This window comes from Catellatospora paridis (assembly GCF_009720365.1).
In the GTDB taxonomy this organism is placed as follows: Bacteria; Actinomycetota; Actinomycetes; order Mycobacteriales; family Micromonosporaceae; genus Catellatospora; species Catellatospora paridis.
The window spans coordinates 685,931-794,538 of record NZ_ML769312.1 but is presented as its reverse complement, the minus strand read 5'-3'; the positions used below and the strand labels follow the sequence as shown (position 1 = coordinate 794,538).

116 protein-coding genes, 2 tRNA genes, 2 pseudogenes and 1 riboswitch (2 of these 121 running past the window's edge) are annotated in these 108,608 nt (G+C 72.5%); of the genes and pseudogenes, 48 read left to right on the top strand and 72 right to left on the bottom strand.

The features are described from left to right. The 5 genes from F9C41_RS03570 to F9C41_RS03550 all read right to left on the bottom strand — a co-directional run. Positions 1-1,359, bottom strand: the 5' portion of a protein-coding gene (locus tag F9C41_RS03570) for a sensor histidine kinase (protein ID WP_155385092.1). 939 nt of this gene lie to the left of the window's left edge; 1,359 of the gene's 2,298 nt are visible here — the first part of the coding sequence; the start codon lies at positions 1,357-1,359; the stop codon falls past the left edge of the window. Positions 1,360-1,608: 249 nt separating this feature from the next. Beyond that, complete coding sequence (locus F9C41_RS03565) at positions 1,609-4,728, bottom strand: discoidin domain-containing protein (protein WP_155385090.1); 3,120 nt, start codon at positions 4,726-4,728, stop codon at positions 1,609-1,611. 129 nt (positions 4,729-4,857) lie between these two features. After that, complete coding sequence (locus tag F9C41_RS03560) at positions 4,858-5,280, bottom strand: hypothetical protein (RefSeq protein ID WP_155385089.1); 423 nt, start codon at positions 5,278-5,280, stop codon at positions 4,858-4,860. Between the two features lie 145 nt (positions 5,281-5,425). Continuing rightward, positions 5,426-5,683 (bottom strand): hypothetical protein, encoded by a 258-nt coding sequence (locus tag F9C41_RS03555; RefSeq protein WP_155385088.1) that lies wholly within the window; start codon positions 5,681-5,683, stop codon positions 5,426-5,428. Positions 5,684-5,794: 111 nt separating this feature from the next. Continuing rightward, entirely contained in the window at positions 5,795-8,521 is a 2,727-nt protein-coding gene (locus tag F9C41_RS03550) for an ABC transporter permease (RefSeq protein WP_155385087.1), read from the bottom strand. 119 nt (positions 8,522-8,640) lie between these two features. Here F9C41_RS03550 and F9C41_RS03545 point away from each other — a divergent pair, with 119 nt between their 5' ends. The 3 genes from F9C41_RS03545 (at position 8,641) to F9C41_RS03535 (ending at position 10,758) form a co-directional block, all read left to right on the top strand. Beyond that, the gene (locus tag F9C41_RS03545; protein ID WP_155385086.1) at positions 8,641-9,156 is read left to right on the top strand and encodes a DinB family protein; all 516 of its coding nucleotides are present in this window, start codon (positions 8,641-8,643) and stop codon (positions 9,154-9,156) included. A 126-nt stretch (positions 9,157-9,282) separates the two neighbouring features. After that, a complete protein-coding gene (locus F9C41_RS03540; RefSeq protein ID WP_155385085.1) occupies positions 9,283-10,068 on the top strand; it encodes a hypothetical protein in 786 nt (261 codons plus the stop codon). 72 nt (positions 10,069-10,140) lie between these two features. Then, positions 10,141-10,758: a cysteine hydrolase family protein gene (locus F9C41_RS03535; RefSeq protein WP_155385084.1), complete on the top strand. Its 618-nt coding sequence runs from the start codon at positions 10,141-10,143 to the stop codon at positions 10,756-10,758. On the opposite strand, the gene F9C41_RS03530 is transcribed toward F9C41_RS03535, so the two are convergent. Further along, complete coding sequence (locus F9C41_RS03530) at positions 10,755-11,894, bottom strand: Kelch repeat-containing protein (protein WP_155385083.1); 1,140 nt, start codon at positions 11,892-11,894, stop codon at positions 10,755-10,757. The genes F9C41_RS03535 and F9C41_RS03530 overlap by 4 nt on opposite strands. A gap of 85 nt (positions 11,895-11,979) precedes the next feature. On the opposite strand from F9C41_RS03530, the gene F9C41_RS03525 reads away from it, so the two are divergent. Beyond that, complete coding sequence (locus F9C41_RS03525) at positions 11,980-12,165, top strand: hypothetical protein (protein ID WP_155385082.1); 186 nt, start codon at positions 11,980-11,982, stop codon at positions 12,163-12,165. Between the two features lie 63 nt (positions 12,166-12,228). After that, the gene (locus F9C41_RS03520) at positions 12,229-12,684 is read left to right on the top strand and encodes a hypothetical protein (RefSeq protein ID WP_155385081.1); all 456 of its coding nucleotides are present in this window, start codon (positions 12,229-12,231) and stop codon (positions 12,682-12,684) included. 43 nt (positions 12,685-12,727) lie between these two features. Here F9C41_RS03520 and F9C41_RS03515 read toward each other — a convergent pair whose 3' ends face one another. Together F9C41_RS03515 and F9C41_RS03510 are read right to left on the bottom strand one after the other, a co-directional pair. Next, entirely contained in the window at positions 12,728-13,150 is a 423-nt protein-coding gene (locus F9C41_RS03515) for an NUDIX hydrolase (protein WP_155385080.1), read from the bottom strand. Positions 13,151-13,159: 9 nt separating this feature from the next. Next, positions 13,160-14,446 (bottom strand): glycosyltransferase, encoded by a 1,287-nt coding sequence (locus tag F9C41_RS03510; RefSeq protein WP_155385079.1) that lies wholly within the window; start codon positions 14,444-14,446, stop codon positions 13,160-13,162. 20 nt (positions 14,447-14,466) lie between these two features. Here F9C41_RS03510 and F9C41_RS03505 point away from each other — a divergent pair, with 20 nt between their 5' ends. Further along, positions 14,467-15,012: a MarR family winged helix-turn-helix transcriptional regulator gene (locus F9C41_RS03505; RefSeq protein ID WP_155385078.1), complete on the top strand. Its 546-nt coding sequence runs from the start codon at positions 14,467-14,469 to the stop codon at positions 15,010-15,012. 9 nt (positions 15,013-15,021) lie between these two features. On the opposite strand, the gene F9C41_RS03500 is transcribed toward F9C41_RS03505, so the two are convergent. The 4 genes from F9C41_RS03500 to F9C41_RS03485 all read right to left on the bottom strand — a co-directional run bounded on the left by F9C41_RS03500 (position 15,022) and on the right by F9C41_RS03485 (position 19,003). Continuing rightward, entirely contained in the window at positions 15,022-15,663 is a 642-nt protein-coding gene (locus F9C41_RS03500) for a response regulator (RefSeq protein WP_155385433.1), read from the bottom strand. Next, positions 15,660-16,793, bottom strand: a complete 1,134-nt coding sequence (locus F9C41_RS03495) for a sensor histidine kinase (RefSeq protein WP_155385077.1) — start codon at positions 16,791-16,793, stop codon at positions 15,660-15,662. Before F9C41_RS03495 ends, F9C41_RS03500 begins: the two co-directional genes overlap by 4 nt. Before the next feature lie 10 nt (positions 16,794-16,803). After that, positions 16,804-17,748, bottom strand: coding sequence for a hypothetical protein (locus tag F9C41_RS03490; RefSeq protein ID WP_155385076.1), 945 nt, complete (start codon positions 17,746-17,748; stop codon positions 16,804-16,806). Between the two features lie 142 nt (positions 17,749-17,890). Continuing rightward, positions 17,891-19,003 (bottom strand): coiled-coil domain-containing protein, encoded by a 1,113-nt coding sequence (locus F9C41_RS03485; protein WP_155385075.1) that lies wholly within the window; start codon positions 19,001-19,003, stop codon positions 17,891-17,893. Positions 19,004-19,197: 194 nt separating this feature from the next. On the opposite strand from F9C41_RS03485, the gene F9C41_RS03480 reads away from it, so the two are divergent. Continuing rightward, on the top strand, positions 19,198-19,818 hold the full coding sequence (locus tag F9C41_RS03480; RefSeq protein ID WP_155385074.1) for a class I SAM-dependent methyltransferase: 621 nt from the start codon (positions 19,198-19,200) through the stop codon (positions 19,816-19,818). Positions 19,819-20,136: 318 nt separating this feature from the next. Beyond that, entirely contained in the window at positions 20,137-20,829 is a 693-nt protein-coding gene (locus F9C41_RS03475) for an HAD family hydrolase (RefSeq protein ID WP_155385073.1), read from the top strand. Positions 20,830-20,890: 61 nt separating this feature from the next. Here F9C41_RS03475 and F9C41_RS03470 read toward each other — a convergent pair whose 3' ends face one another. The 7 genes and pseudogenes from F9C41_RS03470 to F9C41_RS03440 form a co-directional block, all read right to left on the bottom strand. Next, positions 20,891-22,120, bottom strand: a complete 1,230-nt coding sequence (locus tag F9C41_RS03470; protein WP_155385072.1) for an MFS transporter — start codon at positions 22,118-22,120, stop codon at positions 20,891-20,893. Between the two features lie 74 nt (positions 22,121-22,194). Beyond that, a pseudogene (locus F9C41_RS03465) lies at positions 22,195-24,279 on the bottom strand (amylo-alpha-1,6-glucosidase); the annotation flags it as partial. Further along, the gene (locus tag F9C41_RS03460; RefSeq protein ID WP_155385070.1) at positions 24,276-24,641 is read right to left on the bottom strand and encodes an SCP2 sterol-binding domain-containing protein; all 366 of its coding nucleotides are present in this window, start codon (positions 24,639-24,641) and stop codon (positions 24,276-24,278) included. The pseudogene F9C41_RS03465 and the gene F9C41_RS03460, both read right to left, overlap by 4 nt. After that, on the bottom strand, positions 24,638-26,230 hold the full coding sequence (locus tag F9C41_RS03455; protein WP_155385069.1) for a GMC family oxidoreductase: 1,593 nt from the start codon (positions 26,228-26,230) through the stop codon (positions 24,638-24,640). Before F9C41_RS03455 ends, F9C41_RS03460 begins: the two co-directional genes overlap by 4 nt. Continuing rightward, positions 26,230-28,119, bottom strand: a complete 1,890-nt coding sequence (locus tag F9C41_RS03450; RefSeq protein ID WP_155385068.1) for a glycoside hydrolase family 15 protein — start codon at positions 28,117-28,119, stop codon at positions 26,230-26,232. Before F9C41_RS03450 ends, F9C41_RS03455 begins: the two co-directional genes overlap by 1 nt. Then, complete coding sequence (locus F9C41_RS03445) at positions 28,116-29,540, bottom strand: glucose-6-phosphate dehydrogenase (protein WP_155385067.1); 1,425 nt, start codon at positions 29,538-29,540, stop codon at positions 28,116-28,118. Before F9C41_RS03445 ends, F9C41_RS03450 begins: the two co-directional genes overlap by 4 nt. Beyond that, the gene (locus tag F9C41_RS03440) at positions 29,537-30,829 is read right to left on the bottom strand and encodes an NAD(P)/FAD-dependent oxidoreductase (RefSeq protein WP_155385066.1); all 1,293 of its coding nucleotides are present in this window, start codon (positions 30,827-30,829) and stop codon (positions 29,537-29,539) included. Before F9C41_RS03440 ends, F9C41_RS03445 begins: the two co-directional genes overlap by 4 nt. A 79-nt stretch (positions 30,830-30,908) precedes the next feature. Here F9C41_RS03440 and F9C41_RS03435 point away from each other — a divergent pair, with 79 nt between their 5' ends. Beyond that, positions 30,909-31,661, top strand: coding sequence for a hypothetical protein (locus tag F9C41_RS03435; RefSeq protein WP_155385065.1), 753 nt, complete (start codon positions 30,909-30,911; stop codon positions 31,659-31,661). Here F9C41_RS03435 and F9C41_RS03430 read toward each other — a convergent pair. The 3 genes from F9C41_RS03430 to F9C41_RS03420 all read right to left on the bottom strand — a co-directional run bounded on the left by F9C41_RS03430 (position 31,658) and on the right by F9C41_RS03420 (position 33,616). Continuing rightward, positions 31,658-32,038: a DUF2267 domain-containing protein gene (locus tag F9C41_RS03430; protein ID WP_155385064.1), complete on the bottom strand. Its 381-nt coding sequence runs from the start codon at positions 32,036-32,038 to the stop codon at positions 31,658-31,660. The genes F9C41_RS03435 and F9C41_RS03430 overlap by 4 nt on opposite strands. A gap of 131 nt (positions 32,039-32,169) precedes the next feature. Continuing rightward, entirely contained in the window at positions 32,170-33,060 is an 891-nt protein-coding gene (locus F9C41_RS03425; protein ID WP_230689261.1) for a fructosamine kinase family protein, read from the bottom strand. A gap of 4 nt (positions 33,061-33,064) precedes the next feature. Continuing rightward, a complete protein-coding gene (locus F9C41_RS03420; RefSeq protein ID WP_155385063.1) occupies positions 33,065-33,616 on the bottom strand; it encodes a phosphoglycerate mutase family protein in 552 nt (183 codons plus the stop codon). A gap of 170 nt (positions 33,617-33,786) precedes the next feature. On the opposite strand from F9C41_RS03420, the gene F9C41_RS03415 reads away from it, so the two are divergent. From F9C41_RS03415 to F9C41_RS03395, 5 genes are all read left to right on the top strand, one after another. Continuing rightward, a complete protein-coding gene (locus F9C41_RS03415) occupies positions 33,787-34,305 on the top strand; it encodes a (2Fe-2S)-binding protein (protein ID WP_407924660.1) in 519 nt (172 codons plus the stop codon). Further along, positions 34,305-35,294 (top strand): FAD binding domain-containing protein, encoded by a 990-nt coding sequence (locus tag F9C41_RS03410; RefSeq protein WP_155385061.1) that lies wholly within the window; start codon positions 34,305-34,307, stop codon positions 35,292-35,294. The genes F9C41_RS03415 and F9C41_RS03410 overlap by 1 nt, the downstream gene beginning before the upstream one ends. Beyond that, positions 35,291-37,498 carry a xanthine dehydrogenase family protein molybdopterin-binding subunit gene (locus F9C41_RS03405; RefSeq protein ID WP_155385060.1) on the top strand — a complete coding sequence of 736 codons (2,208 nt, stop codon included), beginning with the start codon at positions 35,291-35,293 and terminating at the stop codon, positions 37,496-37,498. Before F9C41_RS03410 ends, F9C41_RS03405 begins: the two co-directional genes overlap by 4 nt. A gap of 51 nt (positions 37,499-37,549) precedes the next feature. Beyond that, entirely contained in the window at positions 37,550-37,858 is a 309-nt protein-coding gene (locus F9C41_RS03400) for a DUF6582 domain-containing protein (RefSeq protein WP_155385059.1), read from the top strand. Between the two features lie 159 nt (positions 37,859-38,017). Then, on the top strand, positions 38,018-38,488 hold the full coding sequence (locus F9C41_RS03395) for a hypothetical protein (protein WP_230689260.1): 471 nt from the start codon (positions 38,018-38,020) through the stop codon (positions 38,486-38,488). Positions 38,489-38,495: 7 nt separating this feature from the next. Here F9C41_RS03395 and surE read toward each other — a convergent pair whose 3' ends face one another. Genes surE through F9C41_RS03370 form a run of 5 tightly spaced genes read right to left on the bottom strand, consistent with a single transcriptional unit; the run spans position 38,496 to position 43,095 of the window. Next, positions 38,496-39,278, bottom strand: a complete 783-nt coding sequence (gene surE / locus F9C41_RS03390) for a 5'/3'-nucleotidase SurE (protein WP_155385057.1) — start codon at positions 39,276-39,278, stop codon at positions 38,496-38,498. Next, positions 39,275-40,294 (bottom strand): 1-phosphofructokinase family hexose kinase, encoded by a 1,020-nt coding sequence (locus F9C41_RS03385; protein ID WP_230689259.1) that lies wholly within the window; start codon positions 40,292-40,294, stop codon positions 39,275-39,277. Before F9C41_RS03385 ends, surE begins: the two co-directional genes overlap by 4 nt. A gap of 55 nt (positions 40,295-40,349) precedes the next feature. After that, on the bottom strand, positions 40,350-41,153 hold the full coding sequence (otsB, locus tag F9C41_RS03380; protein WP_230689258.1) for a trehalose-phosphatase: 804 nt from the start codon (positions 41,151-41,153) through the stop codon (positions 40,350-40,352). Between the two features lie 9 nt (positions 41,154-41,162). Next, the gene (locus tag F9C41_RS03375; protein WP_155385056.1) at positions 41,163-42,323 is read right to left on the bottom strand and encodes an AAA family ATPase; all 1,161 of its coding nucleotides are present in this window, start codon (positions 42,321-42,323) and stop codon (positions 41,163-41,165) included. Next, positions 42,310-43,095 carry an RNA ligase family protein gene (locus tag F9C41_RS03370; RefSeq protein ID WP_155385055.1) on the bottom strand — a complete coding sequence of 262 codons (786 nt, stop codon included), beginning with the start codon at positions 43,093-43,095 and terminating at the stop codon, positions 42,310-42,312. The genes F9C41_RS03375 and F9C41_RS03370 overlap by 14 nt, the downstream gene beginning before the upstream one ends. A gap of 90 nt (positions 43,096-43,185) precedes the next feature. Here F9C41_RS03370 and F9C41_RS03365 point away from each other — a divergent pair, with 90 nt between their 5' ends. From F9C41_RS03365 to F9C41_RS03355, 3 genes are all read left to right on the top strand, one after another. Continuing rightward, complete coding sequence (locus F9C41_RS03365) at positions 43,186-43,467, top strand: hypothetical protein (RefSeq protein ID WP_147433152.1); 282 nt, start codon at positions 43,186-43,188, stop codon at positions 43,465-43,467. Next, a complete protein-coding gene (locus F9C41_RS03360; protein ID WP_155385054.1) occupies positions 43,464-43,892 on the top strand; it encodes a hypothetical protein in 429 nt (142 codons plus the stop codon). The genes F9C41_RS03365 and F9C41_RS03360 overlap by 4 nt, the downstream gene beginning before the upstream one ends. Before the next feature lie 98 nt (positions 43,893-43,990). Next, on the top strand, positions 43,991-44,347 hold the full coding sequence (locus F9C41_RS03355) for a GlsB/YeaQ/YmgE family stress response membrane protein (protein WP_230689257.1): 357 nt from the start codon (positions 43,991-43,993) through the stop codon (positions 44,345-44,347). Positions 44,348-44,428: 81 nt separating this feature from the next. Here the strand turns inward: F9C41_RS03355 and F9C41_RS03350 are convergent, their stop codons facing one another. The 4 genes from F9C41_RS03350 to F9C41_RS03335 all read right to left on the bottom strand — a co-directional run bounded on the left by F9C41_RS03350 (position 44,429) and on the right by F9C41_RS03335 (position 47,944). Then, positions 44,429-45,271, bottom strand: a complete 843-nt coding sequence (locus tag F9C41_RS03350) for a hypothetical protein (RefSeq protein WP_155385053.1) — start codon at positions 45,269-45,271, stop codon at positions 44,429-44,431. Positions 45,272-45,366: 95 nt separating this feature from the next. Continuing rightward, positions 45,367-46,080 (bottom strand): hypothetical protein, encoded by a 714-nt coding sequence (locus F9C41_RS03345; protein WP_155385052.1) that lies wholly within the window; start codon positions 46,078-46,080, stop codon positions 45,367-45,369. Positions 46,081-46,151: 71 nt separating this feature from the next. After that, positions 46,152-47,135: a DUF2332 domain-containing protein gene (locus tag F9C41_RS03340; protein WP_155385051.1), complete on the bottom strand. Its 984-nt coding sequence runs from the start codon at positions 47,133-47,135 to the stop codon at positions 46,152-46,154. Between the two features lie 131 nt (positions 47,136-47,266). After that, positions 47,267-47,944: a GOLPH3/VPS74 family protein gene (locus F9C41_RS03335; protein WP_155385050.1), complete on the bottom strand. Its 678-nt coding sequence runs from the start codon at positions 47,942-47,944 to the stop codon at positions 47,267-47,269. A gap of 62 nt (positions 47,945-48,006) precedes the next feature. Between F9C41_RS03335 and F9C41_RS03330 the strand changes: the two genes are divergently transcribed. Then, entirely contained in the window at positions 48,007-48,480 is a 474-nt protein-coding gene (locus tag F9C41_RS03330; RefSeq protein ID WP_155385049.1) for an OsmC family protein, read from the top strand. A gap of 6 nt (positions 48,481-48,486) precedes the next feature. Here F9C41_RS03330 and F9C41_RS03325 read toward each other — a convergent pair whose 3' ends face one another. From F9C41_RS03325 to F9C41_RS03300, 6 genes are all read right to left on the bottom strand, one after another. Then, a complete protein-coding gene (locus F9C41_RS03325; protein WP_155385048.1) occupies positions 48,487-49,065 on the bottom strand; it encodes a P-loop NTPase family protein in 579 nt (192 codons plus the stop codon). Positions 49,066-49,199: 134 nt separating this feature from the next. Then, positions 49,200-49,574, bottom strand: a complete 375-nt coding sequence (locus F9C41_RS03320; RefSeq protein WP_196279602.1) for an FKBP-type peptidyl-prolyl cis-trans isomerase — start codon at positions 49,572-49,574, stop codon at positions 49,200-49,202. A 34-nt stretch (positions 49,575-49,608) separates the two neighbouring features. After that, complete coding sequence (locus tag F9C41_RS03315) at positions 49,609-50,625, bottom strand: LacI family DNA-binding transcriptional regulator (RefSeq protein WP_155385046.1); 1,017 nt, start codon at positions 50,623-50,625, stop codon at positions 49,609-49,611. Between the two features lies 1 nt (position 50,626). Further along, positions 50,627-51,517, bottom strand: coding sequence for a sugar ABC transporter permease (locus tag F9C41_RS03310; RefSeq protein WP_230689317.1), 891 nt, complete (start codon positions 51,515-51,517; stop codon positions 50,627-50,629). 13 nt (positions 51,518-51,530) lie between these two features. Beyond that, positions 51,531-52,547, bottom strand: a complete 1,017-nt coding sequence (locus F9C41_RS03305; protein ID WP_155385045.1) for a carbohydrate ABC transporter permease — start codon at positions 52,545-52,547, stop codon at positions 51,531-51,533. Between the two features lie 84 nt (positions 52,548-52,631). Then, the gene (locus F9C41_RS03300; protein ID WP_155385044.1) at positions 52,632-53,930 is read right to left on the bottom strand and encodes an extracellular solute-binding protein; all 1,299 of its coding nucleotides are present in this window, start codon (positions 53,928-53,930) and stop codon (positions 52,632-52,634) included. A 262-nt stretch (positions 53,931-54,192) separates the two neighbouring features. Between F9C41_RS03300 and F9C41_RS03295 the strand changes: the two genes are divergently transcribed. The 4 genes from F9C41_RS03295 to F9C41_RS03280 all read left to right on the top strand — a co-directional run bounded on the left by F9C41_RS03295 (position 54,193) and on the right by F9C41_RS03280 (position 57,234). Continuing rightward, a complete protein-coding gene (locus F9C41_RS03295) occupies positions 54,193-54,768 on the top strand; it encodes a maleylpyruvate isomerase N-terminal domain-containing protein (protein ID WP_155385043.1) in 576 nt (191 codons plus the stop codon). Positions 54,769-54,846: 78 nt separating this feature from the next. Next, on the top strand, positions 54,847-55,377 hold the full coding sequence (locus F9C41_RS03290; protein WP_155385042.1) for a DUF6817 domain-containing protein: 531 nt from the start codon (positions 54,847-54,849) through the stop codon (positions 55,375-55,377). A 124-nt stretch (positions 55,378-55,501) separates the two neighbouring features. Then, entirely contained in the window at positions 55,502-56,023 is a 522-nt protein-coding gene (locus F9C41_RS03285; protein ID WP_155385041.1) for a SigE family RNA polymerase sigma factor, read from the top strand. Beyond that, on the top strand, positions 56,020-57,234 hold the full coding sequence (locus tag F9C41_RS03280) for a hypothetical protein (protein WP_155385040.1): 1,215 nt from the start codon (positions 56,020-56,022) through the stop codon (positions 57,232-57,234). The genes F9C41_RS03285 and F9C41_RS03280 overlap by 4 nt, the downstream gene beginning before the upstream one ends. A gap of 47 nt (positions 57,235-57,281) precedes the next feature. Here F9C41_RS03280 and F9C41_RS03275 read toward each other — a convergent pair whose 3' ends face one another. Together F9C41_RS03275 and F9C41_RS03270 are read right to left on the bottom strand one after the other, a co-directional pair. Continuing rightward, positions 57,282-57,872 carry a GNAT family N-acetyltransferase gene (locus F9C41_RS03275; protein WP_155385039.1) on the bottom strand — a complete coding sequence of 197 codons (591 nt, stop codon included), beginning with the start codon at positions 57,870-57,872 and terminating at the stop codon, positions 57,282-57,284. Positions 57,873-57,942: 70 nt separating this feature from the next. Further along, on the bottom strand, positions 57,943-58,722 hold the full coding sequence (locus F9C41_RS03270) for a hypothetical protein (RefSeq protein ID WP_155385038.1): 780 nt from the start codon (positions 58,720-58,722) through the stop codon (positions 57,943-57,945). Between the two features lie 93 nt (positions 58,723-58,815). After that, a riboswitch (ZMP/ZTP riboswitch) is annotated at positions 58,816-58,899 on the top strand. A 12-nt stretch (positions 58,900-58,911) separates the two neighbouring features. On the opposite strand from F9C41_RS03270, the gene F9C41_RS03265 reads away from it, so the two are divergent. Together F9C41_RS03265 and F9C41_RS03260 are read left to right on the top strand one after the other, a co-directional pair. Beyond that, entirely contained in the window at positions 58,912-59,787 is an 876-nt protein-coding gene (locus tag F9C41_RS03265) for a bifunctional 5,10-methylenetetrahydrofolate dehydrogenase/5,10-methenyltetrahydrofolate cyclohydrolase (RefSeq protein ID WP_155385037.1), read from the top strand. Then, positions 59,784-60,614: an MOSC domain-containing protein gene (locus tag F9C41_RS03260; protein WP_230689256.1), complete on the top strand. Its 831-nt coding sequence runs from the start codon at positions 59,784-59,786 to the stop codon at positions 60,612-60,614. The genes F9C41_RS03265 and F9C41_RS03260 overlap by 4 nt, the downstream gene beginning before the upstream one ends. Here the strand turns inward: F9C41_RS03260 and F9C41_RS03255 are convergent. After that, positions 60,611-61,165, bottom strand: a complete 555-nt coding sequence (locus F9C41_RS03255; RefSeq protein WP_155385036.1) for a hypothetical protein — start codon at positions 61,163-61,165, stop codon at positions 60,611-60,613. The two genes, F9C41_RS03260 and F9C41_RS03255, sit on opposite strands and share 4 nt — an antisense overlap. Positions 61,166-61,273: 108 nt before the next feature. Between F9C41_RS03255 and F9C41_RS03250 the strand changes: the two genes are divergently transcribed. After that, positions 61,274-61,993 (top strand): neutral zinc metallopeptidase, encoded by a 720-nt coding sequence (locus F9C41_RS03250; protein ID WP_155385035.1) that lies wholly within the window; start codon positions 61,274-61,276, stop codon positions 61,991-61,993. Positions 61,994-62,062: 69 nt separating this feature from the next. Here the strand turns inward: F9C41_RS03250 and F9C41_RS03245 are convergent, their stop codons facing one another. Together F9C41_RS03245 and F9C41_RS03240 are read right to left on the bottom strand one after the other, a co-directional pair. Continuing rightward, the gene (locus F9C41_RS03245; RefSeq protein ID WP_155385034.1) at positions 62,063-62,836 is read right to left on the bottom strand and encodes a 2-phosphosulfolactate phosphatase; all 774 of its coding nucleotides are present in this window, start codon (positions 62,834-62,836) and stop codon (positions 62,063-62,065) included. Positions 62,837-62,921: 85 nt separating this feature from the next. Further along, positions 62,922-63,440, bottom strand: a complete 519-nt coding sequence (locus F9C41_RS03240; protein ID WP_155385033.1) for a hypothetical protein — start codon at positions 63,438-63,440, stop codon at positions 62,922-62,924. A 397-nt stretch (positions 63,441-63,837) separates the two neighbouring features. Here F9C41_RS03240 and F9C41_RS03235 point away from each other — a divergent pair, with 397 nt between their 5' ends. Beyond that, complete coding sequence (locus F9C41_RS03235) at positions 63,838-64,815, top strand: phosphotransferase family protein (protein WP_155385032.1); 978 nt, start codon at positions 63,838-63,840, stop codon at positions 64,813-64,815. Between the two features lie 144 nt (positions 64,816-64,959). Here the strand turns inward: F9C41_RS03235 and F9C41_RS03230 are convergent, their stop codons facing one another. The 6 genes from F9C41_RS03230 to F9C41_RS03205 form a co-directional block, all read right to left on the bottom strand. Then, positions 64,960-65,466, bottom strand: a complete 507-nt coding sequence (locus F9C41_RS03230; RefSeq protein ID WP_155385031.1) for an NUDIX hydrolase — start codon at positions 65,464-65,466, stop codon at positions 64,960-64,962. A 628-nt stretch (positions 65,467-66,094) separates the two neighbouring features. After that, positions 66,095-66,499, bottom strand: coding sequence for a GNAT family N-acetyltransferase (locus F9C41_RS03225; RefSeq protein WP_155385030.1), 405 nt, complete (start codon positions 66,497-66,499; stop codon positions 66,095-66,097). 162 nt (positions 66,500-66,661) lie between these two features. Continuing rightward, the gene (locus tag F9C41_RS03220) at positions 66,662-67,213 is read right to left on the bottom strand and encodes a hypothetical protein (protein WP_155385029.1); all 552 of its coding nucleotides are present in this window, start codon (positions 67,211-67,213) and stop codon (positions 66,662-66,664) included. A 121-nt stretch (positions 67,214-67,334) separates the two neighbouring features. Beyond that, positions 67,335-68,381 carry an aldo/keto reductase gene (locus F9C41_RS03215; protein WP_155385028.1) on the bottom strand — a complete coding sequence of 349 codons (1,047 nt, stop codon included), beginning with the start codon at positions 68,379-68,381 and terminating at the stop codon, positions 67,335-67,337. A 135-nt stretch (positions 68,382-68,516) separates the two neighbouring features. Next, on the bottom strand, positions 68,517-69,116 hold the full coding sequence (locus F9C41_RS42120; RefSeq protein WP_155385027.1) for a Clp protease N-terminal domain-containing protein: 600 nt from the start codon (positions 69,114-69,116) through the stop codon (positions 68,517-68,519). After that, positions 69,116-69,352, bottom strand: coding sequence for an HTH domain-containing protein (locus F9C41_RS03205; protein WP_120322486.1), 237 nt, complete (start codon positions 69,350-69,352; stop codon positions 69,116-69,118). Before F9C41_RS03205 ends, F9C41_RS42120 begins: the two co-directional genes overlap by 1 nt. A 259-nt stretch (positions 69,353-69,611) precedes the next feature. On the opposite strand from F9C41_RS03205, the gene F9C41_RS03200 reads away from it, so the two are divergent. After that, positions 69,612-71,171 (top strand): ArnT family glycosyltransferase, encoded by a 1,560-nt coding sequence (locus tag F9C41_RS03200; RefSeq protein ID WP_155385026.1) that lies wholly within the window; start codon positions 69,612-69,614, stop codon positions 71,169-71,171. Positions 71,172-71,272: 101 nt separating this feature from the next. Here F9C41_RS03200 and F9C41_RS03195 read toward each other — a convergent pair whose 3' ends face one another. The 6 genes from F9C41_RS03195 to F9C41_RS03170 form a co-directional block, all read right to left on the bottom strand. Beyond that, positions 71,273-72,358 (bottom strand): hypothetical protein, encoded by a 1,086-nt coding sequence (locus tag F9C41_RS03195; RefSeq protein ID WP_155385025.1) that lies wholly within the window; start codon positions 72,356-72,358, stop codon positions 71,273-71,275. Then, a complete protein-coding gene (locus F9C41_RS03190; RefSeq protein WP_196279601.1) occupies positions 72,355-72,972 on the bottom strand; it encodes a hypothetical protein in 618 nt (205 codons plus the stop codon). Before F9C41_RS03190 ends, F9C41_RS03195 begins: the two co-directional genes overlap by 4 nt. A 59-nt stretch (positions 72,973-73,031) precedes the next feature. Next, positions 73,032-73,104 (bottom strand) — tRNA-Asp (locus F9C41_RS03185). A 19-nt stretch (positions 73,105-73,123) separates the two neighbouring features. Continuing rightward, positions 73,124-73,196, bottom strand: a tRNA-Trp gene (locus F9C41_RS03180). Positions 73,197-73,461: 265 nt separating this feature from the next. Further along, positions 73,462-74,247 (bottom strand): peroxide stress protein YaaA, encoded by a 786-nt coding sequence (gene yaaA / locus F9C41_RS03175; RefSeq protein WP_155385024.1) that lies wholly within the window; start codon positions 74,245-74,247, stop codon positions 73,462-73,464. 50 nt (positions 74,248-74,297) lie between these two features. Next, positions 74,298-74,720, bottom strand: coding sequence for a DUF1801 domain-containing protein (locus F9C41_RS03170; protein ID WP_155385023.1), 423 nt, complete (start codon positions 74,718-74,720; stop codon positions 74,298-74,300). 79 nt (positions 74,721-74,799) lie between these two features. Between F9C41_RS03170 and F9C41_RS03165 the strand changes: the two genes are divergently transcribed. The 5 genes from F9C41_RS03165 to F9C41_RS03145 all read left to right on the top strand — a co-directional run bounded on the left by F9C41_RS03165 (position 74,800) and on the right by F9C41_RS03145 (position 78,203). After that, complete coding sequence (locus tag F9C41_RS03165) at positions 74,800-75,243, top strand: NUDIX hydrolase (protein ID WP_155385022.1); 444 nt, start codon at positions 74,800-74,802, stop codon at positions 75,241-75,243. Then, entirely contained in the window at positions 75,243-76,199 is a 957-nt protein-coding gene (locus F9C41_RS03160; RefSeq protein ID WP_155385021.1) for a DUF1152 domain-containing protein, read from the top strand. The genes F9C41_RS03165 and F9C41_RS03160 overlap by 1 nt, the downstream gene beginning before the upstream one ends. Positions 76,200-76,283: 84 nt before the next feature. Further along, complete coding sequence (locus tag F9C41_RS03155) at positions 76,284-76,538, top strand: hypothetical protein (protein WP_120322285.1); 255 nt, start codon at positions 76,284-76,286, stop codon at positions 76,536-76,538. Between the two features lie 64 nt (positions 76,539-76,602). Further along, complete coding sequence (locus tag F9C41_RS03150; RefSeq protein WP_155385020.1) at positions 76,603-77,370, top strand: alpha/beta fold hydrolase; 768 nt, start codon at positions 76,603-76,605, stop codon at positions 77,368-77,370. 143 nt (positions 77,371-77,513) lie between these two features. Continuing rightward, the gene (locus F9C41_RS03145; protein WP_155385019.1) at positions 77,514-78,203 is read left to right on the top strand and encodes a hypothetical protein; all 690 of its coding nucleotides are present in this window, start codon (positions 77,514-77,516) and stop codon (positions 78,201-78,203) included. 63 nt (positions 78,204-78,266) lie between these two features. Here the strand turns inward: F9C41_RS03145 and F9C41_RS03140 are convergent, their stop codons facing one another. Further along, positions 78,267-78,686 carry an HIT family protein gene (locus F9C41_RS03140; protein WP_155385018.1) on the bottom strand — a complete coding sequence of 140 codons (420 nt, stop codon included), beginning with the start codon at positions 78,684-78,686 and terminating at the stop codon, positions 78,267-78,269. Between the two features lie 42 nt (positions 78,687-78,728). On the opposite strand from F9C41_RS03140, the gene F9C41_RS03135 reads away from it, so the two are divergent. Continuing rightward, positions 78,729-79,283, top strand: coding sequence for a YbaK/EbsC family protein (locus tag F9C41_RS03135; RefSeq protein WP_155385017.1), 555 nt, complete (start codon positions 78,729-78,731; stop codon positions 79,281-79,283). Between the two features lie 44 nt (positions 79,284-79,327). Here F9C41_RS03135 and F9C41_RS03130 read toward each other — a convergent pair whose 3' ends face one another. Beyond that, on the bottom strand, positions 79,328-80,044 hold the full coding sequence (locus F9C41_RS03130) for a hypothetical protein (RefSeq protein ID WP_155385016.1): 717 nt from the start codon (positions 80,042-80,044) through the stop codon (positions 79,328-79,330). A 154-nt stretch (positions 80,045-80,198) separates the two neighbouring features. On the opposite strand from F9C41_RS03130, the gene F9C41_RS03125 reads away from it, so the two are divergent. From F9C41_RS03125 to F9C41_RS03115, 3 genes are all read left to right on the top strand, one after another. Beyond that, positions 80,199-80,648, top strand: coding sequence for a DUF3307 domain-containing protein (locus tag F9C41_RS03125; RefSeq protein WP_230689255.1), 450 nt, complete (start codon positions 80,199-80,201; stop codon positions 80,646-80,648). Between the two features lie 58 nt (positions 80,649-80,706). Next, positions 80,707-81,663, top strand: coding sequence for a phosphotransferase (locus F9C41_RS03120; protein WP_155385015.1), 957 nt, complete (start codon positions 80,707-80,709; stop codon positions 81,661-81,663). Between the two features lie 122 nt (positions 81,664-81,785). Continuing rightward, positions 81,786-82,709: a 2-hydroxyacid dehydrogenase gene (locus tag F9C41_RS03115; protein ID WP_155385014.1), complete on the top strand. Its 924-nt coding sequence runs from the start codon at positions 81,786-81,788 to the stop codon at positions 82,707-82,709. Positions 82,710-82,762: 53 nt separating this feature from the next. On the opposite strand, the gene F9C41_RS03110 is transcribed toward F9C41_RS03115, so the two are convergent. Continuing rightward, on the bottom strand, positions 82,763-84,376 hold the full coding sequence (locus F9C41_RS03110) for a gluzincin family metallopeptidase (RefSeq protein ID WP_155385013.1): 1,614 nt from the start codon (positions 84,374-84,376) through the stop codon (positions 82,763-82,765). A 93-nt stretch (positions 84,377-84,469) separates the two neighbouring features. On the opposite strand from F9C41_RS03110, the gene F9C41_RS03105 reads away from it, so the two are divergent. Beyond that, positions 84,470-85,498 (top strand): prenyltransferase, encoded by a 1,029-nt coding sequence (locus F9C41_RS03105; protein ID WP_155385012.1) that lies wholly within the window; start codon positions 84,470-84,472, stop codon positions 85,496-85,498. 81 nt (positions 85,499-85,579) lie between these two features. Here F9C41_RS03105 and F9C41_RS03100 read toward each other — a convergent pair whose 3' ends face one another. The 3 genes from F9C41_RS03100 to F9C41_RS03090 are packed head-to-tail and all read right to left on the bottom strand — an operon-like array spanning position 85,580 to position 88,907. After that, positions 85,580-86,326 (bottom strand): succinate dehydrogenase/fumarate reductase iron-sulfur subunit, encoded by a 747-nt coding sequence (locus F9C41_RS03100; RefSeq protein ID WP_155385426.1) that lies wholly within the window; start codon positions 86,324-86,326, stop codon positions 85,580-85,582. A gap of 11 nt (positions 86,327-86,337) precedes the next feature. Then, positions 86,338-88,278, bottom strand: coding sequence for a fumarate reductase/succinate dehydrogenase flavoprotein subunit (locus F9C41_RS03095; RefSeq protein ID WP_196279600.1), 1,941 nt, complete (start codon positions 88,276-88,278; stop codon positions 86,338-86,340). Continuing rightward, positions 88,275-88,907, bottom strand: a complete 633-nt coding sequence (locus tag F9C41_RS03090) for a succinate dehydrogenase cytochrome b subunit (protein WP_230689316.1) — start codon at positions 88,905-88,907, stop codon at positions 88,275-88,277. Before F9C41_RS03090 ends, F9C41_RS03095 begins: the two co-directional genes overlap by 4 nt. A gap of 343 nt (positions 88,908-89,250) precedes the next feature. Here F9C41_RS03090 and F9C41_RS03085 point away from each other — a divergent pair, with 343 nt between their 5' ends. From F9C41_RS03085 to F9C41_RS03075, 3 genes are read left to right on the top strand one after another with little or no spacing between them, the layout of a single operon-like run. After that, a complete protein-coding gene (locus F9C41_RS03085) occupies positions 89,251-90,348 on the top strand; it encodes a MerR family transcriptional regulator (RefSeq protein WP_155385010.1) in 1,098 nt (365 codons plus the stop codon). Next, on the top strand, positions 90,345-91,667 hold the full coding sequence (locus F9C41_RS03080) for an MFS transporter (RefSeq protein WP_230689254.1): 1,323 nt from the start codon (positions 90,345-90,347) through the stop codon (positions 91,665-91,667). The genes F9C41_RS03085 and F9C41_RS03080 overlap by 4 nt, the downstream gene beginning before the upstream one ends. Before the next feature lie 9 nt (positions 91,668-91,676). Further along, positions 91,677-92,612 carry a LysR family transcriptional regulator gene (locus F9C41_RS03075; RefSeq protein WP_155385009.1) on the top strand — a complete coding sequence of 312 codons (936 nt, stop codon included), beginning with the start codon at positions 91,677-91,679 and terminating at the stop codon, positions 92,610-92,612. A 71-nt stretch (positions 92,613-92,683) separates the two neighbouring features. Here F9C41_RS03075 and F9C41_RS03070 read toward each other — a convergent pair whose 3' ends face one another. Continuing rightward, positions 92,684-93,496 (bottom strand): GNAT family N-acetyltransferase, encoded by an 813-nt coding sequence (locus F9C41_RS03070; protein WP_155385008.1) that lies wholly within the window; start codon positions 93,494-93,496, stop codon positions 92,684-92,686. Positions 93,497-93,660: 164 nt separating this feature from the next. Between F9C41_RS03070 and F9C41_RS03065 the strand changes: the two genes are divergently transcribed. Together F9C41_RS03065 and F9C41_RS03060 are read left to right on the top strand one after the other, a co-directional pair. Next, entirely contained in the window at positions 93,661-94,434 is a 774-nt protein-coding gene (locus F9C41_RS03065) for a hypothetical protein (RefSeq protein WP_155385007.1), read from the top strand. Continuing rightward, positions 94,431-94,763: a winged helix-turn-helix domain-containing protein gene (locus tag F9C41_RS03060; RefSeq protein WP_230689253.1), complete on the top strand. Its 333-nt coding sequence runs from the start codon at positions 94,431-94,433 to the stop codon at positions 94,761-94,763. Before F9C41_RS03065 ends, F9C41_RS03060 begins: the two co-directional genes overlap by 4 nt. Before the next feature lie 77 nt (positions 94,764-94,840). Here F9C41_RS03060 and F9C41_RS03055 read toward each other — a convergent pair whose 3' ends face one another. Beyond that, positions 94,841-95,407 carry a nucleoside deaminase gene (locus F9C41_RS03055; protein WP_155385006.1) on the bottom strand — a complete coding sequence of 189 codons (567 nt, stop codon included), beginning with the start codon at positions 95,405-95,407 and terminating at the stop codon, positions 94,841-94,843. A gap of 105 nt (positions 95,408-95,512) precedes the next feature. Between F9C41_RS03055 and F9C41_RS03050 the strand changes: the two genes are divergently transcribed. After that, complete coding sequence (locus F9C41_RS03050) at positions 95,513-96,478, top strand: antibiotic biosynthesis monooxygenase (protein ID WP_155385005.1); 966 nt, start codon at positions 95,513-95,515, stop codon at positions 96,476-96,478. Between the two features lie 36 nt (positions 96,479-96,514). On the opposite strand, the gene F9C41_RS03045 is transcribed toward F9C41_RS03050, so the two are convergent. From F9C41_RS03045 to F9C41_RS03020, 6 genes are all read right to left on the bottom strand, one after another. Further along, positions 96,515-99,262, bottom strand: a complete 2,748-nt coding sequence (locus F9C41_RS03045) for a molybdopterin-dependent oxidoreductase (protein ID WP_230689252.1) — start codon at positions 99,260-99,262, stop codon at positions 96,515-96,517. After that, entirely contained in the window at positions 99,259-100,077 is an 819-nt protein-coding gene (locus F9C41_RS03040; RefSeq protein ID WP_155385003.1) for an FAD binding domain-containing protein, read from the bottom strand. The genes F9C41_RS03045 and F9C41_RS03040 overlap by 4 nt, the downstream gene beginning before the upstream one ends. A gap of 86 nt (positions 100,078-100,163) precedes the next feature. After that, on the bottom strand, positions 100,164-100,820 hold the full coding sequence (locus F9C41_RS03035; RefSeq protein ID WP_155385002.1) for a nucleotidyl transferase AbiEii/AbiGii toxin family protein: 657 nt from the start codon (positions 100,818-100,820) through the stop codon (positions 100,164-100,166). Between the two features lie 13 nt (positions 100,821-100,833). Then, a complete protein-coding gene (locus F9C41_RS03030) occupies positions 100,834-101,184 on the bottom strand; it encodes a hypothetical protein (protein ID WP_155385001.1) in 351 nt (116 codons plus the stop codon). 135 nt (positions 101,185-101,319) lie between these two features. Beyond that, the gene (locus F9C41_RS03025) at positions 101,320-102,219 is read right to left on the bottom strand and encodes a pentapeptide repeat-containing protein (RefSeq protein WP_155385000.1); all 900 of its coding nucleotides are present in this window, start codon (positions 102,217-102,219) and stop codon (positions 101,320-101,322) included. A 62-nt stretch (positions 102,220-102,281) separates the two neighbouring features. Next, positions 102,282-102,806 carry a DinB family protein gene (locus tag F9C41_RS03020; protein WP_155384999.1) on the bottom strand — a complete coding sequence of 175 codons (525 nt, stop codon included), beginning with the start codon at positions 102,804-102,806 and terminating at the stop codon, positions 102,282-102,284. Between the two features lie 68 nt (positions 102,807-102,874). Between F9C41_RS03020 and F9C41_RS03015 the strand changes: the two genes are divergently transcribed. Beyond that, positions 102,875-103,336, top strand: a complete 462-nt coding sequence (locus F9C41_RS03015) for a GNAT family N-acetyltransferase (protein ID WP_196279599.1) — start codon at positions 102,875-102,877, stop codon at positions 103,334-103,336. Here the strand turns inward: F9C41_RS03015 and F9C41_RS03010 are convergent. After that, entirely contained in the window at positions 103,320-103,880 is a 561-nt protein-coding gene (locus F9C41_RS03010; protein WP_155384997.1) for a histidine phosphatase family protein, read from the bottom strand. The two genes, F9C41_RS03015 and F9C41_RS03010, sit on opposite strands and share 17 nt — an antisense overlap. A 96-nt stretch (positions 103,881-103,976) precedes the next feature. Between F9C41_RS03010 and F9C41_RS03005 the strand changes: the two genes are divergently transcribed. Next, positions 103,977-104,165, top strand: coding sequence for a DUF1918 domain-containing protein (locus F9C41_RS03005; RefSeq protein ID WP_120322317.1), 189 nt, complete (start codon positions 103,977-103,979; stop codon positions 104,163-104,165). Positions 104,166-104,265: 100 nt separating this feature from the next. Here F9C41_RS03005 and F9C41_RS03000 read toward each other — a convergent pair whose 3' ends face one another. The 3 genes from F9C41_RS03000 to F9C41_RS02990 are packed head-to-tail and all read right to left on the bottom strand — an operon-like array spanning position 104,266 to position 106,260. Further along, positions 104,266-105,024 carry a MerR family transcriptional regulator gene (locus F9C41_RS03000; RefSeq protein ID WP_155384996.1) on the bottom strand — a complete coding sequence of 253 codons (759 nt, stop codon included), beginning with the start codon at positions 105,022-105,024 and terminating at the stop codon, positions 104,266-104,268. 49 nt (positions 105,025-105,073) lie between these two features. Further along, positions 105,074-105,946, bottom strand: coding sequence for a hypothetical protein (locus F9C41_RS02995; protein WP_155384995.1), 873 nt, complete (start codon positions 105,944-105,946; stop codon positions 105,074-105,076). Continuing rightward, positions 105,946-106,260, bottom strand: a complete 315-nt coding sequence (locus F9C41_RS02990) for a PadR family transcriptional regulator (RefSeq protein WP_155384994.1) — start codon at positions 106,258-106,260, stop codon at positions 105,946-105,948. The genes F9C41_RS02995 and F9C41_RS02990 overlap by 1 nt, the downstream gene beginning before the upstream one ends. Before the next feature lie 111 nt (positions 106,261-106,371). Here F9C41_RS02990 and F9C41_RS02985 point away from each other — a divergent pair, with 111 nt between their 5' ends. The 3 genes and pseudogenes from F9C41_RS02985 to F9C41_RS41060 form a co-directional block, all read left to right on the top strand. Beyond that, positions 106,372-107,520, top strand: coding sequence for an MFS transporter (locus tag F9C41_RS02985; RefSeq protein ID WP_155384993.1), 1,149 nt, complete (start codon positions 106,372-106,374; stop codon positions 107,518-107,520). Between the two features lie 46 nt (positions 107,521-107,566). Next, positions 107,567-107,983: pseudogene (locus F9C41_RS41065) on the top strand (ASCH domain-containing protein); the annotation flags it as partial. Continuing rightward, a protein-coding gene (locus tag F9C41_RS41060) for a maleylpyruvate isomerase N-terminal domain-containing protein (RefSeq protein WP_230689315.1) crosses the window boundary here: on the top strand, positions 107,969-108,608 show its 5' portion. The gene runs 56 nt beyond the window's last position; the window shows 640 of its 696 coding nt (coding positions 1-640); it begins with the start codon at positions 107,969-107,971; the stop codon falls past the right edge of the window. The pseudogene F9C41_RS41065 and the gene F9C41_RS41060, both read left to right, overlap by 15 nt.

The window sequence follows — 108,608 nt, the reverse complement described above, 5'->3', positions numbered from 1 at the left end:
GAACAGTTTGGCCAGCTCCTCGTCGGTGGCGGCCTGCCGCTCCATGAGGTCGATCATCTTCAGCTGCCGGTGCACCAGCGTCTGGATGCGGTGCGCCAGGCTCAGGAACACGTCGCGTACGCCGCGCCGCAGCTCCGCCTGGTCGACGGTCGCCTGGATCGCGGTCTGCTGCACCACGTCGAACGCCCGACCGACCTGCCCGATGTCGTCGTCGCCGAACGCCAGCGGCGGCGCGGCCTTGCCGACGTCGACCTGCTCGCCGACCCGCAGCCGCTCCACGACCCGCGGCAGCCGCACGTGCGCCAGATCCAGCGCGGCCGCCCGCAGCTGCGCCAGCTGGGCCTGCAGCGAGCGCAGCGACCGGATGGTGAACCGGATCGACAGCACCACGGCGATGAGCCCGAGACCGGCCGCCAGCACCAGCTGCACGACGATGCCGATCATCGCCGGGCGGAACCGGACCACCGTCTGGTCGGCCAGGTCGAGCACCAGGGTCCGGGTCGCTTCGATCGCGCCGGTGACCGCGGCCCGCCACGACGCCGCGTCGGCCGGCGGGGCCACGCCGGGCGGGGCCCGCATCACCTGGTTCTCCAGCGACTGCAGGGCCAGCATCTCGGAGCTGTTCAGCAGCGCCAGGTACTGCCCCTTCTCGGGCTGCGGCAGCCGCTCGGCGACCTGCGTCGACAGGTACTTCTGCGCGCCGACCAGCTCGGTGAAGGCGGCCCGGTCGGCCTCGGTGAACCGGTTCTCGCCGAGGACGCCGGACAGCACCGCGTCCTCCCGGGAGATCATCTCCTGGGAGTGGGTGAGCAGCACCAGCGTCGAGGTGTGGAAGATGACGTCGGAGTCGTCCCAGGCGGTGTACGTGCCGTACACGTCGAAGCCGAGCTGGGTCAGGCCGGTGAAGTAGGTGTTCACGTTCACCCGGTCCAGGCCGCCGCGGTCCAGTTCGAGGCGCCGGTCGGGCAGGCTGTTGAGCGCGGCGAGCAGGTCGGCCAGCCGGGCGTCGCTCGCCTCGCTGGTGGACCACTGCGCCACGGTGCCCTCCAGCGCGCCGCGCAGCTTGCTCACGGCCTGGTCGGTGCCGGTACGGGCGGCGTCGAGCGCGGCCCGGTCGGCGGCGACGCCGGACGCGGCGAACGTGACCGACTCGCGGCGCTCGGCCTGGATCGCCGCGATGAGCGCCTCGGTCGGCTTGGCGACCTGCTGCTCCAGCGCGGCCAGCCAGACCAGGCTGAGCCCCTGCCCCACGGTGACGTACGCGGCGAACGCCCACAGCGCCACGAGGGACGCGAGCACGGCGAAGATCTTGTTGCGCAGGCCGGGATTGCGGGGTGGTCGGGGGTCGGATTCGTTCATGGCACCCGCTCGGGAGAGGACGCTGTGGGGGTGGGCGGCGGTGCTCACGTCCCGCGAGTGAACGGGGCGCGACGGGGTGTTCACGCGAAGTCGTGACCCGTTGTAACAACGGTGGATAAACCGTGATCGCACACCGGGTGCGACGCTGCCGAACCTCAGCCGTGAGGCCGACACGCGCTCGCCCGATCCGGGCGCGCACACGGCCGGACGGCCGCCCCCGTGTCGCGGGGCGGCCGTCCGGTAACGCGGTCACCAGCCGGTTCGTCCGGCTCCGTACGGGTAGAGCGGGTTGCCGTACGTGGTCGGCACCGTCTGCCCGGCGTCGATCCGGGCCCGGATCTCGTTGCGCTGGGCCGTCGTCGCGCCCAGGTCGTACGGCAGGTCCCAGGCCTCGGTGGCGTCGGCGGGCACGTCGGTCCCGCCGGTTCGCAGCACGTCGGTCAGCGCCCGGGGCAGCTGCCAGGGCAGCTTGCCGCTGGGCGCGTAGTCGCCGAACAGCAGCGATGCCAGCGCCGGGCCCATCTCCTCGCCGCCGCGGTAGGTGACCACGGTCGCCCCGGCCAGCCCGTCCCACTCGGTGATGACGTACGGCCTCGGCATCACCAGCACGACCACGACCGGGATGTTCTGGTTGCGGAAGTTCTGGATCACGGCGAGCTGGTCGGCGGGCAGGTACGGCTGCTCCTTCACCCAGTTCGTGCCGTGGGTGTAGGAGCCCTCGCCGACGGCGACGACCGCCACCTTCGGCGCGGGACCGGTGTCCTGGTAGACGTTCACCCCCGCGGTGGAGGCCCTGGCCCGGATCGCGTCGATGATGTTCTTGGACCCGTACTCCTGGTGGAAGTAGCTGGTCCAGATGCAGCACGCCAGCGCGTCCGTCGCGCGCGGTCCGGCGACGACGATGTTGTCGCCCGCGTTGAGCCGCAGCGGCAGCACGCCGTTGTTCTTGAGCAGCGTCATCGCCTCCCGCGAGGCCTGGTTGGCCAGCGCGGTGTAGGACGGCTGGTGCATTCGGTACGGCCCGTTGACCGGGTCCCCGTACGGCGCCTCGAACACGCCGAGCTGGAACTTCAGCCGCAGGATGCGCCGGACCGCGTCGTCGATGCGGGCCGCCGGGACCCCGGCGGTGAAGGTGGCGATGGAGTAGCCGGGCGCGCCCGGGTCCGCCCCGCCCATCACGTCCGAGCCGGCCTTGGCCGCGCCGACCCAGGAGCCCGAGGGCAGCCAGTCGGTCGTGATCAGACCGGTGAACCCGAGGTTGTTGCGCAGGTACGCCAGGATCGGCGCGCTGTCGCCGGCCCCCGGGCCGCCCGGGTCGAGCAGCGAGCTGCCCGCGTACCCCGGCATGATGTTGACCGCGCCGGCCTCCATCGCCGCCCGGAACGGGATCATGTGGTACTTGATGGTGACCGCGTCGTACACGATCAGCGCCTCACCGCCCGCGCCCTCGCCGGGCCAGTGCTTGACCGTGGCCAGCACCGATGCCGGGTTGAGCTCCGGGCCGCCCTGCAGACCGGCCACCAGGGCCCGCACCTGCGCGGCGGCGACGTCGGCGTTCTCGCCGTTGCCCTCCTGGATGCGCGGGTAGAGGACCTTCGTGCCGACCTCGGCCAGCGGCCCGAGCACGCCACGGGTGCCGACCTCCAGCTGCTCGCGCCGCTGCATGTCGCCCAGCTTGTACGCCAGCGGGTAGTCCCTGGTCGCGGCCAGCGCGCTCTGCGTCGGGTAGGTGGTCTTGTAGCCGTGGATGGTGTCGCCCGCCGACACGAACGGGATGCCCAGCCGCGTCGACGCCGACGAGGTGAGGAAGTTGTGCAGGTCCGGACCCTCGGCGGGGCCGAAGTGCCAGCCCGACCGGTTGAAGGTCTGGGCGTTGTAGAACATCTGGTACGCCTTCTCCTCCAGCGTCATGCGCCCGAGGAGGTCGTTGACCCGCGTCTCGACCGGCTGCCGCCAGTCCTCGTACGGCTCGATCGCGCCGTTCTTGTTGAGGTCGCGGCTGCCGTTGACGATGTTGACGCCGTCGACGACGTTCTCCAGCACCGGCAGGTAGACGCTGAACCGGCGGATGTTGGACACCTGGACGGTGCCGCCGGAACCGTTCACTGCCACGACGTACCACTTGTAGGTCCACCGGTCCGGCAGGTCCCAGGTGGGGGTGTAGGTGGTGCCGGTCGGTTCGGCGACCTTGGTGTACAGGTCGATGAGGTTGCCGGGCTGTGTGAAGTCGTAGTCGATGCGGCTGATGTTGAGCCACACCTGGTAGCGGGCCGCGCCGCCGACAGCGTTCCAGCTCAGCGCCGGTCGGCGGGTGGTGGTGACCATGGCCGCGTCGGCGGGGCCGGTCAGTGCGAACTGGCCGGTCGTCGCCGGGGGACGGGTCGGGCCGGACAGCATCGGCGGCGTGCTCGCCGAGGTGCTGACGGTGCCGAACACCTGCAGCTCCCACAGCGAGTAGCCGTAGCCGGTGGCCCGGGCGGTGCCGTAGAGGCGCAGGTAGCGGCCGCTGCCGCTGATGTTCAGCGTCTCGACGCCGCCGGGGCCGGTGGTCGTCGAGTGGATCGTGGTCCAGGTGGCCGCGTCGTTGGACGTCTCGATGCGGTAGCCGCGTGCGAACGCGGACTCCCAGTTCAGCACGACCCTGGAGATCGTTGCGGCGCCGCCGAAGTCGATCCGGATCCACTGCGGGTCGCTGAACTGGCTGGACCAGCGGGTGGTGGTGCGGCCGTCGAGGGCCGCGGCGGGGGCGTTGCCGCCCTCGTACGACGACGCCTCGACCTTCTTGAACTCGGAGATCGGCGTGCCGCCCGGGTTCGGCGGGGGGCTCTGGCTGGCGCTCGGGCTGGGGCTGGGCTGGCCGCCGATGATGCCGAAGACCTGGAACTCCCACAGCGAGTAGCCGTAGCCGTTCGCGCGCACCGTGCCGTACACCCGCACGTAGCGGCCGCTGCCGGTGACGGCGAGGGTCTGCGTGCCGCCGGTGCCGGTGGTGGTCGAGTAGATGTTGGTCCAGGTGTTGCCGTCGGGTGAGGTCTGGATCTGGAAGCCGGTCGCGTACGCCGCCTCCCAGACCAGCTTCACCTGGTCGATCGCGGCGGTCGCGCCGAGGTCGACGCGGATCCACTGCGGGTCGCTGAACTGGCTGGACCAGCGGGTGCCGGGATCGCCGTCGACGGCGGCGGCGGCCGGCGTGCCCGCGCCCTCGATCGACGAGGCGAGGACCGGCTTGCCCTGGGAGATCAGCGGACCGGCGGCCTGGGCGGGCACGCCGGTCAGGGACTGTGCGAGCAGTGCGAGCGCGACGGCGACGGCCGCCGCCAGGCCCGCTCGGCTGCGCCAAGGCAGCCGTAAGGACGTGCTGAGCGACATGGGCTGGCTCCTGATGGAGACGGGACGGGACAGGCCCAGCCGGGGTGGGGGACGGCCGCGGGACCTGTTGGAGAGCGCTCTCCGGACAGAGTCATCGAAACAGCCCGATTAGTCAACCCGTGCCGCGGCTCAGCGCACGCGTGGATCCTCCAGTGCGCGGGCGGCGGCGGCCAGCACCCCGCTCGCACACAGCCGCGGCGCGCCGAGGAGCAGGATCTCGCGGTCCGTCCACTCGACCCGATCGATGCCGGGCCGGGCGATGAGCGAATCGTCGAGGGCCAGCTGCGCGTTGTCCTTGTACAGGCAGCGCGCCGCGTCGCCGACCCACAGGTCCCAGTGCAGCGGCCCGCCGTCGGACCCGCCGAGCCAGCGCTGCTCCAGCGGCAGGACCGACAGGTCACCGGTGTCGAGCACCTCGCGGACCGTCATCGACGGCGGATCGGCGTACCTGCTGGCGATGACCACGTCGAGGATGTCCTCGATGTGCTCCGGGCAGGCGCAGGCGGGCGGCTGCGGCGGAGTCCAGCCGGCGCCGTCGGTGGGATCGGACACCGCGGCATCATAGGCCGCCGCGCGGCAGCCCGCTCTCCCTGTGCGACAGGGACCTCGCCGGTCGCCGTGGCACGACCGGCGAAGTCCCGTCGGCGCACCGGCGGCCGAGGTCGTGGGCGCGACCCCGGCGGGAGCCGGACGCGGATCAGGCGGCGACGGCCTCGCGCCGCCGGGCGAGGTATTCGCCGATGCCGAGGTGCAGGGTGAGGTTGAGGATCGCCGGGAAGGCGACCAGGAACTCGAACACGCCCGGCGAGGCGTTCTCCGTGAACTGGGCGGTGAGGATGCTCCACGGAGCGCCGCCGAGCAGCACCGGGATGCTGAGCAGCACGGTGCCGAAGCCGGAGCCGCCGCCGGTGTCCCCGGAGCCGACCACCACGAAGACCGCTACCAGCGGGATCACCAGAAGAGCGTGTACGAGTACGGCCAAACGTCGTACCGAGACAGTCATTCGGAGGAGGGTAACGGGGTCTCGCCCAGTGCGAAACCCCCTCTACCCACAGCAATCAGGACATCACTCCTCGGCGAGCAGGCGTGGCACCGGGATCCGTTGCTGCGACAGCGCGGGCGCGACGGCGGCCAGGCCGGTCGCCAGCACGCCCGCTCCGGCGGCGACCAGCGCCGTGCCGACGAGGGCCGGGGGCATGGACCCGGCGAACCACGCCGTGCCCGCCAGGCCGACCGCGGCGCCGAGTACGGCCCCGATGAGTCCGATCCCGAGCCCCTCGTATGCCACGAGGCGCGCCATCGCCGCGGCGGACCAGCCCATGGCGCGCAGCGCGGCGAGTTCGGCGGCGCGGTCGCGCACGTTGACGAACAGCACGTCGGCCACCGCGGCCAGGCCCAGCAGCAGCACCGCGCTCACCGCCACCTGATCGACGCCGCGGGCCCGCACCGACACCGCGTCGCCGAGCAGGGTGCCCGTGACCGAGCCGTGGAAGGCCCAGGTGACCGCCGCGACCAGGGTGATCCCGGCGACGCCGAGTGCCAGCGCCACGACCCCGACCAGGGTGCGGCCGGGCACCCGGAACAGGTTCGCCCGCGCGAGCGCGAACACGGTGCGGCGGCGCGCGGGCCGCCCGCGGTGGGGCCGGGCGGGGGAGTGCAGCACCGTGCCGGGCCGGGCGCGCGAGGCGCGCCAGGCGGGCGGCAGCGCGGCGAGCAGCGCGACGGTGAGCGCGACCGGCACCGCCGACGCGGCGTGCCACGGGGACAGCGTGATGCCCAGTGCGTCGGCCAGCGGCACGGCCAGCAGCCCCGCGAGCACGCCGCCGGCCAGTCCCGTCAGCGCGACCTCGCCGGCGATCAGGCCCGCCAGCCGCCCGCGCGACCAGCCGGTGCACGCCAGGATCGCCAGTTCCCGCTGCCGGCTGCGGACCCCCGCGGCCGTGGCGTTGGCGAGGAACAGCACGCACACGACGAGGATGAGCCCGAACAGGACGAGGCTCTTACGGTCGACGGCTTTGACGATCTCCGCCGCCACGCCCTTGCGGGACCAGCCCTCCGCCAGCACCAGCGCGGGACGGCCGAACCGGCCCGCGGGCAGTGCGATCTGCTGCGGGGTCGGCGACGAGCCGAGCATGATGTCGACGTCGAGCCCCGTGCTGGTGGCTATCTCCTCGGCCGTCCGCCGGACGATCTCCCGGGACAGGTCGTCGAAGCCGGTGACCCCGGCGACCCGCACCCGCACCGCCGAGATCGGGGTGCGACCGGCGTCGGGCTGCCGGTACTGGGCGTTGTAGAAGTCCGGCAGCGCGTCGATCGTGGTCAGCATCAGCGGCGGCTGCTGTGCGTAGCCGCCGGGGGCGAGGTTGGGCAGCAGGTCGCGCCCGCCGAGCGCCGCGCACGACGCGCTGTCGCCGCAGCCCAGCCTGGCCGGCTGGTACGTGGTCAGCGGCACACCCGCCAGTGTCGAGAAGTCCTGCAGCGCGCCCGGGTCGAAGGTGCCGACCGGCCGCAGCTGGACGATCGGCTTGCTGACCGACTGCGGGTCCATCCTGCGCTGCCTGGTGAGCCCGCGGAACGCCGTGTCGAGCACCTCGGGCGGCAGCTGCGGGTAGTCGGTGACGCCCCACTCCTGCGACTGCAGATCGGGCACCGCGACGGGGGTCAGCCGGCCCGCCGTGTCTCGCGTGTACTGCACGGGCTGCGGGGTGAAGTACGCGCCGACCTTGCCCATGTAGATGTTGCGCAACGACACCGCCAGTTCCCGGTGGGCCTGCGCGGCCGAGACCGTGCCGGTCCACACCACCGTGCCGGGCGCTGCCGCCAGTCGCGGGGCGAGGTCGGCGAACTCCGCGTTCGGCACCGCCTCGGCGACGGCGTCGGGCAGCCGCTCGACGACGAGCTGGTCGGTGGCGTCCACCGACGGCTGGGAGCTGTAGAGGACCGGCACGCCGACGACCGGATCGGGCCCCTCCTCGTCGACCGGCATCGTGGTGGTCGGCCCGCTGAGGTACTCGCCGCTGTCCACGGCCCGGTCCAGGCCCACCAGCGCGGCCTCGGCGGCCGGGTCGATCGCGGCCAGCAGGAACGGCAGGCCCCACGAGGTCGACATGGTGCCGGGACGGTTCACCGCGCGGCCGAACTCCCGGGTCTGCGAGGCGCAGGCGAGCGCGACCGTGGCGCCGGTCAGCTCGCCGAGTGCGTCGAAGTCGCCGGCGGTGCCCCCGCAGACCGTGACCTCCCGCCCGGCGACGATCTCCACCACCGGATCCTGCTGCCGAGCGGGATCGTTCGAGATCGCGATGCCGTTCGGGGTGAAGTAGTGGTAGCGCGGCGGGGTGGTGATCCGGGTCGTCCCGCCGTCGGTGATCCGGGTGCGGGTGATGCGGTAGACGCTGCGGCCGTCGCGCGGCACGATCGTCGGCAGGTCCATGTCCACCACGGTCGGGGCGAAGCTGATGCCGATCATCGCGATCGGCGCGGCCACCTCGACGCCGCGCACCCCTCGGATCGTCGCCACCTGGCCCAGGGAGATCCCGCCGAAGTGGTCGGACAGGAAACTCGGGCGGATCAGCCCGGCCGCGTTCTCCGGCTCCAGCCGGGAGCCTTTCGGGCGGACCAGGATGTCGTACGCGCCGCGGTAGTTCTCGCCGACTTGCTGCGTGACCTGCAGCCGGGACGTGTCGACGGTTCCGGTGAGGACGGTGAAGCCGGTGGTCGCCACCAGCACCCCCGTGAGCAGCGCGACCGAGCGGGCCGCGCGGCGGCGCAGCTGCGCCAGGATGATCCGCAACATGGAGGCATCCTGTCCCATACATTGTGACAATGCAACCCGTTCGGGTGTCGACCCGGCCCGGATTGTCGGATGCGGCCCATAGGGTGAGGCCGAATCAACCGAACGATGGGGGTCTTCTCATGTCCGAATCCGCCAAGACCGTCGCCGGGGAGCGCGCCGACCTGCTGGAGACGCTCGGCAAGCACCGCTACTTCCTGCGCTACACCGCGCAGGGCCTCAGCGACGATCAGGCCGCCGCCACCCCGACCGCCAGCGCCCTCAGCGTCGGTGGCCTGATCAAGCACGTCACCGCGACGGAGAAGCAGTGGATGCGCTTCGCGGTCGACGGTGCGTCAGGCATGGGCGCGGGCGACGGCGGCGAGGTCGACTGGGCCGACGGGTTCAAGATGACCGCCGGTGAGACGGTCGAGAGCCTGCTCAAGTCATACGAAGAGGTGGCCCGGCACACCGACGAACTGCTCACCACCCTCGACCTCGATTCTGCGCACCCGCTGCCGGAGGCGCCCTGGTTCGAGCCCGGGGCGCGCTGGTCGGTGCGCCGCGTGGCGCTGCACCTGATCGCCGAGACGTCCCAGCACGCCGGGCACGCCGACATCCTCCGCGAGACGATCGACGGCCAGCGCACCATGGGGTGACCCGTGGCATCGGCGTGGCCCGTGTGACTGGCGTGACCGGGCTTAGCGAGCCCATGTCCGGTGGGTAATACGCCGGAAACCCCAGGTCGGCAGCGTGAAGGTGGCACCTGCTGAAGGGGGAGCACGATGACCACGCCATACGACCGGGCCACCGATGTCACGCGGCGGGCCGGGCCGGTGATCGCCGGATACGAGATCGGGAACGCCGGCCTCGCCGCGCTCGGCCTGGCCGCCGACCAGGCCGCCGCGCACCAGACAGGGCTGCGGGTGCTCGTCACGCGGCGGATTCCCGTGTGGACCAGCCACCTCGCGATGGGTGTCTGCCCGCCCGCCGCCTTCGAGGACGTGGAACCCGCCGCGGGACTGGCCCGCGAGGCCGCTGCGCAGCTGCGCCACGACCACCCGGGCACCGACGTCACCCTGTACGGCACCGGCCGCTCGCTGCCCCAGGCACTGCTGCGCGCAGCCCCGGCCGCGTCCATGCTGGTGACCGGCCGCGACACGGCCGGTCCTGGCGCGACGGCCCGGCTCGCGGGCAGGGCCGGCTGCCCGGTGGTCAGCGTGCCCGGCGAGACCACCTCAGCGGACGCGCCTGTGCTGCTCGTGGGCGCCGACGCACCCGGCGACGCGGCAGAGTTCGCGATGGCCGAGGCGTCGGTCCGCGGCGTGCCCGTGCTCGCCTGCGACCTGGGGCCGGCCACCGACGGGTTCGCCGACGCGGTCGTGCGGGCCGCGGATCGCCACCCGGCGGTCGAGGTACGCCACCAGGGCCGGGGCGGCCTGGACAGTGCCCCGGCGGGGCTCGCCGTCGTGCGCACCCCGGCCCGGCGGCGGGACGCGGCCTGGCCGCTGCTGACCGGCCTGCTGCGCGACGCGCCGTACCCGGTCGCGGCCGTCCCCGGCGATCGCTGACCTGCCGCCGAATCGGTGTGCGCGGCAGCGTGGCGGCGTACGCTCGGGTGGTCTGCGCTTTCGGGGGAGAGCATGGCCACTTATGACGCGGCGACGACGGGCCTGATCATCACGGACCCGTACAACGACTTCATCAGCGAGGGCGGCAAACGGTGGCCGCAGCTCAAGGAGGTCGCCGAGGCGGTGGGCCTGATCGAGCACATGCGGCAGCTGATGTCGGCCGCGCGGGCCGCGGGGATCCAGATCTTCTACTCGCGGCACCGCCGCTGGCGGCCCGGTGACTACGAGCAGTGGCGCAACGCCACGCCGTACCTGCTGCGCGCGGCGGGCATCCAGCTGTTCGCGAAGGGCACCTGGGGCGGCCAGTGGCACCCCGACTTCGAGCCGCAGCCGGGTGACGTCATCCTGCACGAGCACTGGGCGCAGAGCGGGTTCGCCAACACCGATCTGGACGTGCAGCTCAAGCAGCACGGCGTCAGCAAGCTCATCCTGATCGGCCTGATCGCCAACACGTGCGTGGAGTCGACGGCGCGGTTCGGCATGGAGGCCGGCTACCACATCACGCTGGTCCGGGACGCGACGGCGGCGTTCAGCTTCGAAGCGATGCACGCCGCCCACGAGATCAACGGGCCCACCGTCGCCAACGAGATCACCGACACCGCGAGCCTGGTCACGGCACTGGCGGGTTAACCCTGCGGGGTCCACAGCCAGGTTCGCGCGCTGAGTTCGGCCTTGCCCTCCTTCGGCCAGCGGGCACCGCCGAACACGAGCAGGCGATTGCCTGCGGCGACGACCGTGCTGTCGGTGACGTCGTCCTGTGGCAGGGGAGGGATCGCGCCCCACTGTCCGGTCGCGGCGTTCAGGACCGGTCCGGTCCGCTCCGCGTACACCGCGGACGTCGTGCCGAAGGCGCTGGCGTGCCAGCCGCCGGGCGGGTTCGGCAGCGCCGACCAGGTTCCGGTGGCCGGGTCGAGCACGCCGCCGTTGGGGTACGTGCGTCCCCAGTTGCCGACGGCGCCGCCGTCCGCGCCGCCGAGCGCCGGGGCGATGAGTTTGCCGCCTTCGGCCAGCCACGGGCCGGTGGACAGCTGCTGCGAGTCCGGCAGCCGCCGCCACGTGCCTCGCTCCGGGTCGAACACCGCCGCGCGGGTGACCGAGGGCCCGTCCGCGCCCGGGTTCGGCACCAGCCGGTGATCGAACAGGACCAGCTCCCGGCCGGTCCACGCCATCGCCCGGTCGAAGCCCGCGCCCAGCGGGTCGGCGGGCAACTCGGTCCAGCGGCCGTCGGACGGCCGGTAGCGGTAGTCGGGTCCGGGCACCGTCTCCTCACTGCCCCGCACCGCCACCAGCAGGTCCCCGGCCGCGACCAGGGTCAGCCCGTCGGCGGCGGGCAGCGGGGCCCGCTCCCACCGGTCGGCGGCGATGTCGTACGCCAGCAACGTCTCCTCGTCGCCGGCGGTGCGCCCCTGCACGTACGCGGTGCCGCCGACGACCGCGCCCTGCATCCAGCGCAGGGCCACGGGCGGCTCGGCGAGCACCCGCCAGCGGCCGGTGTCCGGGTCCACGGCCGCGGCGGCCAGCAGCGGGCTCGGGTCGCCAGCGCAGTCCGCGCCCGGCGGGCACGGCTGGTCGACGCCGCCGATCAGCAGCGCCTCGCGGCCGGTCCACAGTCCGAGCGCCATGGCCCGCGGGCTCAGCGGCGAACCCGGCAGTTCCCGCCAGCCGGCCGCGGCGCCCGGCGGCGGTCCGGCCGGAGACAGCGGGGCCGAGCAGGACGCCAGGGCGAGCACGGCGGCCAGGGCGAAGGCGGTGCGGGCGCGGGTCATGGGCGCTTGGACCGTCCGATCCGGGCGATGGTTCCCGCCGGGGTCGGATTCGGCCGCTGGACGACGGTGGCTATCGTGCCGGTCCATGACGACCTCCGAGATCCCCGTGCTGCGCTGCCCGCTGTGCAAGGGCAGCGACTTCCAGCAGGAGGTGGGACGCCTCGACAGCCGATGGGGCTTGACCTCGCACCGGATGACCCTGCTGATCTGCAAGAGCTGCCGGTACATCCTGCACTTCTACGACAAGAACTCGATCTTCGACTTCGACTGACGTGGTCGGTCCGCGGCCGGCTCAGGTCAGCGCGGGCGCGGCCGGTGGCGTAGCCTCGCGCGGATGGACATGCAGTCGTCGGATGCCGTGCAGACTGGGCGCGGCCGGCGCCTCATCGCGTGGTTCCAGTACGCGATAGTCGCGGTGTTCCTGCTCGGGGCGGTGTCGCTGCTGCTCGCCGCGGCAGCCGGCACTGGTGACTGGGCCGGTCTGGCCGACCCGGGACTCGATCGCTACGGCGACCCGAAGGACTGGAACCCGCCCCTCGGCCCGGATGCGGCGTGGAACCCACTGGCGTGGCTGGTCGAGATCTGCCGGTGGATCGTGATGACGTCGCTGATCGTCCTGCTCGGCTTCATCGGTACGCTGCTGGGGTTCGCCCAGCTCGCCGGTCAGCGCGGGAACCTGACGCGGGGCGCGTCGGCGAACCTGATCGCGGGCACGGTGCTGTGCGCCTCGACCGCCGTCGTCATGCTGACGCCCTACGGCGCCCAGCTGCGCAACTGGCTGCTCGACTAGACACGGCGACGGAGATACCGGCACCGCCGCCTCGCGCCCCCGTTCATTTCGCGAGGAGGTCTGCCAGCCCTGCCGGGTAGAGCGGTGTGGTGTCGTCGAAGCCGCTCAGCGGCCGCCACAGCACCGGCGTGCCGGCGTCGTCGAGGATCTCGCCGACGTGGTCGCGTTCGTACACCGACGGGTCGGCCAGGTCGCAGGCGAACACGAACACGATCTCGTGGCCGTCCCGGTCGAACCCCTGGAACAGGTTCTCCAGCACGCCGAGCAGCCGTACGCCGGTCAGCTCGACGGCCAGCTCCTCGCGCAACTCGCGGTGCAGGGCCTGGCGGGCGGTCTCGCCGAACTCGATGCCGCCGCCCAGCGGCCGGTAGAAGGTCTGGCCGCGCGTCGGATCGTGGCCGCGGAACACGAGCAGGTCGTCGCCGCGCCGGGGCACGGCGAGGGCGAGGTTTCTGATGTGGGGCATGCCGGCAACCTAGACGGCCGACCGCTGCGCGGTCAGCTCGATTACCGCGTCGGCCGCGTTGCCGGGACCGTCCACGGTGGCGTAGACGTCGCGGATGCGCCGCGCCGCGGCCCGGTAGGACGGGTCGGCCAGCATCCGCGCCGCCGTACGGGCCAGCCGCGGCGTGCCGGCCTGGTGGGGTGAGACCGAGCAGGCCGCGCCGCGTGCCTGGACCAGGGCGACGTTGAGGTCCTGCTCCGCGTGCAGCGGCACACCCAGCAGCGGGGTGCCGCAGGCCATCGCGGTCTGCACGCTGCCCTGCCCGCCCGCGGTCACCGCGAGGTCGACGCGGGGCATCACCAGGTGGCTGGGCAGCACGCCGCCGACGCAGGCGCGCTCGTCGGCGAGGTCACCCAGGTCGTGCACGGTGCCCGCGACGAGCACGCGCACCCCGAGCGGCCGCAGGGCCTGCACGATGCGCCGCACGAAACGCGGCGAGGTCGAGGTGACCGCGACGTACACGGTCGGGCCGGGGTGGTCGAGGAAGTCCGCGACGTGGTCGGGCAGGGCGACGTCGAGGTGGGCGAACAGCGGCCCGCTGTAGCGCAGCCGGGTCGACGGGCGCAGGCGCCGACCGCGGGGACGCCATGCCGCCAGCTCGTGGGCGGGCACGCCGAACACCTCCGGCACCTCGGGCACCAGGGCCAGGTCGCCCAGGACCAGCGCGCCGAGGCTGGGCACGCCCTCGACCCCGAGGCTGGCCGCGACCCGGTTGAAGCCGCCGCAGTAGAAGCGGGTGCGGGGCAGGATCCGGTTGGCGATCACCCGTCCCGCCCAGCCGGGCAGGTGACGGGTGGCGCGCCAGGTCGGCGCGGGCACCATCCCGCGCTCGAACGCGGCGGGGACCCAGCAGCAGGCGTGCTCGGTCACCAGCGCGGCCCCGGCCAGGCGGGTGGACAGCATGGCGGTCAGGGTGTATCCGGTCACGACGGTGCGCACCCCGTGCGCGCGCCAGTATGCCCCCTCGGCGCGGACGTAGGTCTCCAGCTCGTCGTCGGGGTAGATGCTCTGCCGGGGATCGCCGAGCCCGGTCGCGTTCGCGACGACCTCGGCCGAGCGGGCCGGGCTCATCCGCGGCCCGACGATGTCGTAGGGGATGCCCGCGGCGTGCAGCAGCGTCTCGTAGGTGCCGCCGTGGGTGACCATGCGCGCGCTCACGCCGCGCCGCGCCAGCGCCCGGTAGATCTCGATCATCCGGGAGGTCTCGGACAGGTAGCCGCAGTGCGGCATCAGCGCTATCTGGTGTGCGACGGCCATAGTTAGGTAATATATTGCGCATGTCCACACCCGACAAGTCCCCGTTCCTCGACGACGGCCTCACCCCGCCCGTCCGCGCCTTCCGCGCCACTCTCTACCTGGCTCAACGGCTGCGATACCTGATGGACGAGCGGCTGCGCGCCGACGGCCTGACCACCCAGCAGGCCGCCCTGCTGACCCTCGTGAGCGCGCTCGGCACGCCTTCGCTGAAACAGGCCGCCGCCGGGCTGGGCAGCACCCACCAGAACGTCGCCCAGCTCGTGCAGGCCCTGCAGCGCAAAGGCATGCTGGCGGTGCACGACGACCCGGCCGACGGCCGCCGCAAGCTGCTGTCGGTGACCGAGGCCAGCCGGTCCTACTGGGCCGCCCGCGACGACGGCGACCATGCCGCGGTCGCGAGCTGGTTCACCGCCCTGTCGGCGGCCGAACTCGACACCTTCGCCGCGCTCGCCGACCGCCTGGTGTCGGCCCTGGATCCGCGTGCCGACCGGATGCCGCGGCGCAACGCCGAGCCGGCGGCCACCGGGGCCGAGACCGCGCCCCGCCCGCGCGACAGCCGTGGCTGACCCGTACGCCTACCGCGCGCCCGAGCTCGCGGCGTGCACGGCCAGCTGCACCCGGTTGGCGCTGCCCGTCTTCGCCATCAGGTTCGCCACGTGCGTCTTGACCGTGGTCACCCCGAGGTGCAGCCGCGCCGCGATCTCCGGGTTGGACAGGCCCTGGCCGACCAGGGCGAGCACCTCGCGCTCGCGTTCGGTGACGCCCGGCAGGTCGGGCACGGCCACCGGCGCCCGCTGGTGGCGGACCGCCTGCTCGACCAGGCGGCGCAGCACCGCCGCGCTGAACGGGCTCTCGCCCGCGGCCGCTCGGCGTACGCCGTCGAGCAGCTCGTCAGGGCTCGCGTCCTTGACCAGGAACCCGCACGCGCCCGCGGCCAGCGCCGGATACAGGTGGTCGTCGTCGTCGAACGTCGTCAGCACGAGCACCCGCGCCGACGGGCGCTGCGCCAGAATCCGCGACGTCGCCGCCGTGCCGTCGACCCCCGGCATACGCAGATCCATCAGCACCACGTCGGGGCGCAGCTGCTCGGCCAGCCGCACCGCGGCCGCGCCGTCCGCAGCCTCACCCACGACCTGCATGTCCGGCACCGATTCGCACAGCATCCGCAGCCCGGCGCGGACCAGCTGCTGGTCGTCGACGAGCAGGACCCGGATCACGCGGCGGCCCTCGGCAGCGTCGCGGTCAGCAGCCACCCCGCGTCCGCGGGCCCGGCGTGCAACCGGCCGCCCAGCACCTCGACCCGCTCCCGCAGACCCACCAGCCCGTGCCCGCCACCGGGCAGGCCCGGCGCCACGGGACCGCCGTAGTCGTGCAGGTCGAAGGCCACCTCGTCACCGCCGAGCCGGATGGACAGCCGCGCCTGGGCGGCGGTGCCCGCATGCCGGGCCACGTTCGCCAGCCCCTCCTGGGTGAGGCGCAGCAGCGCCAGGGCCGTACGCGAGTCCAGCCGGATCACCTCCGGATCGATGTCGGCCCGCACGTTCAGGCCGAGGCCGTTGCTGCGCTCCACCGCGGCCCGCAGCGCCACCGGCAGGCCCTGCGGGTCGACGAAGAACACCTGCTGCGCCGTGCCCGGATCGCGCAGCACGGTGACCAGCTTGCGCAGGTCGGCCAGGGCGCTCGAACCGGTCGCGTGCACGTCGTCGAGCACCTGGCGCACCCGCGGGTCGTCCACCGGCAGCACGTCGCGCGCCACGGCCACCCGCAGCACGATCGAGGCGACGTGGTGGGCCACCAGGTCGTGCAGCTCGCGGGCGATGCTGGTGCGCTCGTCGGCGCGTACCCGCGTCTGCTCCTGAGCGGCGGCGGCGGCAGCCCGCCGATTGAGCTCGCCCAGCGCCCGCACGTGCATGCCCAGCAGCAGCGGCGCAGCCACCGCGGCGGCGGCGCCGTAGACCACGGTCTGCGGGGTGTCGACGAACTCGCTCTGGTCGGAGATGACGTGCCCGGCCAGGCCGAGGCACAGGCCGGTCCACACCCGCCAGCCGCCGCGGCGCGCGCCCAGCTCGAACATCGCCCAGGCCAGACCCACCGTCGGCACGGTGTCGTTGTCCTCGCCGACGAAGAAGCCCGCCCCGAGTGCCGCCGACGCGCTGACCACGGCGGCGAACGGCCAGCGCACCCCGACATAGCCGAACAGCAGCACGCCGATCGCCAGGGCCAGATCGACGGTGCTCATCGACCGGCCCTCCGGAGTCAGCGTGAGGTAGCCGACGCCGGTGACGCCCACGAGGGTGAGGCGGAACGCGGTGTACCGCTCCTCGAAAAGCCGTCCCACCCACAGCATGACGGCCATCCTAACGGGACACTCGCTGCGGCGACCGCCACGCGAGCGCCGCACCGAGCACCGTCGCCGCGAGCAGCCCTCCCGCCGCGGCCAGCGTGAGCGCGTCCGGCGCGAGCAGCGGCTGACCGCGCAACGCCTGCCAGGTGACCAGGACGAGCAGGCCGGCATAGCCGAACGAGAACACGAACACCAGGCGCGTCCGCCGCGCCACGTCCGCGACCAGCGCCGGCAGCAGCATGGCGAACAGCAGCACCGCCTGCAGTCCGTGTATGCCGACGAAGTGCCCGATCCGCAGGTCACCGCCCGTGGTGCTCCAACCGGTCAGCGGCATGCCCGGCCCGCCGTCGCTCACCCCGACCGCGTGCGCCCCCATCAGCGTGTCCACGCCCTGCTCGTCGAGCGCCAACTGCTCCGCCGTGGGCACCACCATGGTGAACCCCTGCAACAGACCCAGCAGCAGCAGAAGCATGCCCAGCCGGACGGCCCAGGTGGAGGCTCGGTCGGCCATGCCGTGGCGCCAGAGCAACACCGTCAGCACGACGGTCGCCACCCACAGCACCACGATCGTCATGCCCATGGCCCGCCACAGAGCCTCGTCCAGCGGCGTGGCCTCGTTGTAGTGGCTGGCCCGGCCGCGTGCCGCCTGGAACACGATGATCCCGACCTCCAGCAGGGCCATGACCAGGATGACGTACGTCGCCCAGCGGGCGGCCCGGTGCCCGCGGCGCAGGTGACCGAGCAGCCAGGCCAGGGTCAGGCCGTAGACCGCGATCGAGACGGCGAACTTGGCCGGTTTCAGCCAGACGGGCTGCCCGCCGACGGTGCGGTCGTCGACGACCAGACCGACCGCGGCGACCACGAGCACGGCTGCCATCACGGCGGACAGCCAGCTGAGGGCGCGGCTGCCGTGGAACGCCGCCCGCAGGACAGCGGTGGTGCGAGAGAGAGGATTCATGCCCTCGACGCTCGCGGACGCAGCGCCGCCGCGACTCCTGCCGTGAGGCCGGACCGCCCTCCTGCCACCGGCCGGGCCTCCTCCGACAGCAGGAGGCCCGATCGGCCGGACCGTCGCGGCCGACGACGGCGTGCTCAGCGCGTCAGGCGCTCGGCTCTGCCTGGGCCGGGACCGTCATCCTGGCGGTGAGCTGGGTCAGCGTGCCCGCGAGCTGTCCGACCTGGCCGGTCAGCTCATCGACCCGCGCCCGCAGCGCGACGGCCTCCGCGACGGCCGCGTCCCGCTGCACGGTCAGCACGGTGACGTCGGTCTGCCGCTGCTGTGCCAGCGTCTCCGCGGCCGCCCGGCCGGCCTCCGCGGTCGCGGTCGCGCCCTGTGCCGCGGCGAGCTCGGCACGCAGCGCGGTGAGTTGCTGCGCGTGCTCCTGCCGCGCGGCCACGGTCTCGGCCTGGGCGGCGGTGGTCTGCTGCTGCGCCCGGACCATCTCGACCTTGGAGGCCTCGGCCTCGCGCCCGGCCTCCTCCGCGGCGGCGCGGGCCAGGTCGAACGCGGCCTGCACCTGGTCGGCGGCGGCCCGGGTGGCGTCGCGGTCGCGGTAGGCCTCGGCGCGCAGCGCCTCCGCGGCGGAGTGGTCCCGCCGGGCGGTGTCGCGTTCGGCGGTCGCCGCGACGGCGGCACGTGCGGACTCGGCGGCCGCGGCGGCGGCCTGCTCGGCCGATACGCGCTGCTCGTCGGCTCGGGCCTCGGCGGCCGCGACCGCCGCCTGGGCGGCTTCGCGGGCCTCCCGGACCGCCGTCTCGGCGCGCTCCTCGGCCTCGCGCACCGCCAGGTCGGCGTCGGCCTTGGCGCGGGCCGCCGTGTCGACGGACTCCCGCGCGATCCGGGCGGCACGTTCGGCCTCGTGGCGGGCCTCGTCGCGTTCGGTGTGCGCGCCCGCGATCTGGTGTGCGGTCTCGGCCCGGACCTCGGCGAGCTGGCGTTCCACGCCGGTGGGGGAGAGCTCGGCCTCCAGCGCCTCGGCGAGCGTCTCGGCGACCTGCTCCAGCTTCTCGACGACCTCGTACGCCTTGGCGACCTGTCCGGCCAGGCCGGGGGAGTTGCGGTGGCGCAGCCGGCTGTTGCGGGCGGCGGACTGGCAGGCGCCGTCGTTGTCGCGGCAGTAGCGGAACGGCCGCCCCGCGGCGGCACGCTGGGTGACCGGCTTGCCGCAGTACGCGCAGGGCCGGGTCGCTTCATCGGTGTGCGGTGTGGACATCAACTGCGCAGCGTAGTCGCTGGCCGCCGGGGACGGCGCCAAGGGCTCGCGGCAAGCCTGCCCGCAACCCGCAGACCAGCCTCCTAGGACGGCATTAGCGCACGTGCCCCACGCCACGTGCGCCCACCGACGACGGGGTCGCGCGGTCGGTCGGACGCCCTTACGCTGAGCCCGGATCGGAACGGGGGAGCGACATGAGCATCCGGTACGGCGATGTGCTCGCCGAGCTGCGGCAGGCCTACGACGGCGGTGCCGCCGAACGGGACACCCACGAGAAGGAGCCGTGGAGGGTCGCCGAACGGGCGGCGTTCGAAGCGCGGCTGCGGGCGGAGGGCCGGCGCAGCCTGCTGGAGATCGGCGCCGGCACCGGGCAGGACAGCCGGTTCTTCATGGACGCCGGATACGAGGTCGTCGCCGTCGACCTGTCGCCGGAGATGGTGGCCCGCTGTCGGGCCAAGGGCGTGGACGCGCGGGTGGCCCACTTCCTGGACCTGGGCCTGCCGGAGGAGTCCACCGACGCGGTGTACGCGCTGAACTGCCTGCTGCACGTGCCGGATGCCGACCTGCCGGCGGTGCTGGACAACATCCGCCGAGTGCTACGCCCGGGAGGCCTGTTCTACCTCGGGGTGTGGGGCGGCAGGCACCACGAGGGCGATATCGACACCGACCGGCACGAGCCGCGGCGGTTCTTCGCCTGGCGCACCGACGAGGCGCTGCTGGCGTACGCCCGTGGGTCCTTCGAGGTCGAGGACTTCCACGTGGTCGGCGTCGGCGAGTTCCAGTTCCAGTCGCTGACCCTGCGCCGAGCACGGTGACCAGGGCAGACGCCACCGGCTGAGCGAACTGCTGCTGCTCGACGGTTCGAACCTCTGTCCCAGAATCCTAGGATGCCTTAGCAGGTGTGACCTCGTCCTCGTCGGCTGAAACCAACAAATGACGACGGGCTTCGCCCGGCTCACAACTGAAAAGGTTCGATCGGGCGGTCTGTCCGTGTCCGGCTCGGCTTCCGGCCCGCGAGAGAGACGAAATGCCGGCTCCAACGAGGCGGCCGGGGGACCTGGGGCCGTGTTTCGCCTGGTGGCAGCAACGGCGACGCCCGCTGGGCGCACTGGGAGGGCTGGTAGCCTTCGGCCGTGCCCGGGACCATTCTGTTCGACCTGTTCCACACGCTGCTCGACGGTGCGGATGCGCAGCGGGACCGGGTCGTGGCGCGAATGGGCGAGATCGTCGGTGTGGATCCGGTCGCGCTGGTGCTGGCGTATCACGTCTCGTGGCGCGACCGGCTCGTGCGGTGGTCCGCGGAGGAGACGATTCGGCTGCTGGCCCGGCGCCTGGGCGGTGATCCGTCGCCGGAGCAGGTGACGCGGGCGGCCGCGCTGCGGCTGGAGCTGGCGTCCTGGCTGCTGAACTCCGCGCCGGCCGGCACGCTGGTGGCGCTGGACGGGTTACGTGCGGCGGGGTGGCGGCTGGGGCTGGTCAGCAACGCGACGGCGGAGGTCGCGGAGGCGTGGCCGAGCTCGGGGCTGTCGCGGCGGTTCGACGCGGCGGTTTTCTCGTGCGTGGCCGGGGTAGCCAAGCCGGATCCGGGGATCTACCAGGCGGCCGCGTCGGCGCTGGGGGTCGCGCCGCAGCAATGCGTGTTCGTCGGCGACGGAGCGGACGGCGAGCTGGCGGGAGCCGCCGCCGTCGGGCTGACCGTGGTGCGTACGGCGGAGTTCGTGGACCGGTCCGGGGTGTGGTCGGGGCCGGTGGTGGGTTCGCTGGCGGAGCTGGCCGACCTGCTGGGTGATGCGTCGGTCGGCCGGGACGTGGCCAGCGCGGCGTAGCGCGGCCGCCTGCGTGCGCCCTCGCGCGGCGGATACGTGCCGGATGCGGGCGGGTTGACGGTCAGGTCGTCGACTGCGTGGACGCGTGCACCGGTGCGGGTGTGGGGTGCAGAGTCCGCGGCGAGTGCTGGCGGTGCGCGACGGCGAACGACAGCACGCCCATGCCGAGCGCGACGAACGCGGCGATGGCGTACAGGCGGGACAGCGGGGTGTCGGCGTTGACGAGCGGGCCGGCGCCGAAGGCGGCGATGCCGTAGCCGAGCTGGTAGGCGGCGATGACGCCGCCGGCGACGGCGGCCGAGAAGCCGGTGAGTTCACCCTGGCCGAAGCTGATGGTGAGCGGCAGCAGGGCGGAGCAGCACAGCCCGGCGGCGCCGAAGGCGATGACGCCTTGGACGCTGTGGCCGTGGGGCAGGCTGGCGATGATGCCGAAGACGCCGGCGAGGGCGAAGGGCAGCAGGTGGAAGGTGGCGCGGGCGGGCAGCCACCGGGTGATGGCGGCGAACAGGAGCCGGCCGAGGGTGACCATGGCCCAGAACGCGGTGAGTGCGAGCGCGGCGGTGGTGGCGGAGGCGCCGACGCTGGTGGTCATGTCGAGTTGGGCCCAGTTGCCGTTGACGGTCTCACAGATGCCGTAGAGCAGGGCGAAGGCGAGGTAGAGCCAGAACCGGGCGGGCATGCGGCCGCCTGCGGTGGCGGCGGTGGCGCGGGCGCCGGTGTGCATGGGCAGCCGGAGGCTGACCGCGAGCAGGGCGATGAGCAGCAGGGTGGACAGTACGGGCAGGCCCCACCAGAAGCCGAGGCCGACGAACAGGGCGACGAAGACGGGTGCGAGGGCGGTGCCGAGGCCGAGCAGGGCGTTGAGGATGAGGACGGCCTTGTCGACGGCGGTGGGGTGGAATGCGGCGGCCAGTGAGTTGAGTGCGGGTACGGCGAGGCCGAATCCTGCGCCGAGGAATGCGGTGGCGGCGAGCAGCAGTGGGTAGGCGAGGTGCTGCTGGTGCATGACGGCGGCGCTGGCCAGTAGCAGGATCATGGAGGCCAGGGAGCAGGCGAGGCCGGTGAGGTAGACGGCGTGGGTGCCGTGGCGGCGGGCGAGGCCTGCGCCGGCCAGTGCTGCGGCGATGGCGGCGATGACCTGTGGGGCGAACATGGCGCCGTATTGGGCGCTGGTGAGCCCGTAGTGGGCGGGGTCGGTGAGGATGGTGCTGGCGGCGGGGATGGTGACCAGGACGATGCCTTGGACGACGCCGGCGATGTCGACGACGGCGGTCTGGGTGCGGGTGGTCATCGGTTTTCGCGCCGGTTGACGAGGGTTTGCAGGGTGGACAGCTGGGGTCGGAGTTTGCGGAGGCGGTCGTCGGCGCGGACCTGTACGCGGCCGCGGCCGTAGGCGTCGCGGTGTCCCCAGCGGCCGGGGACGTCGAGCAGGGCGAGGTGGCCGATGCCGACGGGCAGGGCGGGGTCGACGACGAGGTGTTCGTCGACGGCTTGCAGGCCGAGCATGGTGCCGAGCAGTAGTAGTGGGGTGCCGGTGGACCAGGCTTGGGGGCTGCAGGCGGTGGGGTAGGGGACGGGGTATTTGGTGACGGCGCGGTCGTAGCCGCAGAAGGCTTCGGGTAGGCGGCCGTTGAAGAATTCGGCGGCGTCGAGGATGCCGGCGGCGACGCGGGCGGCTTCGTTCTTGTAGCCGTAGCGGCGTAGGCCCCAGGCGATGAAGGAGTTGTCGAAGGGCCAGACGGTGCCGACGTGGTAGCCGACGGGGTTGTAGCGTTCTTCGCCTTCGGCGAGGGTGCGGATGCCCCAGCCGGAGTACAGGCGTGGGCCGAGCAGGTGTTCGACGATGTGGTGGGCGCGGCGGCGTTCGACGATGCCGGACCAGAGCAGGTGGCCGATGTTGGAGGACAGGGCGTCGACCTGGGTGCCGTCGGCGTCGAGGGCGAGTGCGTAGTACTTGCGGTCTTCGATCCAGAAGTCGCGGTTGAAGCGGCGTTTGAGGTCGGCGGCTTGTTCGTCGAGCCGGTCGGCGAGGGTGGGGTCGCGCCAGATGGTGCGGGCGAGGCGGGCGGCGCGTTTTTTGGCGTCGTAGGCGTAGCCCTGTAGTTCGCAGGTGGCGCGGGGGAAGCCGGGCAGGCGGCCGTCGGTGTAGGAGATGGAGTCCCAGGAGTCTTTCCAGCACTGGTTTTCCAGGCCGGTGTCGGGGTTGCGGGTCTGGTACCAGACGTAGCCGTCGCCGCGCAGGTCGGCGTACTGGTCGATCCAGTCGAGGGCGGCGCGGGCTTCGTATTCGAGGTCGCGGACGAGTTTGGTGTCGCCGCTCCAGCGTTCGTATTCGTCGAGCAGGATGAGGAACAGGGCGGTGCTGTCGGCGGAGCCGTAGTAGGGGGAGTGGGGGCGTTCTTCGAAGGCGGTGAGTTCGCCGTAGCGCATCTCGTGGAGGATTTTGCCGGGGTCTTCGTCGCGGAAGTCGTCGATGCGGCTGCCTTGGCGGGCGCCGAGTTCGGCGAGTGTGGTGGCGGCCAGCGACGGGGCGTATGGCAGGGCCTGCAGGCTGGTGAGGATGCTGTCGCGGCCGAACATGGTCATGAACCAGGGCAGGCCGGCGGCGGGCAGGGTGCGTTCGCCGGAGGTCATGGGGGCGAAGCGCAGGGCGGCGAGGTCGGTGAGGCTGCGCCGGTAGGTGTGTTTGAGGGGTTCCCAGTCGCATTCGAGTTTCGGGGCGCCGGCGATCCACTCGTCGAGGTCTTCTTCCATGTCCTTGCGGGTGTGCCCGGTCTCGGTGCGGGCGGTGACGCGCTGGTTGGCGGCCCAGCCCCACAGGGAGCAGCGCACGTGCAGTTCGGTGTTCCAGCTGCTGTGCCCGCCGAGGTGGACGGTGAAGGTGACGCCGTCGGCGTCGATGGCGGCGGCGGGGGCGTCGGTGGTCTGGCCGTGGGCGTCGACGTGGGTGGACGCGGCGGTGTTGATGAGGGTTTCGCGGCGGTATGTCTGGCGTTCGTATCCGAGCAGGAGCAGGTTGTCGTCGATGCGGGTGTAGTACTTGCCCTTTTTCTTGAGGTGGTCTTTGACCTCGAACAGGTCGGCGAAGTCGGCGGCGGCGTCGAGTCGCAGGGTGAGGTTCACGGGGGTGGCGCTGTGGTTGAGGATGGTGAGTTCTTCGCGGAATCCGTCGACGACCTCGCGGCGGCGGATGATCGACAGGGTCGCGTCGACGTAGACGGTGCCGGTGCCGGGGACGAGGAAGAAGCGGGTTTCGAAGTAGTGCAGGTCGTCGGTGGACAGCGGGTTGAGGCGGTGGCCGTCGAGGGTGAGGACCCAGCGGGACAGGTAGCGGGTGTCCCAGGAGAACAGGCCGTTGGGTTCGGTGGGTGAGGCGTCGATGTCGCCGGCGGTGTCGCTGACGACGAACGTGTTGCCGTCGAGGGTGCTGACAGAGCCGGTGGTGGTCATTTGTGGTGCCTCCGGGTCGTCGATGCGGGCAGCGGTGGCCGTCCGGGGAACAGCCGTTGGAGCATGACGATGAGGTGTAGTTCGCCTTCGACGTCGATCTGGCCGCGTAGCACTGCGGCCATGGTGTTGACCTGGCCGGTGACCATGCCGTCGAACAGGGCCTTGGCGACGTGTACGACGCAGTCGGCGTGTTCGCTGCCGCGGCTGACTTCGATGTGGCCTTTGTTGATGGTGACGCGCCAGTGTTCGGCGTGGCCGTCGCCGCCGAGGTCGAAGCGGATGGTGCCCGAGGTGGCGCGCAGCAGCGGGTAGCGGCCGTGTTCGCCGAGGCTGTGGAAGTAGTCGGCGGTGGGGTCGGTCACCGCGGCGCTCCGGGGGCTGTGGCGGGTGCGGCGTAGCTGACGCCGAGGCGTCCGGCGAGGTGTTCGCCGACGCGTAGGGCGTTGGCCATGGCGGTGAGTGCCGGGTTGACCGCGCCGATGCTGGGGAAGAAGCTGGTGTCGACGACGTAGAGGTTGTCGAGTTCGTGGGTTTTGCAGTGGGCGTCGAGCACGGATGTGGCGGGGTCGGTGCCGAAGCGGCAGGTGCCGGCTTGGTGGGCGACTCCGGCGATGGGGATGTCGGTCTTCATGTACGCGAACCGGTGGATCAGGTGGTCCTCGTGTAGTTGCATGGTGGACAGCATGGATTTGAGCTGGTGGTAGAGGCGTTTGGCGGCGGTGGGGTTGCTCGGGGTGTAGTCGAGCACGATGTGGCCGTCGCGGCTGACGGTGACGCGGTTGTCGGGCCGGGGCAGGTCTTCGGTGGACAGCCAGAAGTCGACGGCGTGCCGGGCGACGTCGGCCAGGGCCCAGGTGGGGGCGAGTTTCGTGGCGAGGGGTTTCTCGCCGCGGTACATGTCGGGCTCGGATTTGCCGATCATCTGGATGTTGCCCATGGGGTAGTCGAAGTCGGGTCCGCGGAAGTAGAAGTCGTTGAGGCCGAGGGTCTTCTGGAACCGGGTTTCGTTGGGTTCGCGGGACAGGGCGAGCACGGCTTGTGACAGGTGGAACATGTAGTTGCGCCCGACCTGGTCGGAGCTGTTGGCCAGGCCGTGCGGGTGCAGGTCGCTGGCGGACATGAGGAGCAGTTTCGCGGAGTTGGCGGCTCCGGCCGACACGACGACGATGTCGGCGGAGTAGCGTTCCTCGTGGCCTTCGTGGTCGACGACGACCTGGGTGACGGCGGTGCCGGCGAGGTTGGTCTCGAGGCGTACGGCGTGGGCGTGGGTGAGCAGGGTGACGTTGGGCGCCTGCAGCGCGGGCCGGACGGCGAGGGTTTCGGCGTCGGACTTGGCGTGCAGCGGGCAGGGGAAGCCGTCGCAGTGCTGGCACCGCACGCAGATGCTGTAGGGCATGTTCTGCTCGTTGAGGCGTACGCCGACGGGTGCGTGGAAGGGGCGGTAGCCGGCGGCGGCGAGGTCGTCGGACAGCTGCTGGATGCGCGGTTCGTGGTGCAGTGCCGGGTACGGGTACGGCCCGGACGCGGGCGGTTCGGTGGGGTCCTCGCCGCGGTTGCCGTGGACTTCGTAGAGCTGTTCGGCCATGGTGTAGTACGGCTCCATCTCCTCGTAGGAGATGGGCCAGGCGGGTGACGTCCCGTCGTGGTGCTGGAGCTGGCCGAAGTCTTCGCGGCGCAGCCGGTACAGGGCGGCGCCGTAGAGTTTGGTGGCGCCGCCGACGTAGTAGTGGACCTGCGGCTGGAATCCGTTGCCGTGCTTGTCGTACCAGGTGTCCTTGGAGATGTAGCGGTTGTTGACGAAGACTTCGGCGGTGTCCCAGTTCTCGGGTTCGCGGGGCAGCCAGTCGCCGCGTTCGAGCAGCAGGATGCGTTTGCCGGACGGGGCGAGGTAGCGGGCGAGGGTGCCGCCGCCGGCTCCGGTCCCGATGATGATCACGTCGTAGGCGTCCATCAGAGTTCTCCCAACCGCTCCGCGAGAATGATCATCCCGGCGGCTCCGATGAGCGCCAGGTGTGAGAAGGCTTGCGGGAAGTTGCCCAGGTGCCGGCCGGTGTGCGTGTCGAACTCCTCGGCGTACAGGCCCAGCGGCGAGCTGACCCGCAGCAGGCGTTCCATGAGGTCGCGGGCGCGTTGCAGGTCGCCGACGACGGCCAGCGCCGACACGAGCCAGAACGAGCAGATCAGGAAGGTGCCTTCGCGGCCGGTCTGCCCGTCGTCGGTCTGGTCGGTGCGGTAGCGCAGCACGAACCCGTTCTCGGTGAGGTCGTCGGCGATGGCGGCGACGGTCGCCTTGAGGCGTGGGTCGTCGCCGGGCAGGAACCGGAACACGGCCGCGAGCAGGGTCGAGGCGTCGAGGGCATCGGTGGCGTAGTGCTGGCGCAGCACGCCGTCGGCGGTGACGCCGTTGGCGAGGATGTCGGCGCGGATCTGCTCGGCGGTCTGGGCCCAGTCGGTGGCGCGGTCGCCGTCGCCGCGCAGGACGGCGAGTTTCGCGGCGCGGTCCAGTGCCACCCAGCACATGAGTTTGCTGGACACGTAGTGCTGCGGCTCGCCGCGGGCTTCCCAGATGCCCTGGTCGGGTTCGGACCACACCTTGGCGGCGCAGTCGGCCTGGGACACGACCAGGGGCCACAGCCGCCGGGGCAGGCGCTGGCTGCGGCGGGTGTGCAGCAGGATCGTGTCGAGCACGGCGCCGTAGACGTCGTTCTGGCGCTGGCGGTAGGCGGCGTTGCCGATGCGGACCGGTTTCGCGCCGTTGTAGCCGGACAGGTCGTCGATGGTGGTCTCGGGCAGCTCGCGGCGGCCGTCGATGCCGTACATGATCTGCAGGGAGCCGTCTTCGGTGGGTTGCACGTCGGCGATGAACTGCATGAACTCCTCGGCCTCTTCGTCGAGGTCGAGCAGGTGCAGGGCCCGCAGGGTGAAGGTGGAGTCGCGCATCCACGTGTAGCGGTAGTCCCAGTTGCGGGATCCGCCGGGGGTTTCGGGCAGCGAGGTGGTGGCCGCGGCGACGGTCGCGCCGGTGGGGGCGTAGGTGAGGCCTTTGATGGCCAGCGCGGAGCGTTGCAGCGGGTCGCGCCACCGGTGGTCGGGTATGCGGGCCTGGGCCAGCCACAGTCGCCAGAACTCGCAGCTCTGTTCGACTGCGGCGCGGGCCTGGTCGGCGTCGGCGGGGGTGATCAGGCCGGTGGCCCAGGACAGGGCGCAGAACGCGCGCTGTCCGGCGTGCAGGACGTGCCGGGCCCGGACCCGGCCGCCTTCGATGCCCATGGTCAGGTCGGTGGCGAGGCGGACGGTGAGGCCGGCGCCGGTCGCGTCGGCGGCGTGGCGGTCGCCGTCGAGCAGCTGCCATTCGGCGGGCACGCGCCCGTAGTCGAACACGGGTTCGCAGATGAGTTGCAGGCCGACGGTGCCGGCGACGACTTCGGCGGTGCGGACGAGCAGGTGGGTGGCGTCGGTGTCGACGGGTGGGCGGGTGTGCGGGTTGACTTCGTCGTCGGGTGCGGCGGGGCCGAGCACGAGCGCGTCGCGGACGACGAGCCAGCCGGTCTTGGTGCGCCAGGCGGTCTCCAGCACGTTGGTGCCGGGCACGTAGTGGCGGGCGGTGGGGTGGGAGATGCCATAGGGGCCGAACCGGAACATGCCGCTCTCGCGGTCGAGCAGGCTGCCGAAGATGCTGGGCGAGTCGAAGCGGGGCACGCACAGCCAGTCGACGGAGCCGTCGGGGGCGACGAGCGCACCGGTGTGGCAGTCGGACAGGTAGGCGTACTCCTCGATCGGCGGGAACGGCGAGGGCGCCGCTGAGGAGACGTGGCCGGGGCCGGTGTGGGTGGTGGTCATGGCATCTTGCCGGGCGGGTCGGTGTCGACGATCCACGGGCCGCGCCAGCCGTGTCCGGCGACGAGCTGCTCGGCGCCGGCGGGGCCCCAGGTGCCGGGCGCGTACGGCTCGATCGGGGACGGTTTGTCGAGCAGTGGCTGCAGGATGCGCCAGGTCTCCTCGACGCCGTCCTGGCGGGTGAACCGGTTGGCGTCGCCGATCAGGGCGGCGTGCAGCAGCACCTCGTACGGGGTGGGGCCTTCGCCGCCCTCGGTCGCGAACTCCATGTCGAGGGTGATCGGTTCGGGGCCGTCGGCGTCGGCGCGGCGGGCGTCCAGGCGCAGCCGGGTGCCGGTGGTCGGGTCGAGTTTGATGACGAACTGGTCGGGTTCGGGCATGCCGCCGGCGAGCGCGGGCAGGCCGAGCCGGGGTGGGCGTTTGAACACGACCCGGAACTCGGTCTGTGTGGCGGGCAGGCGTTTGCCGGTGCGGATGAAGAACGGCACGCCGGACCAGCGCCAGTTGTCGATCTCGAGTTTCAGGGCGGCGTACGTCTCGGTGGTCGAGCCGGGTTTGACGCCGTCGATGTGCTGGTAGCCGTCGTACTGGCCGCGCACGTAGTCGGCCGGGTCGGCGTCGGCGACCGCGCTCCACAGGGCCACCTGCGCGTTCTTGAGCGCGTCGGGGTGCCGGCCGGCCGGGGGTTCCATGGCCCCGCCGGCCAGGACCTGCATCAGGTGGTTGACGACGACGTCGCGCAGCGCCCCGACGGGGTCGTAGAAGTGGCCGCGGTCCTCGACGCCGAAGTCCTCGGCCATGGTGATCTGCACGCTGTCGACGTGGGCGCGGTTCCAGACCGGTTCCAGCATCGTGTTCGCGAACCGCAGGTACACCAGTTCCTCGGTGCCCATCTTGCCGAGGAAGTGGTCGATGCGGAACAGCTGCGACTCGTCGAGGTACTGGTGCAGCTGTTCGGCCAAGGCCCGGGCCGAGGCCAGGTCGTGGCCGAACGGTTTCTCGACCACGACCCGCCCGCCGCGCACGATCCCGGCTTCGGACAGGCCCTTGACGACGGTCGCGAACAGCGACGGCGGGATCTCCAGGTACGACACGGGTGTTCCCGCGTCGCCGACGGCGGCGGCGACGCGCTGGTACAGCCCGGCGTCGGTGAAGTCGCCGGACAGGTACGACAGGCGGGCCGCGAAGCGGGCGAACACGGCTTCGTCGAGCTGCTCGCCGGCGCCGGTGATGCATTCGCGGGCGTGTTCGCGCAGCTTGTCGACGGTCCAGTCGTCGCCGGCGACGCCGATGACCGGGCAGGTGAGCAGGCCGCGCCGGTCGAGGCGGTACAGCGACCGGAACGTCATCACCTTGGCCAGGTCGCCGGTGATGCCGAAGACGACGAGCACGTCCGCGGGCGCGGGTGTCGCGGGTGCGGTCATGACGCGCTCCTGGCAGTCGTGGCGGGCGGGGTGAGCAGCCGTTGCGGGCAGTGGCCGGGCCGCAGGTAGAACTCCTCGGCCCAGGTGACGAACGCGTTGGTCTCGGCGCGGGCGTCGGCCATCAGGTACGCGTGGATGCCCAGCCATGCCGCGAACGCGATCCGGCCGTGCAGCTCGTGGTGGCGGGCGCCGAGTTCGGCGACCGCCGCGTCCCGGCCGATCATCGCCATGATGCCCTTGTCGTGGTACGCGAACGCGCTGCGCGGCCGCCCGCACGCAGCGGCGATGATGTTGAATCCGACGCAGCGGCCGGCCTGCTGCGCCACCGATGCGAGCTGCGGCAGGGGCAGGCCGTCGGCGCCTGTGATGTTCGCGGCGTCGCCGGCGGCGTACACGTCGGGGTGGCCGTCGACGGTCAGGTCGGGGCGCACGTCGACGCGCCCGCCGCGGCCGGTGCCCACGCCGCAGGCCCCGACGAGCGGCGCGGCGGCGATGCCGCCGCCCCACACGGTCGCCCTGGTCGGCACGGTCGTGCCGTCGTCGAGGGTGACGTGGTCGGCGGAGACCTCGGTCGCGGTGACACCCAGCCGCAGCCGCACCCCGCGGCGCTGCAGCTGCTCGGCGGCGTAGGCCTGCGCGCCGGGCCCGAACGGGCCGAGGACGGCGTGGCCGTGGTCGACGAGCACGACCCGGGAGCGGATCAGGGCGAGTTTCTCGAACTGCCGGGGCAGGATCGTGCCGACCAGCTCGGCGAGCGCGCCCGCGGTCTCGACGCCGGTCGCGCCGCCGCCGACGACCACGAAGGTGATCTCGCCGGCGCTCGCCGGGCCTTCGGCGGCGGCCTCGACGTAGACCTCGCGGAGCCGTTCGCGCAGCCGGAGCGCGTCGTCGAGGGTGTACAGCGGGTACGCGTGCTGGGCGGCGCCGGGCACGCCGAAGAAGTTGGCCTGCGCGCCGGCGGCGAGCACGAGCACGTCGCCGGTGACGGTGCCGCCGTCGGCGAGGGTCACGGTGCGGGTCTGCGGGTCGACGGCGGTGACGTCGGCGGTGCGGACCTCGACGTTGTCGTGCTCGGCGAACATGTCGGCCAGGTCGTAGGACACGTCGGCGGGGTCGATCTCGGCGGTGGCGACCTGGTAGAGCAGCGGCTGGAACTGGTGGTAGCCGTTGCGGTCCAGCAGCGTCACCGAGATGTCGGGCTGGCCGGTGAGCGTCCTGGCGCAGGCGACGCCGGCGAATCCGCCGCCGATGACCACCACGTGGGTGCTGCGCTCGCTCACGCCGCCCATCTTTCCAATATCGGGATTTAGCCGGGCGGTTACCGCTAAACACACATTTCTGGGGCAGGTGCGTTGCGAGCATGGGTGGGTGGTCCACCTGCAGCCGCTCACCCTCGCGCTGGCCCTGACCGCGAGCCTGCTGGCCGGCCCCGGCCCGGCACGGCCCGCCGCCGCGCCCACCCCCGCCCCGGCCCCGGCCCCGTCACCGCTGCCGCAGGGCGACCAGCCGGTGCGGCTCGACCCGGCCGACTTCACCACCCGCGTCGACAACCCGTACCTGCCGCTGCCGGTCGGCGGCCGGTGGAACTACCTCACCGTCGGCCCCGACGGCGACATCCGCACCGAGGTCACCGTGGCCGACGGCCCGACGGTCGCGGGCGTCGCCACGGTCGCGGCCCGTGCGCTGACCACCGACGCCGGCGGCGGCGTCGTGCAGGACCTGACCGGCTGGTACGCCCAGGACAGCACCGGCAACGTGTGGCTGCTCGGCGAGTCCGCCCGCAACTACGTCGACGGCTCCCTGACCGGCGTCGACGGCTGGCGGGCCGGCGCCGAGGGGGCCCAGCCCGGCATCGCGATGGCGGCCCGGCCGGTGGTCGGGCAGCGGTGGCGGATCGGGCACAGCCGCGGCCGCTTCGAGGACTCCGCCCGGGTGCTCGGCGTCGGCGAGCAGGTCAGCGTGGCCGCCGGGGCGTACCGCGACGTGGTGGAACTCGAGCAGACGTCGCCGCTGTCGCGCGGCGTGCGGCTGCACCGCTTCTACGCCCCGCAGGTGGGGCTGGTGCGGTCGGAGACCGGGGCCGCCGACCGCACCGACCTGGTGGCCTACCGCGGGCCCTAGGCCGCGGCCCGAACCCGGGCCATCGTCCGGAAATCGTTGGGAAGCTGCTGCATGACGTGGTCGAACGTCTCGTCGCCGAGGTCCTCGCGCAGGGCCGTCAGCACGCCGCGGACCCCGGCCTCGGTGTCGCGGTCGTTGAGGCCGGTGCGTTCGCGCACCCGCCGCAGCAGTTCCGGCAGGTCGAAGCACTGGATGCGGTCGTTGGGCGGCAGCGAGTCGCGCAGGCCCTCGTGCAGGTGCGCCGCCAGATGCCGGTTCTCGCCGTTGCTCAGCCGCGCGGCCAGGCACTCCAGCGTGGCGCGCGTGGTGTCGGCGGCCTCCTCCACGGTCAGCCCCGACAACTCGGCGACCTTGCGAAAGAACTGCTTGTCTCCCATACGTTCCCTCCCGTACTCGATCCACACGGTCGGGGGTGATCCATCAACACCCTAAGCCCCCATGCCCCCTACACCACCCTTTACACCGTTTCACCCCACCTCTTTCGGGCGCGGATGCGGCGATCGGGGCATCAGCGGCGGCGGAACGGGGCGATCAGGCGGCGGACCATGTCGGCGGCGCCCCAGTCGTCGTCGCCATGGGCGATGATGCTGAGCAGCTCACGCAGGAACATCAGCTCCATCCGGTCGCGCCAGCCGTCGCGCAGCGGCGCGTGCTCGGCGTACGCGTCGAAGAACCGCTCCTTGCCCGGCAGCGGCGGCGAGCACCACAGCATGCCCAGGTCCAGCTCCGCCCAGGCGTAGGACACCGCCGGGTCGATCAGCACCGGCGCGCCGGTGTCGTCGGCGAGCACGTTGCCGGCCCACAGGTCGCCGTGGGTCAGCACCGGCGGCGATGGCGGGACCAGCTCGGGCAGCGCCGCGCACAGCCGCTCCAGCCCCCGCCGGTCGGCAGCGTCGAACGCCTGCTCGACGAGCGGCTCGGGCAGCCAGCGCAGCACCCGGCGCTGCGCGAAGAACGCGTACCCGTCGTCGTGCCAGGTGTTGTCCTGGCGCAGCCGGCCCAGCCACCCGTCACGGTGCCACCCATGCCGCGCGGCCACGGTGCCGGCGTGCAGGGCCGCGACCGCACGGCCCAGCGCCGCCCAGTACGCCCCGTCGTCGCCGCGGGGACGCATCGCCGCCAGGACCAGCACGTCCGGCGACGCCAGCAGCACATCCGGCGTCCGCACGCCGCCCGGCTCACGCAACTCCCGCAAGCCGGCGGCCTCCACCTCGAACAGGTCGCCGACCTGCGAACCGGCCGCGGTGGGCGGCGGCAGGGTCTTGGCGAACACCTGGCCGCCGCCGTCGAGCGTGACCAGGCCCGCGGTCGCGATCACGCCGCCGGTCGCGGGCGTGATCGTCCGGACCGCGTACCCGGCCGCCACCAGCCGGCCGCGGAGCAGCTCCAGCCCGGTCACCAGGTCACGCCGCGGGTGTGCGCCGCACGGTGACGCTGACGAGCCGGTCGCCGTCGAAGTCCAGGGTGGCCCCGTGCAGGTGGCCGAACGCCGGACCCCACACCGCGTGGTCGGCGTCGGGCGCGCAGGCGACCAACCCCGGTTCCAGGGTGCCGCCGTGCCCGACGACCAGCGCCGTCGCGCCGTCGGGCACCCGCGCCAGCGCGGCCAGCCACAGCGCCCGGTTGGCGAGCGCCACGTCGGCGAGCCCCCGGCCGGCGGCGATCAGCTCGGCGTAGGTGACGAAGGGCCGCTCCCAGCGCCACTGGTCGTGGTGGTCGACCTCGCCCGGCACGTAGCCGGACGGCATCTCGGCGGTGTCGTCGACGGCGAAGCCCATCGCCACGGCCGTCTCCATGGCCCGCGGCGACATGCTGGTCAGCACGTAGCCGACTGGGCCGAGCGCCTCCCCGGCGGCCCGGGCCGCGGCGACCCCGTCGCCGGACAGGTGTGAGCCGCGGCCGCGGGCGGCGTCCTTCTTGGTGTACGAGTGGCGGCGCACCTCGAGCCGACGCATCCGGCCAGCGTAGGCGAACCACCCCGCGCACGCAGTCCCTCCTCACCCGCACCGGATCGCTGAAACAGGCGTTGAGCTGCGGCGATCGATGGCATTCTGAGATGTCCACTCCATGCCGGTCGTCGGCGCGGCAGGCCCTGCGGCGACCGGGCGGCGGCCGGAGGCATCCCGTGAAAACCACCCGAAGCACCGCACCAGCCCCAACGGCGCAGGATGAGTACACCGTCGACGTGTTCACCGTCGTCAACGGCGCACCCGTGCAGTGGCGCGTCGACACCCGCACCACGCTGCTGGAGGCGCTGCGCGACTCGTCCGGGCTCACCGGCACCAAACGCGGCTGCGACCAGGGCGCCTGCGGCGCGTGCACGGTGCACGTCGACGGGGCGCGGGTGGTGTCGTGCCTGATGCTCGCCGCGCAGGTCGACGGCCGGCAGGTGACCACCGTCGAAGGGCTCATCGACGAGGAGGGCCGGCTGCACCCGTTGCAGGAGGCGTTCGTGCGCCACGACGCGTTCCAGTGCGGCTTCTGCACTCCCGGGCAGCTCATGTCCGCGGTCTGCCTGCTGCGCGAGGGCCGCGCGGGCAGCGACGCCGAGATCCGCGAATACATGTCGGGCAACCTGTGCCGCTGCGGCGCGTACGACAACATCGTCGCCGCGGTGCGCGAGGCGGCCGGAGGAGGTGCGTGATGCGGGCATTCGTCTACGACCGTCCCGACGCCGTCGACGAGGCCGTCGCCTCGGTCGCCGCCGACCCGCAGGCCGCGTTCCTGGCCGGCGGCACCACCCAGCTGGACCTGATGAAGGACGGCGTGTGGACACCCGACCGCCTCGTCGACATCAGCCGCCTGCCGCTGCGCGGCATCCTGGTCGAGAGCCAGCAGCTCAAGGTCGGCGCGCTGACCACCATGGAGCAGCTCGCCGCCGAACCCGTCGTCGCGCAGCGCCTGACGTTCGTCCGGGAGGCGCTGCTGGCCGGGGCGACGGTGCAGCTGCGCAACATGGCCACCATCGGCGGCAACCTGCTGCAGCGCACCCGCTGCCGCTACTTTCGCGACCCGACCGTGGCCGCCTGCAACCGGCGCAGCCCCGACTCGGGCTGCGCGGCCGTCGACGGCGTCGCCCGCATGCACGCCGTGCTCGGCGTCGACGAGCGCTGCATCGCGCTGCACGCCTCCGACGTGGCCGTTCCGCTACTCGCCGTCGAGGCCTCGGTGCTGGTCAGCGGGCCGAGCGGGCAGCGGCGCATCCCGCTGAGCGAGTTCTGGGTGCGGGCCGACGAGGGCCCGTCCATCGAGAACGTCCTCGGCCACGGCGACCTGATCACCGAGATCGACGTGCCGCTGCTGCCTCAGGGTTGGCGCTCGGGCTACCTGAAGGTCCGCGACCGGGCCTCCTACGAGTTCGCGCTCACCTCGGCCGCGGTCGCGGTGCAGATGGACGGCGACATGATCGCCGACATCCGGATCGGGCTCGGCGGCGTCGGCTCCGTGCCGTGGCGGGCCCGCGAGGCCGAGGAGATGCTGCGCGGCACCCACGTCGACCCGGTGCGCTTCGAGCAGGCCGGGCGGGCCACCATGGCGTCCGCGTTCACGGTGCCCGGCACCGCGTTCAAGGTCGACCTCGCGGTGCGCACGCTCAGCCGGCAGCTGATCACGATGACGGAGGCGACCCGATGACCGCCACGAAGCCCGATCTGGGCACCTGGGTGGGCAAGGGCATCGACCGCGTCGACGGCCCGCACAAGGTCACCGGCACCGCGCCGTACGCCAGCGACGTCACCCTGCCCGGCATGGTGCACGCGGTCGTGGTGACCTCGACCGTCGGCGCGGGCACCATCACGAAGATCGACACCAGTGCGCTGCTGACGCTGCCCGGGGTGCGGGCCGTGTTCACGCACGAGAACTTCCCGCGCCTGAACCCCTCGCCCGACGTCCTGTTCGGCGAGGCCCCGACCGCACCGCTGCAGGACGGCCGGATCACCTTCCACGGCCAGGAGGTCGCCCTGGTCGTCGCGGACACCTCGCAGGAGGCCACCGAAGCCGCCCGGCTCATCGAGATCACCTACGCGGCCGAGGCGCCGCTGCTCGACCCCGCCGCCGGGCAGCCCGAGCCGCTGCCGCTGTCGCCGGACACGTCCCGCGGCGACACCGAGGCCGGCTGGGCCGCCGCCGACGTGCGCATCGGCGCGACCTACCGGACCCCGGAGAACACCAACAACCCGCTCGGCCTGATGGGCTGCGTCGCCGCCTGGGACGGCGACCACCTGGAGATCCATGACACGACGCAGGGCACCATCGCGCTGCGCAAGACCCTGGCCGCAATGTTCGGCGTGCCCGAGTCGGGCGTACGCGTGCGGGTGCCCTACCTCGGCGGCGGGTTCGGCGCCGGGCTCAACCAGTGGCCCTACAAGCTGCTCGCCGCCGGGGCCGCCCGGGAACTCGGCCGTCCCGTCAAGCTCATGCTGACCCGGCCGCAGATGTTCCGGCTAGTCGGGCACCGCCCCGACACCGAGCAGCAGGTGCGCCTGGGCGCGACCCGCGACGGCACACTGACCATGATCGAGCACCGGGCGACGGTGCTGTCGTCGATCGACTTCCTGGCGGTGGGCCTGATCACGAGCGGCACCGGCCATCTGTACGCCTGCCCGAACGTCGCCACGGTCGAGCGCACCGTCCGGCTCAACCGCCGCTACCCGACCTCGATGCGCGCCCCCGGCGAGGCCGAAGGCAACTGGGCGATCGAGACCGCGATGGACGAACTCGCCTACGAACTCGGCATGGACCCGCTCGAACTGCGGCTGCGCAACCTCGCCACCGACCTCGACCCGGCCAGCGGCAAGCCCTGGTCGTCCAACGGGGTGATCGAGTGCTGCCGGGTCGGCGCGGAACTGTTCGGGTGGTCGCGGCGCGACCCGCGGCCCTCGTCGATGCGCGAAGGCGACCTGCTGCTCGGCTGGGGCATGGCCGCCGCCGGATTCTTCGCCTACCTGCCCATGTCCCAGGCCCGCGTCACGGTGTACGCCGACGGCACCGCCGCCGTGCGGTCCGCCGCCACCGACATCGGCACCGGCACGTACACGGTCATCACGCAGCTCGCCGCGGACCTGCTCGGGCTGCACCCGCAGCAGGTCGACTGCCGGCTCGGCGACAGCGACATGCCCGCCAGCGCCCAGTCCGGCGGGTCCGGCCTGGCCTCGTCGCTGTCCAACGCGGTCATCGACGCCGTGTCGCACCTGCAGGGCGAGCTGCTCACCCTGGCCGGCGCGGACTCGCCGCTGCACGGCCTGGGCCCCGACGACGTGGTGTGCCGCGACGGCGCGCTGTGCCGCCGCGACGATCCGTCGGTGCGGGTCCCGATCGCCGACCTGCTCGCCGGGCAGGGGCTGGTGGAGATGTCCGGCGACGGCCGGCTCCGGCCGCCCGACGCGGCGGCGGCCGGCATGGTCCACGCGGGCGCGTACGGGGCCCGGTTCGTCGAGGTCGCCATCGACCCGATGATCGGCCGGCTGCGGGTGCGCCGGGTCGTCAGCGTCACCGACGGCGGCCGCATCCTCAACCGGAAGCTGGCCCGCAGCCAGATCCTCGGCGCGACCGTCGGCGGCATCGGCCAGGCCCTGTTCGAGGACACGCTGACCGACCCCGGCACCGGCCGGGTCGCCAACGGCACCTTCGGCGACTACCTGGTGGCCGTCAGCGCCGACGTGCCCGACGTCGAGGTCGTCTTCGTCGGCGAACCCGACCGCTACACCCCGTCCGGCACGAAGGGCATCGGCGAGATCGGCCTGGTCGGCGTCGCGGCCGCGATCGGCAACGCCGTCCACCACGCCACCGGCCGCCGGATGCGGGACCTGCCCATCACCGTCGACCAGCTCATGATGTGACCCCGGGGGCCCGACGTTTGGGCCCCCGCGGTCGCCGGGTAACCACGAATCATGACAACCAACACCAAAACCACCTGGCGGGCGCACCAGGTCGAGGGCGAGCTGAGCACGGCGGACAAGAACCGCCTGCCCGAATCGGTGTTCGCGTTCCCGGACAAGCGCAAGCTGCCGCTGACCGACGCCGACCACGTGCGCAACGCACTGGCCCGCTTCGACCAGGTCAAGGACGTCAACGACGACGAGCGCGACCTCGCCTTCGCCAACCTGGTCGCCGCCGCCGAGCACTACGACGTGGACGTCGCCGAGACCGGCTGGCGCCAGCTCGGCCGCAAGCCGCACACCGAGAACCCGGCCCACTGAGCCACGCGCCTCGGTTTCGGCCAGACTGCCCGCCGGTGGCACCCGGTTCACGCACTTTCCCCGAAGCTGCAGCACGTGGCGGGTCGGTGCCCGGACAACTGCGGGTGGTCGGTTGTGGACGGTCGCGCGAGTTCGCACCGTTCTGGCATGATCGGCCGCATGGTGCAGCCCTTCCACCCCGGCCCTGTCATGCCCTTCACCGCGTATCCGATGCCCGTGCCCGTGCCGGAGGGGCACGGTGTGCTGGTCGTGAGCTTCAACCGCGGCCCCTACATCGTCTCGGCGGCGTCCACGTCCAAGCTCAAGATCGACGGTCGGCAGGTGCCGTTCGGCGGTGAGGGCACCTACCACGTCGTGGTCCCGGCCGGGCCGCACGAGGTGAAGGTGACCGACCCGTTCGGCATGCCGATGATCAAGACGAGGCTGACCGTGCACCCCGGCGCGGGACACCAGCTCGCGTTCCGGTTCGGCGGGTGGCGCAACCGGGTCCACGACGGCCAGGGCGTCGACGTCACCACGTTCGGCATGTGGTCGAACTACGCCATGATGCTCGTCGTGCTCCCGGCCGTCTTCATCCTGTGCTGCGGTGGCGCCGCCCTGATCTCCGCGCTGGGCTCGACGTCGTCGTAGTCGCAGCTCAGACCGCGGTGAGCAGGTCCGCGAGGTCGGGCAGGTCGACGGCGGCCTCGCCGAGCGGCTGCAGCGGCGTGACGGTGGCATACCCGTCGGCCAGCAGCGCCATGTCGGTGCCCGGCTCCAGGTGCGCGCCTGAGTCCTCCAGGGCGGTGCGCACGAAGCCGCTGCCGCGCTCGGCGATGCGCATCTGCACCTGGCCGAACCGGCCGAACCGGGCCCGGCACAGCCCGCGGACCTGATCGGCGGGCAGGTCGGGCACGTTCAGGTTGAGCACCGTCGACTGCGGCAGCCCGTCCAGCAACGACAGCAGCGCGACCGCGTACACGGCTGCGGTGTCCCAGTGCCGGTCGTCGTCGGTCAGGTCCCCGTCGGCGAGATCGAGGGACACGGCCAGGCCCTGGCAGCCGTAGGCGGCCCCGGTCAGCGCCGCGCCGACGGTGCCGGAGTGCAGCACCGCGGGGCCGGCGTTCGCGCCGCGGTTGATGCCCGACAACACCACCTCGGGCGGGTCCCCGAAAGCGCCCCGGGTCGCGATCAGCGCCGCCATCGCCGGGGTCCCGGTCACGGCGTACGCGGGCACCCCGTCGAGGTCGGGCAGCTTACGTTCCTCCACGATGATCCGGCCGTCCTGCGCGACGGCGCTGATCGCGGCGCTCGCGCCACTGGAGTCGCGGGCCGGCGCCGCCACCACCACGTCGAAGCCCGCCTTGGCCGCGGCGAGCGCGAGCCGGTGCAGGCCGGGGGCCTCGATGCCGTCGTCGTTGGTGATCAGGACCCGGGTCATGAATGCTTCACCTTCTCTGCGAGCTGTTCGGGAGACGTGTGGCCGCCGCCGCGTTGGCCGCCGCCGGAGCCCGGCGGGGGAGCGCCGTCGTTCGCGCCGGGCAGCGCGGTCAGCTTGACCCTGGTGGTGAACTGGGAGATCACGTCGGCGCGGCCGGTGCCCAGCCCGTGCCGGGTGACGTTGAGCGCGCCCGCGGCGGCGCCGGTGCGTACGGCCTCGTCGAGGTCGCGGCCGCGGGCCAGCATCGCGACGACGCCGGCGGTCATCGAGTCGCCCGCGCCGCGGTGGTCGGCGGGTTCGAGGCGGGGCAGCTCGACCTGGCGCACCTCGTCGTCGATGAGCACGAGCGCGGGATGCTCGGCGCGGCTGAGCACGACGGCGGCGGCGCCCTCCTCGCGCAGCCGGTGCATGGCCGCGACCAGGCCGGCGATGGTGTCCTCGGTGGCGCGGCCGTCGCGCAGCACCTCCTCGTGGGACACCTTGAGCACGTCGACGCCGCCCTCCAGGACGGCGGTCAGGTAGTCGCCGGACAGGTCCGCGACGACCTTGGTGCCGTTGCGGCGCAGGTCGCCGGCGAGCCGCCGGTACACGTCGGGGGGCAGCACCTGCGGGTCGGCGACGCCGGCCAGCATCGCGACCTCGGCGCGCAGGCCCTCGGCGAGCGCGACGTTGTAGAGCTCGTCCTGGTCGTGGCGGCTCAGCGGCTGCCCGGGGGCCTGGGCGATCTCGGTGCGCTCGCCGTCGCGGCGGTCGTGCACGTAGGCCCCGTTGCGGGCGGAGACGTCGATCGCGCCGACCTCCAGGCCCTCGTCGAGGATGAGGTTGCGCACCACCCGGCCGGTCTCGTCGCCGAACGCGGAGCACAGCACGACCCGTACGCCCAGGGATTTGATCATCCGAGCTACCCAGACGCCCTGCCCGCCGGCGTGCAGGTGGATCTCCTCCTCGTCGCCGACCTGCTCGATGGTGACGGTGAGCTGCGGGGACGGTGAGAACACCATGACTGATTCCGGCATGATCAGCGCTTACCCCGGCGGCCCGGAACTCAATCCTGCGCCGCCGGGCCTTCGATCAGGTGTGCGAAGGGGTGAAGGCCTGCCCGGCCTGGCGCAGCAGCGGCACCAGATCGCGCGGCGAGCCGACGATGACGTCCATCATGGCGGCGACCTGGTCGCCGGTCTCGGGGTTGGACACCCCGACCCGGAACACCTCGAAGCCGCGGTCGGCCTTGGCGCGGTCGGCCAGCGCGGTGAGCGCGGGCAGGTCGCCCAGGTCGTCGCCGAAGTACCAGACGCAGTCGAGGTCGCGGGTGGCGCTGCGCACGACGCCGCCCTTGTCGCGGCGGATGGGCGGCTTGAGTTCGAGGACCATGCGGCCGGGCAGCGGCGCCAGGCCGTACTCGGCGGCCCGGTCGCCGCCCCAGCGTTCGACCTGGGCGCGCAGGTGGGGGGCGGTGCGGTAGTGCAGGGCGACCGACAGCCGCTTGTCCTCGACCAGGATGTCGGGGTCCAGTTCGGCGACCGCGCGTTTGGCCACGTCGGCGACCGCGGAGATCCACGGCACGACCTCCGGGTCGGTCCACAGGGTGCCGTGCTCGTCGAGGGACTCCATGCCGTAGAGGCCGTACAGGCGCACCGGCAGGCCGCCGAAGTGCTTGCGCAGGAACTCGACGGGGCGTCCGGACACGACCGCGACGGTGCGGATGTGCTCGGCGATCTCGGCGACGGCCGCGACGACGCCCGGCACCGGCTCGACGCCGGCCGGGTCGTCGCGGATCTCGGACAGGGTTCCGTCGAAGTCGAAGAAGAAACCGCAGTTTTGACGTCTTTCGGCTGCTATACGTAGTGCGTCAGTGACGCTCTGCGATTCGATCACTTGCCTACTCTAGGCCACCGGTGACCGCGGGATCACGTGAAGTACACGATCATTCGTGTCCAGCCGGTGTAGGGTGTGCGACTCGGTCACGTCCGGGGTCTCCCACTTGCCGATCAGCTTATCGATCACCGCGTTCGGCACCGGCGCCGGCCTGGCCGCGTTGCGCGCCCGCAGCACCGGCCCGGGCGCCTCCAGCGCGACCAGCTCCACCCGTGCCCCGTACGCCGCGGCCAGCCCGATGCAGATCTCGCGGTGCTGGCGCGACACGTTCGTCGCGTTCCACACGAACGCCCGCCCCGCCCGCAGGTGCCCGCGTGCCAGCTCGTGCGCCGCCGCGGCGACCGCCCGCTGGTCGCCGGCCGGATCCACGCCCGACCGCGCCCGGATCGCGTCCAGGCTGACCACGGGCAGGCCGGGCCGGTGCGCGGCCAGCCAGGTGTCCTTGCCCGTCCCCGGCAGCCCCGACAGCACCGTCACGGTCAGCCGGGTGTCGTCGTAGGCCGCGTACCGCGGGTCGCGGCCCGGGGTGCGGAAATACATGAACCGGGCGTGATCCGACGTGAACTGCCACGGCCGGTCCAGCACCCCCAGGTCTGCGCAGTACTCCTGGAACAGCCCGATGTTCTCCAACACCGTGTCCGCGTCCGCGCAGACCCGGCCGACGATGTCGGCGGTGGCCAGCAGCGCCAGGTCGTCGTTGCGTGCCGTCAGCGACACCCGCAGCACGAGCTGCTCCAGGTCCGGGCGCTCCAGGGCCCAGAACGGCACCTGGTGGTGGCGCACCAGCGCCGCCACGTGCTCGCGGTCGTCGATCGGCGTGCCCAGCTCCCACAGCACCCGCCGGGCGGTCAGCTCGCCGCGCCGGGAGTGCCCGTGCGCGGTGACCCGCTCGCCGTCGTGCCGGGTGCAGTCGGGTTTGGCCACGTCGTGCAGCAGCACCGCGGCGAACAGCCGCACCTGCTCGGCCCGCGGCCGCGCCCGCCACTGCGGCAGCGACACCAGCGCCTGCGCGGCCAACCGGGTGTGCGTGAGCACGTCACCCTCGGCATGGTGGACCGGGTCCTGCGCCACCCCGGCCAGCCGGCGGATCCAGGCGAACTCCCGCTCGACCGCGGCCCAGTCCAGCGCAAACCCCGGCCCGGCCGGGCAGAGCCGCTCAAAGGCCTGCATAGAGCACCCCGGGGTCGGCCAGGCGGTTGGCCACGATGGGCCGGTCCGCCCAGTGCGAGCCGGAGTCCAGCACCGCGGTCAGGAAGCTGTGCCGCACCCACTTGTAGCGCTCCACCACCCGGCCGCCCTCCTCGACCTTGAGGTAGAGCCCTTCCATCTCGTCGGACCGGTCGCTTTCGGCGGCGGCCCGCTCCGGGTCGACCCCGGCCTCCGCGGCCGCGTCGGCCAGGCTGTCCCGCCACCCGGGCGTACGGCACACCGACGCCCCCACCAGCCCCGTCAGCTGCTCCAGCCGCTCGAACCGCCCCGCCGCGAGCACCGGCACGCTGTGCACCGGCAGCCCGGCCAGCAGCTCCCGCCGCCGCGGCGTGTCCAGGAACTCGCCCGTCGCCGTGTCCAGCACGTCGAACTCGCAGAAGTAGTGCGGCAGCGCGTCGTAGAAGACGGTGTGCTTGGCGTACATCCACTCGCCGTAGCAGACGTAGCGGTCGGACAGCCGTTCCCACAGCAGCGGCGCGACGGTGGCCGCCCACGACTTGAGCACCGCGAACTGCCGCTCCCGCGGCCCGCCGGACAGGTGGTGCCCGCGCGACTGCAGCCGCAGCGCGCCGTCGGCGGTGAAGCTGATGCCCGCGTTCGCGCCGTCCAGCTTCTCCTCGGCGACCAGGTGGCGTCCGCGGACACGCGCGAACGGCACCTGGGCCAGGTCCTCGTCGCCCGGCTGCAGGCGCGATCCGGCCAGATGCGGCGTCCGCGGATACTTCACGATCACGCCGTCTGTTGTAGCCGCCCCGGGCCTGCGCAAGCCAATGGATTATCGCTGTGATGGCCCTATCAGAGATCGGGCGCTAGTCTATTGGGCATGGGTGAGACCAAGAGCTTCTACCTGGCCGACGACGTCGTCGCGTACCTCAAGACACACGAGAACGCCTCCGCCGAGGTGAACCGCCTGGTCCGGCGCAAGATCGCCCAGGATGCGGAGGCCGAGGCCTACCAGCGCCACCACGGCGTGCCGCTGACCGAGGAGCGCCGCCGCCGCGCCCGCCTGTGGGCCCGTGAGCAGCTCGACGACGCCGCCCGGCGCGCCGAGCACGGCAGCGCCGACCGTGACGAACTGCGCCGCCGCATGGGCTGGGCGGCGTGACCGAACCCGGCGACGGCATCGCCCCGATCCGCCTCATCCTCGACGCGTCCGCGATCTGCGCGTTCGGTGCGCACGAGACCGTCGGCGAGATCATCGGCGAGTTCGGCGACGAGGGCGAACTTTTCGCCGTCACCTCGGCGTCCCTGGCTGAGGCGCTGGCCCGCGGCGCCGACGCCCACCTCGTCGACGTGCTGCGCACCAACGACAACTGCATCGTGGTCGAGTCCACCGCCGACTGGCGCAGCCTGGGCAGGTTCATGGACCTCACCCGCCCCGACCCGGACCGCCTGCACGAACTCGCCGACTCCGACCTGACCATGCTCGCGGTGCGCACCGACGCCTACATCCTCACCGACCGGCCCGAGCGCTACACCGCGATCGTCGCCTCGGTCACCACCATCCAGCTGGAGAAACCCTGGTCCTGACAGCCGTTGCCGCACCGTCGGGACAGGCCTGTCCAAAGCCGCCCGGGACCGGTATCGCGGAGAGGATTAAAGGCCGCGCGAGTGGGTAGTCGCCCGCCATGACGGCGACCGGAATCCTGAGCGCAATCCTCATCGGAATCGTGATCGGCACCCTCGGCCGGCTGGTTCTCCCCGGCCGCCAGAACATCGGAGTCATCGCCACCTTCGTGGTGGGCATCCTCGCCGCGCTGGCAGGCACCTGGGTCTCGCGCCAGCTGGGCTGGGAGAGCAGGTGGCCGGCCCGGCTGGACTGGGACTGGGCCGGCTGGCACTTCACCTGGAGCTGGTCGGAGCTGCTGGTGCAGGTGGTCTGCGCGGTCGTCGGCATCATCATCGCGATGGCCCTGACCCGCACCTTCATAGCCGACGAAGGCGGCCGCCCCGTACGCCGCCGCCGCCGCAACACCACCACCTGACCACTGCACCGCAAGCCCTCCGTGGGGGTAGGGAAAGGAAGGGCACCTTCACATCGCCACGCGTTGCAGAAGGTGCCCTTCCTAACGCTTGCGGGTCTTCGACGTGCCGGTGAAGCGGCCGCCGCGGTGCGCTTTGGCGGGTTCGGCGCGCGGCCTGGGGACCTCGGCGCCCCCGCCGGCCGCGGGCCGTTCCCGGCTCTGCCGCCCCGGTGGCATCACCCCGAACCACTGCCCGACGGCGAACGCGAGCACGACGATGTACCCGGTCGCCCAGGCCGCGTCCAGGTGATCGCCGCGCCCCAGCGCCGGACCGGCGAGCAGCGCCACCACCATGACGATGACCGTCAGCAGCCGCCACCACGACAGGTCGTGGGCCGCGGACGTCCGGCCCAGCGGGGTCAGCACCACGCCCCAGGGCCGGCGGCGCAGCGTGAAGCTCGACGGCCAGATCCGGCCGTGGCCCTCGACGTCCAACACGGCGACGCCCGCCCGGCGGTGCACCAGCACCCGCTGCTCGCCGGTCGACGCGCGCAGCCACCGCTCCCACACCACGCGCTGGTGCAGTTGCGGGGCGCTGCCGCGGCGCAGCACCGCCCACACGGCGTAGCCCGCCGGGGTGGTGTCGAAGTCCGCGTCGCGGCCGATCGCGTCGGCGGCCCGGACCGCCCGCCCGCGCTGCCCCGCCTGCGGGCTCTGCGCCAGATGCAGGGTCAGCCGGGCCGGCCACGGCGGCGCGCCGGCTGCCAGCATCCACTGCCCGAGCCGGATCGCCCACGCCAGTGCGAGCAGCAGCCCGAGGGGCACCAGCAGCGCGGCGTACCCGACCGGCCCGGTCCGGTACAGGAACGGCGCGGCGGCGGACAGCCCGAGCAGCGCCACGACGGTGGCCGTGACACGGTAGGGGGCGGAGATCGGTCTGATCACGACCGCACGGTAACGCGGCCGTCAAGCCCGCGGCCGACGGTGTTCCGGCCGCCTGGACCGATCGGCGGGACCGTGCACACCGGCCCACCGGGACGTCAGTCCCTCCGGGCGACCAGGTCGCGGCGCAGCAGCAGGCCGGCGGCCAGCACCGGCAGGCCCAGCAGCAGCCACAGCGGCCGTCCCGCCCACCACGCCCAGGACTCGACCTCGCCGACCCGCTCCACGCTGTAGCCCTCGTTGCCGAGCACGTACGCGTCGATCTGCCGGGCCTGCGAGCGGGGCTCCATCTCCTGGTAGAACAGGGTGAGCCGGCCGCGCTCGTCGCGGCCGCCGGCCCGCCACGTCGCGCCCTCGCAGTAGAAGTCGGCGCGCGGCCCGCGCCGCCAGATGGTCCCGTGGCGGCAGTCGGCGTCCATGACGGCGACCTGGACGCGCTCGCCGTACCGGCCGATGTAGTCGGCGGGCGCGAACTGGCGCATCGCCACCCCGGACACGCCCCAGCTGACGCCGGTCGCACCGGCCGCGATGACCAGCGCCAGCACCACCGCACCGATCCGGCGCGGCCGCAGGGCATCGCGCGGGACGGTGTCGAGCAGCGCGTACCCGAACGCGATCGCCGGGACCGCGATGTTGACCATGGTCAGGCCCACTCCGGCCAGGGAGTTGGTGCACAGCACGAGCACCAGCCCGGCCGCGCCCAATGCTCCGACCAGCATGCCCAGCCCGGCGATCGAGCTGGCGGCGACGTCGGTCGCCGTGTGCTCGTCCTTGGCCCGCCCGGCCGCCGCCCGGCTGTTCTGCTCCGCCATCGCTGTCCCTCCGACGGCAACACTCTAGAGCCGACCGGCCGCCGGGCAAGTCGCGAAGGGACGGTGCGGCCTCAGAGCCATTCGACGCCCTGGCCGTGTGGCATGGTGAAGGCCACCGGCCGGCCGTCGACGGCCAGCGCGAACCGGCCCGGCGGGGCCTCGCGGGGCAGCCGCGCGGCGACCTGCGGGACGACCCGGGGCGCCTCGTTGCTCAGCCACACGGTGCCCGGTCGCTGCCGCGCCAGTTCGGCCATCTGCGTCGCGAACCGGTCCACGCCTGCCGCGTCGAGGTAGGCCAGCACGGCGGTGTGGAACACGACCAGGGTCGCCTCGGCGGGGGCCTGCTCGGCCAGCCGCGCCAGGGACTCGTTGAGGTCGCCGCGGACCAGCAGCGGCGGGTCGGCGGCTGCGATCGCCGCGGCGGCGGTCAGGCGCCGCATCCGCTCGGTGTGCTCGGGCCAGATGAGGCTCTGCAGCCAGCGCACGTCTTCGGGGTCGGTGACGTCGAGCGGGTTCAGGTCGATGCCCGCCCGCCAGACGACCTGCGGCAGCCGGTCCGGCACCGGCGCCGGGCCCTCGACGGAGCATTCCAGCAGGGGCGCGTCGGCCGGGCCGAGCGGCGCGCGGTCACCGTAGCGGTACCGGTAGCGGTCCGGGTACAGGCACAGCCCCGCGGACGCGCCGACCTCGATCAGCGCGAGCGGCTGCGGCAGCGCGGCGAGCACGGGCAGCAGCACCGCGCACCGTGCGGCCTCGTTGGTCTGCGTGCTGCGGGCCAGCATCTGCTCGCGTACGGCGGGCCAGTGCGCGACCAGCCAGTCCCGGAACGCCGGGTAGTCGCCGACCGGCCCGGCGAGCAGCCGGACCGCGCCCAGCAGCAGGTTGGGCTGGCGCTTGGCCAGCGGCAGCGCGCCGACGAGGGCGAGCACCTCGGCGTCGGCGGCGATGCCGAGGCACAGCCGCTCGTAGGACGGTGAGCGCCCGGCCGCCTCCCGCAGCGCGAAGTCGCGGTAGGTGTGGGCCAGTTCCTCATCGGTGCGGGGGATGCCGTGCATGTCGGTACCGTAGGCCGCCCGCCCGGCCGCGCGCATCGTGATCAAGATGACATGCAGGGGGTACGCCGCCGGCGGACGCCCGTGGCGCTGGACGCCGCGAGACTTCGAGAGACGCGGCAGGTGGCGCAGTGTCAGCTGGCGGAGACGGCGGCGGTGGACGAGGAGGCTATGCCGCCGGTGATGGCTGCCATGATGGCCATGTTCATCGCATAGATGACCTTGCCGACGGCCGGTGCCGCCCACTCGCCCTCGGCCAGCTCCATGACGCGGTGGCGCATGTCGTCGTGGTTGACCTCGGGGAAGTAGTGGCGGTCCAGCATCATGGTGTGGCTCAGCGCGAGCAGGCTGACCGTGTCGCGGTCGGGTTCGGCGATCCGGTTGACCAGGCTGCGGATACGGTTCACCAGGTCCTTCTTGAGCGCCTGGTCGACCAGCGGGTAGCGGGGCCGGTGGAAGACGCCGACCACCCGGTGGTCCTCGCGGCGCAGCACGCCCTTCGCGACGAGGTTGTCCACCAGGCGCTGGCGGTGGTGCGGCGACGCCAGGTGGTAGATCCACCAGTCGGGCGCGTGGCCCTTGGCGTCCTCGCCGATCTCCACGAGGGCGGCGTCCTGCGACGGGTCGCCGGTGGGCGTGTGGTCGACGACCTCCACGTGCCCGCGGCGTATCGCGATCCGCCCGGCGTTGGCCAGGCTGAGCAGGACCGCGCCCTCGATGCCGCAGTCGAGATGGTTGATGGGCACCAGCGGCCTGCCGGTCGCGTCGTCATAACTGAGCAGGACCAGCTGCTCGGCCAGCGAGAGCTCCATAGGCCGAGTTTAGGCGCTTTGGCCTCATATGGGATGGCTACCGGGTGCACTAGGCTGCGCCCATGCGCGAGCACCGCTACGAACTCACCGTCGAATGGACCGGCAACGAGGGCACCGGCACCGACAGCTACCGCACCTACCGGCGCACCCACGAGGTCAGCGCCCCCGGCCTGCCGACCCTGCCGGGCTCGTCGGACCCGGCGTTTCGCGGCGAACCCGACCGCTGGAACCCCGAGCAGCTGCTGCTCGCCTCACTGTCACAGTGCCACCTGCTGTGGTATCTGCACCTGTGCGCGGTCAACGGCGTCGTCGTCACCGGCTACACCGACTCCCCGCAGGCCACGATGACCGAGGACGACGGCGGCGGCCGGTTCACCGAGGCCGTGCTGCGGCCCCGGGTCACTGTCGCCGACGCGTCGATGACCGAGCAGGCGCTCGCGCTGCACCACGACGCCCACAAGGCCTGCTTCATCGCCAACTCGGTGAACTTCCCGGTGCGCCACGAGCCGGTGGTCGTGACCCCCGCCCAGGGCTGAGGGGCGTCAGCCGAGCAGGGAGCCGTCGCGCAGCCTGCGTACCCATTGCCGGACCTGGGCCCGCCCGCGCAGCCGGACCACCGCGACCTGCTCGCCGCGCTGCTCCAGCAGGCCCGCCACCCGCCGGCCGGGCTTGCCGTGGGTGCGCCACGCCCAGCGGATCACGTGCTCGGGGTCGGTCAGCAGGGTGTGCAGGGGCGGCTCGGTGTTGCCGTTCCACAACTGCTCACGCCGCCACCGGCGGCGCAGCGTGCGCCCGGTGACCTGCCACATGACCAGGGGCCGCGGGTGGTCCAGCCAGACGACCGTGTCGGCGCGGCCTGCCAGCAGGTCGCCGAGCTTGTCGGTGTACTGCCACTCGGTGACCCAGCTGGGCTGCGCCACGAAATCGGCGACCTCAGCGGCGAACGTGGGCCGCGGCACCCAGTCGGCTCCGTGGTGCAGGGCGTCGAGCTCGACCCTGGGCAGCCCCAGCGCGGCGGCGATGTACGTGCTCAGCGTGGTCTTGCCGGCCCCGGACGTGCCGGCGATCAGGACACGCCGCGGCGCCCACGGCAGCGGATCGACGACGGTCAGCAGCGGCACCGGCCGAGTCTAACCCGCAAGATCCCTCTCCGCGGCCCCGCCATGATCCCGACGATCTTGCGCGAACTGTTGGCGATACGCCCGGAACGAGTGTGTCGTCCCCACCGTTCGCGCAAGATCGTCGGGGGAGTGGGTCAGCGGACCTCGAGGAGGTCGACGACGAAGACGAGGGTGTCGCCGGGCTTGATGACGCCGCCGGCGCCGCGGTTGCCGTAGGCGAGCTTGGCCGGGATGATCAGCTGGCGGCGGCCGCCCACCTTCATGCCGGCTACGCCCAGGTCCCAGCCTTGGATGACGCGGCCGCCGCCGAGCGGGAACGTGAACGGGGAGCCGCGGTTCCAGGAGGCGTCGAACTCCTCGCCGCCGTCGAAGGTCACGCCCACGTAGTGCACGACGACCTGGCGGCCGGGCACGGCCTCGTCGCCGGTGCCGACGGTCAGGTCGGTGATCACCAGGTCGGTCGGGGCCTCGCCCCCGGGGAACTCCACAGTCGGTTTGCTCAAGGTCATAAGGGCCATCCTAGGCGGGGCACGAACGACGCTGTCAGCGCAGCGCCGCGGTCGAGCCGCGGACGACGAGTTCCGGGCGGAACATGTACTCGCTGTGCGGGGCCGCGTAGCCGCCGATCTCGTCGAGCAGGGAGCGCACCGCCGCCTGGGCCATCGCCCGCACCGGCTGGCGCAGCGTGGTCAGCGGCGGGTCGGTGTACGCCATCAGCAGCGAGTCGTCGAACCCGACCACCGACACGTCACCGGGCACGGACAGCCCGTTGGCGCGCACGGCCCGGATCGCGCCGAGCGCCATCAGGTCCGACCCGCACAGCATCGCCGTCACGCCGCGGTCCAGCAGCCGCAGCGCGGCCCCGTGGCCGCCCTCGACGCCGAACGGCGCGATCTCGATCAGCTCCTCGAGGTCGCCGTCGTGCAGCCCGGCCATGGCCGCGACGTAGCCGGCGACCTTGCGCCGGGTCGGGGTGTAACGGCGCGGCCCGCAGACCAGCCCGATGCGCCGGTGCCCGAGCGAGGCCAGGTGCGCGACGGCGAGTTCGGCGGCGCCGTGCTCGTCGCACGACACGAACGGCGCGGCCACCCCCGGCAGGAACCCGTTGACCAGCACGAACGGCACGCCGTCGGTGGTCAGCCGGTGGTAGCGCGCCGGGTCGCCGTCAGCGGCGGCGTGCAGGCCCGACATGAACACGATCCCGGCGACGTCGCGCTCGCGCATCATGTCGACGTACTCGTCCTCGCTGACCGTGCCCGGGGTCTGCGTGCACAGCATCGACGTGTAGCCCTGCTGCGCCAGCGTCGACTCGGCGATCTGCGCGAACGCCGGGAAGATCGGGTTGTCCAGCTCGGGCAGGATCAGCCCGACCAGCCCCGCGCCGGTGCGGTGCAGGTGGCCGGGCCGCTCGTAGCCGAGCACGTCCAGCGCGGTGAGCACGGCCTGGCGCGTGCTGGCCGACGCGCCCGGCCGGTCGTTGAGCACCCGCGACACGGTCGCTTGGCTGACCTGCGCCTGCGCGGCGATGTCGGCCAGGCGCGCCCGTGTCTGCGTACCCACCTCAGCCCTTCGTTCCGCCGGCGGTCAGGCCGGACACCAGGTGGCGCTGGGCATAGAGGAAGACCAGCCCGGCGGGCACGGTGACCAGCACCGCCGCGGCGGTCAGGTACTCCCACTGGGCGTTGAACTGCGGCACGAACTGCTGCATGCCGTAGGCGAGGGTGAACCGATCGTCGGTCTGGATGAACGCCGACGCGTACGCCACCTCGCCCCACGCGGTCAGGAACGTGTAGAACGCGGTCACCGCGATACCCGGCCGGGCCAGCGGCATGATGACCCGCCAGAACGTCTGGAACGGCCCGCACCCGTCGATCGAGGCGGCCTCGTCCAGCGACGTCGGGATCGAGTCGAAGTAGCCCTTGAGCATCCACGAGCAGAACGGCACCGCGATGGTCAGGTAGGCGATGACCAGCGACGCATGAGTGTTGATCAGCCCCAGCGTGGCCATGATCTTGTAGATCGGCACGATCAGCACGGCGACCGGGAACATCTGCGTCACCAGGAACACCATCATCAGCTTGCGCCGGCCCGGGAAGTTGAACCGCGACAGCGCGTACCCGGTGGTCGCCGACATCAGGATGCCGATCGCCATCGTGCACAGCGCGATGATCACCGAGTTGAGCATCCAGGTGGGGAAGTTCGTCTCGAACAGCACGTAGGAGTAGTTGCCCAGGGTCGGTTCCTTGACCAGCGTCAGCTCGCTGCTCTGCACCCACTGCTTGGGCTTGAACGACGACAGCACCACCCACACGATCGGGAACACCGCGATCAGCGACGCGCCGATCAGCGTGGCGTGCAGGCCGAGCGAGGCCAGCGGACTGCGCTTGGCCCGGCTCTGCTTGTTGACCTGCGGGGTGTGGGTGGATTGCCCGGCCGTCGTGCCGGGGGCCATGGTCATCGTCATGTCACCACACCTCGCCTTGCTTGCGCAGCGCCCGCCGGTAGAACACGGAGAAGACGAGCAGGATGGACAGGATCAGCACGCCGTATGTCGAGGACAGCGAGTAGTTGCGGATGCCCTCGAACGCCGACCGGAACGCGCCGGTCACCAGGATCTCGGTCTGCCCGGCGGGTTCGCCGCCGGTGACCAGGAAGATGATCGGGAACATGTTGAACGTCCAGATGAAGCCCAGCAGCAGCACCGTCATGCTGACCGAGCGCAGGCCGGGCAGCGTGATGTTGACGAAGCGCTGCCACGGGGTCGCGCCGTCGATCTCGGCCGCCTCGTACTGCTCGCCGGGGATGGTCTGCATCCCGCCGAGCAGCGTCACCATCATGAACGGCACGCCCAGCCAGATGTTGGCGATGATGGCGGTGAGCAGCGCGGTCTTCCAGTCGGCGAACCACTCGACGCGGTCCAGGCCGACGGACTCGAACAGCGAGTTGATCAGACCGAACTGCTCGTTGAACATGAACCGCCAGGCGAACGCGGACACGAACGCGGGCACCGCCCACGGCAGGATCAGCAGCACCCGGTAGATCCCGCGGCCGCGCATCGGCCGGTTGAGCAGCACGGCCAGGCCCAGACCCAGCCCGTAGTGGAACACCACGCAGGTCACGGTCCACAGCAGCGTCACGCCGAACTGCTGCCAGAATTCGCCGACCTTGCCGGTGAGGATGTTGACGTAGTTGTCGACGCCGACGATCTCCCACGCGTTCGGGTTCGGCTTGCACACCTCGGTGCCGGTGATCGACTTACTGCAGATCTCGGCGAGCTGGTTGGCCTCGGTGAGGTTCGTGAACGACAGCAGGATGCCGCGACCGAGCGGGTAGAAGATCAGGACGCCGAGCACGAGCACGACCGGGGCGACCATCGCCCACGCGTACCAGTGCTTGTCCCAGCTGCGGCGAAGCCGGCCGGGTCGTCGGGTCTCACGCGGCGGGGGACTGGTCCGGGCCGGCGTGGCGGTGTCTGTGCTCACGGGCGTGCTCCGAGTGGGGTGAAAGAGGGGCGCAGGGGAAGGCCCTGAGGCCGGTCCCGTGCGGGGACCGGCCTCAGGTGAGGGTCAGGACGCCGTGTAGGCGGTGACGACCTCGGTCTTGTACTTGTTGGCGACCCCGTCGAGGGAGGTCTTCGGGTCCTTGCCCTGGACCAGGACCTCGGTGGCCATCGTGTCGAGCGGGCCGAAGAACTGGCCACCCTCGGGGATCCACGGGCGGGCCACGGCGGAGGACACGACCGGCTGGAACGCCGCGATGATCGCGTTGTTCTTCACCTTGTCGATGTCGTAGGCCGACTTGCGGGTCGGCAGCACGCCCAGCTTGTCGGCCAGGACCGCCTGCGACTGCGCGGAGGACATGAACTTCACGAACGCGATGGCCGCGGCGGCCTTGTCCTGCGCCATGCCGGAGTACAGCACGTAGTTGTGGCCACCCACGGGCGCGCCGGCCTTGGCCGAACCTGCCGGGACCGCGGCGACGCCGAGGTTGTCGATGCCACCGAAGGTCGGCGCGTTGCGGAGGTTGTTGACCTCCCACGGGCCGTTGATGATCATGGCGACCTTCTGCTCCTTGAACAGGGTCATCATGGTGCCGTAGGAGTCGTTGGCCGGCGGCTTGACCGCAGCGCCCGACTTGACCAGGTCAGCGGCCACCGCGATGCCCGCGACGTTGGCCGCGGAGTTCACGGTGATCTTCTTGGCTGCGGTGTCGACCAGGTCGCCGCCCTCGCCGTAGATGAACGGCAGCAGGAAGTAGCCACCGGCGTTGATGAACAGGCCGTCCTTGCCGGTCTTGGCCTTGATCGCGGCGGCGGCGGTCTTCACGTCGGCCCAGGTCTTCGGGGCCTGCGCGATACCCGCGTCGGTGAAGATCTTCTTGTTGTACATGAGCGCGAGCGAGTCGGTGACCTGCGGCACGCCGTAGGTCTTGCCGTCGAACTTGTTCGCCGACATGGGGGTGGCGAAGTAGTCCGACTCGTCGGCGAGCAGCTCGCTGCCGTCGAGGTTGTACAGGTAGCCCAGGGACGCGAACTCCGGCACCCACGCCACCTCGGCGCGCAGGATGTCCGGGGCGCCGGACTTGGCCGCGGCGGCGGTCTTGAACTTGTTCTGCGCCTCGCCGAACGGGACCGACTGGTAGTTGATCTTCACGTTCGGGTAGGTCTTGTTGAACTCGGTGATGAGCTCCTTGAACGCCGGGCCCTCGTTGGCGGGGTCCGACGTGTCCCACCACGTCAGCTCGGCAGACAGAGCTGCAGGGTCGGTCTTGGTGGGTGCCTCGGTCGCGTCGTTGCCACAGGCCGTCACCGCGAGTGCGATGGCAGCGGAGGCAAGAACGGCGATCCCTCTGGCGGTGCGACGCATTATTCGCTCCTCGGGGGTTTGCCTGTCCTTCCAGCGCGCGACGTTAGCAAGAAGTTTCTGATTCAGAAAGTCCTTGCGCCTTTTCCTGCAACGCCGTTACCAAATGGCGTCCACAAACCCGGCAAACCATGACGATGCGCATGCGTGACGGCGTTCACAGCCTCGTGATCTACTGAAATCAATTGGCAGACCTTGCTAACAGTTTCAGCAGCTCGTGGAAACCCGGTGTCGGCAGGCCCGCCGAAGGTGACACAGTGCACCCATGCGCGACCCCGGCCACGACGACCTCCGGCAGGCCCTGCAAGCCCTGCAAGCCGCCCTCGCCCCGCACACCGCGGCCGACTGGGACGCCCCGGCCGGCACCCTCGACTGGACCTGCCGCGACACCGCCGCGCACATCGCCCACGACCTCACCGCCTACGCCGGCCAGCTCGCCGCCGCGCCCGACGACGCGTACCTGCCCTGCGACCTCACCGTGCGGCCCGAGGCCACCACCACGCAGCTCCTGCAGATCATCACGGCCGCGGGCGGGCTGCTGGCCACCGCGCTCGCCGCCGCCGACCCCGGCCTGCGCGCCTGGCACTGGGGACCCTGCGACCCCAGCGGCTTCGCCGCCATGGGCATCGCCGAGACACTGCTGCACACCCACGACATCACCCGCGCCCTGGACCCCGCCTGGCGGCCGCCCGCCGACCTGGCCGCGCTGATCCTGCACCGGCTGTTCCCCGACGGCCCCGACGGCGAACCCGCCGCCGTGCTGCTCTGGTGCACCGGCCGCGGCGACCTGCCCGGCCGTGCCCGCCGCACCGAGTGGACCTGGCGCGCCGCCCGTGCCTGAGTCTGACGCTGGAAGAACTTGCATGAACTTCCCCACAGGCCGGTGACGGCCGCCACGCCCACGCCCTAGGGTCGCCCCATGGGTGCCGAAGACGTCAAGGCGCTGCTGCGCGAGCGCGGTGCGGCGACCATCGACCATCCCGGTGGAACCCTCTACACCCACCTGGTACGCGTGCACGACCGGCTCGCCGCGCACGGCCTGCCCGAGTCCACGGCGCTGGCCGGGCTGGCCCACGCCGCGTACGGCACCGACGGCTTCGACACGGTGCTGTTGACCCTCGACGAGCGAGACCTGCTGCGCGCCGCCGCCGGGCCCGACGCCGAACGCATCGTGCACCGCTACGCCGCGACCCTGCGCAAGGCGACCTGGCGGCCGCTGGCGCAGACCCGGCAGCTGCACAACCGCTTCGACGGCACGGTCGAGACCCTCACCGCCGCCGAACTGCGCCCACTGGTCGACCTGAGCATCGTCAACGAGCTCGACCTGTGCGAGCAGGCCCCCGACGTCGCCGCCCGCTACGGCGACTACTTCCGCGGCCTGTTCGGCTCGTGGGCCGAGCTCGCCTCCCCGCAGGTCGCCGCCGACGCCCGGCGGACCCTGGGCGGCTGACCCGGCGTGCCCGGCCCTGCCAGGCGGCGAAAGTCTCTCGGACGGACGCCAACCGTCGCGGGCACACGCGTCGTCTAGGAAGGTCGACACCGGCGTACCGGCAGGCGGGGGAGGAACGGCCAGGGTGGACGACGACGGCTTCGACGATTACGTGCAGGCCCGGCTGGGCAAGTGGTCACGGGTGGCGTACCTGCTCGCCGGCGACCACCACGCGGCCGAGGACCTGCTGCAGAACGCGCTGTTCAAACTGGCCCTGCAGTGGCGCAAGGCGCGCATCGACGCGCCCGACGCGTACATCCGCAAGATCCTCTACCACGAGCACGTGTCCCGCTGGCGGCGTAGCCACCACCTACGCAGCGAGTACCTCACCGACCGGATGCCCGAACCCGCCACCGGCCGGGACATGGCCGCCGACACGATCCGGCGGGTGCTGCTGCACCAGGCCCTGGAGAAACTCACCCGCAAGCAGCGCGCCGTCATCGTGCTGCGCTTCTTCGAGGACCTGTCCGAACCCGACGCCGCCGCGGCCCTCGGCGTGTCGATCGGCACCGTCAAGAGCCAGACGTCACGTGCCCTGGCCCGGCTGCGCGAGGTCGCACCCGAACTGCACGTGCTGGTCAAGGAGACCCGGGAGGTGCCGGCATGACGGACCTGAAGGAACTGCTGGACGGCCTCGCCGACGAGGCGCCCCGCTACGACGTGCTCGCCCGGGTACACGACCGCAAACGCCGACGCGTACGCACCCGCCGCCTGGCCGGCGTAGGCGCCGTGGCCGTGCTCGCCGTCGCCGGAGTGCAGGTGCTCGGCTTGCCGCACCTCGCTCCGTCCGCGGACCACACCGGCGGGCTCCCGAACAGACTGGGCGGGTGCGAGGCACAGCGCCTGCCCGTGCCCGGCGGTGCCACCCACGGCAGCATGGTCACGGCCGGTGACCCGACGGGCCGCCACCTCGCCGGCAAGAAACTCGGCGACCATGGCCACGACCGGCTGCTGATCTGGGACGACGGCCTGCCCCGCGAAGTCGCCGTCGACGGCGAGGTCCCGTTCTTCAACGACATCACCACCAGCGGTGTCGCCGTGGCCACCAGCATCATCGGTGATCGGTTGGCCTCCTGGATCTACCGCGACGGCGCGTTGGTCCGGCTGCCGGGCACGAACGCCAGGGCGCAGGTCGTCAACGACTCCGGTGCCGTGGCGGGAACCCAGGACGAGCGGCCAGTGGTGTGGCGCGACCCGGCACAGCCGCCGACCGCGCTGGCGATCCCCGCGGGCGCCACCGGTTTCGTAGCCGACATCGGCCCCGACGGCACGGTCGCGGGCGGCATCACCGACGCGCGGGGCTCACACCCGTACCAGTGGCGGCCCGACGGCACCGGCGAGGAACTCCAGATGCCTGACGTGCTCGCAGGTCAGAAGATCGTGGGGATCCGGGTGAGCGTGCTGTCCGGCGACTGGATCATCGGCGGAGTCGTGGCCGAGGTCGAGGGCCGCACCACCGTGCTGGGTGTGCGGTGGAGCCGCACGACGGGCCAGAGCTCCTGGTGGCACAGCCCGGAGCTGCCGCACGTGTACGGCGGCGGCGGCGTGGGAGCGGGCACCCTCGAGTCCGACGACGGCCCGCGCCCCGAACCCGGCGAACGCGAGTACGCACAGAGCAGCAACGCCTTCCGGGTCTCCGGCGACGGCAGCACGCGAATGCTGCCGACGGCATCCGGGGCCGTCCTGGTACGCGGCCAACCGGCCGCCGGCTTCAGCGCCATCAGCGATGACGGCACCGTCATCGCGGGGCACCAGATGTTCGCGCGCCCGGGCAGCCAGGACCTGATCCCCGGCGCGGTGCGCTGGCTCTGCCGCTGAACCCGGGTCCGGCTGAGGACCGCTGCCTCAGCCGGACCCGGCCCGGGTCACGGACGGCCGCGGTGGTGCTCCCACTCGTGCGACAGGATCGACATCACCGTCGCGTCGACCCAGCCGTCGCCGTCGCGCAGCACGTCACGCAGCACACCCTCGGCGACGAAACCGACCTTCTCGTACGCCCGGCGCGCCCGCGGATTGAACGCGAACACCTCCAACTCGACCCGGTGCAGGCCCAGCCGCTCGAAGCCGTACCCGACGAACAGCCGGATCGCCTCCGTGCCCAGCCCCCGGTCCCGCCCGGCCGCGCCGAGCAGCACCCGGAAGTTGCAGCTGCGGTTGCCCGCACTCCACTCGTTGAACACCACCTCACCGACGCACACGTCCGTCGCCCGGTCCACCACCGCCAGGTCCAGCCGGTCCGGCTGCGCGTTGCGGGTGCCGTACCAGCGGCGCAGGATCTTCTCCTGCTCGGCCTCGTCCTGCTCGCCGGCGCCGCTGCCGGTCAGCCGGATCACCTCCGGGTCGCGCAGCGCGGCCCGGATGCCGTCCAGGTCCGCGTCGGCGAACGGGCGCAGCACCACCTTGTCGCCGGTGAGGGTCGGCTTGACGGTGAAGTCGGCGGTCTGTCGGTCGATCATCCCGCGATGATGGCGAGCCGCGGCCCGCCGCGCAAACGGTAGAACCGTTCCCGCCCCCGGCAGAACCCGCTCAGCGCGGCTCCTGAAACCAGCGCTGCTCCCGCCACCAGCGCGCCTCACCACTCACGGTCACCACCACGCCGTCGCGGCCCTCGGCCACGTGCAGGCACAGCCACCCGTAGTCGAACCCGAGCCCGGTGAGCAGCCCCGTCACCGGCCGGCACTCCTGCGACCAGCCGTGCTCGCGCAGCACCGCCCGCACCCGCTCGACGTCACGCTCACGCAGCCGCACGTCACGCCAGCACACCGCACTGTTCTCGGTGCAGTCGACGACCCCCGGGGCGCTGATGAACAGCGGCGACAGCAGGGGTGCAGCGTCGGTTGCGGCCGGACGCGAATTCTCGCCGCCCATGCCCTGGGTGAACCATCCGCAACCGCCCACCACCAGCGCCACCGCGCCGACCGCCACCAGCGACTCGAACCGTCGGCCCCGGACACTGCGCCCCACCACCATCAGCACCACCGGCGCACAGACGGCACCGGCCGTGTACGGCAGCAGCCAGTCCACCACCGGCGCCGACGGCCCCCGGCTCGACCACACCTGCGACGCCACGATCACGCACACCAGCAGCACGAACTGCAGCCCGACGGTGATCACAGCCACTCGGGGCGTCGCCGCCACCGCCACGACCGCGAGCATCGGCGCGAGCACCACCAGCACCACCGCCGCCGCCAGCCAGCGCTCGTCCAGCGCCCACCGGTCCACGAACCCGACCAGCACCACCCCGGCCGCCGCCGCACACGCCGCCCGCCCGCGCCAACCGCGCACGCCGAACCCGCGCCACCGCATGTCCACCTCCCCGCCGAGGCGAGACGCTATCGGAACACGGGACCGCCCGTGGGGCGGCGCAAGTCCAGCCCGACCGGATGAGGCATGCTGGAGGGCGAGTTTTGCGACTGGCGGCACGAGGATGGGAACGACCATCGGGGAGCGAAGCCGCGGAAGCCGACCGCCTGGGCGACCGCGTGGAGGAGCCGCATGTCCGCGCCCGCGACCACCACCGCCCGCCTGCTGCCCGGCAAACCCGTCGCCGACGAGGTCCTCGCCGACGTCGCCACGCGCTCCGCCGCGCTGGCGCAGCGTGGCATCACCCCCAGCCTGGCGACCCTGCTCGTCGGCGACGACGACGCCAGCGCCGGCTACATCCGCATCAAGCAGCAGCAGGCCGCCGCGCTGGGCTTCGCGTCCCCGCACGAGCACCTGCCCGCCTCCGCCACCCAGGCCGACGTGCACCGCGTCATCACCGCCTGGAACGACGACCCGGCCGTGCACGGCATGCTCGTGCAGTACCCGATCCCCGGCCACCTCGACTACAACGCCGCCCTGCAGGCCATGGACCCCGACAAGGACGTCGACGGCATGCACCCCATGAACATGGGCCGCCTCGCCCTCGGCATCCCCGGCCCGCTGCCGTGCACCCCCGCCGGCATCGAAGCGCTGCTCGCCCACTACGACATCGGCGTCGCGGGCCGCGAGGTCGTCATCCTCGGCCGCGGCGCGACCCTCGGCCGGCCCCTGGCGATGCTGCTGGCGCAGAAGCGCCCCACCGCCGACGCCGCCGTCACCGTCGTGCACACCGGCGTGAAGGACTGGCCCCGCTACACCCGCCGCGCCGACATCCTCATCGCCGCCGCCGGCGTGCCCGGCATCATCCAGCCCGAACACGTCAAGCCCGGCGCCGTCGTCGTCGGCGGCGGCGTGCGTTACGAAGGGCGCCGCATCCTGCCCGACGTCGACGAAGCCTGCGCCGCCGTCGCCGGGGCGATCACCCCGCGCGTCGGCGGCGTCGGCCCCACCACCGTCGCGATGCTGTTCCGCAACGTCGTCGCCGCCGCCGAACGCGCCAACCCGTGACCCACGCGAGGGCCGCGGTCGCCACACTGCACCGGTACCCGGTCAAGTCCCTGCTCGGCGAGCAGCTCGACAGCGCCGACGTGACCGAGACCGGGCTGGCCGGCGACCGCGCCCTCGCCCTGCTCGACACCACCACCGGCCGCGTCGCCAGCGCCAAACACCCCCGGCTCTGGCAGCGGCTGCTCACCCTCACCGCCGCCACCGACGCCCACGGCGTACGCATCACCGGCCCCGGCACCGACGTGCACAGCACCGACCCGGCCGCCGCCAAGACCCTGTCGGCACTGCTCCGCCGCGACGTCGAACTCACCGACACCCCACCCGAACAGGCACGACTCGACCGCGCCGACCCCGACGCCGTGCTACGCGACGGCATCACCGCGGCGCTGCCGCTGGTCACCAGCACCATCGGCGGCGCAGCGCCGGGCACGTTCTTCGACTTCGCGCCCGTACACCTGCTCACCACCGCGACCCTGCGCCGCATCACCGCCCTGCACCCCGCGGGCACCGCCGACGCCCGCCGCTACCGGCCCAACATCGTCGTCGACACCCCCGGCGACGGCTTCACCGAAGACGACTGGATCGGCCGCGAGCTGCGCATCGGCGACGACCTCGTACTGCGCGTCATCGTCGCCACCCCGCGCTGCGCGATCCCCACCCTCGCCCACGGCGACCTGCCCCGCGACCCCGACGCCCTGCGGGTGCTCGCCCAGCACCACCGCATCGTCCCGCTGCCCGCCCTCGGCCCCCAACCGTGCGCCGGCGTCTACGCCCAGATCCTGCACCCCGGCCGCATCCGACCCGGCGACCCGGTCCGCGACGCCTAACGCGCCACCTGTTGCAACAGGCCGTGCACGAACATCAGCCGGTACGGCACACCGCCCGGCCCCGGCACATCAACCCCCCACCGCGCCGGCACCTGCGGATCACGCTGCCGCGCCCCCGGGAACCTGGCCAGCACATCACCCACCACACACGACCACGGCGCCAACCCCTGCACCGCACCCAGCTCCGGCACAGGGGAGTCCGCCGCCCGCACCAGCCACCCGTGCAGCACGAAATCCTCCGTGCCCACCAGCGCCTCCCAGCGCAGCTCCGGCCACAACCCCGGCAGCCGCCACAGATGCGCCGTCAACACCGCATCGCCGTACGGCACCTCCCGCCGCTCATCGGCCGGACCCAGCACCGCCTCGTACAACACCAGGCCCTTCGGCGCAGACCTCGACCGCAGCATCGTCTGCCACCGGTTGTGCGCCCCCATGTACTGCGCATGCGAGACCGACAGCTCCGCGCACGCCGCCTCCACCAGCTCCGGCTGGAAGTCGAACATGCGCCGCAGCAGCATCAGCTGGAACTCCCGCCGCGCGAACCCCTTCACGCCGCGAGCGTAGGGCAGCGGCACATCTCACCGCGCCCCGATCGACAGATCTGGACCCCGAGTGGGCATCGGGTACAACAGAAGACACCCCGCGAAAGGACCGAGCAGATGCCCGCCCGCCCCCGCTGGACCATCGCGCTCATCGCCGCCGCCGTGCTCACCCTCGGCTGCGGCGCCCTACCCGAACCCGCCACCCCCGACGACAGCGCACCCCAGCCCGGCAGCGCACCCACCACCGCCCGCGAATCCGACGGCGCCATGACCGTCGATGAGTTCCGCGACGACGCCGAAGGCGCCGTGATCCAGGCCGAGACCTACTGGTCGGGCGTGTTCAAAGCCTCCGGCGTCGGCTTCACCCCCGTCCGCACCGTCACCCCGTACCGCGACAGCGGCGACCTCGCCTGCGGCCGCGAACCCATCCCCGCCGACAACGCCGTCTACTGCCCGGCCGGCGACTTCATCGCCTACGACGCCGACTGGGCCGTCGCCGCCTTCCGCAAGATCGGCGACGCGTTCGTCTACTACCTGCTCGGCCACGAATACGCCCACGCCGTCCAGGCCCGCCTCGGCATCGAACACCGGTACGGCATCGACCACGAACTCCAGGCCGACTGCATGGCCGGGGCCTACCTCGGCGACTCCGTCCGCAGCGACCAGCTCCGGCTCGCCGACGGCGACCTCCAGGAGTTCCGCCGCGGCCTGCTCTCCGTCGGCGACCCCGAAGGCCAGCCCTGGTTCGCCCCCGAATCCCACGGCACCGTCGCCCAGCGCACCGACGCGTTCTTCGCCGGGTACGACAAGTCCCTCAACGCCTGCGACCTCAGCTGACCCACGACACCGGTGCTGTCGATGAACCGGTCGACAGCACCGTGCGGTGCCAGCCCCGCCACCGGCGGCTCACCCCACCGCATGAGCCCGGAAACGCACACCCTCCAGGACCGGCGCCACCCGGCTCACCCCCACCTCGGCCGCGATCGCCACATCCTGCGGATACCCGTAGCCGGTCAGCTCCCGGCCGCTCGCACAGTCCTGCAGCACCTGCGGAAACCGCCCCGCCACCCGCAGGTATGCCGCCGCGGCGACCTCCGCCTCCGGTGACAGCGACCCGAACCCGTGCCGGTCCAGGGCGTCGACGAACGCCCCCACGCCCCACAGGTCCTCCACCGCCGGGCGCAGCGAATCGTCGGCCCGCCACCGCTCACCACCCGCGACCACGGCCACCACCGCATCCGGGTCACCCGCCAGCCGGGCAGCCGTCCAGGACGCGGCCGCCGCGGCGTTGCGCAGCGACACCCCGACCACCGTCGCACCCGACTCGGCCAGGCCCAGCGCGATCGTCGACCCGTTCGGCGACGGCAGCACCAGCCGCCGCACCCCGACCGCCGACCGGATCGTCACCGGCGACAGGCTCACCGGATGCCGGGCGTCCACCTCGGAACGGCCCACCGCCAGCAGCGCATCGTGGCGGCGGGCGTACTCGAACGCGCTCGCGTCCCGCCACCGGTAGGGCAACACCTCGATGCCCAGGTCCGCCGCGACGGTCAGTGCGGTGGTGAACGACAGCACGTCCACCACCGCCACGACCGCGGCTCCCGCGGCCACCGCGTCGGCGCCCCGCGGACCCCAGTCGACGCGTACCCGGTGACCGGCCTGCTGATACGGGTTGATCATCAGACGATTCTGCCGCACGCCACGCCTTCACAAGACTGTGGGGCTGTACGGGTCGAACCCGTACAGCCCCACGAGACCGACCAGCTCAGGGCTGCGGATCCTCGACCGGGTCCACGGCCGTCGCCGTCGGCTGCCCGACCACGTTGCCCGCGTCGTCCAGGCTGACGGTGAACGCCACGTTCAGCCGCTTGCCCCAGCACGCCTCGGCCGGGTCGCCGGGCTGGATCGGGTTCGGCGGCACCATGTTGTAGGTGCCGGTGAACTCCAGCGTGCTCTCCGACGCGAGCCGGAAGTGCTGGCTGCCACGGGCCTCGCAGGACACCCCGGTCCCGGTGCCGAGCCCGTCGATCAGCCGGGTGTGGATGATCCGCAGGCCCTGCGGGTTGACCGGGTTGGGCGGCACGGCGATGTGGACCTTGCCGGTGAAGGTGAGCGTGCCCAGGTCGGCGAAGGTGGCCTGCCCGGTCAGCGGCACCTCGAACCTGCTCGGCGGCCCGGCAGGCGGCGTGACCGGCGCCGCGGCTGCCGCTGCCGACCCGGCCAGCGCCCCTGCCGCGACCGCGACGGCCGCGACGGCCCATCGCGCGATACTGGATACGGACATGTTGAACCCCCGTTGGTGATGACCGCGGAACACCCGCAGTACCCGGCCAGCTTCCCGACGGAAAGTGACGCTATAGGCACACAGTGTGTTCGCCGAGGACTTCCGGTCCGTGTCGGCCCGATGTTGCCCGCAAGAGGTCAGCGGACTCGATCGCGACGGCATACGCCGCGGCCGCCGGCGTGATGGGGGAGCCCGACGGGACCGGTCCCGAACATGTCCGACGACGAGTCGTCGTACCGCTGCGCGACCGACTCTCCGAAGTAGCCATCCTGATCGACCACCGGCCGACCGTACGCGACCTCGCACGGGGTTATCCACACGCCGCCATGACCGAACCCGCTTGCCAGGCACCACCGGTCCGGGCACCATGGCGGATCCCACCCGACGAAAGGCGATCATGAACAGGGCCTTCCTGCAGCCGGACGACTTCCACGATCTGGTGACAGACCAGTTCGGCACCGATCGCCGGCTCGTCGCACTCGACCGGCTGACCGGCGGCACCAAGAAGGGCGTCTACCGGCTGCGCCTGGACGACCAGACGACCACGATCGCCTACGTGTGGGCTCCCGGCGAGAACTACTGGCCACCGTCGCCGACCGTGCCCGACGACCCGTTCACCGACGCGTCCGGCGCCGAACTGTTCGCCGTCAGCCACACGGCCCTGACCGCGGCCGGGGTGCGGGTTCCGCGGCTGCTGATGCTCGACCGCGACGGACGCCACGTCGACGCCGACATCGCGCTCACCGAGGACGCCGGAACGGTGACCCTCGAACAGCTGATGGAACGCGACCCGACCGCAGCAGCCGCACCACTGGCCGCGCTGGGCGACGCCCTACGTCGGATGCACACCAGCATCGGCTCGCGGTACGGCAAACTCGCCGCCGTCGACCGTGGCGAGGCGTCACCGCAACGGCGCGCCGAGGACGTCATCGTGGACCGCGCGCTGGGCCACCTCCACGACGCGGCCGGACACGACGACCGGATCGCGGACGCACACGACCGGATCGCCGCGCACGTACGCCGCCTTCGCGGCGCGGTCACGGCCCGCGAGACGTACGGACTGGTCCACGGCGAACTCGGGCCGGATCATGTGCTCGTCACACCCGACGGTGAACCCGTCCTGATCGACATCGAGGGCCTGACGCACTTCGACGTCGAATGGGAGCACGCCTTCCTGCACCTGCGCTTCGGCGACGCGTACCCGCTGCTGCGCCCCGTCGACCTCGACCCGCACCGGTGCGAGCTGTACCGGTACGCGCAGGTGCTGTCCCTGATCGAGGGTCCACTGCGGATCGCCGGCACCGACTTCCCCGACCGTCAGTGGATGTTGGACCTGGCGGAGTGGAACATCGCCAAGGCGCTCGCCGTCCTCTGACACCGTCCAGGAGGGCCGCCGCGGCCGGTGTCCGGGCAGATGATCTGACACAGAATGTGGCCGAGTCGCCCTCGCCGCGGTGACGGCGTCCCGCACGTGGCGATGGGTTGATCACAGGTACGGGTGACCGCACACCTGGAACTTCTAGAGGCCGAGTTGGACCGGCCGGTCCGGAGTTCCCGCTGTGAGCAGCGATGTTAAGGGTGTAGTGAGGTCGCGGGGCGAGAACAGCTCAGATCCCGTATAGCCAGCGATCTCCGAGAGCTGCCACCAGCGGAACGCGGCCAGGTTCTCCTCTGCAGCGAGTTGGTCGTCTGTCAGCTCGCCGCGGGGCTGGAAGTTGTTCGCGCGGATGAGGAAGTAGTCGTTGATGATGCCGCCGGAGCCCCGCGGATGGTCGGCGGCCGAGATTTCCTGGTGCCAGATGTGCGGTGGATCGGCGGTGATCGCCAGACCGGTCTCCTCACGCAGTTCACGGCGCAGAGCCGTCAGCGGGTCCTCACCGGGTTCGATGCCGCCGCCTGGCGCCGCCCAAACGGCCTTCGCTTGCTCTGGTACCGCCGGGTGAGGAAAGTCGAACCGGCAGAGCAGGATGCGGTCGTCCTCATCAAGGATGATCGCGCGGACGGCACGGCGCAGGTTTGGCGTCATGGCATATCGGACGCGGTAGCGAGGCGGATGACGATCGGCACCGCCGCAGACTATCAACCGCGAGATCCAGCGATGACTCTGAAACGAGAGATCTCGGCTGAGCAATCGCTTGGACTGCGGCGGCGTCCGGATCCGCCGATGACGGCGCGTCGACGTTCAGGCGCGGGTGGGGTAGCGGCGAACAGCAACGCGGTAGTGGTCCCTGAAGCATGCTGAGTGGGGATCCACTGTCGGCTCATTACGGGATTACAAATATCGGTAATTCGTTAATGAGAAAACGGGTCTGTGACGAGAGTCTGGCTCATAAACGCGATACACCATAATGACTGTTATGTTAGGTGCCTGATTGAACGACGGATCGCGCTCCGACGGAGCTCCGGAACGGTCGAAACGCAGCGTTGATCAACTAGTGGCCCAGCGGGACCGGATCGGACGCTGCGAAACCGACGTTGCCGCGCTGGTGATCACCCTCGCCCCCGGGCTTCCGGCGCAAATTTTGTGATCTTGATGGCCGATCGCCGTCAAAAGTGCCGCCTGAGCGGCTAGAAAGAGCCCCTGACCTGGGAAAACGCCCTGAGACGCCCGTGACGGGCCGGGTGGGCCGCTGCCCATGTCGGGCCCATGGCGCTCACGCGGCCGGGAGGGCGATGAGGCCGGCGTCGGTGGGTCGGAAGCCGCACGTTTCGAAGTAGAAGCCGCGCAGGTGCTCCTCGAAGTCGACGTGCAGCCACTCACAGCCGGCCGCCCCGGCCTGCCTGGCCGCCTCTGCGATCAGTCCGGTGCCGACACCGCTGCGGCGCGCGTCGACCGCCACGACGGTGTCCAGCACGAACGCGTGCCCGGATCCGTCCCAGGCGACGTTGACCCAGCCGACGAGGCGTTCGCCGTCGCGGGCGTTGACCCAGCCGAGACTGTGCCCGGTGACCTGAGCCCACCAGTCGTAGCCGGACGGTTCCCGGTCGAACCCGGCGGCGTGCAGTTGCTCGACCTCGGCGCTGTCGAAGTCACCGCGCCAGATGTAGGTGATGGTCATGGGTGCGCACGATATGGCCCGTCGGCCCGAGATCCCATCGATTTTGCCGCTCACCTCACTCACATAGTGCCCCTGACCTGCGAAAACGCTCTGAGCGCCACGCTAACGAGTGATCCGACCGTCCCCTATGTCTGAGTAACCACGTTTGTCATATGCGACAGGTCATCTCAGGTCGCGGACCTCCACACCGGGTGCGTGGTGATGTATGGCGGCGGCGAGCCGGTCGAGGTCCAGCCGCCAGCCGTTGATGGCACGGCCGGCGGCGATCAGGCGTGGGTCGGGCGCGCCGGAGACGGCGTACCCGAAACCGGCCATCAGTTTTCCGGCCGGTCCGGTGGGCGTGCCTCGCATGGGCGGCGCGTCGTGTGGCCGCAGCACGCCGATCCAGGGCAGGTTGTGCGCCGTTTTCTGGCGCCACAGGACCACCGCCTGCACCTCGGCCCAGGGCACGTGGACGGTGGTGGCGGCGTGCCGCAGCGGCGAGCCGCCGAGGGTGATACCGGTGTCGTCGACGCGCAGGGCGACCTTGCGGCTGAACGTGCCGATCGCCATGATGACGCCGCCGACGCCGAACAGGGCCAGGCCGAGGATGCGGGTGAGCGCGTCGAGCGGCAGCAGCAGCATGGCGGCGGTGAACAGCAAGCTGCCGGCGATGACGAGGATCGTCTTCGGGTTCGGTCCGTAGCGTTCCTCGTACACATCGGATGGGGTCATGGGCGCTCATCCTGCCAGCGGCCGCTTGCGTGAGTGGTCCCGGCGGGTGTGGAGCGGGCCACAGGCCGAGGGAGTGACGACGCCTCTCCCCCGGCCCGTAATGATCTTATGTCCGTCGATGTCAGGCGGCGGCGCGGTCAGCCTGCGGTCGGCGGCGCAGCGTGGTGTCGGTCAGGGCCGGTGGGCGCCAGGCGCCGTCGGGGCGGTAGAGGTTCACACCGGGCGGGACGATCTCGTCGATGCGGTCCAGTGTGGCGTCGTCCAGGGCCAGCTCCGCTCCCTTGAGCGCCGTGTCCAGGTGGGCCATGGTGCGCGGGCCGATGATGGTCGCGGTGACGGCGGGGTGGGCCTGGGTGAACGCGACGGCGAGTTCGGGCAGGGTGCAGCCGATCTCGGCGGCGAGCGCGGTGAGCTGTTCGAGGGCGTCGTATTTGGCGGCGTTGGCGGGGATGGCCGGGTCGAAGCGGTGCGGGGTGAGTGCGGCGCGGCCGGTGGTGAGGTCCACGGTGGCGCGGTTGATGTGGCCGGACAGGAAGCCGGAGGCGAGTGGGCTCCAGACGAGTACACCCATGCCGTAGCGCTGGGCGACGGGCAGGATGTCGGCTTCGATGCCGCGGGCGAGCAGGGAGTATGGGGGTTGTTCGGTGCGGAAGCGGCTGACGGCGCGGCGTTGTGCTGCGTGGTGGGCTTCGACGAGTTCCTCGGCGGGGAAGGTGGAGCAGCCGTAGGTGCGGATCTTTCCGGCTCGGACGAGGTCGTCGAGGGTGGCGAGGGTTTCCTCGATGTCGGTGGTGTGGTCGGGTCGGTGGATCTGGTAGAGGTCGATGTGGTCGGTGTTCAGGCGGCGGAGGCTGTCTTCGACGGCGGTGAGGATCCAGCGGCGGCTGTTGCCGCCGCGGTTGCGGCCTTCGCCCATCGGGAAGTGCACTTTGGTGGCGAGGATGACGTCGTCGCGGCGGCTGTGCAGGGCTTTGCCGACGATGGTCTCGGATTCGCCGGCGGAGTACATGTCGGCGGTGTCGATGAAGTTTATGCCGTGGTCGAGGGCGTGGTGGATGATGCGGGCGCAGTCGTCGTGGTCGGGGTTGCCGACGTTGCCGAGCATCATGGTGCCGAGGCAGTAGGTGCTGACTTCGATGCCGGTGCGGCCTAGGGCGCGGTAGCGCATGGTGGTGCTTCTCCCCTGGTCGGGACTCCTGCGCCGGCCCGGCAGGAGTCGATCATGGAAGTCAGCGTAGGTGCTGGAGTGCGCTCCAGGTCAAGTCGGCGCGGCCGGGGTCTGCTCCCCCGGCCGCGTGGGCGGTCAGTCGCGTGCGGCGATGGCCTGTTCGGTGCGGCGGCGCAGGTCGTCGAGGTCGATGCCGGCTTCGGTCATGATCAGGGCGGCGAGCCCTTTGCCTTCGCGGATCATGCCGAGCAGGATGTGTTCGGTGCCGATGTACTTGTGTTTGAGGCGTAGGGCTTCGCGTAGGGACAGTTCGAGCACGACTTTGCTGCGCGGGGTGAAGGGGATGTGGCGGCCTTCGCTGACGGCGACGTGGGGGCGGCGGCGGAACAGGCCGCGCCGGGGTGGTGGGGTGACCTGGTTGAGGGCGCCGGGGCCGAAGGTCTCTTCGAGTTTGGCGCGTACGGCGTCGAGGTCGATGCCGATGGCTTGGAGTGCGGCGGCGTCGGCGGCGCCGAAGGGTTCGGCGGTGCCGAGGTGGCGGCTGATGGCGGCGGTGACCTGGTCGTGGTCGAGGCCGTCGGTGGTGAGCAGGTCGTATGGGATGCCGCTGGTGGGGCGGAGCAGGCCGAGCAGCAGGTGTTCGGTGCCGAGGTAGTGCTGCTGGCCGCAGTGGCGGGCTTCGTCCTGGGCGCCTCTGACGACTTCGCGTGCGGCGGTGGTGAATCGTTCGAACATCACTTCTCCCGTCGGTCCGGTCCGGGCCAGCGGCCGGCGTGTTTCTTGTGTACGGCCTGTCGGCTGACTTCGAGGGCGTCGGCGATTTCCTGCCAGGACCAGCCTGCTTTGCGGGCGTTGCCGACCTGCAGCGTCTCGAGGGTTTCGAGCAGCCGTCGCAGGGCGAGCACGGCGCGTAGGCCGACGCCGGGGTCGGCGCTGCCGGCTGCGGCGGCGAGTTTTGTCGCGTCGCTCATGGTGTCAATGTAGGTTGACAACCGCGGCGGTGTCAACTCTGGTTGACGGCAAGCTTGCCCGTGGCAGCGCTGACCTGCGCCGAAGTTGAGCGAGCGGGTCGTTGTGAGAGTCTGTCGCGTCGTGAGGTGTGCCTGATATGCACGACACAGGCGTTTGGTGTCGCATGGTCACCATTGGCGGTGTTAGCTTCTGCGGGCCCCCGCCACGCGTCGACGCCGCCGCGTGGCGCTCTGCTGCCTGAACCCAGGACGGAACACGATGACTGGTGCCACCGTCACATTGCGTTTGACCGTGGTGCGCGACGCGCTGCTGTGGGCCGCGGTCGCCGCGGCCGCGGCGTGGACGTTCGCCTACCGGGCCGCCACCAGCCGCGCCCAGGTTCTGGACTACGACGACGGCGTGTACTGGCAGACCGCGCTGGCCATCGCCGACGGCGCACGGCCGTACACGGAGGTGTTCCATGCGCAGCCGCCGCTGTTCCCGTGGCTGGTCGCCCAGCCGTTCGCGCTGCTGGGTGCGGTCGACGGGGAGACCGCCGCCCGGCTGCTGATGACCGGATTCGCGGTGCTGCTCGCCGCGACCGCGGCCGGGATGGCCGCGGTGCTGCGCGGGCCGCGGGCCGCGATGCTCGCCGTGCTCGCGGTGGCCGCGTTCCCGCTGGTGCAGCGCTACAGCTTCCAGTTCGGCGCGGACCTGCCCGCCGCGGCGCTGGGCGGGGTCGCGCTGTGCCTGGCCCTGCGCGCCCGCAGCGCGGATCGGCCCGCCCGCTGGTGGTGGTGGGCCGGGTCGGGGGCCGCGCTGTGCCTGGCCGCGCTGGTGAAACTGATCGCGGTGGTGGTCGCGCCGTCGCTCGCGCTGGTATTGCTGACGACCGTTTCGACCGGGGCCACCGGGTGGTGGGCGTGGCTGCGGCGCACCGCGGCGGCGACCGGATGCATGCTGGCCGGGTTCGCGGCGGCGGCGGCCGTCGCGCTGCTGGTCATCCGTCCCGGCCGGGCGGCCTGGGACCAGGTGTTCGCGTTCCACCTGCGCGCGGCGGAGTCGGTCAACTCCCCCGACGTCATCGGGATGATCGACAACACCGGTGACTGGGGGCTGCCGTACTTCATCGCCGCGGGCGTCGGCGGGGTGCTCGCGCTGGGCCTGCCGGGCCGGGCGGGCGGCCGGGCCGATGTCGCGGCGATCGCGGTGTGGGCGGCGGCGATCGTGCCGTACGGGTACCTGCACCATCCCGTGTTCAAGCACCACGTGCTGCTGTTCGTCGCGCCCGCGGGTGCGCTGATCGTGCTGGGTGTGGCCGCGCTGTGGGCCGTGGCGCGGCGGGCGGTGCAGCGGGTCACCGGGCCGCGGCGGCGCTGGGCGGGCGCCGTCGCCGTGGTGGCGGCGATCGTCGCGGGAGCCTGGCACACCACGCACAGCACCGTCGCGCCCGTGCTCACCGACACCTCCGTCGAGGCGTGCCTGCGCCGCCTGCCCCGCGACGTGGTGCTCGTCTCCGACGACCAGGCGATGATGGCCCGCGCCGGGCTGCGTACGCCGCCGTGGCTGGTGGACACCTCCCACGTGCGCATCGACTCCGGCTGGCTCACCGACGCCGAGATCACCGCCGCGGCGACCGCCGCCGACGGGGTGCTGTTCGCCCGGCCGCGCCGCATCGGCAAACACCCCGAGGTCAGGGTCTGGGCCAAGGAGCACTTCCCGGTGCGTTACACCGCCGACCGGTACGAGCTGTACGTCCACGCCGCGCCGCTGGTCATGGGCTGCACCGGCAAGGTCCAGGTCGACGGGAAGACCGTGCAGGACGCTCCGACGCCGTGACGGCGAACTGCGGGACGCCCCCCGAGGTGGGGCGTCCCGCAGTTCGTGCCCGGCGGCAGCCGGCGATGCATGGCAGGTGGTTGGCGGCCGCCGGGAGCTCTCTACCGTTCCAGCAGCTGCTGGTGGAAGTCGCGGTAGCGCTGCACGGCCAGGCGCAGCCGCTCGGTGTCCGTGCCGGCGTCACCGAACGCCTCGTCCAGCTCGCGCTGCCGGTCGGCCAGCGACTCCTGCAGCGTGCGCACGGATTCGCCGACCAGGTCACGCAGTTCCGCGGCGACCGCCGGCGGGTCGTCGACGAACCGCAGCTGCGCGGCCTGCCACCGGGTACGCAGGTCCTCGGCCGCCGCCACGGGCCACAGCGACGCGGCCGCGACCAGCGCGTCGACGTCGGCGGGCGCGGTCACCGGCGGGTCGACCGCGTCCGGGCCGCCCACGACCTGCACCTCGTCGTCGGTGGGGAGGTCTGCGGCGTCGGCCGCCACCGCAAGGTCCGCCGGGTCGTGGGTGTGGTCCGGTGCGTCGGCCGACTCGTCGTCGTCGGCGCTCGCATCCGGCGTGGTCATGTCCTCGACCGCCAGGTCGGCCGGGGTGGGTTCGTCGGCGGGGATGCCGTCCGGAGCCAGGACGTCGTCGTCACGGGCGTCGGCTGGGCGGTCCGCGGAGTCGGCGAGGGCGTCGTCGGCGGGCACCTCCACGTCGGCCAGGTCGTCGAGCGTCCTGGTCTCGGTGTCGACCGGCTCGTCGTCGCCGTCGAGGCCCTGCGCCACCGTCTCGTCCTGCACCTCGTCGGCGGGCACGACCGGGTCGGCCCGGTCGGCCGGGTCCTCGCCGAGGTGGGCCTCGGGGTGGGCCGGGTCGTCGGTCGCGACGGGCTCGTCGTCGACGACGTCGTCCAGGGCCGGAGTCTCGTCGTCGTCGCGGGGTGTGGCGACGTCGTGGCCGCCCTCGGTGGTGCCGCCGAAGCCGTCGAGGTCCACCGGATCGACGGGCTCGCCGTCGACGTCATGATCGGCGCGTACGACGCCGTCCTGGTCGTGGCGGTGCTCCGGCTCGCCGTCCACGAGCTCGCCGTCGACGACGTCGGAGCGGTCCTGGTGCGGTACGCCGTTGTGCCGGTCACGCAGGTCCAGGTCGTCGTCCGAGTCGACGAGACCCTGGTTGAACTGGGCTCTGGTGTCGTAGGTCATGCGTGGACCTCCTCATCACGGCGGGGGGTGGGGGCTAGCGCGCGGTCGGGCGTCGCCGCGGGGGTGGTGGGCTCCGCGGGGACCGGGTCCTCGCCGAGCAGCTGGGCGACCAGCTCGCGGTAGCGGACCACTGCGATGCGCAGGTCCTCGGTGGCGGCTTCGCCGCGGCTGTTGCGGTCGGCGATCTCCTTGGCCTCGCGGTACGAGGCCAGCGTCGCGGCGTGGTCGACGGACAGCTGTGCCAGCTGCTCCTCGTCGTCGTCGCCCGGGTAGCCGCGCGCCGTGATCAGGTCACGGACCAGCACGTCGGCCTCCCCCACCGCGTCGGCCGGGGCGTCGATGAAATGCGACTGCAGCGCGTGCCAGCGGACCACGAACCGGGCGTGGTCCTCGGGGGTCAGCTCCCGCAGTTCCAGCTCGGCGTGGCGGCGCTCGCGGTCGCGCAGGTCCCGCTCGGCTTCGGTCCTGGTGTCGTGCTCGGCGACGGCGCGGTCGTACTCGGGGCCGAACCGGTTACGCAGCGACTGGCGGCGCAGTGCCGTCCAGGCGACGTACGCGCAGGCGGCGACGGCGGCAAGCACGATCAAGAGCATGATGATCTGTCCGGTGTCCATCGAGGTACCTCCTTCGACGAGGCAGATACCCCGTTTCACGGAGCTAAACCGTGCTTTTGCGCCGGTGACGGGATTCGAACCCGCGACCCCCCGCTCGACAGGCGGGTGCTCTCACCACTGAGCCACACCGGCAGCGTATGAAGTTGTGTCGCACGGGCGGCAGGATTCGAACCCGCAACCTTCGGATTTGGAGGCCGGTGCTCTGACCGTTGAGCTACACCCGCATGCGTGGAAATGAAGAACCGCCCGTCCCCGGTGTTCCGGGGGCGCGGGCGGCGTCGGCCGTTCGCGTGGCGCTCAGCGGCGCCGGTCACCCGGGGTCGGATCGTCGGTGTCGTCCGTGGACCAAGAGCGGGTCACGGCGCGGCGGGACGGGGACCATCGCTGATCGCCGGTGTGCTGCGGTCGCATCGCTGTCCTCCTGTCCTGTCCGGGTGGTGTCCATACCGTAGGCGGTGGTGATCGCCCGGCACAAAGGAATTACGGCGGTCAGAGTTCGGTGACGACGACGTCGAGCTGCCAGGGCCGGCCGGGCTTGGCGGGCGGCAGCTGCTCGACGGTGTGTTTGAGGTCGCGCAGGGCGGTGGCTAGTTCGGCCGGGTTGCGCGGGGTGCCGCCGTCGGCGAGCAGGTCGCGCACGATGCGGCCCTTGGTGGCCTTGTTGAAGTGGCTGACGACGGTCCGGGCGCCGCTGCGTTCGTGCAGGACCCGGACGGTGGCGGTGCGGGCGGCGACGTCGCCGCGGGGTGTCCACGCCGGGGTGTACATCGACGAGCGCAGGTCGAGGACCAGGCCGGTGCCCGCGGCCTCGGGCAGGGCCTGGGCCATCGCGTCGCGCCAGTGGGTGGTGAGCAGTCCGACGCCGGGTAGGCGTACGCCCATGGCGCAGCGGTAGGGCGGGATCCGGTCGTCGATGCGCAGCGCGCCCCACAGCCCGGAGAAGATCAGCAGCGAGCGGCGGGCGCGGGTCTTGGCCGGGGCGGGCAGGTCGGCCAGGCCCAGGTTGTCGTAGAGCACGCCGGTGTAGAGGCTGCCCGCGGGCAGCGCCTTCGCGGTACGCAGCAGCGTGTTGCGGGTGATCTCGCCGCGCAGGCCGGGGCTGAGCCCGAGCACGTCCGCGGCGGTGTCGGCGTCGCCGGAGCACAGCGCCACGAGCGCGTCCAGGGCCTGCTCGCGGGCGGGGTGCAGGGCGGGCAGGGACAGCCGTGCCAGGTCGAGCGGTTTGCCGGAGCCGGTGTCGGCCTTGCCCTCGGAGGGCGGCAGCAGGATCAGCACCGGCTCACTCTAGGTGACCTGCCGCGCCGGGCGGGCGGCGGCACGGCGGGTCAGCTCGTGATCGTCTTTCCGTGGACCTGGGTGAACGCGCTGGCGATCAGCTCCCGCAGGGCGGCGGTGTCGACGTCGGCGAGTTTCTTGACGTACAGGCAGGCTTTGCTGACGGTGACGGGGCCGAGCCTGGCCAGCAGGTCGCCGTGCACGTCGAAGCCTTCGGTGACGTACAGGACCAGGGCCTGCTTGCGCGGGGAGAAGCCGACGGCGGGCCAGTCGCCCTGCTTGCCGGAGGCGTAGACGTAGCGGTACTGCCCGAAGCCGACGATGGCGCTGCCCCACATCGCCGGGGGCTGGCCGGTGACGTCCTCCATCAGCTCGCACACCGCCTGGGCGTCGGTGCGGCGGCGGGCGTCGGCGACGCCGGCGAGGAACTCCTCGACGCTGGCGTCGTTCTTCGTCGTCTTGGGTTCGGCCATAGCGCCAGGGTATGCCGCCGGTCCGACAGCCGTGGTCGCGGGACAACGCGGGGGTGACGGCGCGAAGTAGGCTCGCCCCATGACCACCCGTATCGTGCTGACGGCTCTGGTGGGCCGGACCGGCGCCGTGCTGCTGCGGATGCGCGACGAGCAGTCGGCGGTGCGGGCGAACCGGTGGAGCCTGCCCGGTGGTGCGATCCGGGCCGGTGAGACCCCGGTCGGCGCCGCCAAGCGGCTCGTCGCGGAGCAGGCCGGGCTGCCGGTCGACGGCGAGCCGGCGCTGTTCTGGCACGGGTTCCTGCCGGGCACCCGGACCGACGTGTACTTCTTCGCCGCGGGCACCCCCGCCTGGAATGCCGACGTCGTGGCGCAGGCCGGGGTGCTGGCCGAGTTCGTGGCGGGCGAGGACGTGCTCAGCGGGCGCGCGTTCACCCCCGCGACCGGGTTCGTGCTGGGCCGGTTCCTGGAATCCAACGAGTATCTGACGCTGGCGGGGCGGTTCTTCCCGGCCGATCCGGTCTGATGGCGTCGCTGCGCACGCCGGGGCTGTTCGAGGCCCTGGCCGGGTGCGAGCGTGTGCTGATCGCCGGGGCCGGCGGCGGGTTCGACGTGTACGCGGGCCTGCCGCTGGCCCTGCAGCTGCACGCCGACGGGGTGCGGGTGCATTTGGCGAACCTGTCGTTCGCCGACCTGGCGGCGCTGGAAGGCGACGTGTGGCTGGAGCCCGACGTCGCGGCGGTCGGCCCGACGACCAAGGGCCTGGACGGCTACTTCCCCGAGCGGACCCTGGCGCTGTGGCTGGACGCCAACGGCCTGCCGTCGACGGTGTACGCGTTCGCGCGGGTGGGTGTGCAGCCGCTGCGGGAGGCGTACCGGGTGCTGGTGGAACGGCTGGCGCCGGACGCGATCGTGCTGGTGGACGGCGGCACCGACATCCTCATGCGCGGCGACGAGACCGGCCTGGGCACGCCGGAGGAGGACATGACCAGCCTCGCCGCGGTCGCCGGGCTGGACGTGGGCGTCAAGCTGGTCACCTGCCTCGGCTTCGGCATCGACGCCTACCACGGCGTCAACCACGTGCAGGTGCTGGAGAACCTCGCCGAGCTCGACCAGGCCGGGGCATACCTGGGTGCGCTGTCGATCCCCGCGCACTCGCCGCAGGGGCGGGCCTACGTCGAGGCGGTCGCGCACGCGCGGGCACTGACCCCGGGCTGGCCGAGCATCGTCAACGGGCAGATCGCGGCGGCGCTGCAGGGCCTGCACGGCGACGTGCAGTTCACCCGGCGCACCGGCGGCAGCCGGCTGTTCGTGAACCCGCTGATGGCGGTGTACTTCACCGTCGACCTGGCGGGGCTGGCCGCGCGCAACCTGCTGCTGGACCGGGTCGAGGGCACGCACCTGATGCGTCAGGTCAGCGCCGCGATCGAGGCGTTCCGCAACGAGACCGACACCCGGATCCCGCGGGTCTTCCCACACTGAGTGGTCTGCGCTCGTTGCGGCGGCGTGGGCAAAGTGGATGAATGAGGTATCGCACGCGGTCGATCGGACGGTTAAGTTCTGTGCATGTCCGGGGACGCGCTGATGATCGGCATTATCGGGGTGCTGCTGGGGATCCTGGTCGGCCGCCGGTGGTTGAAGATGCAACAGGCGGGCGCGGGGTACAAGTCGGCGGTCGCCGGGGTGCCGAAGGCCAAGGCCGCCGTGAAGACCGCCCGCAAGGCGTGGATGCTCGCGATCCGGGCCGCGATGCTCGCCGCGGTGCTGATGGTCGTGTACTTCCTGGCCACGACGACGGCGGTGTTCCAGTCCGCGAGGTGACCTGGCTCACCCGCGGCCGAAATCGGGAGGCGGGCCCCGAGCTTGATCACTAGCCTGTCAGCCGATGACACTCTCACATGACGTGGCCGGCGACGGCCCGACGCTCGTCCTGATTCACTCCACGGTCTGCGATCGGCGGATGTGGGACCCGCAGCTGCCGGTCCTGACCGCTGCGGGTTACCGCGTGATCCGCGTCGACCTGCGCGGCTTCGGTGACACCCCCATGCCCGACCGGCCCTACAACAACGCCGACGACGTCGCCGAGCTGCTCGACGAGCTCGGGATCGAGCAGGCCGCGCTGATCGGCTCGTCCGGCGGCGGCCGGGTCGCGCTCGAGTTCGCGGCGCGCCTGCCGCAGCGCACGACCGCGCTGGCGCTGCTGTGCACCGCGGTCGCCGACCACGAGCCCAGCGCCCGGCTCAGCGCATTCGGCGACCAGGAGGACGCGCTGCTCGAGGCGGGCGACGTCGCCGCGGCGACCGAACTCAACGTCACGGCGTGGATCGGCCCGCACGCCGACGACGCGACCCGCGAACTGGTGCGCCGGATGCAGCGGCACGCGTTCGAGGTGCAGCTCGCCCCCGTGGCGGAGGAGCACGGCTCGATCAAGAAGGACGTCGACCTGGCCGCGATCACCGCCCCGTGCCTGCTGGTGTCCGGTGAGCACGACTTCGCCGACTTCCACGACATCGCGGTGCGGCTGTCCGAGCAGCTCGCCGGGTCGCGTCACCTGCACCTGGACTGGGCCGGGCACCTGCCGAGCATGGAGCGGCCCGAGGAGCTGAACCCGGTGCTGCTCGACTTCCTGCGCGAGACCGTTCCCGCCCACTGAAGCCGACGACGGTCAACATGTCGCACTGTGTAGTTGTTTAGCCACGTACGGTGCGGCATGGTGCCGCCGGTTCGCCCCATTCGCTGGCTATAACCGTCTTCTCCGATCCTTCACCGGGATCCGATCTTCCATCGAGGAGAGACGTGAATTCGTTCGTCCGACGCCGGGCACAGCGCGTGCTGGGCGTGGCCGGCCTGGCGGCCGCGACCCTGCTGGCCTTCGGCAGCTTCGCCCAGGCCCAGCCCGAGGCCGCCGCCGTCATCAAGGCGTGCGTGAACAAGAAGACCGGCGACGTGCGCATCCCCGAGCTGCCCCGTGGCGGCGGCAGCGGCTGCACCAAGCAGGAGCAGGCCCTCACCTGGAACGTCAAGGGGCCCAAGGGCGACCGGGGCGCGCCCGGCCCGCAGGGCCCGAAGGGCCCGGCTGGGCCTCCCGGACCGGCCACGCCGCCCGCCGGGTTCAGCGACGTCGAGCGGGACGGCACCCTCGCGACCGATGACACCATCGTGCTGAGCCTCACCAACCTGCCGGCCGGCACCTACCAGGTGACGACGACGCTCAGCGCGGCGAGGATCGGCCAGTCGCCGCAGTTCCAGTGCCTGCTCGCGTTCAAGGCCACGGCGGACGGCCCGGCACAGGCTGCCGGCACCATGGCCGAGGCGGACCCGCGGCCGGGTGTCGACGGCGCGTCGTTCGCCAGCTCCGGCGCCGTCGCCGCCCAGGTCAACCTGGACGCGGGCGGCGAGGTCGCGCTCCTGTGCAGGGGTTCGGGCGGCTTCACGGCGGCGATGAACGCCGTCGCGGTGACCGCGCAGGCCGCGGTCGCCCCGTAAGAGGACACGAAGGGGGTCGACGGCCACGAACGGCCGTAGGCCCCCTTTGTGGTCGGCTCAGGCTCAGGCTTCGGCGAGCGCGGCCGCGATCGCGTCGGCGTGCGAGCGGGCCTGGTCGTCGTCGGCGTACTTGGTGCGGGGCCAGAAGAAGCCGCGCAGGCCGTCGCCCTTGCTCCGCGGCACCACGTGGGTGTGCAGGTGCGGCACGCTCTGGCTGATCTTGTTGTTGAGGGCGACGAAGGTGCCCTGGGCCGACATCGCCGACTCGACGGCCCCGGCGATGCGCTGCACCTGCTGGAAGTAGCCGCCCACGGCGTCGGCGGGCAGGTCGTGCAGGGTCGGCACGTGCTCGCGCGGCACCACCAGCACGTGCCCGGGAAACACCGGCCGGGTGTCGAGGAAAGCCACCACCGTGTCGTCGGCGTGCACCAGCCACGCCGGGCGCGCCCCGGCCGCGATCTCGCAGAACAGACATCCCTCCATGGCAACGCCGAGCCTATCGGTTGCCTGGGTAGCATCGGTCGCATGTCTGCTGCACCCATCGGGAACTTCGAGGCGGCCTGGCCCGCCGTGGACCGTGCCGATCTCGTCGCCGCGCCGGTGGCCAAGGCCCTGGCCGGCTGGTCCGGCGCTGAACCGGTCGAGTCGGTGCTGGTCGTCGACACCGATCCGGAGCTGGCCGACACCGGGAACTTCGGCGAGGCGTACCAGGTCGCACCGGAGCTGTCCGCGAACTGCGTGGTGGTGGCCGCCAAGCGCGGGCAGGACGTGACCTACGCCGCGTGCATGGTGCTGGCCAGCACCCGTGCCGACGTCAACGGCCTCGTCCGCAAGCACCTCGGGGCGCGCAAGGCGTCGTTCGCGCCGATGGACGAGGCGGTGACGCTGACCGGGATGCAGTACGGCGGCATCACCCCGATCGGGCTGCCCGACAGCTGGCCCGTACTGGTCGACGCCGCCGTCGCCGACGCGCCGCACGTGGTGATCGGCTCCGGCAACCGGCGCGGGAAGATCATCGTGCCGGGCAAGGTGCTCGCCGGGCTGCCCGGCGCGACCGTACTGGAAGGGCTGGGGCTGTAGCGCGGGGCTCGGGCCGCCGAGGCGGGCGGCCCGAGCGCCACGGTTCAGTTCGGCAGGGCCGCCAGCAGGCCGAGCAGCTCCCACCGCTCGGACTCGGTCAGCGCCTGGTAGATCGGCTCGTCGCGGCGGTTGGTGTCCTGCTCGATCGACACCCGCAGCGGGTCGTCGGGCGAGAGTGCCTGCAGCTGGTCCAGGGTCAGCCCGGCGGCGGCCCAGGCGGCCCGGTGGGCGTCGCCGCGGTGGTGGCGCAGCGCACCCAGGCGGGTGCTGACCTGCAGCGCGTACGACGCACCGGCCGGCTCGTAGACCGGAGTCGCGGCACGGAACGCCGGCCCGCCGGTGGCCTCGCCCGCCCTGAGCAGCACACCGAGCAGCTCGGCCAGCCGCGGCAGGGCCGCCACGCCCGGCAGCGCCCCGCGGAATGTCTGGCCCCAGTGCTCCTGCGCCGAGTCGGCGATCACCTGCTGCAGCGCCAGGGTGTAGGTGTGTCCGGTGTCGGTCAGCGACCAGTTGCCGTCGTCGTCGACGGCCATGATGGCCTGCTCCAGTTCATCGGTCATGTCGCACGCGCCGTAGGCGGTCACCGCGGCGAAGCCGTCGGCGGGCAGCGGCCGGGCGAGCAGGCCGAAGTAGAAGCTGGTGTTGAGGCCCTGGCGCAGGCCGGTCTGCTCGGTCAGCTCCTGCAGCCGGTCCCGCGCCGCGGCGCGCATTCCGATGTAGACGCGGTCGATCGCGGGCCGGACGAGTGCGGCGTACGACATGTGGACTCCCCGTGGTGGTAGTGAATCCGACACCTTACCCAGCCGCCGGGATGAGTTCCAGGCCACATTCCACGCTCACTCCGTAGTGCAGCACACATCGAAAGTGTCGGCTGGATCGCAGCAGAGCGTGCCATCGCGCGCCACCATGGAGGGCATGTCCTCCGTTCCCGATCCGATGGTGGTGGCCCGCGCGGCCACCTTCGCCGTCGTGCTCCTCGTGCTGTACGTCGGGCACCAGCTCGGCGACCACGTCGCGCAGACCGACCGGCAGGCGGAGGGCAAGGCAGCGGCCGGCCGGCGCGGCTGGACCGCGATGGCCGGGCACCTCGCCGGATACCACGTGACCATGGCCGTGCTGCTGATCGGCACGACGGCGGTGCTGCGGCTGCCGCTGTCGGGCTGGGGCATCGCCGCCGGCCTGGCCTTCTCCGTCGCGACCCACGCGCTGCTGGACCGCCGCTGGCCGGTGCGGGCGCTGCTGCGGGCCACCGGCTCCCCCCGCTTCGCGGAGCTGACCACCCCGGTCTGCGGCATGTACGCCGCCGACCAGGCCCTGCACCTGCTCGCCCTGCTCGTGTCGGCGCTGCTCATCGTGGCGGTCTGACCGCGGCCCGCGGAATATCGGGGGCGGTGCTGATCAACGGGCCGGTAGCCTGCCGGGCATGGACAACACCGTGACACCCGACTGGGCGCAGGTCCTGGCCTGGATCGACGAGTCCCTGGCCGGAGCCGGGCTGCGGGCCGCCGGGCCGGTCGAGCAGACCCGGGTCCGGCCGTGGTCCGTGCTCGCCAAGGTGCCCGTCGGCGAGCGCACGGTGTGGTTCAAGGCCAACGGCCACTGCTCGACGTACGAGGCGCGCCTGCTCGACGCGCTCGGCCGGTGGGCGCCGGGCCGGGTCCTGGAACCCATCGCCATCGACGGCGAGCGCGGCTGGTCGCTGCTGCCCGACGGCGGCAGGACGCTGCGCGAGGTCGCCGCCGACGACCCGGCGCACTGGGAGGACCTGCTGGCCCGGCACGCCGAGCTGCAACGCGACCTGGCCCCCCGCGCGGCCGAGATGATCGCCCTGGGCGTGCCCGACATGACCGCGGCGCAGCTGCCCGGCCACTTCACGGCCCTGCTCGACGACCCGCTCGTCGGCGGCTCCCTGACCGCCGAGAAGGCCACGCTGCTGCGGGCGTACGAGCCGCGGTACCGGCTGCTGTGCGAGCAGGTCGCCGCGAGCGCGGTGCCGGTGTCGGTCCAGCACGACGACCTGCACGACGCGAACGTGCTGGTCGGTGACGGGTACCGGTTCTTCGACTGGGGTGACGCGTCGGTGGCGCACCCGTTCGCGGTGCTGCTCATCGCGATGCGGATCGCCGCGGACCGCTACGACCTCAAGCCCGGCGACCCGGTGCTGGCCCGGCTGCGCGACGCCTACCTGGAGCCGTGGACCGGCTACGGCACCCGCGCCGAACTGGCCGCCGAGGTCGAGCCCGCGGTGCAGGCCGCCAAGGTGAGCCGGTCCCTGTCCTGGCAGCGCTCCCTGGAAGGCGCCGATCCCGGGTCGCTGGCCGAGTACGGCCCCGCCGTGCCCGGCTGGCTCGAGGAACTGCTCGTCCCCAACGTCCTCTGAACCGACGCCCGGTCTCGCCGGTGGTTGACCCGGCGGCAGGCGGCTTTCGGCTGGTGGGACGCCTGCCGCCCCGGTCGGCCAAGAGCCGCTTGGCGGAGACCGGCGGCCGATAGCGTGAGAGCGTGCGGATGTGGATCGCTCATGAGACCGGTCGGGAGTTGATGGGACCGCTGCCGGCCGGCGTCGACGTCGCGGTGCTGCCGGCGGTCGACGCGCCGCCGCCAGGCGACCCCGCCGAGGTCGACTTCTGGGTGCCGCCCAACGTGAGCAGCCCCGGCCTCGTCGCCCTGGCCGGGCCGATGACCGGCCTGAAGGTGGTCCAGCTGCTCTCGGCAGGCGCCGACGCGTGGATCGGGCGGCTGCGCGAGGGCGTGACGCTGTGCGACGCGCGCGGCGTGCACGACCCGAACGTCGCCGAGTGGGTCGTCGGCGCGATCATCGCGTCGGTGCGCCGCTTCGACTACTTCGCCCGCGCGCAGGCCGCGCACCGGTTCGCGTTCGGCGAGGTCACCCCCACCGACGAGCTGACCGGCAAACGCGTCCTGATCGTCGGTGCGGGCTCCATCGGCGTGGCGACCGCGGCCCGGCTGGCCCCGTTCGACGTGCGGGTGACGAGCGTGGCGCACACCGCCCGCGACGGCGTGCACGGCGTCGCCGACCTGCCCCGGCTGCTGCCGGACGCGGACGTGGTGGTGCTGCTGGTGCCGCTGACCGCGCAGACCGAAGGTCTGGTCGACGCCGGGTTCCTGGCCGCGATGCCCGACGGGGCGCTGCTGGTCAACGCCGCCCGCGGCCGGGTGGCCGACACCGCGGCGCTGACCGCGGAGCTGGCGAGCGGTCGGCTGCGCGCGGCGCTCGACGTGACCGACCCCGAGCCGCTGCCGCCCGACAGCCCGCTGTGGGACATGCCGAACGTGCTGCTGACACCCCACATCGCGGGCGCGGTGCAGGGCACGGTGCCGCGCGCGTACCGGCTGGTCGGGGCCCAGGTGCGCCGCTACCTCGCGGGCGAACCGCTCGACAACCAGGTCCACGGCGGCTACTGAGCGCCCGGACCCGCGGGCAGCTCACACGTGCGGTGGCGTGGTGAGGTGTGTGCTCAGGCCGCTCGGTGCAGTTCGGTGAGCAGGGCGGCCGCGGACGGCGGGCGGCCGAGCAGGTCGCGCAGCACGTCGCCGGAGGGGCGGGCGAGGCCGAAGCGGTAGAGGTGCACGCTGACCCAGGCGTACCAGCCGGGATCACCGGCGGTCCAGTCGCCGCGGGCGGCGCGTACCGCGGCGCGCAGTTCGGCGGCCAGGATCGGCCCGAGCGCGTAGTTGACCATGTAGCCGGGTTCCTGGACGAGCTGGCCGCGCATCGCCCACCAGGACAGCTCCGGATGCGCGACGACGCCGAGATAGGTCGAGGTCAGCTCGGCCCACACGTCGTTCGGGCGGCGCGCCGGGTCGGCGTGCAGGCGGATCTCGAACAGGGCCCAGCACACGTCGAGCATCACGTCGGCGTACCGGTCGCGCAGCGCGGTCCGCTCCGGCACGCTCGCGCCCAGCCAGTGCCGCTGCCAGGCGGGTTCGGCCGTGTCCAGCGCGGTCAGCTCGGCGATCGCCTCGGTCAGCGCGTCGCTGTCGGGCCAGTCCGCGTACGCGGGGCGGGTCGCGATCGCGGCGACGTGCAGCGCGTGGCCGGTCTCGTGGATCAGCTCGGTGAGCTCGCCCAGCCCGCCCGCGGTGTACGTGCCGAGCACCCAGGGCACGGCCCGGGTCCAGCCGCCGGCGGTCTCGCGCGGGCGGGACAAGAACGTCGTGTACGCCACCGGCACCGGCGGCCGGTCCGGCCGGGCGGTCACGTCGTAGCGCACCCCCAGCTCGGCCGGGTCCGCGCCGAGCGCGGCGTGGTACGCGTCGGACAGCGGGCGCAGCCGGTGCCGCGGGATCGCCGCCCGCAGCGTCCGCGCGGTCGTGCCGTGGGTGTGCCACCAGTCCCACGGCTCGATCGGCGGGCCGCCCGCGGTGATCCCGCGCCAGGTGTCCAGGATCGCGACCAGCGCCGGCTCGACCTGCGACACGTCCATGCCCAGGGCGGCCGCGTTCGCGGCCACGGGCGAGCGGTGCGCCCATCGCCGCGAACTGTGGGCCAGCAGCCGCCGGTAGGGGCTGTCGTCGCCGTCCCCGTCGATCGCCTGCCAGACCGGGCGCAGCGCGAGGAACAGGCGGCGCCGGCGCTCGGGGTCGGATTCGTCACCGAGGCTGCCCAGCACCGCCAGCCGGGTCAGCGTCCGCCCGTCGTGCTCCACAGCGGCCTGCCGGGTGCCGTAATCCCGTTCGATCGCGTCCCTGATCTCGTCGAACTCAGCCGTCAGGCGCTGCCCCAGAGGCCCGGCTTGAGCAGGCTCGGCAGACGTCTCGGCCCAGCGCCGCATGATCTCCACCGCTCGGCGGTCGGCGTCGCCCACAGAACCCGGGACAGGGCGGCAAGCGGCCGGGAGAGCGTCGGTAGGGCCGGTGAGGGGGTCAGCGGCCTTTCTACCGTCGGTGAGGTGGTCGGTGTCCGGGCCGAGCTTCGCGAGGGCGGCGAGCAGGCGGGCGCGGCTGAGTGCGGCGTCCTCGGCCAGGCCCGGCTCGTCGGCGCCGAGGGCGGCGGCGAGCTCCAGCCGGTCGGCGAGTTCGCGGGCGCGCAGGTAGCAGCGCTCGGCGGCGGTGACGGCGGGGTCCGACATGGCCGCGACGATAGCCGAGCATGATCGTGGCCGTTCGACGCAGGCCGCTGCGGACCGTGTACCGGCCGGGGTCCGCGGCGGTACAGTCCGGCCGTGACGGCTGAGACTTCTCCGCTCCCGCTCAAGGCGCGGCTGGCGGCGTGGCGGTACGCGTTCCTCACCACGAACCCGCCCGAGCAGGGTGTGGTCGACGGGGTGACCCGCTGGCTGGTGGTGACCCGGGCCGGGGTGCTGCCCATGACGCTGACGTCGGGCCTGATGGCGGCGCTGCTGGCCGCGGTGTCCGATGCGCGGGTCGACTGGCTGAACGTGACCCTGGCCGTGGTCGGCATCGTGGTCGCGCACCTGGCCAACAACCTGATGAACGACCTGGCCGACACCGAGGTCGGCAACGACACCGCGGACTACCCGCGGGCGCTGTACGCCCCGCACCCGATCCTGGCCGGGCTGGTCACCAAGCGGCAGCTGATCGCGGGCATCCTGCTCTGCCAGGTCGTCGACCTCGCCATCATGATCGCGCTGGTCGTCCGGCAGGACTGGTGGATCGTCGCGTTCGCGGTCGGCGGACTGTTCCTGTCGTACGCGTACACGGCACCGCCGCTGCGGCTGAAGAAGGTCGGCCTCGGCGAGCTGGACGTGCTGCTCACCTGGGGTCCGTTGATGGTCGGCGGGGTGTACTACGCGGGCACCGGCACGCTGCCGTGGCAGGTGCTGGCCGCCGCGACGGTGTACGCGCTGCTGCCGACGACGGTGCTGATGGCCAAGCACATCGACAAGCTGCCCTACGACGGCCCGGCTGGCACCACGACGTTCCCGGTGCTGATCGGCGAGCGGGCCGCCAAGCGGCTGACCCAGGCGATGATGGTCGCGTTCTACGTCGGCGTGGCCGTGCTGGTGGCGGTCGGAGCGCTGCCGTGGCCCGCGCTGCTGGTGGTGCTCGCGGTGCCGATGCTGGTCAAGGTGGTGCGCGCGTTCGACCAGCCGGTGCCCGCCGAGCCGCCCGCCGACAACCCGGTGTGGCCGCTGTGGTGGGCCCCGATCGCGTTCCTGCACACTCGCCGGGCCGGCGGGCTGCTACTGCTGGGGCTGCTCGGCTGGGCGGTGTGGCTCGCGGTGCGCTGACCCGCGCCGCCGTAGCCGAAAGCGAAGGAAGGGCACCTTCTTGACGGACGTCCGTCAAGAAGGTGCCCTTCCTTCGACTACTCAGCTGGCGGCGCGCAGCGCCTGGCGGTAGTCCTTGTTGAGGCGGGCGATGGTCTCCAGGGGGATGCCCTTCGGGCAGACCGAGGTGCACTCGCCGGTGTTGGTGCAGCCGCCGAACCCGGCCTCGTCATGCGCGTTGATCATGTCGATGACGCGGGTGTTGCGCTCCGGCTGGCCCTGCGGCAGCAGGCCCAGGTGGGTGATCTTCGCGGCGGTGAACAGCATGCCCGAGCCGTTCGGGCACGCCGCGACGCAGGCGCCGCAGCCGATGCAGGTCGCGGCCTCGAAGGCGAGGTCGGCGTCGGCCTTGGGCACCGGGGTGGCGTGCGCGTCCGGCGCGGAGCCGGTCGGCGCGGAGATGTACCCGCCCGCCTGAATGATCTTGTCGAACGCGCGGCGGTCCACGACCAGGTCCTTCACGACCGGGAACGCGGCGGCCCGCCACGGCTCGATGTCGATCGTCTGGCCGTCGGTGAAGTGCCGCATGTGCAGCTGGCAGGTGGTGGTCGCCTTCTCCGGGCCGTGCGGGACGCCGTTGATGACCAGGCTGCACATGCCGCAGATGCCCTCGCGGCAGTCGTGGTCGAACGCGACCGGGTCCTCGCCGTCGAGCGTCAGGCGCTCGTTGAGCACGTCGAGCATCTCGAGGAACGACATGTCCGGGGAGACGTTCTGCAGCTGGTAGGTCACCATGCTGCCCTTGTCCGCCGCATCGGCCTGCCGCCAGATGCGCAGCTTCAGGCTCATCAGCTTCTCGGTCACTTGTAGCTCCGCTGGCTCGGGTGTACGTATTCGAAGGTCAGGTCCTCCTTGTGCAGGACCGGCAGATCGCCGCCGAACTCCCAGGCCGCGACGTAGCTGAAGCGCTCGTCGTCGCGCTCGGCTTCGCCCTCCTCGGTCTGGCTCTCGGCCCGGAAGTGACCGCCCGCGGACTCCTCGCGGTGCAGCGCGTCGATGCACATCAGCTCGGCCAGCTCGAAGAAGTCGGCCACCCGGCCGGCCCGCTCCATGGACTGGTTCAGGCCCTCGCCGTCGCCGGGCACCTTGGCCCGCTGCCAGAACTCGGCCTTCAGCTCGCGGATCTCGGTGATCGCCTTGCGCAGGCCGGCGTCGGTGCGCTCCATGCCGCAGTACTCCCACATGATGCGGCCCAGCTCGCGGTGGAAGGAGTCGACGGTCCGGTCACCGTTGATCGACAGCAGCTTCTCGATGCGGTCCTCGACCAGCTTGCGCGCCTCGGCGACCTCGGCGTTCTCGCCGTCGAGCTTCGGGAACGGGCCCGCGGCCAGGTAGTCGCCGATGGTGTTCGGCAGCACGAAGTAGCCGTCGGCCAGGCCCTGCATCAGCGCGGACGCGCCCAGGCGGTTGGCGCCGTGGTCGGAGAAGTTCGCCTCGCCGATCACGAACAGGCCGGGGACGGTCGACTGCAGGTCGTAGTCCACCCACAGGCCGCCCATGGTGTAGTGCACGGCCGGGTAGATGCGCATCGGCGTCGAGTACGGGTCCTCGCCGGTGATGCGCTCGTACATCTCGAACAGGTTGCCGTACTTGGCCTCCACCGCGTCGCGGCCCAGGCGGCCGATCGCGGCGGCGAAGTCCAGGTAGACGCCCAGGCCGCCGGGGCCGACGCCGCGGCCCTCGTCGCAGACGTTCTTCGCGGCGCGCGAGGCGATGTCACGCGGCACCAGGTTGCCGAACGCCGGGTAGATGCGCTCCAGGTAGTAGTCACGCTCGTCCTCGGGGATGTCGGCCGCGACCCGGTTGTCGCCCTTGGCCTTGGGCACCCACACGCGGCCGTCGTTGCGCAGCGACTCCGACATCAGGGTCAGCTTCGACTGGTGGTCGCCGGAGACCGGGATACACGTCGGGTGGATCTGCGTGTAGCACGGGTTGGCGAACAGCGCGCCCTTGCGGTGCGCCCGCCACGAGGCGGTGACGTTGCAGCCCTTGGCGTTGGTGGACAGGAAGAACACGTTGCCGTAGCCGCCGGAGGCGAGCACCACGGCGTCCGCGAACTCGGTGCTGATCTCACCGGTGACCAGGTCGCGCACCACGATGCCGCGGGCCCGGCCGTCCACGATGATCAGTTCGAGCATCTCGTGCCGGTCGTGCATCGTGACGGTGCCGGCCGCGATCTGGCGCTCCAGGGCCTGGTACGCGCCGAGCAGCAGCTGCTGGCCCGTTTGGCCCCGGGCGTAGAAGGTCCGGGAGACCTGCGCGCCGCCGAAGGAGCGGGTGTCGAGCAGGCCGCCGTACTCGCGGGCGAACGGGACGCCCTGCGCCACGCACTGGTCGATGATCTGCACGGAGATCTGCGCCAGGCGGTGCACGTTGGACTCGCGGCTGCGGAAGTCGCCGCCCTTGACGGTGTCGTAGAACAGCCGGTGCACCGAGTCGCCGTCGTTGCGGTAGTTCTTGGCGGCGTTGATGCCGCCCTGCGCCGCGATGGAGTGCGCGCGGCGCGGGGAGTCCTGGTAGCAGTACGACTTGACCTGGTAGCCCAGCTCGCCCAGGGTCGCCGCGGCCGAGCCGCCGGCCAGGCCGGTGCCGACCACGATGACGGTGAGCTTGCGCTTGTTGGCCGGGTTGACCAGCTTCGCGCCGAAGCGGCGGCGCTCCCAGCGGGTCTCGATCGGGCCGTCGGGGGCCTTGGTGTCGGCGACCGGGTCGCCGAGGGTGTAGTAGTCCGTCATGGTCATTTCACCAACCCTGTGAGTACGGCGAACGGAACGACGAGGAAGCCCGCGCAGGTGACGAAGGCGACGGCGAACGCGGTGCCCTTGAGCACCCGCTCGCGGCGGGCGTTGCTGACGCCGAGGGTCTGCAGCCCGCTCCAGATGCCGTGGTTCAGGTGGAACCCGAGGGTGAGCACGGCCAGGACGTAGAAGGCGGTGACGTACCAGCGGTCGGGGGCGAAGCCCTGCACGACGGCCGCGTTGGCCTGGCTGGTGTCGGCGACCGGGTTGAACGTCCGGGTGGTCAGGTCCAGGATGTGGTAGACCACGAACAGGAAGACGATCACGCCGCCCCAGCGCATGGTGCGCGCGGCGTAGCTGCCCTGGACCGGCTTGCGGTGGGCGTACTTGACCGGGCGGGCCTTGCGGGCGCGGATCGTCAGCACCGCCGCCGACCAGACGTGCATGGCCAGCGCGACCAGCAGTCCGACCCGCTGGATCCACAGGAAGCCCGAGTGCGGCAGCAGCGGCGCGCCGATCTCGCGCAGCCAGTGCGCGTAGTGGTCGAAAGCCTCCGCACCAAAGAAGATCTTGAGGTTGCCGATCATGTGCAAGAGCAGGAACAGCACAAGTGCTGCGCCCGAGATCGCCATGATGACCTTGAGGCCGACCGTGGAACGGAAAAGTCCAGGTCGGGAGAGGGTCTGATTCGCTACTGCCACGCCTCGGAGGCTAGGGCGAAGTGGATCAGGCGTCCAATGCATGGCTCCTGCGGTGTCGATAGCCGGGGGCTATCTGAAAACACGCTGAAGAGCTGAACGCAGGCTGTAAACGCACTCCCGCCAGCGGCGGCGTGCCCGCGACCACGCTCTGACCTGTGATGCATCACTCAGAGCGTGGTCAAACTCACTGCCCGAAACGGCTGCCCTCGGGCTGGACCTTGACCCTGGGACAAGGCCCAGCATGATGGGCGGACCGTCACGGAGGGAGCCGGGAGTGCAGCTGCTGACCATCGGCGCGTTCGCGCGCGCCGCCGGGCTGTCGCCGAAGGCGCTGCGCCTCTACGACGAGCTGGGGCTGCTGCCGCCCGCAGCCGTCGACGCCGAGAACGGATACCGCTTCTACGACCCCGGTCAGCTCGAACGCGCCCGGTTCATCGCCTCCCTGCGCCGGCTCGACATGCCGCTGACCCGCATCCGCCGGATCTGCGAGCTGCCGCCGGAGGACGCGGCCGCCGAGGTCGGCCGGTACTGGTCGCAGGTCGCCGCCGACACCGCCACCCGCGAGCAACTCGCCGCAGTGCTGGTCGGACGCCTCTCGGCACAGGTAGACCAGAACAGACCCGCGCCGGAGCTCAGCCTGCGTGCCGCGGCGCGCTCGGCCACCGGGCTCGTCCGCGACACCGACGAGGACGTCGCGTACGCCGGAACGCGCCTGCTCGCCGTCGCCGACGGTATGCGCGGCACGGCCGGGGCGCTGGCCGCCGAGGCCGCCGTCGCGGCGCTGCACCGCCTCGAAACCCGCCCGGGTGACGAGCCCGGCGCGCTGCTCGACGTGCTCGCGGCCGCGTTCGCCGACGCCGACGCCGCGGTGCGGTCCGTGGCGGGGCGCGAGCACGGCCACCGGGACACGGCGCGACGCGACGGCGGCCGGGCCGTGACCACGCTGACCGCGCTGCTGTGGACCGGTTCGCACACCGGACTCGCCCACGTCGGCGACACCCGCGCCTACCTGCTGCGCGACGGGGGCCTGCGGCAGCTCACCGGCGACCACAGTTGGGTGCGCGAGCAGCTCGAGCTGGGGCGGCTCAGCCACGAGGAGACGGCCGTGCACCCGCGGCGCTCGCTGCTCACCGCCGCGCTCGACGGCGGCGGCACCCAGCCCGACCTGGCCCTGCACCCGGCCGCCGCCGGCGACCGCTACCTGCTGTGCACCGACGGGCTGTGGAGCGTCGTGGCGACCGCGACCCTGCGGACCGTGCTGTGCGGCTGCGCCGACCCCGGACGGGCCGCCGACGAGCTGGTCGCGGCCGCGTACGCCGCGGGCGCGCCGGACAACGTGGCCTGCGTCGTCGCCGACGTCACGGCGTCGTGAGGCTGGGGGCGTACGCGGTCGACCGGCGGCCCCTGGCCGTTCCCGCGTTCCGGCGGCTGTGGGCCGCGTCGGCGGTGTGCGCCGTGGGCGGCTCGTTCAGCGGCGTCGCCGTGCCGACGCAGCTCTACACCCTGACCGGCTCGTCGGCGACGGTCGGCGCGGCCGCCGCGGTGTCGTTCGGGGCACTGGTCGTCGCGGCGCTGTGGGCCGGGGCGCTGGCCGACCGGGTCGACCGCCGGCGGCTGCTGCTGGCCGGACAGGGCGCGCTCGCGCTGACCTACCTGGGGCTGTGGATCCAGGCGGCGCTGGGCGGGTCCGTCGCCGCGGTGCTGGTGCTGGTGGCGTGCCAGGGGTTGAGCTACGGCGCGGTCATGGTGACGACCGGCGCGGTGGTGCCCCGGCTGGTGCCCGCGGAGCTGCTGGCCGCGGCGACCAGCCTCAGCTCGCTGGTCCGCTACGGCGGCGCGATCGCCGGGCCGGTGCTGGCAGGAGCGCTGATCTCGCTGCTGGGCCTCGACACGCTGTACCTGCTGGACGCGCTCGCCCTGTCCGCCATGCTGTGGGCCGTGCACCGGCTCCCGCCGCTGCCGCCCCTCGCGCAATCCGGTCCGTCGGTCCGAGCGGCGCAGGTCGGCGCGAGGCGGCGGCCGTCGACGGTAGGGCAGGTGCTGGACGGGTTCCGGTATCTGCTGCGCCGGCGGCTGCTGGTCGCGGTGCTGGCCGTCGACCTGGCGGCGATGGTGTTCGGGCTGCCGTTCTCGCTGTTCCCGGAGCTGGCACAGCAGGCGTTCGGCGGAGCCGCGGGCGGTGGCGTCGAGCTGGGGCTGCTGTACGCCGCGTATCCGGTGGGGGTGTTCGCGGCCGGGCTGTGCTCCGGCGTGTTCACCCGGTTCCGGCGGCACGGGGCGCTGATGGCGGCGGCCGCGGCGGCCTGGGGCGTGGCCGTGGTGCTGCTGGCGCTCGCCCCGCGGCTGGGGCCGGCACTGGCCGCGCTGGCGGCGGGCGGTGCGGTGAACTTCGTGCTCAGCACCTGCCGCAACGCCATCTCGCAGGCGTACACCGATGACGCATTGCGGGGGCGGATCTCCGGTTCGCTGACCGTGGTGGTGATGGGCGGCCCGCAGCTCGCCCACGTCCTGCACGGCGCGGCCGCGTCGATGCTCGGTCCGCGGGTGGCGATCGCGGCGGGCGGCCTGCTGGCGGTGATCGCGGTCGCCGTGATCGTCCGCGCCGTGCCGGAGTTGTGGACCTACACCGTCGCGGCGACCGTTCCGGAGCCGTCCGCCGCGACGGTGGCATCGCCGGGGCGCAGACCATAGCTATACGCTATCGAGGTGCAGTTGCAGCAGCTCAAATACTTCGTGGCGGTCGCCGAGACGCGGCACTTCACCCAGGCTGCCGAGCAGGCCGGGGTCACCCAGCCGTCGCTGAGCAAGCAGATCCACGTGCTGGAGACCGAGCTGGGCGCGCCGCTGTTCACCCGCTCGCGCGGCAACATCATGCTCACCCCGGCCGGGGAGGCGCTGCTGCCCCGTGCCCGGCGCATCCTCGCCGACGTGGAGACGGCCCGGCTGGAGGTCCAGGAGCTGATCGGGGTGCGCCGCGGCCGGCTGCGCCTGGGCGCCACGCCCAGCCTGTGCACCAGCCTGGTCGCGCCGGTGCTGCGCCGCTACCAGGAGGGCTACCCCGGCGTACGCCTCATGCTCGAAGAGGGCGGCTCGCAGGACCTCGTCGGCAAGCTCGCCCGCGGCGGCCTGGACCTGGCCCTGATCGTGCTGCCGGAACAGGGCACCGACCCGGCGCTGCGAGCCGAGCCGATCCTGCGCGAGAGCCTCGTCGTCGCGTCCTCGGCGACGCTGCCCGCGCCGACCGAGGCCGGTGCGCTGAGCCTGTCCGAGCTCGACGGGCAGCCCCTGGTCATGTTCCGCCCCGGCTACGACCTGCGCGACGCCACCCTGGAGGCCTGCCGCCGCGCCGGTTTCACCCCGACGTTCGCGATCGAGGGCGGCGAGATGGACGCCGTGCTCGGCTTCGTCGAGGCCGGCCTCGGCGTCGCCCTGGTCCCGTCGCTGGTCCTGTCCGGCCGCACCCGCCTGCGCTCCACCCCCCTGGCTCCCCCGGGCGTGCAGCGCACCATCGCCCTGGCCCACCGCCGCGACGTCACCCCCACCCACGCCGCCCGCGCCCTGCGCGAGGTGCTGCTCGCCTACGTCCACGAAGAGTCCGCCTGGTCGCGCCTGCCCACCGGCGTAGAACCCATCTGAGGCGCAGGAAGGGCACCTTCTTATCGGATCCCGATGTAGAAGGTGCCCTTCCTGTCCTCGCGGAGCGCTGATCAGGCCGCGGGATCGGCGATGCAGGCGGTGGCGACGCGGACGAAGCCCTGCCGCTCGTACACGCGGGCCACGTCCTCCGACGCCGCGGACAGGAACACGGTGCGTACGCCCTGGTCGAGGGCGTGGCGGGCGAGCAGCGCGGTGACGGCCCCGCCGAGGCCGCGGCGGCGCGCCGAGGGCAGCGTGGCCACCCCGGCGATCTCGGCGACGTCGCCCGCGCGCTGGTAGATACCGCTGGCCGCGGGTCCCTGGCCGGGCAGTTCGGCGAGGGCGTTGGCGCGTACGCCGCTGCGGATGTCGGCGAGTTCCCGGGCGAGCTGCTCGGCGTCCCGAACGCTCAGCGCGGCGTCGCGCTCGGCGGGTCCGGCGTCGCCGAGCCCGGTGCCCGGGGAGCCGAACCCGATGTGTGCCACGGCGCTGATCGCGGCGAGGTCGGCGGCGGCGTCCGGGGCGTCCGCGTCGACGATGCGCGCGGGCCCGTCGGCGGCGGCGAGCCGGGCGGGGTCGAGCACGAGCAGCGGGGCGCGCAGCACCGACAGCCCGGCGGCCTCGGCGAGCGGCAGCAGCCCGGGGGTGGTCTCGTCGACCCACTCGAAGGCCTCGGGGACGTCGAGTTCGCGCTGGCGGGCGCGTACGGCGGCGATGTCGGCCGCGGTCGGGGCGGGCCCGCCCAGCACCGGCCGGGCGTAGAACGGGTACGGCGTGTTCTGCCGCAGGAACAGTTCGAGGCCGCCGTGGCGCTCCACGGCGGCCCGGTCACGGGGCACGGCGTCGTAGAAGCGTTCCAGGCGGTTCAGCAGATCGTCGGTCACCGGCTGAGGCTAGTGCGCGCCCGAGGCCGCGTCGCGGGGTTTACCCGCCGCGCCGAGAATGCCTGGACCGCCCACCACGGCCGGATAAGGGGCTGCGCCCCCTTGCGATCGCCATGTACTTTGCATTACAAAGTTCTTGGCGACCAGTTGAAGGGAGTGCGTCGATGACGACACCGGCGACCGCGTACCCGGAGCAGATGCTCGACGAGGTGCGCAGAGTCCGCGAGCAGGCCCGCAGGCAGGCCCACGCCGGGGCGTGGTTCCCAGTGGCCGCGCTGGCGGTGCTGCTGCTGGCCAGCATCAGCCTCTACGAGGTGCCGTTCGCGCAGGTCGACGCGGTGGGCGTCCACTCCCCCTGGGCGGGCCTGCCCGCCACCCCGCGCAGCGAACAGGCGTCCTACCTGTTCTGGTTCATCGGCACTCCGCTCACCATCGCGCTGATCGGCGCCTGGTACCGCTGGCGCGCCCGCCGCGTCGGAGTCCGGGTGCCCTGGCGTTGGTTCGCGATCACGGCCATGGGCGCCCTGCTCGCGCTGGCAGTGATCGCGGCCATGCCGGTCGACCCGCCCGCCGATCCGGACCAGATGGCGTCCTACGCGGCGGTGCCGTTGCTTGAGCAGGTCAGAATGGGGCTGTTCACGCCGTTGATGCCGATCGCGCTCGCGATCGTGGTGCTCGGCTGGGCCGAACGCAGCCGGGCCGTGGCACTGTCCGGCATCTGGGTCGGCGCGATCACCTGGTGGCAGTGCTCGCAGGGCCTGGGCCAGCTGGCCGGCTGGCAGGCGTGGGTGCTCGGCGGGTTCGAGGGTCCGGCGCTGGGCGGCGAGCTGACCCTGTTCGGACTCAACCGCCCCGGGCCGACGCTGATCCTGATCGCGCTGCCGCTGCTGGTCTTTGCCACGGTGCGGGCGGTACGCACCCGCGGCGGCCTACGGTGAGCGGCGACGACACGACGCACCCGGCACTGGCCCTGGACGAGACCGTCCACCAGCGCTTCCGGCTGGGCATCATGGCCGTGCTCGCCGAGACCGCCGAGTGCTCCTTCACGACCCTGCGCGACCAGCTCCAGCTCAGCGACGGCAACCTGAGCCGGCACCTGCGGGTGCTGGAGGAGGCCGGGCTGGTCGAGATCCGCAAGGGATACGAGGGCCGCAAGCCCTGCACCTGGCTCAAACTGACCCGCCAGGGCGCCACCGCGCTCCGCCAGGAGATAGCCGCCCTGGAACAGCTCGTCGCGCGCATGCGCGCCACCGACCCCCTGCGCTGACCTGGCGCCCGCCCGCGCAGGGACAAGGAAGGGCACCTTCTTGGCGGACGTCCGTGTAGAAGGTGCCCTTCCTTCGATCAGTACGGGTGGTGGTTGGGTTTGTCGAGCCAGGCTTGGTAGACGGCGGCGCCTAGTTCGGGGTGGAGCTGTTCCAGGTGGATGCGGCGCTGGTCGGGGGGTCTGGCGAAGTCCTCGTACTGGAACGCGTCGTCGAAGCCGATCTTCCGGGTGGCCTCGACGTCGCAGCTGTAGTAGACCGCGTCGATCCGGGACCAGTAGATGGCGCTCATGCACATCGGACACGGCGCGCCGCTGGTGTAGATCGTGCAGCCCATCAGCATCCGGGCCCGGCGCGGCAGCGGATCGGGCGAGCCCTCGGGGCGCTCGACGTAGGCCAGGGTCGACTCGTCCTGATGGTCCTCCGGGATGGACGGGGCCTCGGGGTTGAGCACCTGGACGGCCTTGCGGATGGCCTCGACCTCGCCGTGCGCGGTGGGGTCGCCGGTGAGCAGCACCCGGTTCTGCCCGCGGGCGATGATCGCGCCGTACCGGGCGATGACCGCGCCGAAGGGGCCGCCCCAGCCGCGCTCCACGGATTCCGCCGCCATGCGCACGGCCTCGGCCAGGAGCTCCCTGTGGTCCATCGCGCGCCCTCCCGTCGACGGCTCCCCCGGGCTCCACCTTAGTGTCCATCATGTTCGATTCACTCTGATTGCACGATAAGTGCCGCTTGTGTAGGCTGGTCGCTCGTGGAGCCACGGGGCCCGGCGGCGACGGGCGGGGCCTCCGCCAGCGCGACCGTCGTCATCACCCAGCACGTCACCACGGGCCGCGAGGACGACTACCAGCCGTGGCAACAGCGCACCATCGAGGCCGCCCGCCGGTTCGACGGCTTCGAGAACGCCGAGATGTGCCCGCCGGCCGACGGCGGCGAGCGGGTCGTGGTCTTCCGCTTCACCACCGTCGACCAGCTGACCGCCTGGATGCAGTCCGACGTACGCCGCAGGCTGCTCGACGAGGGTGAAAGCCTGTTCGACGCGCCGCCCGGCGTCGAGGTGCTCGTCGGTGAGCCGCCCGCGCGGGACGTGGTCACCGCGGTCGTGTCGCACGACGTGCTGCCCGGCCGGGAGCAGGCGTTCGCGCGCTGGCAGGACCGGATGAGCCAGGCCCAGCAGCGGTTCCCCGGGTATCTGGGCAGCGAGCTGTTCCCGCCCGTGCCCGGTGTCCAGGAGCACTGGGTCGCGCTGCTGCGCTACGACACCGCCGCGCACCTGACCGCGTGGCTGGACTCGGACGTGCGCGCCAGGCTGCTGCGCGAGGCCGACCGGTTCCTGCGCCGGCCGTTCGACCTGCACACGATCCGGTCGCCGTTCAGCGGCTGGTTCGGCTTCGGCGGCGCGCCCGCGGCGGTGCCGAGCTGGAAGCAGGCGATGGCGGTGCTGCTCGCGCTGTTCCCGACCGTGACCCTGCTGTACTACGTCGGCGCTCCCCTGTTCCGGGCACTGCAGATCACCGGCGCGTTCGCCGTCTTCGTCAGCAACGTGCTCAGCAGCGTCATCCTCACCTGGCTCCTGATGCCGCTGGTCAACCGGGCTCTGGCGTTCTGGCTGCTGCCGCACGGGCCGCACCGGGTCCGCACCGACGTCGTCGGCGCGGCCGTCGTCGTGGCCTGCTACGCGGTGCTGATCGCGGTGTTCACCGCCCTGTTCGGGTAAGCCGGCCGGCGACGTGCCCAAGGCCACCGCCGGGCCTCATTCGTGCGGGTGCACGCCGGCGGTGTGCGCAGGCGGGAGCTCTGCACCGGCGGCGATGCTCAGGCAGACCCGGTCGCGGGTCAGCGGCAGGGCGCCGAAGCGGATCCCGGTGGCGTCGCGTACCGCGTTGGCCAGCGCCGGAGCCACCGGGTTGAACGGGCTCTCGCTCATCGACTTCGCGCCCAGCGGCCCGAGCCGGTCCGCGGTGTCGGCGAAGTGCACCTCGGTGCGCGGCACGTCGCCGAACGCCGGGACGTGGTAGTTGCGGAAGGTGTCCGTGGTGACCCGTCCGGTCTCGTCGAGCACCATCGCCTCGTACATCGCCGCACCCAGCGCCTGCGCGACGCCGCCCTCGACCTGCCCGCGGCACTGCATCGGGTTGACCACGCGCCCGGCGTCGGCCGCGTGCACGCTCTGCAGGATCCGGATCTCGCCGGTGCCGGGATGCACCGCCACCCGGAATCCGTGCACGTTGAACGCCACCGACCGCGGTGAGCCATCGCACGCGCCCTCGCCTGCGGGCGCCCAGCCGCCCTGCGCGAGGTCGGCGAGCGGGACGGGCACACCACCGCAGCGCACCGCGTCGGCGTCCAGCTCGCAGGCCGCCGGGTCCACGCCTGTGCGGGCCGCGGCCGCGGCGATGAGCCGGTCCCGCAGCGCCTGCGCGGCGCGGGTCGCGGCCAGGCCGGCGACCACGATGCCGGTCGAGCCGAAAGCCCCGGTGTCGTACGCGACGACGTCGGTGTCGGCCTGCCGCAGCCGGATCCGGTCGACGCTCGTACCGAGCACCGTCGCGGCGAGCTGGCGGTGCACCGTGGAGGTGCCGTTGCCGAACTCGGCGGTGCCGACGGCGAGCTCGTACCCGCCGTCGGGGAGCAGGCTGATCCGGGCGCGGGACCGGTGCCCGTGCGGCGGCACCGTGTCGATCATCGCGAGCGCGACGCCCTGCCCGATCAGCCAGTCCGGTCCCGGGGACGTCCCCTCGCCCCGGCGCAGCGCGGCGTCGACGAGGTCCAGGCACTGGTCGAGGCCGTAGCTGCCGATCTCGACGTCCTCGGGTTCGGTGCTGTGGGCGATCATCGGGTCGTCGGGTCCGATGACGTTGCGCTGCCGGAACGCGATCGGGTCGAGGCCCAGGGCGCGGGCCAGCTCGTCCATCGCCGACTCGACGGCGAAGATCGTCTGGCTGAGGCCGTAGCCGCGGTAGGCGCCGGCGGGCACGGTGTTGGTGTATACGGCGTACCCGTCGACCTTCTTGTTCGGGCACCGGTACACCGAGACCGCCTCGTGGCAGCTGTGGAAGATCGCGGCGGCGTGGTTGCCGTACGCCCCGGTGTTGGAGACCACCCGCAGCCGCAGGGCCGTCAGCGTGCCGTCACGCCGCGCGCCGACCTTGATCTGCACGGTCGCCGGGTGGCGGGTCGTCGTCGCGGCGAACTGCTCCTGCCTGGTGAACTCCAGCTGCACCGGCCGCCCGGTGCGCAGTGTCGCGAGCGCGGCCAGGTCCTCGGTGAGCATCTCCTGCTTGGCCCCGAAGCCGCCGCCGACGCGGCCGCACGCCACCCGGACCGTCTGCTCGGGACGGTCGAACAGGTCGCACAGCGCGCGCCGGGTCAGGAACGGCACCTGGCTGCTGGTGCGCACGTCGAGCCGGCCCGTCTCGTCCAGCCGGCTGATCGAGGCGTGCGTCTCCAGGTGGGCGTGCTGCACCCGGTGCGTGGTGAACGTGTGCTCGTACACCGCGTCGGCGGCGGCGAACCCGGCCTCGACGTCGCCGACGTCGCCGTGGACCTCGACGGCGATGTTGCGCTGCGCGCAGGCGATCCGCTGCTCCGCGCCCTTGTCCGGGTGCAGGATCGGCGCTCCGGGCGCCATCGCCTGCTCGGGGTCGAACACGGCGGGAAGGATCTCGTAGTCGACGACCAGCCGCCGGCAGCCCTCCTCGGCGGCGGCCACGGAGTCGGCCAGCACCCCGGCCACCCGCTGGCCGACGAACCGCACCACGTCGTCGAAAAGGCGCGTGTCGGCCGGATCGTCGCGGGGGTCCTCGTGGCGGGCCGTGGAGTAGAGCCTGCCCGGCGAGTCCGCGTACGTGAACACGGCCAGCACCCCCGGCACAGCCGACGCCGCACTCGGGTCGATCGACCTGATCCGCGCGTGTGCGTGCGGCGAGCGCAGCAGTTTCAGATGCGTCAGCCCGTCCACCGACACGTCGAGGGTGAACCGGGCCGTCCCGGTGACGACCGCCGGACCGCCCGGCGCGGGCAGGTTGCGGCCGATCTGGTCGCCGGGCCCCGGCTGCTCGACGTTGGTCACGCCGGCGACGGCGTCGGCGATGGCACGGTAGCCGGTGCACCGGCACAGGCTGCCTTTGAGCGCCCGGCCGAGGTCCTGGTGTTGCGCCTCGTCCAGCGCGGCCACCGTCATGATCATCCCGGCGGTGCAGAAGCCGCACTGGAAACCCTGCGCGTCGAGGAAGGCCCGCTGCACGGGGTGCGGCTCGCCGCCGGGGGCGAGTCCTTCGATCGTCGTCACGCGGTGCCCGAGCGCGCGGTACGCGGGCAGCAGGCAGCTGTGCACCGGCCGGCCGTCCACGTGCACCGTGCACGCGCCGCAGTCGCCCGCGTCGCAGCCCTTCTTCACCCCGTACCAGCCCAGCTCACGCAGGTAGGTGCGCAGGCACTGCCCCGGGCGCGGCGGGGCGGCGAAGTCCGTGCCGTTGACCTCGACCGACGTCGGTCTCACGGCTGCCCGCCCAGCTCGCGGCTGATCTCCTCGGCGAACCGCAGGGTCATCAGCCGCCGCCATGCCGGGGTGCCGTGGACGTCGTCGTAGTACAGCGGCGGGTCGATCGTCCGGTCGACGGCCGCGGCCAGTTCGGCCGGGCCGGGCACCGCGGCATATCGCAGCTGGATCGGGCGCACGGTGGAGGCGGTCACGGTCAGCACGAACGAGCCGGGCGTACGCGCGCCGATGAGCAGCGCCGCCGAGCGGCCGTGCGGTGACAGCGAGATCTGCCGGAAGGCCGTCGTGGCGCGCAGGGCACGGTCCGGCAGGCTGATCGAGCGCAGCAGCTCGCCGGGGGCCAGCACGTTGGCTCGCGGACCGGTGACGAACTCGGCGGCGGCGACCTGCCGGTGGCCGCCGTCCGGGGTCCAGATCGTGCAGACGCCGTCCAGAGCCGCGGTCAACGAGATCATCGGGCCGGGTGGCAGCGACAGGCACAGGTTGCCGCCGACGGTCGCCTCGTTCCAGATCTTGAACGAGCCCAGCAGCGCGTGGCAGCAGTCGCGGATCAGCGGTCCCACCGGCCAGTGCGGCGGCAGCGGCATCGCGTACAGCTGAGCGAGGGTGCACGTCGCGGCGATCTCCAGGCCGGTCTCGCCTGCGCGCAGTGGCTCCCAGCCGAAGCCGGTCAGGTCGACCAGCCGCCGCAGGTGCGGCTGCGGCTCGGAGAACAGCCAGGTGCCGCCGGCCAGCCACGCGTCGCCCGGCTGCCACCTCGCCTGGTCGGTGCGGGTGGGCGCCTCGATCACCGAGGTGATGGTGTTCAGGTCCATCCGCGTCCCTTCGCCCCTGCCAGATTCGCATCCGGCGGCCGGTCGGGGGCGATAAACGGGACACGCCGCCGCTACCTGGCCCGCGGTCAGGCGGCGTCGCGGGGCCAGTCGGCGAACGCGGCGCGCACGGTGGCGCAGGCCTGCGGGGTGAGCCCGTACAGCTGCCGCCAGACGTCGTCGGCGAGCCGGTCCAGGCGGTCCATCGCGGCGGTGAAGTCCTCGTCGGACAGCGTCGGATCGGCCCGCAGGCCCAGTTCGACGAGCTGGTCGCGGGTGTAGTCGCGCAGCGCGCCCGCCACGTCGATGTAGTCGCGGGGCTCGGCCCGGGTCGCCAGCGCCGCGACCTTGCCGCCGAGCACGTCCTCGACGTGCAGCACCGGGCCGACGTCCATGACCACGGCGCCGCGGTTGCGGTCGAAGCGGGCCAGGGTCAGCCGCATCACCGCGTCCCCGCGCACGATCTGGAACTCGACCAGCTCGTCGTCGAGGCCGCCGAACACCTCGCCCAGGTCGTCGCCGTACGCGGTGACGTCCAGCCCGGCCCCGCGCAGCGCCCGCGCGACGAGGTCCCCGGCGGCGCGCACGCCGCCGTCGACGTCGGTGAACAGGTCCACGTCCTCGGTCGCCCGGTGCACGATGCCGTACAGGTTGAGCGCGTGCCCGCCGCCGAGCGCGAACCCGTGCGCCTGCGCCACACCCAGCGCGATCCGCGCGACCTCGACCTGCAGTTCCTCGACCGTCATCCGGGGGCGTCCGTCACCGGACGGCGACGGACGCGCGCAGCGCCGGGTGGCGCTCCTCCCAGGCCCGGCGCACCCCGCGGGGCAGGAACAGCTGCGGCCACAGCCGGACCAGGGTCGGCCCGTCGAGCCACGCACGCAGCTCCTCGACGGTGCTCGCCTCGCGCAGCACGGTCTCGTACATCCACTGCAGCAGGTGCGCGTTGTCCAGGTCGATGTGGCGGTCGGCCTGCCAGAACAGCCGGTGCGGCAGCACCGCTACCCCGGACGTCGGCCCGGCCAGCGCGGTCAGGTCCGGGGCCACCAGGGCGCGCCGGCCCGGCCGCGCGCTCGGGGGCGCGGCACTGCGGCGATCGCGGCGGTCCACACACTGAGGGTAGCGGCTGACGGACCCGGCGGAACAGCCGCTCGCCCCCGCCGTCGCCCGGCGGTGCACCCCACCCCCGCTGACCTCGGCGTTCGCGTACGCCGCTGCGCGCCTCGGGATCAATGCGCCTGCCCGTCAGCGGCGGCGGGCGGGGCGGGAACGCGCAGGGCGGGCGGGGCTGGCGGCGTCGCCGGTGGCGGTGTGCGTGGCGGGCCAGTGGGCGGGGCGGGTAAGCGTGGGCGGCAGCAGCGTGCCGAGGTCGCCGCGGGCCGCGTCGAGCTGCGACTGGATCAGGTACAGGCAGCCGGTGAGGTCCGCGCCGCGGATGTCGGCCCCGCGCAGGTCGGCGCCCAGCAGGTCCGCTCCGCGCAGGTCCGCGCCCCGCAGGTCGGCACCGATCAGGTACGTGCCGCGCAGGCTCGCCCGGCGCAGGTCGGCCTCGCGCAGGTCGGCGCCCATCAGGTCGGTCCCGGACCGGTCGGGTCCGAGCCGCCCGGCCCGCCCGCGGACCGCCGCGCTGGTCTGGCGCAGCAGGTCGCCGGCCTCGCGGCGGCGCGCGTCGACGTCGAGGGCGGCCAGCTCGGCGGGCGTGCCTGCGGTGAGCTGCTCGGTCTGCGCCAGCACCCGGGCCAGGTCCGCGCCCAGCGCGCCGCCGGGCCGCAGCGACACCGCCTCGTGCAGGTAGTACAGCAGCTCGTGCAGGTGCCGCATGACCGAGAACGAGGCGAACATGTCCCCGGCCGTCGCGGGTTCGGCACGCCAGTCGCGGCCGCCGAAGGTCACCTGGGCGACCTGCTGGCCCGCGCCGAAGCAGTCGAACACGGTGCACCCGGCGAAGCCGCGTTCGCGCAGCTGCGTGTGGATGCCGCAGCGGAAGTCGCCCTGCAGGTTGGGGCAGGCCGTGCCAGCGGGTTTGTCGATCGCGAAGTCGCTGGACCGCGCGAACGCGGGGGCCACGCAGCACAGCGCGAAGCAGCGCGAGCAGTCGGCGTGCAGGCGCTCCCGCCACGGCTCGGCAGAGCGATCGTCAGGCACGGTGGTGGCTCCTGAGCTGGGCTTTTCGCGGTCGGCTCCGAGCCTAGCGGGCCGGTGCGGGCTCACTCGCCGGTGACGCCGTCGACGGCCTCGCGGATCAGGTCGGCGTGGCCGTTGTGGCGGGCGTACTCCTCGATCATGTGCAGGTACACCCAGCGCAGCGACATGGTCTGGGCGAGCCGCTCGTGCACGAAGGTGTCGTCGAGCGACGCCCCGGCGACGGCGTCGCGGCAGGCCTGCTGCTCGGCGGCCAGCGCGGCGAGGTCGGCCTCCGCGCCCGCCGGGTCGGCCAGGTCGAACGCGGCCCCGGGGCGGCCGTCGGGGTGGCTGTACAGCGAGGGCACGGCCTCGCCGCGGACCCGGCGGCGGAACCAGGTGCGCTCCACGTCGGCCAGGTGCCGGACCAGGCCGAGCAGGGTCAGCGTCGACGGCGGCACGGACACCTGCGCGAGCTGCCGCCCGGTGAGCCCGGCGCACTTGTGCAGCAGCGTGGCACGGTGCCGGTCGAGGTAGCCCTCCAGGAGGGCGCGCTCGTCGGCGACGTACGGCTCGTCGGTGCGGGTGATCTGCGGGGCGGTCCAAGTCATGTGACGCATGATGCCTGTTTCGTCCCCGCCGCGCGTGGCGGGGGTGCCGCCGGTACGCTCCCGGACTTGTGATCGAGACCGAGCGGCTCGTGCTGCGCCCCTACACCCCGATCCTGGCGGCAAGGATCGCCGACGGCGCGCCGCGCGACCAGCGCTGGGCCGACGACTACCCGTTCGACGGCGACCAGACCGCGGCCCGGATGTACCTGCAGGCGGGCGCGCCCGCCGGGCCGTGGGTGCCGTACACGGTCGAGGTGCGCGCGACCGGCCTGGTCGTGGGCGGGGTCGGCTTCCACGGCGGGCCCGACTCCTCGGGCACGGTCGAGATCGGGTACGGCCTGGCCGAGTCCGCGCGCGGGCACGGTTACGCCGCGGAGGCCGCGTCGGCGCTGGTCGCGCTGGCACAGCGGCTGGGCGCACGGCAGGTCGTCGCGACCCTGGAGTACGACAACCAGCCCAGTGCGAACGTGCTGCGCCGGGCCGGTTTCACCGAGCAGAGCCCGCTGCACTGGGTCAGGACGGCGGCCTGAGCCAGCCCGAGGGCAGCGCATACGCCCAGCCCGGCTGCCACGTGAACGGCGCGGTCACCTGCGCGGCCAGGTCCGCACCTGCCAGCAGCACCGCAAGGGCGTACCGGTTGGCCGCGTGCGCCACCAGCAGGACGCGCCGCCCGTCCTGCATCGCGGCCAGCTCCTCCAGCAGGTCCGCGGTGCGCGCCACGACCTGGCGGTAGGACTCGCCGCCGGGGAACGGCACGTCCACGCGGCCCAGGCGCTCTGCCTCCAGCCGGGCCACGGGCATCCCGTTGAGCTCCCCATAGTTGATCTCGCGCAGTCGCGGGTCGGTGCGGTGCTCGACGCCGGCGCCGCCGAACGCGATCCGCGCGGTCTGCACGGCGCGGCGCAGGTCCGAGCTGACGACCAGGTCGAGGCGCTCGCCGCGGCGGCGTTCGCCCAGCTCGGCGGCCTTGCGCAGGCCGGTCGGGGAGAGCTCGCCGGGCAGCCACCCGGTCGCGAAGCCGGCCTCGTTGTCCAGCGTCGGCGAGTGCGTCTCGTACACCAGGGACACGGTCATGGCGCGGAGTCTGGCACAGCCGGACCGGTGCCGTGGTTGCGCGAAACGTGCATCTGACCCCGATTCGTCCGGACAATGGACGAGGAGGTGGAGGCCATGAAGGCAAAGGTCGGCGACACCATCGTCGTCGAGGGCACGCACGTCGGGGACCATCGCAGGATCGGGGTGATCACCGCGGTGCCGCACGAGGACGGCAGCCCGCCGTACACGGTCCGCTGGGAGGACGACCAGCACGAGGGCATCCTCTACCCGGGCCCCGACACGCACATCAAGACCGGGAACTGACCCGCCGAGATCGCGACGATCTTGCGTGAACTGTTGACGATTCGCCCCTTGAGGGCGTGTCGTACCCACGGTTCGTGCAAGATCGTCGCGATCTCGGGGGTTAGGCGCGGGCTACGGCGTTGGCGTGGATCGCGTCGTGGAGGTACTGGGTCATGCCGGGTTTGATGGCCTCGTAGGTGGCGGTGAAGCGCTCGTCGGCGAGGTACATGTCGGCCAGGCCCGTCTGGATCTCGTAGCTGCACTCGTAGAACCAGCGGCTGATGAGCTGGCGGTGCTCCTCGGCCAGGTCCATCGCTTCGGGGCTCTCGGCGGGGGCGCCGGAGTCCATCAGGGCGGTGAAGCGGCGGCCCCAGTCCTCGTTCTCCTGCTTGTTGCGCAGCCAGTCGTCCTTGGTGTAGCGGGCGGTGCGGCGACTGGACTCCTTGTACGCGTCCGTGGCGCCCCAGCGCTGCTCCACCTCCTCGGTGTGGTCGTCGGGGTTGAAGTCGCCGAACACCTCGAAGCGTTCCTCGGGGGTGAGGTTGATTCCCACTTTCTTCGCCTCCATCGCGAACTCGATCGCGGTGACCATCTCCTGCATGCGCTTGATGCGCCCGGTCAGCAGCTCGTGCTGGCGGCGCAGGTGCGCCGTCTCGTCGGACTGCGGATCGTCGAGGATGGCCGCGATCTCTTCCAGCGAGAACTCCAGCTCCCGGTAGTACAGGATCTGCTGCAGCCGCTCCAGGTCGTCCTCGACGTACCGGCGGTAGCCGGTGGCCGAGCGCTCGCTGGGCGACAGCAGGCCGATCTCGTCGTAATGGTGCAGCGTCCGCACGGTCACGCCGGCGAGTTCGGCGACCTTGCCCACGGTGTAAGCCACGGTTCTCTCCTTTCCGAGAACCAGGTTCCGGTCTCCCGTTACGTGAGAGTCAAGCCGATTGTGCGGCGGTTCGCGGCCTGGTCGCGGTGACGGCCACCACCGCGAGCACGAACACCGTGCACAGCGTCAGCATCTGCGGCAGCAGCTTGATCACGTCCTCGAGCTGCCGGTAGGCGTCGTCGACCAGGCCCGGGTCCCAGCTGCTGACGCTGGACACCCACCACAGCGGCGCGAACCGCCGCGGGGCGCGCTCGGCGGGCAGTGCGGCCAGCACGTACACCGCGGTCGCGGCCGCCGGCAGCAGCACGCCGCCCGCCACGCCGACGAGCCGGGCGGCGCCGGACCGGCCGTCGCGCAGCAGGGCCCGCAGCGTGTACGCGAGCAGCACGGCCCCCACGGCCCAGCTCGCGGTCGCGGTCAGCGAGGCGGCCAACTCCTCGCCCATCACCTGGCCGAACCCTGGCAGGACGGCGATGGCAGCCACGCCCATCCCCAGCGCCACGGGCACGGCGAACACTGCGGCGGGGATCGACCGGACCCGCGCCATCCACCGGCCGAAGAACCACGCCGGCGGGACTGACAGCACCATCGCCGTCGCGTACAGGTGATTACCGAACTCGTAAAGGTCCCCCATGCTGGCCAGCACACCCATGGTCGACATCAGGGCGAGCATCAGCACCCCCAGCGCCGACGGCGTGCCGATCAGTCTGAGCATGGTCCCCGTGGCGGTGCGGGCCTGTGCCATGGTCGTCGTCTCCGATCGGTGGGTGAGCCGGTCACGCAGCGCGCACCAGGCCGTGTCGGCCAGGTCCCGGCCGAGCGTGGGGCTGGCGTGCAGCAGCTCGGCGATCTCGTCGCCGTACCGTTCCCGGATCGCGGCCGGGTACAGCGCGAGGACCGCGCGGATGAGCTCCGTGCGCATCAGGCGACCGCCAGCCGGCGCAGGCCGGTGGCGGCGAGTGCGCGCATGCGCTGCAGTTCGGCGTTGAGCGCGGCCCGCCCGGCGTCGGTCAGCCGGTATGGCTTGCGCCGGTCCTGCTCGGGCAGGGCCTCGATGTAGCCGTGCTCCTCCAGGCGCCGGATTGCGCCGTAGAGGGTGCCGGGACCGGGCCGGGAGCCGGTGAGCTCGCCGATGTCGTCCTGCATGGCGTAGCCGTGTCTGGGCCCGGGGGCCAGGCTGATCAGGATGTGCAGCGCGGGTTCGGAGAACCTGCCGAGGTCGGCGAGACCGCCCATGAAGAACTCCTCTACTACGTCCCGCGTAGCATCGCATGGCGTACTAGAGGGGGTCAACGGGCGACGAGGATCACGTATCGGGACCGGCCGCCGCCCGCATACCGTCAGCCGATGGGGGCGAACCGCTGGCTGATGCTCGGGCTGGGCATGCTCGCCCAGGGCGCCTGCTATCTGCCGACCGGCGCGCTGATCCTGCTGGTGCCGGCGTTGCGCGCGCAGGGGTTCGGGCTCGGCGACGTGGGGCTGCTGCTGGGCGCGCCGAGCGCGGGCATGGTGCTGGCGCTGATCGCCTGGGGCTGGTGCGCCGACCGGTACGGCGAGCGCCTGACCATGACCGTCGGGCTGACCTGCGCGACGCTGTCGCTGACCGCGGCGGCGTACGCCACCGGCCTGGCGGCGCTCGGCGTGACGCTGACGCTGGTCGGGGCCGCGTGCGCGTCCGGCAACGCGGCCAGCGGCCGGGTGGTGCTGGGCTGGTTCCCGCCGCAGCGGCGCGGGTTCGCGATGGGGCTGCGCCAGACCGCGCTGCCGATCTCCGGCGCGCTGGCCGGGCTGGGCACACCGCTGGTCGTGGGGGCGTACGGGGTGCGCGGGGTGCTGCTGGTGTGCGCCGCGGTGTGTCTGGTGTCGACGCTGGCCGTGGGGCTGCTCGTGGTCGACCCGCCCCGGCCGGGGCAGGCGGCGGTGGCCGCGGCGGGTTCGCCGTACCGGACGCCGGGCCTGTGGCGCATCCACGGGGCCAGCCTGCTGCTGGTCGTCCCGCAGTTCACCACCAGCGTCTTCGCGGTGGCGTACCTGGTGGGCGAGCGCGGCTGGTCGGAGATCGCGGCCGGGCAGGCCGCTGCCGTGGCGTACCTGCTCGGCGGTGCGGGAAGGCTGGCGTGCGGGCGCTGGTCCGATGCGGTCGCCAGCCGGTTGCGCCCGATGCGGCAGCTGGCCGTGGCCAACGCGGCCGTGGTGCTGCTGGTCGCCGCGGCGACGCAGGCCGGGTCGGGCCTGACCGCGCCGCTGCTGGTGCTGGCGGTCGCGGTGTCGATGAGCGGCAACGGCCTGTCCTACACCGCGGTGGCCGAACACGCCGGGCCGGTCTGGGCCGGGCGTGCCCTGGGCACGCAGAACACCGTCCAGAATGTCGGCGCGGCGCTCACCCCGGCCGTGCTGGGTCTGCTCATCGCGCCGGTCGGCTACGGCGCCGCGTTCGCCCTCGCGGGCGCGCTGGCCCTGCTCGCCGCGCCGCTGACCCCCGCCGAGCCCGGCTGACCCGATCGCCGGAAAATCGGGTCGACGCCGGATCTAGGCTGGCGGCGTGGTCTACGACTCGCTGAGCGATTACGAGCTGGGATTTCCGGGGCCGTTGCGGGACAAGCTGGTGGCTGCGGTGCTGGACGGGAGCAAGACCTCCTCGACGGGGCTGCTGCTCGGATACGAGCATGACGCCGAGCCGCTGCCCCTGCCCGGCCAGCGGTCGACGCTGATCGGCTCCGACGGGCAGCCGCTGGCGATCCTCGAGGTCACCGAGGTGCGGCAGGTGCCGCTCGGCGAGATCGACCTAGCGCACGCGATCGACGAGGGCGAGGGTTATGCCTCGGTCGCCGACTGGCGGGCCGGGCACGAGAGCTTCTGGCACTCCGACGAGATGCGCGGCTACCTGGGGCAGCCGGACTTCACGGTGGACGACGACACGGTCGCGGTGGCCGAGCGGTTCCGCGTGGTGTCGCTGATCCCGGACGCGACCACGGTCGACGCCGCGGTCGCCGCGGAGTCGGCCGCGCTGGCCGCGGCGCTGCGCGCCGCCCCGCCCGCGGACCTGGACCGGCTCACCTGCTGCCCGCCGTGGACGGTGCGCGGCGAGTTCGCGCACGCCGCGATCGCGCTGTCGCGCACCCTGGCGATGCTCGACGCGCCGCCGCCGCCCGGCCCGCCGGTCGACACGGCGCGCTACTACTCCCCCGACGAGCGTTTCAGCCCGCCGGCCGACCGCGAACGGGTCGACTCCGCGCAGGACTTCGCCGAGCGGCGCACTGCGGCGGAGCTGATCGGCTGGTTCGAGGAGCAGGCTGCGCAGGTGGTGGCGCGGGTCGCCGGCACGCCGGGGTCGCGGCTGGTCACCACCCGCCACGGCGACCCGATGCGGCTGACCGACTTCCAGGTCACCCGGGTCGTCGAGCTGGCAGTGCACGGCCTGGACCTGGCCGACGCCCTCGGCGTCGCGCCGTGGCTCACCCCGCAGGCCGCCGGGGTCGTAGAGGGCCTGCTGTTCGGGTCGTCCGCGCCTCTCACGGCCCGTGAGCTGGGCGTGGACCGGGCCGGGCTGCTGCGTCGTGCCACCGGCCGGGTGGCCCTGTCCG

Excerpts from the sequence above, each read along its gene's own strand:
- F9C41_RS03405 (WP_155385060.1), top strand. The coding sequence starts at position 35,291 with ATGACCGCCACGAAGCCCGATCTGGGCACCTGGGTGGGCAAGGGCATC.
- F9C41_RS03245 (WP_155385034.1), bottom strand. The coding sequence starts at position 62,836 with ATGATCAACCCGTATCAGCAGGCCGGTCACCGGGTACGCGTCGACTGG.
- F9C41_RS03240 (WP_155385033.1), bottom strand. The coding sequence starts at position 63,440 with ATGTCCGTATCCAGTATCGCGCGATGGGCCGTCGCGGCCGTCGCGGTC.
- F9C41_RS02985 (WP_155384993.1), top strand. The coding sequence starts at position 106,372 with ATGGGGGCGAACCGCTGGCTGATGCTCGGGCTGGGCATGCTCGCCCAG.
- F9C41_RS03530 (WP_155385083.1), bottom strand. The coding sequence starts at position 11,894 with ATGACCCGCGCCCGCACCGCCTTCGCCCTGGCCGCCGTGCTCGCCCTG.
- F9C41_RS03310 (WP_230689317.1), bottom strand. The coding sequence starts at position 51,517 with ATGGCCCCCGGCACGACGGCCGGGCAATCCACCCACACCCCGCAGGTC.
- F9C41_RS03275 (WP_155385039.1), bottom strand. The coding sequence starts at position 57,872 with ATGATCGACCGACAGACCGCCGACTTCACCGTCAAGCCGACCCTCACC.
- F9C41_RS03540 (WP_155385085.1), top strand. The coding sequence starts at position 9,283 with ATGACCACGCCATACGACCGGGCCACCGATGTCACGCGGCGGGCCGGG.
- F9C41_RS03340 (WP_155385051.1), bottom strand. The coding sequence starts at position 47,135 with ATGCACGGCATCCCCCGCACCGATGAGGAACTGGCCCACACCTACCGC.
- F9C41_RS03265 (WP_155385037.1), top strand. The coding sequence starts at position 58,912 with ATGTCCGCGCCCGCGACCACCACCGCCCGCCTGCTGCCCGGCAAACCC.
- F9C41_RS03355 (WP_230689257.1), top strand. The coding sequence starts at position 43,991 with ATGACGGCGACCGGAATCCTGAGCGCAATCCTCATCGGAATCGTGATC.
- F9C41_RS03440 (WP_155385066.1), bottom strand. The coding sequence starts at position 30,829 with ATGGGCGGCGTGAGCGAGCGCAGCACCCACGTGGTGGTCATCGGCGGC.
- F9C41_RS03455 (WP_155385069.1), bottom strand. The coding sequence starts at position 26,230 with ATGGACGCCTACGACGTGATCATCATCGGGACCGGAGCCGGCGGCGGC.
- F9C41_RS03365 (WP_147433152.1), top strand. The coding sequence starts at position 43,186 with ATGGGTGAGACCAAGAGCTTCTACCTGGCCGACGACGTCGTCGCGTAC.
- F9C41_RS03300 (WP_155385044.1), bottom strand. The coding sequence starts at position 53,930 with ATGCGTCGCACCGCCAGAGGGATCGCCGTTCTTGCCTCCGCTGCCATC.
- F9C41_RS03545 (WP_155385086.1), top strand. The coding sequence starts at position 8,641 with ATGTCCGAATCCGCCAAGACCGTCGCCGGGGAGCGCGCCGACCTGCTG.
- F9C41_RS03040 (WP_155385003.1), bottom strand. The coding sequence starts at position 100,077 with ATGGACCTGAACACCATCACCTCGGTGATCGAGGCGCCCACCCGCACC.
- F9C41_RS03195 (WP_155385025.1), bottom strand. The coding sequence starts at position 72,358 with ATGACCTACGACACCAGAGCCCAGTTCAACCAGGGTCTCGTCGACTCG.
- F9C41_RS03330 (WP_155385049.1), top strand. The coding sequence starts at position 48,007 with ATGCGCGAGCACCGCTACGAACTCACCGTCGAATGGACCGGCAACGAG.
- F9C41_RS03035 (WP_155385002.1), bottom strand. The coding sequence starts at position 100,820 with ATGACGGTCGAGGAACTGCAGGTCGAGGTCGCGCGGATCGCGCTGGGT.
- F9C41_RS03005 (WP_120322317.1), top strand. The coding sequence starts at position 103,977 with ATGAAGGCAAAGGTCGGCGACACCATCGTCGTCGAGGGCACGCACGTC.
- F9C41_RS03090 (WP_230689316.1), bottom strand. The coding sequence starts at position 88,907 with ATGGCGATCTCGGGCGCAGCACTTGTGCTGTTCCTGCTCTTGCACATG.
- F9C41_RS03225 (WP_155385030.1), bottom strand. The coding sequence starts at position 66,499 with ATGACCATCACCTACATCTGGCGCGGTGACTTCGACAGCGCCGAGGTC.
- F9C41_RS03525 (WP_155385082.1), top strand. The coding sequence starts at position 11,980 with ATGACGACCTCCGAGATCCCCGTGCTGCGCTGCCCGCTGTGCAAGGGC.
- F9C41_RS03215 (WP_155385028.1), bottom strand. The coding sequence starts at position 68,381 with ATGCGCTACCGCGCCCTAGGCCGCACCGGCATCGAAGTCAGCACCTAC.
- F9C41_RS03565 (WP_155385090.1), bottom strand. The coding sequence starts at position 4,728 with ATGTCGCTCAGCACGTCCTTACGGCTGCCTTGGCGCAGCCGAGCGGGC.
- F9C41_RS03125 (WP_230689255.1), top strand. The coding sequence starts at position 80,199 with ATGTCCTCCGTTCCCGATCCGATGGTGGTGGCCCGCGCGGCCACCTTC.
- F9C41_RS02995 (WP_155384995.1), bottom strand. The coding sequence starts at position 105,946 with ATGCGCACGGAGCTCATCCGCGCGGTCCTCGCGCTGTACCCGGCCGCG.
- F9C41_RS03200 (WP_155385026.1), top strand. The coding sequence starts at position 69,612 with ATGACTGGTGCCACCGTCACATTGCGTTTGACCGTGGTGCGCGACGCG.
- F9C41_RS03160 (WP_155385021.1), top strand. The coding sequence starts at position 75,243 with ATGGCGTCGCTGCGCACGCCGGGGCTGTTCGAGGCCCTGGCCGGGTGC.
- F9C41_RS03135 (WP_155385017.1), top strand. The coding sequence starts at position 78,729 with ATGTCTGCTGCACCCATCGGGAACTTCGAGGCGGCCTGGCCCGCCGTG.
- F9C41_RS03495 (WP_155385077.1), bottom strand. The coding sequence starts at position 16,793 with ATGCTGTGGGTGGGACGGCTTTTCGAGGAGCGGTACACCGCGTTCCGC.
- F9C41_RS03295 (WP_155385043.1), top strand. The coding sequence starts at position 54,193 with ATGCGCGACCCCGGCCACGACGACCTCCGGCAGGCCCTGCAAGCCCTG.
- F9C41_RS03505 (WP_155385078.1), top strand. The coding sequence starts at position 14,467 with ATGTCCACACCCGACAAGTCCCCGTTCCTCGACGACGGCCTCACCCCG.
- F9C41_RS03490 (WP_155385076.1), bottom strand. The coding sequence starts at position 17,748 with ATGAATCCTCTCTCTCGCACCACCGCTGTCCTGCGGGCGGCGTTCCAC.
- F9C41_RS03150 (WP_155385020.1), top strand. The coding sequence starts at position 76,603 with ATGACACTCTCACATGACGTGGCCGGCGACGGCCCGACGCTCGTCCTG.
- F9C41_RS03445 (WP_155385067.1), bottom strand. The coding sequence starts at position 29,540 with ATGACCGCACCCGCGACACCCGCGCCCGCGGACGTGCTCGTCGTCTTC.
- F9C41_RS03120 (WP_155385015.1), top strand. The coding sequence starts at position 80,707 with ATGGACAACACCGTGACACCCGACTGGGCGCAGGTCCTGGCCTGGATC.
- F9C41_RS03430 (WP_155385064.1), bottom strand. The coding sequence starts at position 32,038 with ATGGGAGACAAGCAGTTCTTTCGCAAGGTCGCCGAGTTGTCGGGGCTG.
- F9C41_RS03400 (WP_155385059.1), top strand. The coding sequence starts at position 37,550 with ATGACAACCAACACCAAAACCACCTGGCGGGCGCACCAGGTCGAGGGC.
- F9C41_RS03410 (WP_155385061.1), top strand. The coding sequence starts at position 34,305 with ATGCGGGCATTCGTCTACGACCGTCCCGACGCCGTCGACGAGGCCGTC.
- F9C41_RS03535 (WP_155385084.1), top strand. The coding sequence starts at position 10,141 with ATGGCCACTTATGACGCGGCGACGACGGGCCTGATCATCACGGACCCG.
- F9C41_RS03100 (WP_155385426.1), bottom strand. The coding sequence starts at position 86,326 with ATGAGCCTGAAGCTGCGCATCTGGCGGCAGGCCGATGCGGCGGACAAG.
- F9C41_RS03320 (WP_196279602.1), bottom strand. The coding sequence starts at position 49,574 with ATGACCTTGAGCAAACCGACTGTGGAGTTCCCCGGGGGCGAGGCCCCG.
- F9C41_RS03450 (WP_155385068.1), bottom strand. The coding sequence starts at position 28,119 with ATGACCACCACCCACACCGGCCCCGGCCACGTCTCCTCAGCGGCGCCC.
- F9C41_RS03155 (WP_120322285.1), top strand. The coding sequence starts at position 76,284 with ATGTCCGGGGACGCGCTGATGATCGGCATTATCGGGGTGCTGCTGGGG.
- F9C41_RS03470 (WP_155385072.1), bottom strand. The coding sequence starts at position 22,120 with ATGACCACCCGCACCCAGACCGCCGTCGTCGACATCGCCGGCGTCGTC.
- F9C41_RS03520 (WP_155385081.1), top strand. The coding sequence starts at position 12,229 with ATGGACATGCAGTCGTCGGATGCCGTGCAGACTGGGCGCGGCCGGCGC.
- F9C41_RS03385 (WP_230689259.1), bottom strand. The coding sequence starts at position 40,294 with ATGCCGGAATCAGTCATGGTGTTCTCACCGTCCCCGCAGCTCACCGTC.
- F9C41_RS03230 (WP_155385031.1), bottom strand. The coding sequence starts at position 65,466 with ATGACGCCAAACCTGCGCCGTGCCGTCCGCGCGATCATCCTTGATGAG.
- F9C41_RS03290 (WP_155385042.1), top strand. The coding sequence starts at position 54,847 with ATGGGTGCCGAAGACGTCAAGGCGCTGCTGCGCGAGCGCGGTGCGGCG.
- F9C41_RS03480 (WP_155385074.1), top strand. The coding sequence starts at position 19,198 with ATGAGCATCCGGTACGGCGATGTGCTCGCCGAGCTGCGGCAGGCCTAC.
- F9C41_RS03395 (WP_230689260.1), top strand. The coding sequence starts at position 38,018 with ATGGTGCAGCCCTTCCACCCCGGCCCTGTCATGCCCTTCACCGCGTAT.
- F9C41_RS03065 (WP_155385007.1), top strand. The coding sequence starts at position 93,661 with ATGACGACACCGGCGACCGCGTACCCGGAGCAGATGCTCGACGAGGTG.
- F9C41_RS03250 (WP_155385035.1), top strand. The coding sequence starts at position 61,274 with ATGCCCGCCCGCCCCCGCTGGACCATCGCGCTCATCGCCGCCGCCGTG.
- F9C41_RS03140 (WP_155385018.1), bottom strand. The coding sequence starts at position 78,686 with ATGGAGGGATGTCTGTTCTGCGAGATCGCGGCCGGGGCGCGCCCGGCG.
- F9C41_RS03420 (WP_155385063.1), bottom strand. The coding sequence starts at position 33,616 with ATGCGTCGGCTCGAGGTGCGCCGCCACTCGTACACCAAGAAGGACGCC.
- F9C41_RS03165 (WP_155385022.1), top strand. The coding sequence starts at position 74,800 with ATGACCACCCGTATCGTGCTGACGGCTCTGGTGGGCCGGACCGGCGCC.
- F9C41_RS03335 (WP_155385050.1), bottom strand. The coding sequence starts at position 47,944 with ATGGAGCTCTCGCTGGCCGAGCAGCTGGTCCTGCTCAGTTATGACGAC.
- F9C41_RS03220 (WP_155385029.1), bottom strand. The coding sequence starts at position 67,213 with ATGACCCCATCCGATGTGTACGAGGAACGCTACGGACCGAACCCGAAG.
- F9C41_RS03095 (WP_196279600.1), bottom strand. The coding sequence starts at position 88,278 with ATGACCATGACGGACTACTACACCCTCGGCGACCCGGTCGCCGACACC.
- F9C41_RS03055 (WP_155385006.1), bottom strand. The coding sequence starts at position 95,407 with ATGGACCACAGGGAGCTCCTGGCCGAGGCCGTGCGCATGGCGGCGGAA.
- F9C41_RS42120 (WP_155385027.1), bottom strand. The coding sequence starts at position 69,116 with ATGTTCGAACGATTCACCACCGCCGCACGCGAAGTCGTCAGAGGCGCC.
- F9C41_RS03375 (WP_155385056.1), bottom strand. The coding sequence starts at position 42,323 with ATGCAGGCCTTTGAGCGGCTCTGCCCGGCCGGGCCGGGGTTTGCGCTG.
- F9C41_RS03270 (WP_155385038.1), bottom strand. The coding sequence starts at position 58,722 with ATGCGGTGGCGCGGGTTCGGCGTGCGCGGTTGGCGCGGGCGGGCGGCG.
- F9C41_RS03235 (WP_155385032.1), top strand. The coding sequence starts at position 63,838 with ATGAACAGGGCCTTCCTGCAGCCGGACGACTTCCACGATCTGGTGACA.
- F9C41_RS03345 (WP_155385052.1), bottom strand. The coding sequence starts at position 46,080 with ATGGCGGAGCAGAACAGCCGGGCGGCGGCCGGGCGGGCCAAGGACGAG.
- F9C41_RS03010 (WP_155384997.1), bottom strand. The coding sequence starts at position 103,880 with ATGACCGTGTCCCTGGTGTACGAGACGCACTCGCCGACGCTGGACAAC.
- F9C41_RS03170 (WP_155385023.1), bottom strand. The coding sequence starts at position 74,720 with ATGGCCGAACCCAAGACGACGAAGAACGACGCCAGCGTCGAGGAGTTC.
- surE (WP_155385057.1), bottom strand. The coding sequence starts at position 39,278 with ATGACCCGGGTCCTGATCACCAACGACGACGGCATCGAGGCCCCCGGC.
- F9C41_RS03485 (WP_155385075.1), bottom strand. The coding sequence starts at position 19,003 with ATGTCCACACCGCACACCGATGAAGCGACCCGGCCCTGCGCGTACTGC.
- F9C41_RS03280 (WP_155385040.1), top strand. The coding sequence starts at position 56,020 with ATGACGGACCTGAAGGAACTGCTGGACGGCCTCGCCGACGAGGCGCCC.
- F9C41_RS03515 (WP_155385080.1), bottom strand. The coding sequence starts at position 13,150 with ATGCCCCACATCAGAAACCTCGCCCTCGCCGTGCCCCGGCGCGGCGAC.
- F9C41_RS03020 (WP_155384999.1), bottom strand. The coding sequence starts at position 102,806 with ATGACTTGGACCGCCCCGCAGATCACCCGCACCGACGAGCCGTACGTC.
- F9C41_RS03550 (WP_155385087.1), bottom strand. The coding sequence starts at position 8,521 with ATGTTGCGGATCATCCTGGCGCAGCTGCGCCGCCGCGCGGCCCGCTCG.
- F9C41_RS03510 (WP_155385079.1), bottom strand. The coding sequence starts at position 14,446 with ATGGCCGTCGCACACCAGATAGCGCTGATGCCGCACTGCGGCTACCTG.
- F9C41_RS03205 (WP_120322486.1), bottom strand. The coding sequence starts at position 69,352 with ATGAGCGACGCGACAAAACTCGCCGCCGCAGCCGGCAGCGCCGACCCC.
- F9C41_RS02990 (WP_155384994.1), bottom strand. The coding sequence starts at position 106,260 with ATGGGCGGTCTCGCCGACCTCGGCAGGTTCTCCGAACCCGCGCTGCAC.
- F9C41_RS03110 (WP_155385013.1), bottom strand. The coding sequence starts at position 84,376 with ATGTCGGACCCCGCCGTCACCGCCGCCGAGCGCTGCTACCTGCGCGCC.
- F9C41_RS03130 (WP_155385016.1), bottom strand. The coding sequence starts at position 80,044 with ATGTCGTACGCCGCACTCGTCCGGCCCGCGATCGACCGCGTCTACATC.
- F9C41_RS03190 (WP_196279601.1), bottom strand. The coding sequence starts at position 72,972 with ATGGACACCGGACAGATCATCATGCTCTTGATCGTGCTTGCCGCCGTC.